The 111727-nt window shown below is 72.0% G+C and carries 111 protein-coding genes and 3 tRNA genes (1 of these 114 cut by a window edge); 45 read left to right on the top strand and 69 right to left on the bottom strand.

Annotated features, from left to right (window positions below):
• The 3 genes from RQG84_RS00570 to RQG84_RS00560 all read right to left on the bottom strand — a co-directional run.
• Nucleotides 1-511, bottom strand: the 5' portion of a protein-coding gene (locus tag RQG84_RS00570; protein WP_055968930.1) for an adenylate/guanylate cyclase domain-containing protein. Its footprint begins 497 nt before the window's first position; the window shows 511 of its 1008 coding nt (coding positions 1-511); the start codon lies at nucleotides 509-511; the stop codon falls past the left edge of the window.
• Entirely contained in the window at nucleotides 498-1004 is a 507-nt protein-coding gene (locus RQG84_RS00565; protein ID WP_055968933.1) for a PH domain-containing protein, read from the bottom strand. The genes RQG84_RS00570 and RQG84_RS00565 overlap by 14 nt, the downstream gene beginning before the upstream one ends.
• A gap of 122 nt (nucleotides 1005-1126) precedes the next feature.
• Nucleotides 1127-1951, bottom strand: a complete 825-nt coding sequence (locus RQG84_RS00560; protein WP_311208378.1) for a biotin--[acetyl-CoA-carboxylase] ligase — start codon at nucleotides 1949-1951, stop codon at nucleotides 1127-1129.
• 51 nt (nucleotides 1952-2002) lie between these two features.
• Here RQG84_RS00560 and RQG84_RS00555 point away from each other — a divergent pair, with 51 nt between their 5' ends.
• The 5 genes from RQG84_RS00555 (at nucleotide 2003) to RQG84_RS00535 (ending at nucleotide 5565) form a co-directional block, all read left to right on the top strand.
• Nucleotides 2003-3601, top strand: a complete 1599-nt coding sequence (locus RQG84_RS00555; protein ID WP_055968939.1) for an acyl-CoA carboxylase subunit beta — start codon at nucleotides 2003-2005, stop codon at nucleotides 3599-3601.
• Nucleotides 3601-3882, top strand: a complete 282-nt coding sequence (locus RQG84_RS00550; protein ID WP_311208377.1) for an acyl-CoA carboxylase epsilon subunit — start codon at nucleotides 3601-3603, stop codon at nucleotides 3880-3882. The genes RQG84_RS00555 and RQG84_RS00550 overlap by 1 nt, the downstream gene beginning before the upstream one ends.
• Nucleotides 3879-4535, top strand: a complete 657-nt coding sequence (locus RQG84_RS00545; protein WP_311208376.1) for a hypothetical protein — start codon at nucleotides 3879-3881, stop codon at nucleotides 4533-4535. Before RQG84_RS00550 ends, RQG84_RS00545 begins: the two co-directional genes overlap by 4 nt.
• A 144-nt stretch (nucleotides 4536-4679) precedes the next feature.
• On the top strand, nucleotides 4680-5282 hold the full coding sequence (locus RQG84_RS00540; RefSeq protein WP_311208375.1) for a nucleoside triphosphate pyrophosphatase: 603 nt from the start codon (nucleotides 4680-4682) through the stop codon (nucleotides 5280-5282).
• A 70-nt stretch (nucleotides 5283-5352) separates the two neighbouring features.
• Nucleotides 5353-5565, top strand: a complete 213-nt coding sequence (locus tag RQG84_RS00535; RefSeq protein WP_311208374.1) for a hypothetical protein — start codon at nucleotides 5353-5355, stop codon at nucleotides 5563-5565.
• Here RQG84_RS00535 and RQG84_RS00530 read toward each other — a convergent pair.
• Nucleotides 5555-6280, bottom strand: a complete 726-nt coding sequence (locus RQG84_RS00530) for an NAD(P)-dependent alcohol dehydrogenase (RefSeq protein WP_311208373.1) — start codon at nucleotides 6278-6280, stop codon at nucleotides 5555-5557. The two genes, RQG84_RS00535 and RQG84_RS00530, sit on opposite strands and share 11 nt — an antisense overlap.
• Nucleotides 6281-6295: 15 nt before the next feature.
• On the opposite strand from RQG84_RS00530, the gene RQG84_RS00525 reads away from it, so the two are divergent.
• Complete coding sequence (locus RQG84_RS00525) at nucleotides 6296-6781, top strand: TetR/AcrR family transcriptional regulator C-terminal domain-containing protein (RefSeq protein WP_311208372.1); 486 nt, start codon at nucleotides 6296-6298, stop codon at nucleotides 6779-6781.
• A 28-nt stretch (nucleotides 6782-6809) separates the two neighbouring features.
• Here RQG84_RS00525 and RQG84_RS00520 read toward each other — a convergent pair whose 3' ends face one another.
• Entirely contained in the window at nucleotides 6810-7991 is a 1182-nt protein-coding gene (locus tag RQG84_RS00520; RefSeq protein WP_311208371.1) for an acyl-CoA dehydrogenase family protein, read from the bottom strand.
• 152 nt (nucleotides 7992-8143) lie between these two features.
• On the opposite strand from RQG84_RS00520, the gene RQG84_RS00515 reads away from it, so the two are divergent.
• Nucleotides 8144-9910 carry an acetyl/propionyl/methylcrotonyl-CoA carboxylase subunit alpha gene (locus tag RQG84_RS00515; protein WP_396135208.1) on the top strand — a complete coding sequence of 589 codons (1767 nt, stop codon included), beginning with the start codon at nucleotides 8144-8146 and terminating at the stop codon, nucleotides 9908-9910.
• Nucleotides 9911-9916: 6 nt separating this feature from the next.
• Here the strand turns inward: RQG84_RS00515 and RQG84_RS00510 are convergent, their stop codons facing one another.
• From RQG84_RS00510 to RQG84_RS00485, 6 genes are all read right to left on the bottom strand, one after another.
• Nucleotides 9917-10300 (bottom strand): phage holin family protein, encoded by a 384-nt coding sequence (locus RQG84_RS00510; RefSeq protein WP_311208369.1) that lies wholly within the window; start codon nucleotides 10298-10300, stop codon nucleotides 9917-9919.
• A gap of 47 nt (nucleotides 10301-10347) precedes the next feature.
• Nucleotides 10348-12672: a SpoIID/LytB domain-containing protein gene (locus RQG84_RS00505; protein ID WP_311208368.1), complete on the bottom strand. Its 2325-nt coding sequence runs from the start codon at nucleotides 12670-12672 to the stop codon at nucleotides 10348-10350.
• 121 nt (nucleotides 12673-12793) lie between these two features.
• Entirely contained in the window at nucleotides 12794-14149 is a 1356-nt protein-coding gene (locus RQG84_RS00500; protein WP_055968960.1) for an NAD(P)H-quinone dehydrogenase, read from the bottom strand.
• Nucleotides 14150-14200: 51 nt separating this feature from the next.
• Nucleotides 14201-17686, bottom strand: a complete 3486-nt coding sequence (gene mfd, locus RQG84_RS00495; protein ID WP_311208367.1) for a transcription-repair coupling factor — start codon at nucleotides 17684-17686, stop codon at nucleotides 14201-14203.
• Complete coding sequence (gene pth / locus RQG84_RS00490; RefSeq protein ID WP_055968966.1) at nucleotides 17687-18253, bottom strand: aminoacyl-tRNA hydrolase; 567 nt, start codon at nucleotides 18251-18253, stop codon at nucleotides 17687-17689. It abuts the gene before it with no gap.
• A complete protein-coding gene (locus tag RQG84_RS00485) occupies nucleotides 18250-18927 on the bottom strand; it encodes a 50S ribosomal protein L25/general stress protein Ctc (protein ID WP_056552436.1) in 678 nt (225 codons plus the stop codon). Before RQG84_RS00485 ends, pth begins: the two co-directional genes overlap by 4 nt.
• Before the next feature lie 257 nt (nucleotides 18928-19184).
• Between RQG84_RS00485 and RQG84_RS00480 the strand changes: the two genes are divergently transcribed.
• From RQG84_RS00480 to RQG84_RS00465, 4 genes are all read left to right on the top strand, one after another.
• Nucleotides 19185-20984, top strand: a complete 1800-nt coding sequence (locus tag RQG84_RS00480) for a HAMP domain-containing sensor histidine kinase (protein ID WP_311208366.1) — start codon at nucleotides 19185-19187, stop codon at nucleotides 20982-20984.
• Nucleotides 20984-22063 carry a diguanylate cyclase domain-containing protein gene (locus RQG84_RS00475; RefSeq protein ID WP_055968976.1) on the top strand — a complete coding sequence of 360 codons (1080 nt, stop codon included), beginning with the start codon at nucleotides 20984-20986 and terminating at the stop codon, nucleotides 22061-22063. The genes RQG84_RS00480 and RQG84_RS00475 overlap by 1 nt, the downstream gene beginning before the upstream one ends.
• 95 nt (nucleotides 22064-22158) lie before the next feature.
• Nucleotides 22159-23619, top strand: coding sequence for a glycosyltransferase (locus RQG84_RS00470; protein WP_235497452.1), 1461 nt, complete (start codon nucleotides 22159-22161; stop codon nucleotides 23617-23619).
• A gap of 52 nt (nucleotides 23620-23671) precedes the next feature.
• On the top strand, nucleotides 23672-24400 hold the full coding sequence (locus tag RQG84_RS00465; protein WP_311208365.1) for a hypothetical protein: 729 nt from the start codon (nucleotides 23672-23674) through the stop codon (nucleotides 24398-24400).
• A 61-nt stretch (nucleotides 24401-24461) separates the two neighbouring features.
• On the opposite strand, the gene RQG84_RS00460 is transcribed toward RQG84_RS00465, so the two are convergent.
• Both RQG84_RS00460 and RQG84_RS00455 read right to left on the bottom strand, forming a co-directional pair.
• A complete protein-coding gene (locus tag RQG84_RS00460) occupies nucleotides 24462-25529 on the bottom strand; it encodes a response regulator transcription factor (protein ID WP_311208364.1) in 1068 nt (355 codons plus the stop codon).
• Nucleotides 25530-25595: 66 nt separating this feature from the next.
• The gene (locus RQG84_RS00455; protein WP_311208363.1) at nucleotides 25596-26588 is read right to left on the bottom strand and encodes a glycoside hydrolase family 6 protein; all 993 of its coding nucleotides are present in this window, start codon (nucleotides 26586-26588) and stop codon (nucleotides 25596-25598) included.
• A gap of 130 nt (nucleotides 26589-26718) precedes the next feature.
• On the opposite strand from RQG84_RS00455, the gene RQG84_RS00450 reads away from it, so the two are divergent.
• Nucleotides 26719-28098: a hypothetical protein gene (locus RQG84_RS00450; protein WP_311208362.1), complete on the top strand. Its 1380-nt coding sequence runs from the start codon at nucleotides 26719-26721 to the stop codon at nucleotides 28096-28098.
• Between the two features lie 9 nt (nucleotides 28099-28107).
• On the opposite strand, the gene RQG84_RS00445 is transcribed toward RQG84_RS00450, so the two are convergent.
• A complete protein-coding gene (locus tag RQG84_RS00445; RefSeq protein ID WP_082481700.1) occupies nucleotides 28108-29073 on the bottom strand; it encodes a ribose-phosphate diphosphokinase in 966 nt (321 codons plus the stop codon).
• A 1-nt stretch (nucleotide 29074) separates the two neighbouring features.
• Nucleotides 29075-30520 (bottom strand): bifunctional UDP-N-acetylglucosamine diphosphorylase/glucosamine-1-phosphate N-acetyltransferase GlmU, encoded by a 1446-nt coding sequence (glmU, locus tag RQG84_RS00440; protein WP_311208361.1) that lies wholly within the window; start codon nucleotides 30518-30520, stop codon nucleotides 29075-29077.
• Between the two features lie 79 nt (nucleotides 30521-30599).
• On the opposite strand from glmU, the gene RQG84_RS00435 reads away from it, so the two are divergent.
• Both RQG84_RS00435 and RQG84_RS00430 read left to right on the top strand, forming a co-directional pair.
• On the top strand, nucleotides 30600-30764 hold the full coding sequence (locus RQG84_RS00435) for a hypothetical protein (protein WP_235492862.1): 165 nt from the start codon (nucleotides 30600-30602) through the stop codon (nucleotides 30762-30764).
• A 39-nt stretch (nucleotides 30765-30803) separates the two neighbouring features.
• Nucleotides 30804-32477 (top strand): CapA family protein, encoded by a 1674-nt coding sequence (locus RQG84_RS00430; RefSeq protein ID WP_311208360.1) that lies wholly within the window; start codon nucleotides 30804-30806, stop codon nucleotides 32475-32477.
• Nucleotides 32478-32739: 262 nt separating this feature from the next.
• On the opposite strand, the gene RQG84_RS00425 is transcribed toward RQG84_RS00430, so the two are convergent.
• The 3 genes from RQG84_RS00425 to RQG84_RS00415 form a co-directional block, all read right to left on the bottom strand.
• Nucleotides 32740-32818 (bottom strand) — tRNA-Gln (locus RQG84_RS00425).
• A gap of 34 nt (nucleotides 32819-32852) precedes the next feature.
• Nucleotides 32853-33626 carry a methyltransferase domain-containing protein gene (locus RQG84_RS00420; protein WP_311208359.1) on the bottom strand — a complete coding sequence of 258 codons (774 nt, stop codon included), beginning with the start codon at nucleotides 33624-33626 and terminating at the stop codon, nucleotides 32853-32855.
• Nucleotides 33623-34975: an amidase family protein gene (locus RQG84_RS00415; RefSeq protein WP_311208358.1), complete on the bottom strand. Its 1353-nt coding sequence runs from the start codon at nucleotides 34973-34975 to the stop codon at nucleotides 33623-33625. The genes RQG84_RS00420 and RQG84_RS00415 overlap by 4 nt, the downstream gene beginning before the upstream one ends.
• Before the next feature lie 74 nt (nucleotides 34976-35049).
• Here RQG84_RS00415 and RQG84_RS00410 point away from each other — a divergent pair, with 74 nt between their 5' ends.
• On the top strand, nucleotides 35050-35544 hold the full coding sequence (locus RQG84_RS00410) for a MarR family winged helix-turn-helix transcriptional regulator (protein ID WP_055969001.1): 495 nt from the start codon (nucleotides 35050-35052) through the stop codon (nucleotides 35542-35544).
• A 58-nt stretch (nucleotides 35545-35602) separates the two neighbouring features.
• On the opposite strand, the gene RQG84_RS00405 is transcribed toward RQG84_RS00410, so the two are convergent.
• The 7 genes from RQG84_RS00405 to rsmI form a co-directional block, all read right to left on the bottom strand.
• Entirely contained in the window at nucleotides 35603-37453 is a 1851-nt protein-coding gene (locus tag RQG84_RS00405; RefSeq protein ID WP_056574449.1) for an ABC-F family ATP-binding cassette domain-containing protein, read from the bottom strand.
• Nucleotides 37450-38373: a 4-(cytidine 5'-diphospho)-2-C-methyl-D-erythritol kinase gene (locus RQG84_RS00400; RefSeq protein ID WP_311208357.1), complete on the bottom strand. Its 924-nt coding sequence runs from the start codon at nucleotides 38371-38373 to the stop codon at nucleotides 37450-37452. Before RQG84_RS00400 ends, RQG84_RS00405 begins: the two co-directional genes overlap by 4 nt.
• Before the next feature lie 61 nt (nucleotides 38374-38434).
• Nucleotides 38435-39250, bottom strand: coding sequence for a 16S rRNA (adenine(1518)-N(6)/adenine(1519)-N(6))-dimethyltransferase RsmA (gene rsmA, locus RQG84_RS00395; protein ID WP_311208356.1), 816 nt, complete (start codon nucleotides 39248-39250; stop codon nucleotides 38435-38437).
• A gap of 59 nt (nucleotides 39251-39309) precedes the next feature.
• Nucleotides 39310-40494: a transglycosylase family protein gene (locus RQG84_RS00390; protein WP_311208355.1), complete on the bottom strand. Its 1185-nt coding sequence runs from the start codon at nucleotides 40492-40494 to the stop codon at nucleotides 39310-39312.
• Nucleotides 40495-40569: 75 nt separating this feature from the next.
• A complete protein-coding gene (locus tag RQG84_RS00385; protein ID WP_055969013.1) occupies nucleotides 40570-41445 on the bottom strand; it encodes a TatD family hydrolase in 876 nt (291 codons plus the stop codon).
• Nucleotides 41442-43010: a methionine--tRNA ligase gene (metG, locus tag RQG84_RS00380; protein WP_311208354.1), complete on the bottom strand. Its 1569-nt coding sequence runs from the start codon at nucleotides 43008-43010 to the stop codon at nucleotides 41442-41444. The genes RQG84_RS00385 and metG overlap by 4 nt, the downstream gene beginning before the upstream one ends.
• 97 nt (nucleotides 43011-43107) lie before the next feature.
• Nucleotides 43108-43938 (bottom strand): 16S rRNA (cytidine(1402)-2'-O)-methyltransferase, encoded by an 831-nt coding sequence (gene rsmI / locus RQG84_RS00375; protein WP_311208353.1) that lies wholly within the window; start codon nucleotides 43936-43938, stop codon nucleotides 43108-43110.
• Between the two features lie 211 nt (nucleotides 43939-44149).
• Between rsmI and RQG84_RS00370 the strand changes: the two genes are divergently transcribed.
• Together RQG84_RS00370 and RQG84_RS00365 are read left to right on the top strand one after the other, a co-directional pair.
• Nucleotides 44150-45118, top strand: a complete 969-nt coding sequence (locus tag RQG84_RS00370) for a hypothetical protein (RefSeq protein WP_311208352.1) — start codon at nucleotides 44150-44152, stop codon at nucleotides 45116-45118.
• 106 nt (nucleotides 45119-45224) lie between these two features.
• Nucleotides 45225-46754, top strand: a complete 1530-nt coding sequence (locus tag RQG84_RS00365; RefSeq protein ID WP_311208351.1) for a phospholipid carrier-dependent glycosyltransferase — start codon at nucleotides 45225-45227, stop codon at nucleotides 46752-46754.
• On the opposite strand, the gene RQG84_RS00360 is transcribed toward RQG84_RS00365, so the two are convergent.
• The 12 genes from RQG84_RS00360 to RQG84_RS00305 form a co-directional block, all read right to left on the bottom strand.
• Complete coding sequence (locus RQG84_RS00360; RefSeq protein ID WP_235497463.1) at nucleotides 46751-47353, bottom strand: TetR/AcrR family transcriptional regulator; 603 nt, start codon at nucleotides 47351-47353, stop codon at nucleotides 46751-46753. The two genes, RQG84_RS00365 and RQG84_RS00360, sit on opposite strands and share 4 nt — an antisense overlap.
• 50 nt (nucleotides 47354-47403) lie before the next feature.
• Nucleotides 47404-48660, bottom strand: coding sequence for an FAD-dependent oxidoreductase (locus RQG84_RS00355; protein WP_311208350.1), 1257 nt, complete (start codon nucleotides 48658-48660; stop codon nucleotides 47404-47406).
• A 4-nt stretch (nucleotides 48661-48664) separates the two neighbouring features.
• Nucleotides 48665-48832: a rubredoxin gene (locus RQG84_RS00350; protein WP_055969034.1), complete on the bottom strand. Its 168-nt coding sequence runs from the start codon at nucleotides 48830-48832 to the stop codon at nucleotides 48665-48667.
• Nucleotides 48829-49110: a rubredoxin gene (locus RQG84_RS00345; RefSeq protein ID WP_311208349.1), complete on the bottom strand. Its 282-nt coding sequence runs from the start codon at nucleotides 49108-49110 to the stop codon at nucleotides 48829-48831. Before RQG84_RS00345 ends, RQG84_RS00350 begins: the two co-directional genes overlap by 4 nt.
• Before the next feature lies 1 nt (nucleotide 49111).
• Nucleotides 49112-50332: an alkane 1-monooxygenase gene (locus RQG84_RS00340; RefSeq protein ID WP_311208348.1), complete on the bottom strand. Its 1221-nt coding sequence runs from the start codon at nucleotides 50330-50332 to the stop codon at nucleotides 49112-49114.
• A 291-nt stretch (nucleotides 50333-50623) separates the two neighbouring features.
• A complete protein-coding gene (locus RQG84_RS00335) occupies nucleotides 50624-51502 on the bottom strand; it encodes a type II secretion system F family protein (RefSeq protein WP_311208347.1) in 879 nt (292 codons plus the stop codon).
• Nucleotide 51503: 1 nt separating this feature from the next.
• Nucleotides 51504-52439, bottom strand: coding sequence for a type II secretion system F family protein (locus tag RQG84_RS00330; RefSeq protein ID WP_311208346.1), 936 nt, complete (start codon nucleotides 52437-52439; stop codon nucleotides 51504-51506).
• A 4-nt stretch (nucleotides 52440-52443) separates the two neighbouring features.
• On the bottom strand, nucleotides 52444-53829 hold the full coding sequence (locus RQG84_RS00325; RefSeq protein WP_055970252.1) for a CpaF family protein: 1386 nt from the start codon (nucleotides 53827-53829) through the stop codon (nucleotides 52444-52446).
• A gap of 2 nt (nucleotides 53830-53831) precedes the next feature.
• Nucleotides 53832-55028: a P-loop NTPase gene (locus RQG84_RS00320; protein ID WP_311208345.1), complete on the bottom strand. Its 1197-nt coding sequence runs from the start codon at nucleotides 55026-55028 to the stop codon at nucleotides 53832-53834.
• A complete protein-coding gene (locus tag RQG84_RS00315; RefSeq protein WP_311208344.1) occupies nucleotides 55025-55738 on the bottom strand; it encodes an RcpC/CpaB family pilus assembly protein in 714 nt (237 codons plus the stop codon). The genes RQG84_RS00320 and RQG84_RS00315 overlap by 4 nt, the downstream gene beginning before the upstream one ends.
• A gap of 231 nt (nucleotides 55739-55969) precedes the next feature.
• On the bottom strand, nucleotides 55970-56173 hold the full coding sequence (locus tag RQG84_RS00310; protein WP_311208343.1) for a Flp family type IVb pilin: 204 nt from the start codon (nucleotides 56171-56173) through the stop codon (nucleotides 55970-55972).
• A gap of 391 nt (nucleotides 56174-56564) precedes the next feature.
• Nucleotides 56565-57089, bottom strand: coding sequence for a hypothetical protein (locus RQG84_RS00305; RefSeq protein ID WP_311208342.1), 525 nt, complete (start codon nucleotides 57087-57089; stop codon nucleotides 56565-56567).
• A 96-nt stretch (nucleotides 57090-57185) separates the two neighbouring features.
• Between RQG84_RS00305 and RQG84_RS00300 the strand changes: the two genes are divergently transcribed.
• Both RQG84_RS00300 and RQG84_RS00295 read left to right on the top strand, forming a co-directional pair.
• A complete protein-coding gene (locus RQG84_RS00300; RefSeq protein ID WP_311208341.1) occupies nucleotides 57186-57779 on the top strand; it encodes a sigma-70 family RNA polymerase sigma factor in 594 nt (197 codons plus the stop codon).
• Entirely contained in the window at nucleotides 57776-58789 is a 1014-nt protein-coding gene (locus RQG84_RS00295) for a DUF4349 domain-containing protein (protein WP_311208340.1), read from the top strand. The genes RQG84_RS00300 and RQG84_RS00295 overlap by 4 nt, the downstream gene beginning before the upstream one ends.
• A gap of 6 nt (nucleotides 58790-58795) precedes the next feature.
• On the opposite strand, the gene RQG84_RS00290 is transcribed toward RQG84_RS00295, so the two are convergent.
• Entirely contained in the window at nucleotides 58796-59365 is a 570-nt protein-coding gene (locus RQG84_RS00290) for a dihydrofolate reductase family protein (RefSeq protein ID WP_311208339.1), read from the bottom strand.
• Between the two features lie 65 nt (nucleotides 59366-59430).
• Here RQG84_RS00290 and RQG84_RS00285 point away from each other — a divergent pair, with 65 nt between their 5' ends.
• Both RQG84_RS00285 and RQG84_RS00280 read left to right on the top strand, forming a co-directional pair.
• The gene (locus RQG84_RS00285; protein WP_311208338.1) at nucleotides 59431-60030 is read left to right on the top strand and encodes a TetR family transcriptional regulator; all 600 of its coding nucleotides are present in this window, start codon (nucleotides 59431-59433) and stop codon (nucleotides 60028-60030) included.
• A gap of 57 nt (nucleotides 60031-60087) precedes the next feature.
• Complete coding sequence (locus RQG84_RS00280; protein ID WP_311208337.1) at nucleotides 60088-60429, top strand: hypothetical protein; 342 nt, start codon at nucleotides 60088-60090, stop codon at nucleotides 60427-60429.
• Nucleotides 60430-60431: 2 nt separating this feature from the next.
• Here the strand turns inward: RQG84_RS00280 and RQG84_RS00275 are convergent, their stop codons facing one another.
• On the bottom strand, nucleotides 60432-61937 hold the full coding sequence (locus RQG84_RS00275; protein WP_311208336.1) for an FAD-dependent oxidoreductase: 1506 nt from the start codon (nucleotides 61935-61937) through the stop codon (nucleotides 60432-60434).
• A 90-nt stretch (nucleotides 61938-62027) separates the two neighbouring features.
• Here RQG84_RS00275 and RQG84_RS00270 point away from each other — a divergent pair, with 90 nt between their 5' ends.
• The 3 genes from RQG84_RS00270 to RQG84_RS00260 all read left to right on the top strand — a co-directional run bounded on the left by RQG84_RS00270 (nucleotide 62028) and on the right by RQG84_RS00260 (nucleotide 64898).
• The gene (locus tag RQG84_RS00270; RefSeq protein WP_311208335.1) at nucleotides 62028-62630 is read left to right on the top strand and encodes an isochorismatase family cysteine hydrolase; all 603 of its coding nucleotides are present in this window, start codon (nucleotides 62028-62030) and stop codon (nucleotides 62628-62630) included.
• Between the two features lie 73 nt (nucleotides 62631-62703).
• Complete coding sequence (gene ligD, locus RQG84_RS00265) at nucleotides 62704-63645, top strand: non-homologous end-joining DNA ligase (RefSeq protein WP_311208334.1); 942 nt, start codon at nucleotides 62704-62706, stop codon at nucleotides 63643-63645.
• A gap of 152 nt (nucleotides 63646-63797) precedes the next feature.
• Nucleotides 63798-64898 carry a glutamate--cysteine ligase gene (locus tag RQG84_RS00260; protein WP_311208333.1) on the top strand — a complete coding sequence of 367 codons (1101 nt, stop codon included), beginning with the start codon at nucleotides 63798-63800 and terminating at the stop codon, nucleotides 64896-64898.
• Between the two features lie 186 nt (nucleotides 64899-65084).
• On the opposite strand, the gene RQG84_RS00255 is transcribed toward RQG84_RS00260, so the two are convergent.
• The 7 genes from RQG84_RS00255 to RQG84_RS00225 form a co-directional block, all read right to left on the bottom strand.
• A tRNA-Ala gene (locus tag RQG84_RS00255) sits at nucleotides 65085-65157 on the bottom strand.
• Between the two features lie 62 nt (nucleotides 65158-65219).
• Nucleotides 65220-66146: a hypothetical protein gene (locus RQG84_RS00250; protein WP_311208332.1), complete on the bottom strand. Its 927-nt coding sequence runs from the start codon at nucleotides 66144-66146 to the stop codon at nucleotides 65220-65222.
• Between the two features lie 79 nt (nucleotides 66147-66225).
• On the bottom strand, nucleotides 66226-66837 hold the full coding sequence (locus tag RQG84_RS00245; protein ID WP_311208331.1) for a GNAT family protein: 612 nt from the start codon (nucleotides 66835-66837) through the stop codon (nucleotides 66226-66228).
• Nucleotides 66838-66847: 10 nt separating this feature from the next.
• Nucleotides 66848-67378: a MogA/MoaB family molybdenum cofactor biosynthesis protein gene (locus tag RQG84_RS00240; protein WP_311208330.1), complete on the bottom strand. Its 531-nt coding sequence runs from the start codon at nucleotides 67376-67378 to the stop codon at nucleotides 66848-66850.
• Nucleotides 67375-67803, bottom strand: coding sequence for a cyclic pyranopterin monophosphate synthase MoaC (gene moaC, locus RQG84_RS00235; RefSeq protein ID WP_396135206.1), 429 nt, complete (start codon nucleotides 67801-67803; stop codon nucleotides 67375-67377). The genes RQG84_RS00240 and moaC overlap by 4 nt, the downstream gene beginning before the upstream one ends.
• 82 nt (nucleotides 67804-67885) lie before the next feature.
• Complete coding sequence (gene glp, locus RQG84_RS00230; RefSeq protein ID WP_311208328.1) at nucleotides 67886-69208, bottom strand: gephyrin-like molybdotransferase Glp; 1323 nt, start codon at nucleotides 69206-69208, stop codon at nucleotides 67886-67888.
• A 5-nt stretch (nucleotides 69209-69213) separates the two neighbouring features.
• Complete coding sequence (locus RQG84_RS00225; protein ID WP_311208608.1) at nucleotides 69214-70554, bottom strand: UTP--glucose-1-phosphate uridylyltransferase; 1341 nt, start codon at nucleotides 70552-70554, stop codon at nucleotides 69214-69216.
• Nucleotides 70555-70601: 47 nt separating this feature from the next.
• Between RQG84_RS00225 and RQG84_RS00220 the strand changes: the two genes are divergently transcribed.
• On the top strand, nucleotides 70602-71192 hold the full coding sequence (locus tag RQG84_RS00220) for a 5-formyltetrahydrofolate cyclo-ligase (protein ID WP_311208327.1): 591 nt from the start codon (nucleotides 70602-70604) through the stop codon (nucleotides 71190-71192).
• Between the two features lie 52 nt (nucleotides 71193-71244).
• Here RQG84_RS00220 and RQG84_RS00215 read toward each other — a convergent pair whose 3' ends face one another.
• Genes RQG84_RS00215 through RQG84_RS00205 form a run of 3 tightly spaced genes read right to left on the bottom strand, consistent with a single transcriptional unit; the run spans nucleotide 71245 to nucleotide 74068 of the window.
• A complete protein-coding gene (locus RQG84_RS00215; protein ID WP_311208326.1) occupies nucleotides 71245-71658 on the bottom strand; it encodes a VOC family protein in 414 nt (137 codons plus the stop codon).
• 3 nt (nucleotides 71659-71661) lie between these two features.
• A complete protein-coding gene (locus tag RQG84_RS00210; protein WP_311208325.1) occupies nucleotides 71662-72705 on the bottom strand; it encodes a hemolysin family protein in 1044 nt (347 codons plus the stop codon).
• On the bottom strand, nucleotides 72698-74068 hold the full coding sequence (locus tag RQG84_RS00205; RefSeq protein WP_311208324.1) for a hemolysin family protein: 1371 nt from the start codon (nucleotides 74066-74068) through the stop codon (nucleotides 72698-72700). Before RQG84_RS00205 ends, RQG84_RS00210 begins: the two co-directional genes overlap by 8 nt.
• Nucleotides 74069-74186: 118 nt before the next feature.
• Between RQG84_RS00205 and RQG84_RS00200 the strand changes: the two genes are divergently transcribed.
• The 3 genes from RQG84_RS00200 (at nucleotide 74187) to mscL (ending at nucleotide 75677) form a co-directional block, all read left to right on the top strand.
• Entirely contained in the window at nucleotides 74187-74498 is a 312-nt protein-coding gene (locus RQG84_RS00200; protein WP_311208323.1) for an FmdB family zinc ribbon protein, read from the top strand.
• Nucleotides 74499-74599: 101 nt separating this feature from the next.
• A complete protein-coding gene (locus tag RQG84_RS00195; RefSeq protein WP_311208322.1) occupies nucleotides 74600-75208 on the top strand; it encodes an SAF domain-containing protein in 609 nt (202 codons plus the stop codon).
• Nucleotides 75209-75293: 85 nt separating this feature from the next.
• The gene (gene mscL / locus RQG84_RS00190; RefSeq protein WP_311208321.1) at nucleotides 75294-75677 is read left to right on the top strand and encodes a large conductance mechanosensitive channel protein MscL; all 384 of its coding nucleotides are present in this window, start codon (nucleotides 75294-75296) and stop codon (nucleotides 75675-75677) included.
• Nucleotides 75678-75685: 8 nt separating this feature from the next.
• Here mscL and RQG84_RS00185 read toward each other — a convergent pair whose 3' ends face one another.
• From RQG84_RS00185 to RQG84_RS00165, 5 genes are all read right to left on the bottom strand, one after another.
• Entirely contained in the window at nucleotides 75686-75892 is a 207-nt protein-coding gene (locus RQG84_RS00185) for a hypothetical protein (protein WP_056552521.1), read from the bottom strand.
• The gene (locus tag RQG84_RS00180; RefSeq protein ID WP_311208320.1) at nucleotides 75882-76778 is read right to left on the bottom strand and encodes an NAD(P)-dependent oxidoreductase; all 897 of its coding nucleotides are present in this window, start codon (nucleotides 76776-76778) and stop codon (nucleotides 75882-75884) included. Before RQG84_RS00180 ends, RQG84_RS00185 begins: the two co-directional genes overlap by 11 nt.
• Nucleotides 76779-76884: 106 nt before the next feature.
• The gene (locus tag RQG84_RS00175; RefSeq protein WP_311208319.1) at nucleotides 76885-77682 is read right to left on the bottom strand and encodes an HAD-IIA family hydrolase; all 798 of its coding nucleotides are present in this window, start codon (nucleotides 77680-77682) and stop codon (nucleotides 76885-76887) included.
• On the bottom strand, nucleotides 77679-78683 hold the full coding sequence (locus RQG84_RS00170) for an alpha/beta hydrolase-fold protein (protein ID WP_311208318.1): 1005 nt from the start codon (nucleotides 78681-78683) through the stop codon (nucleotides 77679-77681). Before RQG84_RS00170 ends, RQG84_RS00175 begins: the two co-directional genes overlap by 4 nt.
• Nucleotides 78684-78775: 92 nt before the next feature.
• On the bottom strand, nucleotides 78776-79054 hold the full coding sequence (locus tag RQG84_RS00165; RefSeq protein ID WP_311208317.1) for a hypothetical protein: 279 nt from the start codon (nucleotides 79052-79054) through the stop codon (nucleotides 78776-78778).
• A gap of 7 nt (nucleotides 79055-79061) precedes the next feature.
• Here RQG84_RS00165 and RQG84_RS00160 point away from each other — a divergent pair, with 7 nt between their 5' ends.
• A complete protein-coding gene (locus tag RQG84_RS00160; protein ID WP_311208316.1) occupies nucleotides 79062-79274 on the top strand; it encodes a hypothetical protein in 213 nt (70 codons plus the stop codon).
• 60 nt (nucleotides 79275-79334) lie between these two features.
• Here the strand turns inward: RQG84_RS00160 and RQG84_RS00155 are convergent.
• Both RQG84_RS00155 and RQG84_RS00150 read right to left on the bottom strand, forming a co-directional pair.
• Nucleotides 79335-79407 (bottom strand) — tRNA-Arg (locus RQG84_RS00155).
• 87 nt (nucleotides 79408-79494) lie between these two features.
• Entirely contained in the window at nucleotides 79495-79956 is a 462-nt protein-coding gene (locus tag RQG84_RS00150) for a PaaI family thioesterase (protein ID WP_055969144.1), read from the bottom strand.
• A gap of 58 nt (nucleotides 79957-80014) precedes the next feature.
• On the opposite strand from RQG84_RS00150, the gene RQG84_RS00145 reads away from it, so the two are divergent.
• Nucleotides 80015-80563: a TetR/AcrR family transcriptional regulator gene (locus RQG84_RS00145; protein WP_311208315.1), complete on the top strand. Its 549-nt coding sequence runs from the start codon at nucleotides 80015-80017 to the stop codon at nucleotides 80561-80563.
• A 118-nt stretch (nucleotides 80564-80681) separates the two neighbouring features.
• Here the strand turns inward: RQG84_RS00145 and RQG84_RS00140 are convergent, their stop codons facing one another.
• Together RQG84_RS00140 and RQG84_RS00135 are read right to left on the bottom strand one after the other, a co-directional pair.
• Nucleotides 80682-81011: a TfoX/Sxy family protein gene (locus RQG84_RS00140; RefSeq protein ID WP_311208314.1), complete on the bottom strand. Its 330-nt coding sequence runs from the start codon at nucleotides 81009-81011 to the stop codon at nucleotides 80682-80684.
• 9 nt (nucleotides 81012-81020) lie between these two features.
• Complete coding sequence (locus tag RQG84_RS00135) at nucleotides 81021-81983, bottom strand: PHB depolymerase family esterase (protein WP_311208313.1); 963 nt, start codon at nucleotides 81981-81983, stop codon at nucleotides 81021-81023.
• Between the two features lie 112 nt (nucleotides 81984-82095).
• Between RQG84_RS00135 and RQG84_RS00130 the strand changes: the two genes are divergently transcribed.
• A complete protein-coding gene (locus RQG84_RS00130; RefSeq protein ID WP_311208312.1) occupies nucleotides 82096-83088 on the top strand; it encodes a DNA topoisomerase IB in 993 nt (330 codons plus the stop codon).
• A gap of 3 nt (nucleotides 83089-83091) precedes the next feature.
• Here RQG84_RS00130 and RQG84_RS00125 read toward each other — a convergent pair whose 3' ends face one another.
• Genes RQG84_RS00125 through RQG84_RS00110 form a run of 4 tightly spaced genes read right to left on the bottom strand, consistent with a single transcriptional unit; the run spans nucleotide 83092 to nucleotide 87112 of the window.
• The gene (locus tag RQG84_RS00125; RefSeq protein ID WP_311208311.1) at nucleotides 83092-84459 is read right to left on the bottom strand and encodes an NAD(P)/FAD-dependent oxidoreductase; all 1368 of its coding nucleotides are present in this window, start codon (nucleotides 84457-84459) and stop codon (nucleotides 83092-83094) included.
• Nucleotides 84460-84500: 41 nt separating this feature from the next.
• On the bottom strand, nucleotides 84501-85448 hold the full coding sequence (locus RQG84_RS00120; RefSeq protein ID WP_311208310.1) for a pyridoxal-phosphate dependent enzyme: 948 nt from the start codon (nucleotides 85446-85448) through the stop codon (nucleotides 84501-84503).
• Nucleotides 85445-86653: a S8 family serine peptidase gene (locus RQG84_RS00115; RefSeq protein ID WP_311208309.1), complete on the bottom strand. Its 1209-nt coding sequence runs from the start codon at nucleotides 86651-86653 to the stop codon at nucleotides 85445-85447. The genes RQG84_RS00120 and RQG84_RS00115 overlap by 4 nt, the downstream gene beginning before the upstream one ends.
• A 9-nt stretch (nucleotides 86654-86662) precedes the next feature.
• Nucleotides 86663-87112 (bottom strand): PGPGW domain-containing protein, encoded by a 450-nt coding sequence (locus tag RQG84_RS00110; RefSeq protein ID WP_311208308.1) that lies wholly within the window; start codon nucleotides 87110-87112, stop codon nucleotides 86663-86665.
• Nucleotides 87113-87255: 143 nt separating this feature from the next.
• Here RQG84_RS00110 and RQG84_RS00105 point away from each other — a divergent pair, with 143 nt between their 5' ends.
• From RQG84_RS00105 to RQG84_RS00095, 3 genes are read left to right on the top strand one after another with little or no spacing between them, the layout of a single operon-like run.
• Nucleotides 87256-88563, top strand: coding sequence for a cyclopropane-fatty-acyl-phospholipid synthase family protein (locus RQG84_RS00105; RefSeq protein WP_311208307.1), 1308 nt, complete (start codon nucleotides 87256-87258; stop codon nucleotides 88561-88563).
• Nucleotides 88560-89366 (top strand): DUF1295 domain-containing protein, encoded by an 807-nt coding sequence (locus tag RQG84_RS00100; RefSeq protein ID WP_311208306.1) that lies wholly within the window; start codon nucleotides 88560-88562, stop codon nucleotides 89364-89366. The genes RQG84_RS00105 and RQG84_RS00100 overlap by 4 nt, the downstream gene beginning before the upstream one ends.
• Nucleotides 89367-89368: 2 nt before the next feature.
• Nucleotides 89369-90280, top strand: coding sequence for an NAD(P)H-binding protein (locus tag RQG84_RS00095; protein ID WP_311208305.1), 912 nt, complete (start codon nucleotides 89369-89371; stop codon nucleotides 90278-90280).
• 25 nt (nucleotides 90281-90305) lie between these two features.
• On the opposite strand, the gene RQG84_RS00090 is transcribed toward RQG84_RS00095, so the two are convergent.
• Entirely contained in the window at nucleotides 90306-90995 is a 690-nt protein-coding gene (locus tag RQG84_RS00090; RefSeq protein WP_257729517.1) for a metal-dependent transcriptional regulator, read from the bottom strand.
• A gap of 46 nt (nucleotides 90996-91041) precedes the next feature.
• Between RQG84_RS00090 and RQG84_RS00085 the strand changes: the two genes are divergently transcribed.
• On the top strand, nucleotides 91042-92397 hold the full coding sequence (locus RQG84_RS00085; RefSeq protein ID WP_311208607.1) for a deoxyribodipyrimidine photo-lyase: 1356 nt from the start codon (nucleotides 91042-91044) through the stop codon (nucleotides 92395-92397).
• Nucleotides 92398-92485: 88 nt separating this feature from the next.
• Nucleotides 92486-93202, top strand: a complete 717-nt coding sequence (locus tag RQG84_RS00080; RefSeq protein WP_311208304.1) for a hypothetical protein — start codon at nucleotides 92486-92488, stop codon at nucleotides 93200-93202.
• Nucleotides 93203-93387: 185 nt separating this feature from the next.
• Here RQG84_RS00080 and RQG84_RS00075 read toward each other — a convergent pair whose 3' ends face one another.
• Nucleotides 93388-94656: an MFS transporter gene (locus RQG84_RS00075; protein WP_311208303.1), complete on the bottom strand. Its 1269-nt coding sequence runs from the start codon at nucleotides 94654-94656 to the stop codon at nucleotides 93388-93390.
• 50 nt (nucleotides 94657-94706) lie between these two features.
• On the opposite strand from RQG84_RS00075, the gene RQG84_RS00070 reads away from it, so the two are divergent.
• The gene (locus RQG84_RS00070) at nucleotides 94707-94985 is read left to right on the top strand and encodes a hypothetical protein (RefSeq protein ID WP_156368059.1); all 279 of its coding nucleotides are present in this window, start codon (nucleotides 94707-94709) and stop codon (nucleotides 94983-94985) included.
• 13 nt (nucleotides 94986-94998) lie between these two features.
• Here RQG84_RS00070 and pdxH read toward each other — a convergent pair whose 3' ends face one another.
• Entirely contained in the window at nucleotides 94999-95655 is a 657-nt protein-coding gene (pdxH, locus tag RQG84_RS00065) for a pyridoxamine 5'-phosphate oxidase (protein ID WP_311208302.1), read from the bottom strand.
• A gap of 80 nt (nucleotides 95656-95735) precedes the next feature.
• On the opposite strand from pdxH, the gene RQG84_RS00060 reads away from it, so the two are divergent.
• On the top strand, nucleotides 95736-96851 hold the full coding sequence (locus tag RQG84_RS00060; RefSeq protein WP_311208301.1) for a citrate synthase 2: 1116 nt from the start codon (nucleotides 95736-95738) through the stop codon (nucleotides 96849-96851).
• Nucleotides 96852-96894: 43 nt separating this feature from the next.
• Nucleotides 96895-97713, top strand: coding sequence for an aldo/keto reductase (locus RQG84_RS00055; protein WP_311208300.1), 819 nt, complete (start codon nucleotides 96895-96897; stop codon nucleotides 97711-97713).
• 134 nt (nucleotides 97714-97847) lie between these two features.
• On the opposite strand, the gene RQG84_RS00050 is transcribed toward RQG84_RS00055, so the two are convergent.
• Nucleotides 97848-98078, bottom strand: a complete 231-nt coding sequence (locus RQG84_RS00050) for a hypothetical protein (RefSeq protein WP_311208299.1) — start codon at nucleotides 98076-98078, stop codon at nucleotides 97848-97850.
• 182 nt (nucleotides 98079-98260) lie between these two features.
• Between RQG84_RS00050 and RQG84_RS00045 the strand changes: the two genes are divergently transcribed.
• Both RQG84_RS00045 and RQG84_RS00040 read left to right on the top strand, forming a co-directional pair.
• Complete coding sequence (locus RQG84_RS00045) at nucleotides 98261-99052, top strand: purine-nucleoside phosphorylase (RefSeq protein WP_311208298.1); 792 nt, start codon at nucleotides 98261-98263, stop codon at nucleotides 99050-99052.
• Nucleotides 99053-99108: 56 nt separating this feature from the next.
• Nucleotides 99109-100728, top strand: coding sequence for a phospho-sugar mutase (locus tag RQG84_RS00040; protein ID WP_311208297.1), 1620 nt, complete (start codon nucleotides 99109-99111; stop codon nucleotides 100726-100728).
• Nucleotides 100729-100820: 92 nt separating this feature from the next.
• On the opposite strand, the gene RQG84_RS00035 is transcribed toward RQG84_RS00040, so the two are convergent.
• Entirely contained in the window at nucleotides 100821-103586 is a 2766-nt protein-coding gene (locus tag RQG84_RS00035; protein WP_311208296.1) for an ExeM/NucH family extracellular endonuclease, read from the bottom strand.
• Nucleotides 103586-105856: a 5'-nucleotidase C-terminal domain-containing protein gene (locus RQG84_RS00030; protein WP_311208295.1), complete on the bottom strand. Its 2271-nt coding sequence runs from the start codon at nucleotides 105854-105856 to the stop codon at nucleotides 103586-103588. Before RQG84_RS00030 ends, RQG84_RS00035 begins: the two co-directional genes overlap by 1 nt.
• Before the next feature lie 181 nt (nucleotides 105857-106037).
• On the opposite strand from RQG84_RS00030, the gene RQG84_RS00025 reads away from it, so the two are divergent.
• A complete protein-coding gene (locus tag RQG84_RS00025) occupies nucleotides 106038-106607 on the top strand; it encodes an ATP-binding protein (RefSeq protein WP_311208294.1) in 570 nt (189 codons plus the stop codon).
• Nucleotides 106608-106850: 243 nt separating this feature from the next.
• Here the strand turns inward: RQG84_RS00025 and RQG84_RS00020 are convergent, their stop codons facing one another.
• Nucleotides 106851-107930, bottom strand: a complete 1080-nt coding sequence (locus RQG84_RS00020; protein WP_055969240.1) for an adenosine deaminase — start codon at nucleotides 107928-107930, stop codon at nucleotides 106851-106853.
• Between the two features lie 183 nt (nucleotides 107931-108113).
• On the opposite strand from RQG84_RS00020, the gene deoC reads away from it, so the two are divergent.
• Genes deoC through RQG84_RS00005 form a run of 3 tightly spaced genes read left to right on the top strand, consistent with a single transcriptional unit; the run spans nucleotide 108114 to nucleotide 111488 of the window.
• Nucleotides 108114-109097, top strand: coding sequence for a deoxyribose-phosphate aldolase (gene deoC, locus RQG84_RS00015; protein WP_311208293.1), 984 nt, complete (start codon nucleotides 108114-108116; stop codon nucleotides 109095-109097).
• A gap of 49 nt (nucleotides 109098-109146) precedes the next feature.
• Nucleotides 109147-110601 (top strand): aldehyde dehydrogenase family protein, encoded by a 1455-nt coding sequence (locus RQG84_RS00010; RefSeq protein ID WP_056552594.1) that lies wholly within the window; start codon nucleotides 109147-109149, stop codon nucleotides 110599-110601.
• Nucleotides 110601-111488 (top strand): aldehyde dehydrogenase family protein, encoded by an 888-nt coding sequence (locus RQG84_RS00005; RefSeq protein ID WP_055969260.1) that lies wholly within the window; start codon nucleotides 110601-110603, stop codon nucleotides 111486-111488. The genes RQG84_RS00010 and RQG84_RS00005 overlap by 1 nt, the downstream gene beginning before the upstream one ends.
• The last annotated feature ends 239 nt before the right edge of the window (nucleotides 111489-111727 follow it).

Raw genomic sequence — 111727 nt, 5'->3', positions numbered from 1 at the left:
AGCCGATGCTCATGGTGGTCGACAGCAGCTCGGCGTCGACGGCCCCGAGCGCCTCGAGGCGGCCGGCCGCGGCGGCCAGGTGACGCCGCCAGGCGTACAGCAGGAGTCGTTCGAAGCCCGGACCCACGTGCTCGGCGATCGCGACGGCGCTCTCCAGGCGGCTCGCGGCCCGGCCCGACTCGACGTCGGACTCCACCTGGTCGACGATCGTCTGGACCTCCCAGTCGGCCAGCCGCGCCAGCGTCTGGCCGAGCGCCCGGGTCATCCGGAAGATGGTGCGCTCCTCGAGGACGCCCTCCTCGAGCGCCAGCGCAGCGAGTCGCGCGGCGGCCACGTCGTGCTCGCCGTAGGCCGGATCGTCGCCGCTGTCGGCGAAGCCCAGCGAGCGCCAGAGCCGCTCGGCGCGGTCGAGGTCGAGCCCGGCCTTCCCGGCGACCTGCTCACCCGTGAGCTCCATGCCCTCCTGCAGGATCAGGCGGGCGAGCTCGTCACGCAGCTCAGACCGATTCATCGCTCTGGCGGTGCGAGTCGAACACGAGGTTGCTGACGGTGCGGTGGAAGCCCTCGATGCGCGGGATGTCACGCAGCTCCAGGCCGGCCTCGTCGCTCGCGTTGTGGATGATGAGGGTCCCGCAGCCGAGGATGCGGTCGTTGAGGTTCTTCTCGAACGAGACGTCGTTGATGCGGCTGAGCGGGATGACCCGCCCCTCGCGCGTCAGGATGCCCTTCTGCTCGACGATGCGCTTGTTGGTCAGCGTGTAGGTCCAGAGGAACCAGCGCACGAACGGCAGCACGCTGCCCCACAGGACGAGCACGACGGCGATGCCGATGATCACCCAGCGCACGTACCCGTCCCCGCTGTTGCCGACCTGGGCGGCGAGGAAGCCTCCGGCGAAGGCGACAGCCAACAGGATGACCAGCGGCACGAACAGCACCTTGACGTGCGTCCGGGTCGTCGCGACGGTCTGCTCACCGTCCATCATCAGCTTGCGTGAGAGGGCCATGGGCTGATCCTCCCACGTGGCGCACGGGCCGCGGGCGACGTCTGCGCAAAGGCCTCCGTCGTCGACCCTCCCGACGACGTGGGCGACCTGGGGACCCGTTGGTCACACGGGCGGCGGAAGGCTCAACCGATGGCACGGACGTGGGTCACGTCGCCCGCGCTGATCGCCCGCCCGTCCACGACGAGCCGGCCGAGCGGGTCGATGTCGTGGGCGACGCCGGTCAGCGTGGACCCGTCGGGCAGCTCGACCCGCACGCGCGACCCGAGGGTCACGCTCTGCTCGAGGTAGTCGCGCCGCAGGAGCGCCGGGTCACCGGCGCTCGCCACCCACGGCCGGTAGAGCCGCTCGAGGTGGCCCAGCAGCAGCTGTAGGACGACCCCCCGGTCGACGGTGGTGGCCCCCTCGATCGCGAGGGAGGTCGCCGTGGGCACCGGCAGCTCGTCCGGCGTCGACGACACGTTGAGGCCGATCCCCACCACGGCGGCAGGACCGGCGGGCCCGTCGGCACGCTCGAGCAGGATCCCGCTGATCTTGCGGCCCTCGACGAGCACGTCGTTGGGCCACTTCAGCCCGGAGGTCACACCGCAGTCCCGCGCCGTCAGGTCGACCGCGAGGCCCGTCAGCAGCGGCAGCCAGGTCCACTGCGGGAGGGCGACGCCGTCGGGGCGCAGGAGCACCGAGACCATGAGGCCCGCCCCCGGCGGTGTCTCCCACCGCCGGTCGAGCCGCCCCCGGCCGGCGGTCTGGTGCTCGGTCGCGACCACGAGGCCCTCGGGAGCGCCGGCACCCACCGCAGCGACGACGTCGGCGTTGGTGCTCGTGGTGGACGCGGAGACCTCGAGGCCCGTCCACACGCTCCCCTCGAGCAGCAGCACGCGACGCAGCTCGTCGACGTCGAGGGGATCGCGCCCCCCGGGCCCCGGCGTGTCGCGACGGTCGCTGCTCATGCGTCAAGCCTCACACACCACGGCGCGTCGAGGATCGTTACTCTGACCCACGTGAGCGAAGCAGAGGCAGAGATCGAAGAGCGTCCGGAGCTGCACACGACCGCCGGGAAGCTGGACGACTTCCGGCGCCGGCACCACGAGGCGACCGTCGAGGTCGCCGAGCGGGCGGCCGAGAAGCAGCACGCGAAGGGCCGTCAGAGCGCCCGCGAGCGCATCGACCAGCTGTTCGACGAGGGCTCCTTCGTCGAGCTCGACGCGCTGGCCCGGCACCGCTCCACCAAGTTCGGGCTCGAGAACAACCGGCCGCTCGGCGACGGCGTCATCACCGGCTACGGCACGATCGACGGCCGCCAGGTGTGCGTCTTCAGCCAGGACTTCAGCGTCTTCGGCGGCAGCCTCGGCGAGGTGTACGGCGAGAAGATCACCAAGGTCATGGACCTCGCCATCAAGTCGGGCTGCCCCATCATCGGCATCAACGAGGGCGCCGGCGCCCGCATCCAGGAGGGTGTGGTCTCGCTCGGCCTGTACGGCGAGATCTTCCGCCGCAACGTGCACGCGTCGGGCGTCATCCCCCAGATCTCGCTCATCATGGGCTCGTGCGCCGGCGGCCACGTGTACTCCCCCGCGGTCACCGACTTCACGGTCATGGTCGACGAGAAGTCGAACATGTTCATCACCGGGCCCGACATCATCAAGACGGTCACCGGCGAGGACGTCACCATGGAGGAGCTGGGCGGTGCCCGCACGCACAACACGCGCAGCGGCAACGCCCACTACCTGGCCTCCGACGAGGAGGACGCCCTCGAGTACGTGAAGGCGCTCATCTCCTTCCTGCCGCAGAACAACATGGAGGAGGCGCCGGTCTACGACGAGGGCGTCGACCTGGAGCGCAACGAGACCGACCTGGCGCTCGACACGCTGATCCCGGACTCGGCCAACCAGCCCTACGACATCCGCACCGTGATGGAGTCCGTGCTCGACGACGGCGACTTCCTCGAGGTCCAGCCGCTGTTCGCGCCGAACCTCGTGATCGGCTTCGGCCGGGTCGAGGGTCGCAGCGTCGGCGTGGTGGGCAACCAGCCCATGCAGCTGGCCGGCTGCCTCGACATCGACGCCTCCGAGAAGGCCGCCCGCTTCGTGCGCACCTGCGACGCGTTCAACATCCCCGTGCTCACCTTCGTCGACGTGCCGGGCTTCCTGCCGGGCACCGAGCAGGAGTGGAACGGCATCATCCGCCGCGGCGCCAAGCTCATCTACGCCTACGCCGAGGCCACGGTCCCGCTCGTCACGATCATCACGCGCAAGGCCTACGGCGGCGCGTACGACGTCATGGGCTCCAAGCACCTGGGCGCCGACGTGAACCTGTCGTGGCCCACCGGCCAGATCGCCGTCGTGGGCGCCTCCGGTGCCGTCAACATCCTGTACCGCCGCGAGGTGGCTGCGGCCGACGATCCCGAGGCCAAGCGCGCCGAGCTGATGACCGAGTACGAGGACACGCTCTGCAACCCGTACGTGGCGGCCGAGCGCGGCTACATCGACGGCGTGATCGAGCCGTCGCAGACCCGCGCCGAGGTCACCAAGGCGCTGCGCCTGCTGCGCACCAAGCGCGAGACGCTCCCGCCCAAGAAGCACGGGAACATCCCGCTCTGATGAGCGACGAGACGACGCCTGCGGCCGACGCCGCCGAGCAGACGCCCGCAGCACCGGTCACGCCGGTGCTGCGGGTGGTCCGCGGCGACCTGTCGCCCGAGGAGCTGGCGGCGCTCGTGGCCGTGGTGGCCGCACGCAACGCCGCTGCCGCGAACGCCGCAGCGGGCGCGAAGCCGGCACCGCGCAGCGAGTGGGGACACCCGGTGCGCGCGCACCGCACGCCGCACCGCGTGGGCCCCGACGCCTGGCGTCGCTCCGCCTGGGGCCTGAGTCCCGCATGACCCTGCGCCACGAGCCCGACGTGTCGGTGGCGGACTGGATCGTGCGGGCCGACGCGGACTGGGGCGTCATCGCCGGCCAGGGACCGCCGGGCTTCGAGGCGTACGCGCAGGTCCCGTTCGACAGGGACGACTCGCCGGAACGAACCGACGACGTCGTCCACGCCGACGTCGTCCACCTGGCGACCGCCCACACCTCGACGCCCGACGACGCGGTCTTCGCCCTCTGGGAGGGATGGGGCGACATCGAGGGTGGCGACGCCGTCTCGATGCTCTACCAGAACCCGGCGCTCACCGGCTTCGGCCGTGTGTTCCGCCGCCCCAAGCCGCCGCGGATCCCGCCGGCGTTCGACGACGCCGTGATGAAGGCGCCGCGGGCCGACCTGGACGGGTTCCGGGCCTACCTGCTCTTCCGCGGCCCGCTGTCGGACGTCGGTCGCTGGGGCGCCCGCCCCGAGGCGCCGGACTGGCCTCGTCGGCTGGCTCCCGCCTCGTTCGTCTGGCCGAAGGACCGGGCGTGGTGCATCGCCCAGGACGTGGACGACGACAGCCTGACGATCGGTGGCTCGCAGGCGCTGGTCGACGCCGTCCTCACCCACCCGGACCTCCGCGCCGAGCCCGCCACGTGCGGGTCCCCACCCCCGTTGCCCGACTGACGCCGCGACGCCCTCGTCATCGGTGGATCCTCAACCGCAGGGACGGCGCTGAGGTTGACGATCCACCGATGGCCGCCCCGACCCACCCCTGATGTTGCGGATCCACCGATGGGGGGTGGAGAGCGGTCCTGCCACGATGGGCCCATGGTGCGCATGGTCCTGGCCTCACAGTCCCCCGCCCGGCTCGCGACGCTGCGAGCGGCCGGCATCGAGCCGGAGGTGGTCGTCTCCGGGGTCGACGAGTCGCAGGTGCAGTCACGCGACGCCGCGAACCTGGCCGCGGCCTTGGCGCAGCTGAAGTGCCGCGCGGTCGCGGCGACGGTCGACGACCCGGACGCGCTCGTCGTCGGCTGCGACTCGGTGCTCGCCTTCGAGGGCGAGATCCTGGGCAAGCCCGGCGACGCCGCGACCGCGCGCGCCCGGTGGCGTCGGATGCGTGGTCGCTCGGGCGTGCTGCACACCGGACACTGCGTCCGCCGTGCCGGCCGGGAGGTCGTCGACGCGGCCTCCACCGTCGTGCACTTCGCCGACGTCAGCGACACCGAGATCGACGCGTACGTCGCCACCAGGGAGCCGCTGCACGTGGCCGGAGCCTTCACGATCGACGGCCTGGGCGGCGCGTTCGTCCGCGGGATCGAGGGCGATCCCCACACCGTGGTGGGCATCAGCCTGCCGCTCCTGCGCGACCTCGTGGCCGATCTCGACGTCGTCTGGACCGACCTCTGGAACGTCCCTGGCACCGCCTGAGCGGCACCTCCACGAGGCGTGTGACGAGAACTCGGTACCGGAACGTGGACGAAGATGAGAGAATGGGGGCATGGCCCCTCGTCGCAAGTTCCACGCATCCAGCCCCTTCCAGCCCCAGGCGGTGGAGCCGGACGCGATCTACGAGGTGGCTTCCCGCGTCAGCCACGACACCTACGGTCTCGGCCGGATCGTGAGCCTGCAGGGCACCCGGTCGGCCCAGGTCGACTTCGGTGACCAGGTGCGCCACGTGCCGCTGCCGTGCCGCGCGCTCGTCAGTCTCTGACGGCCACGACGACCTTGCCGGTCACCTGACCGGAGGCCAGCAGGCGCATCGCGTCGGCCGCCTCCATCAGGGGCACCACGGCCTGCACGTGCGGCGTGACGGCGCCGTCCGCAGCCAGGTCCACGAGCCGCGCGAGCACGTCCCCGGACTCCCGCGAGGCGAGCATGACGTACCGCTGTCGGCGCACGAGCATCCGGAGCGCGTCGCGCATCGGACGCAGGTATCCCCCGGTCACCCGGCCGCCCGTGGCGTCACCGACGAACACGATGGTGCCGCGTGACGTCAGCAGCCGTCTCTGCTCGCGCAGGTGCCGTCCGCCGGCGACGTCGACCACGACGTCGAAGCGCTCGCCGAGGTCCGCCGGGTCCTGCGTGTGCCGGTCCAGCACCCGCTCCGCGCCCCAGGCGCGCACGGCGTCGGCCTTCGCGGCGCTGCAGACCCCCGTCACCCGCGCGCCGCGGTGCGCCGCCAGCTGCACGACGTAGTGGCCGACCCCGCCTGACGCACCGATCACGAGCACGCTCTGCCCGGCGCCGACCCGCGCCGCCTCGACGGCCTGGAGCGCGGTGAGGCCCGAGATCGGGAGCGCGGCGAGCGACGGGCCGTCCAGCTCCTGTGGGGCCCGCACGAGCCTCGAGCGTCGCGCGGTCGCGACCTCGCTCAGCGTGCCGGACGCGATCCCGACCACCCGCTCGCCCACCGTGAGGTCCTCCACGTCCGGACCGACCGCGTGTTCGCCGAGATCGACCTCCCCGTGCCGGGCCGACCGTGGCAGCCGGAGATCCGACGTCGCGCGCTGTCGGCGCGATCGGTCCTGCTGGCCCACCCCTGGTCGATCTCCTTGCTGGAGACCCGCTCGGTCGCGCAGAACCCGGCCACCCTGCGTCACCACGACGCCGTCATCGGCACCCTGCGACGGGGCGGGTTCGGGCTCGCGCTCACCGCCCGCGCCTTCGCCATGGTCGACAGCTACGTCTACGGCTTCGTCCTGCAGGAGGTGACCCTGCCGGCCACGTCCCCGCAGCACCTCCCCGCCGAGGTCGCCGCGCTGGTCGACACCCTGGACGCCGGGGCGCACCCGCACCTGGCCGAGCTCACGCTCGAGTACTTCCTCACGCCCGACTACGACTTCTCCGACGAGTTCGAGCGGGGTCTGGACCTCCTGCTCGGCGCCCTCGAGCGCGAGCTGGCGCAGCAGCGAGCCGACAGCCCCTAGAGGGACCGGGCCACCACCGGGCCGCGACTCACTCGACCGGCAGACCCAGACCACGGGCGATCAGCATGCGCTGCACCTCGCTGGTCCCCTCGCCGATCTCCAGGATCTTGGCGTCGCGGTAGAACCGGGCCACGGGGTACTCCTCCATGAAGCCGTACCCGCCGAAGACCTGCGTCGCGATGCGGGTCCCGGTCACGGCCGACTCCGTCGCGTGCAGCTTGGCCACCGACGCGGCCTGCTTGACCACGGCGTACGGGGCTCCGGCATCCTTCAGGGCCGCGGCCCGGTAGGTCAGGGCCCGCGCCCCCTCGAGCAGCACGGCGAGGTCGGCGATCTGGAAGGCAACACCCTGCTTCGCACCGATCGGCACCCCGAACGTCTGGCGCTCCCCCGCGTACTGCACGCACAGGTCGAGGCAGGCCTGCAGGCAGCCGACCGAGAGCGCCGAGATCGCGATGCGTCCGTCGTCGAGCGTGGCGAGGAACTGGGCGTAGCCACGGCCGCGCTCGCCGAGCAGGTGGTCGGCGGGGACGCGCGCCCCCGTGAAGGCCAGCGGGTGGGTGTCGGAGATGTGCCACCCGAGCTTGTCGTAGGCGGGCTCGGCCACGAACCCGGGCGTTCCCGCGGGCACCATGATCGCCGAGATCTCAGGACGCCCGTCGGCGCGCTCCCCGGTACGTGCGGTGACGGTGACGACCGACGTCAGGTCGTTGCCGGAGTTGGTGATGAACTGCTTGGCGCCGTCGACCACCCAGGTGTCGCCGTCGAGCACGGCGCGGGTGCGGGTGGCGCCCGCGTCGGAGCCAGCTCCGGGCTCGGTGAGGCCGAAGCCCGCCAGGGCGCGACCGGCGACCAGGTCGGGCAGCCAGCGCTCCTTCTGCTCCGCGGTGCCGAACGCGACGATCGGGGTGATCCCGAGACCGACCCCGGCCTGGAGCGTGATGCCCATCGACTGGTCGATGCGACCGAGCTCCTCGATCGCGACGCACAGGCTGGTGAAGTCCGCGCCCGCGCCGCCGTACTCCTCCGGCGCCGTGAGGCCGAAGAGACCGAGGTCGCCCATCTCGCGCACGACGTCGACCGGGAAGTGGTGCTCGCGGTCCCACCGCGCGACGTGGGGCGCGATCCTCGACTCGGCGAACTCCCGCACCGTGCGGCGGAAGTCCTCGTGCTCGCGGGAGAGACCGGACAGCTGTGCGACGTCGACCATGCCCTCAGGTTAACACTCGTTAACCCGACGGTCGGACGTCCGCGTGACGTACCTCATCCACCCTCGGGCCGTCCCGCCCCCTACACTCGGCAGGCAGTGCCCGCCCCCGCCCAGCCTGTCCATCCCGAGGAGAGCCGTCCGTGAGCAAGCCCCTGCAGAAGGTCCTGATCGCCAACCGTGGAGAGATCGCGGTCCGCGTGGTCCGAGCCTGCAAGGACGCCGGCATCGGCAGCGTCGCCGTCTACGCCGAGCCCGACCGCGACGCGCTGTTCGTCCGGCTCGCCGACGAGGCCTACTCCCTGGAGGGCTCGACCCCGGGCGACTCCTACCTCTCGATCGAGAAGATCGTGGCCGTCGCCCAGCGCTCGGGCGCCGACAGCGTGCACCCGGGCTACGGCTTCCTCGCCGAGAACGCCGAGTTCGCCCAGGCCGTCATCGACGCCGGACTCGTCTGGATCGGCCCCCCGCCCGCGGCCATCGAGGCCCTCGGCGACAAGGCCAAGGCCAAGCAGATCGCCCAGACGGCGAACGCCCCGCTCGCTCCCGGCACCAAGGACCCCGTCAAGGACGCCGACGAGGTCGTGGCCTTCGCGCAGGAGAACGGTCTGCCGGTCGCCATCAAGGCCGTCTTCGGTGGTGGCGGTCGTGGCCTCAAGGTCGCCAAGACCCTCGAGGAGATCCCCGACGCCTACGAGTCCGCCGTCCGCGAGGCCGTCAGCGCCTTCGGTCGCGGCGAGTGCCTCGTGGAGAAGTTCCTCGACAAGCCCCGCCACGTCGAGACGCAGTGCCTGGCCGACAGCCACGGCAACGTCGTCGTGGTCTCCACGCGCGACTGCTCGCTGCAGCGCCGCCACCAGAAGCTGGTGGAGGAGGCCCCCGCGCCGTTCCTGTCCGACGACCAGCTGGCGCGCCTCTACGAGTCGTCGAAGGCCATCCTCAAGGAGGCCGGCTACGTGGGCGCCGGCACGTGCGAGTTCCTCGTCGCCGCCGACGGCACCATCAGCTTCCTCGAGGTCAACACGCGCCTGCAGGTCGAGCACTGCGTCTCCGAGGAGGTCACGGGCATCGACCTCGTGCGCGAGATGTTCCGCATCGCCGCCGGCGAGGAGCTCGGCTACGGCGACCCGGAGATCATCGGCCACTCGATCGAGTTCCGCATCAACGCCGAGGACGGTGGTCGCGGCTTCCTCCCGGCTCCGGGCACGCTCACGAAGTGGGCTCCCCCGAGCGGCCCGGGCGTCCGCCTCGACGGCGGCTACGAGGAGGGCGAGACCGTGCCGGGCGCGTTCGACTCGCTCATCGCCAAGCTCATCGTCACCGGGCGTACCCGCGAGCAGGCCATCGAGCGCTCCCGCCGCGCCCTCGACGAGTTCGTCGTCGACGGCATGCCGACGGTCATCCCCTTCCACCGCGACGTGCTGGACGACCCGGCCTACAACGCGTTCAACGGGTCGTTCGACGTCTACACGACGTGGATCGAGACCGACTACGACAACCAGCTCGAGCCGTACGCGGGCGCCTCCGAGACCGACGAGCCCGCCGAGCGTGAGCGGGTCGTCGTCGAGGTGGCCGGCAAGCGCGTGGAGGTCGTCCTCCCCGGCGGACTCGGAGCCGTGGCTGGCGCCGCGAGCGGTGGCGCCAAGAAGCAGAAGCGCAAGGGCGGCAAGGCCGCGGGCGCCGCCGCGTCCGGTGACTCCCTCACCTCGCCCATGCAGGGCACCGTGGTCAAGGTCGCCGTCGAGGAGGGCCAGGAGGTCGCCGCCGGCGACACCGTGCTCGTCATCGAGGCCATGAAGATGGAGCAGCCCATCACCGCGCACAAGGCGGGCACCGTCACCGGGCTCTCGGCCGAGATCGGAGCCACGATCGGTGCCGGCGAGGTCGTCGCGACGATCGCCGACGCCCCCGCTGCGGAGTAGCGGCCCTCAGGCCTCGACGGGCGGCACGTCCGCCGGGGCCTGGGTGTCGACCTCGCCGTAGGCCACCCCTGCGGCCCAGACGACCAGGATCACGATCGCCCAGGTCCACGGACCCTCCAGGTCGAACCCACGGCGGGGCACCACGGCGTCCGTCAGCACGAGGGCCGCCGCCGTGACAGCCAGACCTCCCAGGACCGCCGACGGTCTGGCCAGACGCGCGTCGAGCGTCGCCGAGACACGCCTGAGCGCGACGGCCAGGACGGTGAAGAGCGCGACTGCGGCGACGAACCCGCCCAGGCGGATGTCGAAGCCGGGCAGGAGCAGTGCCGCCGCGGCGAACGAGGCGGCGTTCGCCAGTGCTGCGAGAGCGAACGACCGGAGCAAGGACATGCGTCCCAGTATGCGCGGGCCCGCTGCTCCGGAGCCTGCCGGCCCGGTCAGCGGAAGCGCAGGTACGCCGACTTCAAGCCCAGGCCGAAGCGCAGCTCGGGTCCCGTCACGGTGATCGTCTTCTTCGAGCCCACGACCTGCGCCGCGTCCACTCGTCCGCCCCACGCTCCGACGCCAGAGCGTTTGGTGATCTTGATCGACTTCAACGTGCCGATCGAGGGGAACGCCTTCTGCACCGCGCTCGCGGTGACGGACGCGGTCCAGCTCGAGTTCGGGTTCCCGCTCCACGAGTCGTACGGGTCGGTCTTGACCTTGAGGTACGGCTGGCCACCGGAGGCACTGACGCCACCCGAGGACGACGAGTACTGGGTCAGGGCCGGTGCACCGTCGAAGGTCAGGATGTCGCCAGCAGTCTCACGCACGGCCACGTCGGTCGACGCGGTCTCACCGGCGACCCCCTTGTAGACCTGGCAGGACGTCGTGTCGCAAATGTCGTAGACGCGGGTCGGAGCGAGTGCCCGCGCGGCGTACGTGCGTGCAGCGACGGCCTGGGCCTTGAGGGCCTCCTTCTTCCAGCTCGAGGGCATCTCCGATGCCACGACGCCGCGCAGGTAGTTCTCGAGCGTCAGGACGTTGAGGGTCGTCCGCTTCGTCGAGCCCGACGAGGGCGGAGCCGACCGCACGATGCTGCGGTACCCAACGCTCTTGCCGTTCGGCATCACGAGACGGATCACGCCGCCGGAGACCTCGAACTGGCCCCAGCCCGTCCAGGACGCGCGGAACGACTTCCATGTGCCCTTCTCGCGGTACTGCAGGACGGTGCGCTTCTGGTCCGACGCGACCCGCACCATCCGCCAGCGGTCGATGGTGGTGCCACGGGTCGTCTTCGTCGGAAGCGACGTACTGGGCTTGCCGATCTGGCGGGCTCGCATGGAGCTGGCCGGGAGGACGGTGAGCGTGGGGTCCGTCGCCGCACTCAGCAGCACACGCACGGAGCCGCCCTTCTCGGTGCGCTTCGTCCCGGGGTAGTAGGTCGAGAGGATCGTGGCGTAGCCGACACCCTCACGCGCGGCGCCCTGGGCTCCGTACTGGCTCATGCCGATCCCGTGGCCGAAGCCGCGGCCCTCGAGGGCGATCTTGCCGCTCGAGAGGCGTGAGACGTCGCCGGTCGACGGCGTCGCCGAGGGCTTCGGGGTCGGGGAGGGCGTCGCGGTCGGGGAGGGCGTCGCGGTCGGGCCATCGAGTCGCTTCGCCACCATGCTCCGCAGACCACCCGACTGCGTCAGCCACGCGTACCCGTAGCGCCCGGGGCACGCCGTGCTCTTGACGTCGCGGTGACCCATGATCCGGTTCACCTTCTTGCCCCCGAGGGAGTACGTACCGGTCGCCTTGAGGCCGGCGAGCGAGTGGCGCCACGCGATGAGGTCCGCGACCGCGGTCTTCATGGCTGTGGGGACCTGCGCGACGTCGTAGTTGCCCATCATCGAGACGCCGACCGTGCGCTCGTTGGCGGCGTTGACCCCGGCGTGGGCACCGCGCACCATCTTCGTGATGCCGCCCTTGCGGCCCTCGAAGATCTGGCCGTACTTGTCGACGAGGAAGTTGTAGCCGATGTCGCACCAGCCCTGGCTGCCCGTGTGGTACGCCTGCGTGGCACGGACGATGCCCGCGGACTGGGCCTTGGTGTAGCTGTTCGAGCCGGCGGTGTGGTGCAGCGTCGTGCCGAGCATGGAGGCTCCGTACACCGGCGCGTTACAGGACGAACCGCTCTTGGCGCCCCACGAGGCGCGGCTGATGATCTTGGGCTGGCCGACAGCGGCCGCCGTCGGCATGATCGCGCTGCCGTTCTCGCCATCGGTGACCGTGGACACCCGCACACCACTCGGCGAGCGCCCGGACGGGGTGCTGACGCGGACGTCGACGCCGTCGGACTCCCCGACCCAGAGCGGGTCGGTGCCGGGACGCACGCCGGTGGACGCGGGATCGGTCGGTGAGGTCTCCAGGGTGGTCCAGTCGCTCCAGCCGTCGGCAAGCGAGCGCCAGCGCACCTCGACCGTCGGGTCCTCGTCGGTCGATCCGGCGTCCCACGTCACTCCCAGGAGCGAGAAGGTCTCGGTCGACCGGGTCAGCTCCGCGGCCGGCTCGGGCTCCTCGGCCTCGGGGGTGCTCGGCGCCGTCTTCTGGTCGGGGCGGGCCTCGTCCTCGGTCGGGTCGACCGAGGGCACCTCGGTCTCGGTCACCTCGGCGGGCTTCGCCTCGGCGGTGACGACAGCCGACGGTGCGGCATCGGACGTGGAGACGAGGGAGGCCACCGCGACGGCGGAGACGACGGCGAACGGGACAGTTCGCCGGACCAAGGTCCAGGGGCGCATGGGGAAAACCGATCCTGTGACAGATGTGACGGATGTGACGAGCGAGCCAGGCCAACGGAACCACACATCGGCGGCGACTTCCACCGGTGTGCGTGAACTACACGCCTGTCATTTCCGCAGGTCAGCGGGGGTGCAGACTGCGAGCCGCCTCCGCCACCGAACCCGACAGCGACGGGTACACCGTGAAGGCGTCGGCCACCTGGTCGACCGTCAGGGAGGCGGACACGGCGAGCGAGACGGCGTGGATCAGCTCGCTCGCTCGCGGGCCCACCACCACTCCCCCCACCACGACGCCCATGCCGCGGCGCGAGAAGAGCTTGACGAAGCCGTGGCGGACGCCCTGCATCTTGGCGCGCGCGTTCGTGGCCAGCGGCAGCATCACGACGTCGACGTGCAGGCCGGCCTCGTCGATCTTGCGCTGCGACAGGCCGACGGTCGCGATCTCCGGCGACGTGAAGATGTTGCTCGAGACCTTCTGCAGGTCGAGCGGGTGCACGGCGTCACCGAGCAGGTGCGCCATGGCGATGCGGCCCTGCTGGGCCGCGACGGAGGCGAGCATGAGCACCCCGGTGCAGTCGCCGGCCGCGTAGATGCCGGGAACGCTCGTGCGCGAGACGCGGTCCACGCGGACGAAGCCGTTCTCGTCGAGCACGACGCCGGCCTCCTCCAGCCCGAGGTCCGCGGTGTTCGGGATGGAGCCGAGGGCGAGCAGGCAGTGCGACCCGACCACCTCGCGACCGTCGGTGAGCGTGACCACGACCTGGTCGCCGTCGCGCCGCACGGAGGCCATGCGGGACTGGCCCATGACGGTCATGCCGCGCTCGGTGAAGACGTCCTCGATGAGCTCGGCGGCGTCCTCGTCCTCACCGGGCAGCACCCGGTCGCGGCTCGAGACGAGCGTGACGCGGGCGTCGAGCCCGTTGTAGGCACTCGCGAACTCCGCGCCGGTGACGCCGGACCCCACGACGATCATGTGGTCGGGGATCTCGCGCAGCGCGTAGACCTGCTCCCAGGTGAGGATCCGCTCGCCGTCGGGGAGGGCGTCGGGGCTGACCCGTGGGTGCGCTCCGGTGGCGACCAGCACGGCGTCGGCCTGGATGGTGCGACCGTCGACCTCGACGGAACCGGCGGAGACCAGCCGGGCGGATCCCTTGACGAACTCGATGCCCTCGCGCTCGAGGCGTCCGGCGATGTCGGCGGACTGGGCCAGTGCCAGCTTCATGACCCGGTCGTTCACCGCGGCGAGGTCGGCGCGGACGTCACGCGGGACCTCGACACCCAGCTCGGCCGAGGACTCGACCTCGGTCAGCAGGTCCGACGTCGCGATGAGCGTCTTGCTGGGCACGCAGTCCGTGAGGACGGTCGAGCCGCCGAGGCCGTCGCGTTCGACCACGGTGACCTGAGCCCCCAGACGCGCCGCCACGAGCGCGGCCTCGTAGCCGCCTGGTCCCCCGCCGATGATCACCACATGAGTCACGGCGCCATTCTCGCACCGTGCGACGCCCTGCCCCGCCGGGGGCGGACCTGCTCAGGCGACGAGGGTCTGCACCACGGTGTCGACCCACTCGAGGAGCTCGCGCCCCCGCAGCGGACGACCGCCCACGGCGGCCGTGCGCGGCGCCGGGACGAGGGCCACGTCGGTGGCCGGCTTGTAGATGCTCTTCGGGTACACCCGACGCAGACGCATCTGCGCCGACTCCGGGAGCGAGAGCCCACCGAAGCGGATCTGCGACCCGGCGGAGGTGACCTCGGTGAGGCCGGCGGCACGCACCGCGACCCGCAGCCGCGCGACGTCGAGCAGCACCTCGGCGACCTCCGGCGGCTCGCCGTAGCGGTCCACCAGCTCGGCACGCAGCTCGGCCACGTCGTCGAGGGAACGGACGTCGGCCAGACGCTTGTACATCTCCAGACGCAGCCGCTCGCTCGGCACGTAGTCGTGCGGCAGGTGGGCCTCGACCGGGAGCTCGAGCTTGACCTCGCGGGCACCCTGCGGCCCGGCCTCGCCCTCGCCGCGGAACTCCGCGACCGCCTCGCCGACGAGCCGGACGTAGAGGTCGAACCCGACGTCGGCGATGTGCCCTGACTGCTCCCCGCCGAGCAGGTTGCCGGCGCCGCGGATCTCGAGGTCCTTCATGGCCACCTGCATGCCGCCGCCGAGCTCGGAGTGCTGGGCGATGGTGGCCAGCCGGTCGTGCGCGGTCTCGGTGAGCGGCTTGTCGGGCGGGTACAGGAAGTAGGCGTAGGCGCGCTCGCGCCCTCGGCCCACGCGGCCGCGGAGCTGGTGCAGCTGCGACAGGCCGAGGGTGTCGGACCGCTCGATGATCATGGTGTTGGCGTTGGAGACGTCGAGGCCGGACTCCACGATGGTCGTGCAGACGAGCACGTCGTAGCGCTTCTCCCAGAAGTCGACCATCACCTTCTCGAGCTGGTGCTCACCCATCTGGCCGTGCGCGGCCGCGATGCGTGCCTCCGGCACGAGCTCGCCGAGCCGTCGGACGACCTTGTCGATCGACTGCACCCGGTTGTGGATGAAGAACGCCTGGCCCTCGCGCAGCAGCTCGCGCCGGATCGCCGCGGCGACCTGCTTGTCGTCGTAGGCGCCGACGAAGGACAGCACCGGGTGGCGCTCCTCCGGAGGCGTGGCGATGGTGGACATCTCGCGGATCCCCGTGACGGCCATCTCGAGGGTGCGCGGGATCGGGGTGGCCGACATGGCCAGCACGTCGACGGCCGCCCGCAGGTGCTTGAGGGCCTCCTTGTGCTCGACGCCGAACCGCTGCTCCTCGTCGACGATGACGAGTCCGAGGTCCTTGATGCGGACACCGGGCTGGAGCAGGCGGTGGGTGCCGACCACGAGGTCGACGCTGCCGTCGGCCAGGCCCTCGAGCGTGGCCTGCGACTCCTTCTCGGTCTGGAACCGCGACAGGGGCTTGATCGTGACCGGGAACTGGCCGAAGCGCTCGGCGAAGGTGGCGTAGTGCTGCTGCACGAGCAGGGTGGTCGGGACCAGCAGGATCACCTGCTTGCCGTCCTGGATGGCCTTGAACGCCGCGCGCACCGCGATCTCGGTCTTGCCGTAGCCGACGTCGCCGCAGACGAGCCGGTCCATGGGGACCTGTCGCTCCATGTCGCGCTTGACCTCGTCGATCGTGATGAGCTGGTCGGGCGTCTCGACGAACGCGAAGGCGTCCTCGAGCTCGGCCTGCCACGGCGTGTCGGGGCCGAAGGCGTGACCCTTCGTGGACTGCCGTGCCGCGTAGAGCTTGATCAGCTCGCCGGCGATCTGTCGGACGGCCTTGCGCGCCTTGTTCTTGCGCGCCGTCCAGTCCGCGCCGCCCAGCTTGTCCAGGCTGGGGCTCTCGCCGCCGACGTAGCGGCTGACCAGGTCCAGCTGGTCCATGGGCACGAACAACCGGTCACCGGGCTGTCCGCGCTTGCTGGGGGCGTACTCGATCACGAGGTACTCGCGGGCCGCGCCCTGGATCGTGCGGTTGACCAGCTCGACGTACCGACCCACACCGTGCTGCTCGTGCACGACGTGGTCGCCCGCCTTGAGCTCGAGCGGGTCGACCTGCTTGCGGCGGCGCACGGGCATGCTCGAGCGGTCGGGGCGCTCGGCGGCCCGCTGGGCCACGAGGTCGTCGTGGGTGAGCAGCACGGCCTTCTCGGCGACGAGGCCGTGGTCCACGTCGGCGACGAGTACCGCCACGACGCCGCTCCCCGCCTCCGGCGCCGGAGTGTCCCCGTCCACGAGTGCAGCGGGCACGTCGTGCTCGGCCAGCCACTCGACCGTGCGCTGGGCCTGCCCGGCGGCCGGTGCTGCCACGACGACGAACCGGCCGTCGGCCAACCAGCCGCGGACGTCGGCGACGGCCTGCTCGGTGTCGCCGCGGTACAGCGGCGCCGCCTCGGCGGGCACGACCACGGTGTCCTCGTCGTCCAGACCGAACGGAGACAGGTTCCACCACGCGAGGCCACGCGCCAGGGCGACGGCGCGGACCTCCTCCAGCTCCTTGAACGCGGCCGCGCCGAGGTCGATGGGAGCGGCGGCGCCGGTGGCCGCGGCCGCCCAGGACGCCTGCAGGAACTCCTCGTTCGTCGCGTTCAGGTCGGCCGCACGCGCCCGCACCTTCTCGGGGTCGTTGACGACCACCACCGCGTCGGCGGGGAGCACGTCGACGAGGAGCTCCAGCTCGTCGACGAGGACGGGAGAGAGCGACTCCATGCCCTCGACGGCGTGCCCCTCCGCCACCTTGCCGAACAGCTCGGCGAGCGCTGGGTGCTCCGTCGCCAGGGCGGCCGCACGGCCGCGCACCTCGTCGGTCAGCAGCAGCTCACGGCACGGCGGCGCCCAGAGGCGCTCCACCGCGTCGGTGGTGCGCTGGTCGGCGACGGAGAACCAGCGGATCTCCTCGACCTCGTCGCCCCAGAAGTCGATGCGGAGCGGGTGGTTCTCGGTGGGCGGGAAGACGTCGACGATGCCGCCGCGCACCGCGAACTCGCCGCGACGCTCCACGAGGTCGACCCGCACGTAGGCGGCGGCAGCCAGGTCGCGCACCACGTCGTCGAGCGGGGCCTGCTGACCGACCACGAGCTCGACCGGGGTGAGGTCGGCCAGGCCGGCGACCTGCGGCTGGAGGATCGACCGCACCGGCGCCACCACCACCCGCACGGGCGGCGCGCCGGCGCCGGGGTGGGCCAGCCGCCGCAGGACGGCGAGCCGTCGGCCCACGGTGTCGGAGCGCGGCGACAGCCGTTCGTGCGGGAGCGTCTCCCACGCCGGGTACACCACCACGGCGTCGTCACCGAGCAGCACCGAGAGGTCGGCGGCGAGCTCGTCGGCCTCGCGGGCCGTGGGGGTGACGGCGAGGACGGTGGAGGCGTCGGCCGCGGCACGGGCCACGAAGGGGCGCAGCGCGGCCGGTCCCTGCAGGGTGACGGTGCGCGGGCGCTGCGACACGACGTCGGCGAGCGACCCGGCCAGGTGGGGCGAGAGCAGTGCGTGGAGGTCCATCTACCGGTTGAACGCGCTCTGGGTCTCGGATAGTCCTCGCGTGAGGAGGCTCTCGACGGCGTCGGCCGCCTCCTCCAGCAGCACCGGGAGCTCCTTGCGCTCGGTGGACGAGTACGGCTTCAGCACGAAGTCGTGCACGCTCTGGCGACCGGGCGGACGACCGATGCCCACGCGGACCCGGTGGAAGTCGCCGGTGCCGATCGACTGACGGATCGACTTCAGTCCGTTGTGGCCGTTGTCGCCGCCACCGAGCTTCAGACGGAGAGCACCGAAGTCGATGTCGAGCTCGTCGTGGACCACCACGAGGTGCTCGGGCTCGACGTCGAAGTACGACGTCAGGGTCTTGACCGGTCCGCCGCTCTCGTTCATGTACGAGCGGGCCCGACCGAGCACGGCGCGCTCGCCGGCGAGCCGGCCCTCGACCACCTCGGCGCGGCCGGACGTGTGGGCCTTGAACCGACCGCCCATGCGGTCGGCGAGCACGTCGGCCACGAGGTAGCCCACGTTGTGCCGGGTGGCGGCGTACGTGGGGCCCGGGTTCCCGAGCCCCACGACCAGCCAGGTCACGACTCGGAGTCGGCGTCCTCGGCAGGCGCCTCGGCGTCGTCACCCTCGGCGGCCTCGGCGGCCTCCTCGTCGGACTCGTCACGCTCGATGCCGGCCTCGGCCTCGGCCTCCTCCAGCTCGGCCTCGACCTCCTCGGCGGTGGGCGCAGCGGTCACGTTGACGATGAGCAGCTCGTCGTCGACGACGAGGGTCGAGCCCTCGGGCAGCGTGAGGTCGGAGGCGAGCACCTGGGCGCCGACCTCGAGGCCCTCGACGGACACCTCGACCGACTCCGGGATGGCCGTGGCCTCGGCCTCGAGGGAGACGCTCGCGTTCTCGAGCACCACGAGGGTGCCGGGCGCGGCCTCGCCCTCGACGTGCACGGGGACGTCGACGGTGACCTTCTCGCCCTTCTTGACGATGAGCAGGTCGGCGTGCTCGATGAAGCCCTTGAGCGGGTCGCGCTGGACCTGCTTGGGGATCGCGAGGTGGGTGGTCGAGCCCAGCGCGATGGAGAGCAGTGCGTTGCTGTTCTTCAGCGCGAGCATGAGCGCGTGGCCCGGCAGGGTGACGTGCACCGGGTCGCTGCCGTGCCCGTACAGCACGGCGGGCACCTGGTCGGCGCGACGGATGCGACGGGCAGCGCCCTTGCCGAACTCGGTGCGGGTCTCTGCGGGGATCTTGATCTCGGCCACGGGAAGCTCCTGGGGGTGGTGGTGCGGGAAGACGTGTGGGGCGGCCGCGTCGACGGCCGGGACGTCGCGACAGGCGCTCGAACACGACACTCCGTGGAGCGCCCTGTCGATCACGGTCGGACGGGCCGACCCTCGCCGAGGCAACTGCCGCAGCCTACCGCAGCCGGTCCTCGCCGGTGAAATCGGCCACCGCCCGCACCAGGTCGACCTCGGCCGAAGCGCCCTCGCGCCCGGCCTGGAATTGCTAGGGTTTCCCCATGCTGATGCCGACCTTCCCGGGACGTTCGGGACGGGTCACGTCGGGCGACGACGCCCCACCCCACGAGGCACCGCTCCACGAGGCACAGCCCCAGGTCGCGCCCAGCGAGGTCTTCGCTGCGCAGTTCCTCTTCCTCACGGCCCTCGCCTTCCCGGTCGTCGCCGCGATCGCCACGTCGCTGCCCGCGCACCCCGCGGTCTTCACCGTCGGTGCCGTCCTGGCCGGGTTCACGGCGATCCTGTCGGCCCTGCTCGGCTCGCTCGGCATCGAGCGTCGCGGCGCCACCGTGGTCGCGGCGACCCTGATCTGCCTGCTCGACGTCGTGGTGTGCAGCCTGCTGTTCTTCGCCGCACCGGGGTCGGGCTTCTTCGTCCTCGCCGTGCTCCCGGTGGCCTGGGTCGCCGTCCAGCTGCCGACGCCTCCGCGTGTCATCGTGCTCTCGGCGAGCCTCGTCGGACTGCTCACGGCCCAGGCCGTCAAGGACCTGAACGGCGACCAGCCCTGGCGGGCCGGCGTGGCGACGGTGCTCAACCTCGGCCTGCTCCTGTGCATGTCGTCGTGGGCGGGAAGCCGTTGGACCCGGCGGAACGTCGCGCAGCGTCGCCTCCTGGAGGCCCAGACCCGGCTCGTCGGGTCGGCGCTGGACTCGGCGCGCACCCAGGAGCGGGTGCTCGCGGAGGTGCTCGACGTGGTCGACTTCGTGGTGGTGACGTTCAACGCCGACGGCACCACGTCGGCCAACCGTGCCGCCGAGGACCTGGCCCGTCGCATCGGCGCGGTCGACGCCGCGTCGGTCGTGCGCGACGGGCCGTTCTACCTCGCGGACGGCACCACCCCCCTGGACTCCCGGTCCCACCCGCTCACGCTCTCGCGGGCGGGCGAGGAGGTCGAGCGCGCCCTGGTGCGCCTCGGCCATCCCGGGCCTTCGCAGGTACCGCTCCACGTGAGCGTGCGTCGGGTGGCCAGCCACCGGTCGGAGCGGTACGTCGTGGTCGCCCGTGACGTGAGCCGCGAGCTGGCCGACGAGCAGGCGCGCGACGACGCCGTGGCGGCCGTGTCGCACGAGATCAAGACGCCTCTCACGTCGGCCCTCGGCTACCTGGAGCTCGCGCTCGCCGAGCCCGACCTCGGCGACGAGGCGCGCGAGCTGATGGAGGTCGCGCTCGAGAACACCGAGCGCATGCTGGCGCTCTCGCGAGACTTCCTGACCGCCCGCAGCCGCACCCCGGGCGTCCCCCTCAGGATCGTGCGCGAGTCCTGCACCCCCAGCGCGGTGGTCCGGCAGGCGGTCGAGGGCGTCCGTCCCGTGGCCACCGAACGTCTGGTCACGGTCCGCGTCGACGCCGCCACCGAGATCGACATCGCTGCCGATCCGCTGCGTCTGCGCCAGGTCGTGGACAACCTGCTCACCAACGCCGTGAAGTACAACCGGTACGACGGCACCATCGAGGTGTCGGTCCGCGAGGCGACGCGGCCTCGACCGGTCGAGGCCGACGGCGGCGCCGGGTCGCCCCACGGGTCCCCCACGGTCCCGGGGGTGGAGATCGTCGTCGCCGACACCGGCCACGGCATGACCGAGGACGAGCTGCAGGCGCTCTTCACGCGCTTCTACCGCACGCGGGGCGCACGTGACTCCGGCGTGCAGGGCACCGGCCTCGGGCTGAGCATCGCGCAGCAGATCGTCGAGGCGCACGGCGGGATCATCGACATCCGCAGCCGCCCCGACCAGGGCACCACGGTCTCGGTGTGGCTGCCCGCCTCCGCCGACGTCTCGGCGGCGGAGCAGGACGTGGCCTGATGACCTCGTCCGAGCTGTTCCTCGCCGGGACCCTCACCGCCTTCCTCGCCGTCGCGGTGCCCTTCGCCCTGACCACGGCGCTGCGGCACAACGACCCGGCCAACCGGCTGTGGTGCGGGAGCCTCATGGCGGCCCTCGGTGCCGGTCTCGCCCCACTGATCGACCAGGTGTTCGTGCCGACGGTCGACGTCGAGGCCGCGGGGGCGGCGTGCGCCGTGATGACCTTCGGGCTGATGTGGTCGGGAGTGCGCTGGTTCCGCGGGGCCACGCCCCTGCCGGCGGCACCCCTCCTGGTCGCCACGGCCGTGCTGGTCGCCTGGTTCGCCCTCTCCGCCGCCGGGTCGGCCGTCATCCCGTCGGGCTACCTCGCCGCCTCGGGCTTCGCGGTCGCCACCATCGTGGAGCTGCACCGCGGGCCCATGCGCCTCAACGTCAACGTCAGCCTCCTCCAGGTCGTCCTCGGTCTCTTCGCCGCCGCCGCGACGATCAACTCCCTCCTGCGCCGCGGCGACGACGGCTCCACCGTGCTCCCGGCGACGTTCCTGGTGGTCGCGACCACGGTCGGCCTGCAGCTGCTGGTGTCGATGCGCGCCGAGCGGGACGGCGCGTGGTGGTCCGAGGACCACGGCACGGGACGCGTGTTCGGCGTGCACTCCCGGGAGCAGTTCCTCGAGGCCGCTGCCGACCGGCTCGGCCGTCTGGAGCTGCGTGGCGGACATGCCGCACTCCTGGTGGCCGAGGTCACCGATCTCGTGGAGCTCAACGAGGCCTTCGGTCGACGCGGTGGCGACCTCGCTCTCTCCACCCTCGCCGACACCCTGCGCCGTCACGTGCCCGCCTGGTCGGTGCTGGGCTACCTGGGCGTCGGCCGGTTCGCCGTCCTCGCCCCGGCGGACGCGCCCGAGCGCGCTGCGGAGATCGCCGCTGCCGTCGAGCACGCTCTCTACACCCGGTCCACGGAGCCCGGCCAGCCGCAGGAGGTCCCGGTCCCGGTGCTGCTCGGCACGGCCGACACCTACACGTCGCGCGCCGACCTGACCGCGCTGATGACGGAGGCGGAGACCGCACGCCACGCTTGAGGCAATCTTGAGCAGACCTTGATGACGTACCGAGGCGAAACCTGAGCGAGGGGCACCAGGCTGGTCGGACCGACCGATCCCTGCAGGAGCCCTCAGTGTCGTACGACCCCAGCGGACCCATGGACCGCCACCCCACCGCCTTCGACGCGTCGCCCGAGGCGCTGCACCGCGCGCTCGGCACCGCCGTCGAGGAGGTGGCCGGGAGCATCAAGCCTCGCGCCACCGTGGCCTGCGTCGTCCCCTCCTACAACGAGGCCGAGACGATCGCGTCGGTCCTGGACGCCCTGCTCGTGCAGACCCGGCTGCCGGACGTGATCCACGTCGTCGTGAACAACACGACCGACGAGACCGTGGAGATCGCCGGCCACTACGCCGGGCAGCACGTGCTGGACCGTCCGGAGGGCACCCAGCTGGTCGAGATCTTCGTGCACGACATCGGCGAGAACCCCGACAAGAAGGTCGGCGCTCTCAACTACGGCTTCTTCCTGGCGGAGGGCTGCGACTACATCATCGGCGTCGACGGTGACACCACGCCCGAGCCGACCGCGATCAAGGACCTCGTCGACGAGATCATGAGCGACGACCGCATCGGCGGCATCTCCGCGATCTACAGCATCGACGACAGCGCCCTGCCGACCGCCATGGCCAAGTTCCTCACCGCCGGGCAGCGCGCCCAGTTCGCCGCCTTCAACATGCAGAACCTGTTGCGCGGCCGGAACATGGCCGTCCTCGGCGGGCAGTTCTCCATCTTCTCCACGCAGGCGCTGCGCGACGTCATGACGCTCACCCACCAGCGCGCGCCCTGGGTCAAGGACAGCGAGGTCGAGGACTCGCTGCTGTCGCTGCAGATCAAGAGCGCCGGCTACCTGACGAAGATCAGCGCCACCGCCCGCGCCCACGTGGGTGGCATGAACACGCTGCGCGCCCTCGACGCCCAGCAGGTGAAGTGGAACTTCGGCGCGATCGAGCTGATGTGGCCGGGCCAGCGCGGCGACACGAAGGGACAGCCCTTCCACCCCAACCTGCGGCTGCGCTGGTTCGAGCACCTCTCGATGGTGCTCAACATCATCACGCGCGCCATGTTCTTCTCCCTGCTCCTCGCCAGCCTGTCGATCGACGCCTTCGTCTTCAGCCCGTGGTGGCTGATCCCACCGGTCGTCGCGATCCTGCTCAACTACCGGGTCGCCCGCTCCATGCACTACGGCCACCGGCGGGACATCCTGTTCGCCGTGCTGCTGCTGCCCGCCGAGATCTACATGTGGATCCGGATCGGGCACTTCGTACGCGCGTGGACGAAGTTCGCGAGCCGCAAGCAGACCGACAACTGGGCGGCGCAGGCGAAGGCCGAGCGCGGCTCGGGCAACAGCTACCTGTACCCCTTCGCCATCGCGCTGCTCGTGTTCGCGGCCGCCGCCGCCGCGTGGATGCAGCTGCCCATCGGGTTGAGGTCCGACGTGCTCGCCGTCGGCTGGCCGATCCTCGGTGTCATCACCGTGTCCCAGACCTTCTGGATGGGCATCAAGATCCTGCGCAACTACCGTGGCTACACGGTGTGAGCGCCCGACCGACCACCACCTCGCACCCCTGCTTCCCCGAAGGAACTCTCTCGTGACCAGCGCTCAGCCCCACCCGTCCCGTCGCGCCCGCCGGCCCCTCGCCGCCGTCGTGACCGCCGTCGTCCTCGCCCTCGTGCTCTCCTCGTGCGGCGTCCTGAAGGAGGACGCGCCACAGGCCAGCGATCCTGCGCCGACGGCCTCGGCCACCACGGCCTTCGACTCGCAGTTCACCCGTGACGGCACGTTCCAGTCGCACGTCAAGGTCGGGTCGATGGACTTCGTCTACACGATCTGGCCGACCAAGTCGACGCCGCGCACCAACGAGTGGTACCCCGGCGGCGACAAGTACTTCTCCTTCACGCTCCAGTCCTACGACCTGTCCCGCAAGCTCCGCGACAAGTTCAGCAAGAAGCGCAAGGTCTACCTCGACCGCATCGAGGTGACGTCGGCGACCACCACGCCCTCCGGTGCCGTCGAGAACCCCTACGAGCTCGACAAGGAGGCGAAGAAGATCACCTTCGACCCGCAGCCGGTCTCCACGAAGTACGGCATGCTCATCACCTCGCCCAAGGGCGCCTTCGAGCTGCGCAACCAGAAGATCGGCCCGCTGGCCGCCGACACCCAGGGCGTCACGCTCACCTTCAGCGCGACGGTCTGGATCCAGAAGTCACGCGGCAGCGACGAGTACGAGCCGGAGCTGGTGACCCAGGAGGTCCCCATCGCGATCTTCGCCTCGAAGAAGCCGACCGAGGCCCAGAAGATCCCGATCAACGCGAACTGACGGCGGCATCCCGGGCGGCGCGGGCACCGGCTCCTTCGGGGGCTCGCGCCCTGCCTCCGGCTCAGCCGTCCTCGGCCATGCGGTACCCGACACCCCGCACGGTCTCGATCCAGCGCGGCGTGGTGCTGGAGTCGCCGAGCTTGCGACGGATGTTGGCCATGTGCACCTCGACGGCGCGCTTGTCGGCCTCGTTCACGAAGTAGGTCGTGACGTAGTTCTGGCCGCGCAGCGTGAGGACGAGGTCGGCCTTGCTCCGCACACGGCGTCCGGTCGTCAGCAGCGAGGCGACGAGGTCGAACTCGGTCCGGGTCAGGTCGACGTTGCGTCCGTCGACCACGACCGTCCGCGTGTCCACGTTGACGGCGAGTCCGTTGGAGCGGAGCCACGCGTCCGCACCGGTGGCGGGGGCCGCAACGGCACCCGCGCTCACGGAGGGGGCGTGGGCGACGCCCACGTGACCCGCGGAGGACCAGCCACTCGCGGAGGGCGCCGCCGCTGGCACCGAGTGCACCGGGTGCGCGGACGAGTGAGCAGGGTGGGTCTCAGCTGCTGCGCGCTGGGCGGCGTGCTGGGCTGCCACGTGCTGGGCGGCGGCATGCTGAGCAGCGGGCGACGGCGCGACCTCGCGCTGGGGCAGGTGCTGCTGCTCCGCGTCGGACCGCGTGGGCTCGGCCGCGGGCTGGGCCCACTGCTGGGGCTGCGCCGGACTGGTCCGGTCGGTCGCGGCGGCTGCAGCAGTGGTGGTCACGTGCTGACGCGGGCGACGCATCACGGACTCGATCCGGGCGCGGAGCTCGCGGGGCCGGAACGGCTTCACGAGATAGTCGTCGGCTCCGGAGTCGAGACCCTGCACGACGTCGATCTCGTCGTCCAGACCGGTGAGCATGATGATGTAGGTGGAGCTGAACTCGCGGATCAGCTTGGCGGCCGCGAAGCCGTCCATGCCGGGCATGTTGACGTCGAGGGTGGTGAGCTCGGGATCGTGGGCGCGAACCGCCTCGACGCCCTCGGCGCCGTCCTTGGTCAGGATGACCTCGAAACCGCTCCGGACGAGGATCGTGCGCAGGAGGTGCCGGACGTCGGCGTCATCCTCGATGACGACCGCAAGGCGTGCAGAACTCTCTCCCATGGGTCGAGCGTAGCAACGACGGCGTCCATCGCCCCTGAAACCGCAGGAATGCGCTGCGGGTCACGATCACCAGCCAGCAGCGCGAGCGAGCTCGAGGGCCCGCTCGGTCCACCACGTGCCGGCCGCCGGACCACCTCCGCAGGAGCCGTCGCTCTCACCCGGCGGCTTGATCCAGAGATGGGCGTCCAGGCGCTCGTCGCCGACCGAGGGCGCGCGGCCGAGGGCCCGGCCCGGAGGGTTGCACCACTGTCCGTCGGACCCGTTCCCGTTGCGCCCGGTGTCGATCACGTAGTGCCCACCACCGAGGGCGTCGGCCACCGCGTCGGCGTACGCGCGTTCCGTGGCGTCGTCGGCGTAGAACGAGACGTTCGTGGAGAAGCCGCGGGCGTCCTCCACCCCGGCCTGCTGGAGACGACCGGCCATCTCCTCCGGTGCGACCCATCCCGAGTGGCCGGCGTCGAGGTAGGTCGTGACGTCCGCGTCGACGAAGCTGGTGACGGCGTCCTCGAGCAGCGCGATCCGTTCGTCGGGGTCCGCGCACTCCCCCGCGTCGGCCAGCGCGTCCGGCTCGACCACCACGGCGGAGGTCCCGATGCCGTCGGCACCGTCGGCCGCCGCCTGCACCCAGTCGCGGTACTGGTCGGGTGGGAGACCACCGGCCGACTCCTGGCCGCTGCAGTCACGGTCGGCGATGCCGTAGAGGACGAAGAGCGCGACCGAGTCCTCGTCGCGCGCCTGCACGGCGATGCGCCGCACGTGCTCCTCGACCGCGTCGACCGGAGTCGCCTCGGGGGTCAGCCAGACAGCGGTCGGGGTGGCAGCGAGCCGGCCCAGGATCCTGGCGTCGTCCCCGGCGGCGGAGGCAGCGGCGCGCGCCGCCTGCGACTGCGGGTCGACGTGCACGGCGGCCGCGTCGAACGGGTTCGACCCCTGGGCCCCACCCGGCCAGAAGGGAGGCCGGACGGGCACGCCCACCAGGTTCAGGGCGACGACGAGGGCGACGACGGCGGCGACGGCCGTACCGACGATCTCCAGGCGTCGCGTACGCCGGCTCTGCACTCGCGCTCCTCCCTCAGGCTTCGCTCAAGATTACCTTCAGATCGTGCAAGGCCGGGGTCGATCCGACGTTCCCGGACCTAGACTCCCGGACGGGAGACAGGCGCTGGGACGCGCCACCGGAGAGGGAGTCATGAACACCGACGCACGTCGTCGTGGCGCGCGCGCCGCCATCGTCCTGGCGGTCGCCGGCCTGCTGCTGGGGCTCGTGTCGCCCGTGGCCGCCGCCGAGCCGACCGGATGGGTCGCAGGCGACATCAAGGAGCGCGTCGGCAAGAGCACCCGCTACCTGTCCGGCATCAAGGTGCGCGTGTTCACCTCCGGGTGGGGCTACCTCCGCGAGGTCCGCACCAAGGGGACCGCGTACTCCCTCGACCTGCCCGCCGGCGACTACATCCTGCAGTTCACCGACACCAGGCCGCGCTACGACGTGAAGGCGCACGTGGACGTCGACGTCCGTGTCTCGGTCGAGGCCGGCGAGGGAACGCAGCGCGACGTGACGCTGCGCCGCGGCGGGGCCTTCACCGGTACCGTCCGCGCCGGCGGGAAGGTGGCAGGTGGAGCCCGGGTCCTCGCGGTCGAGAACGTGCCCGCCGGGTCCAACGGCCGCACCTACGAGGTGAAGGCCAACAGCCGCGGCCAGTACGCCATCGGCGGCCTGCCGAACGCGCGCTTCTCGCTCTTCACCTTCGACCGCGCCAAGCGCTGGACCGGACCGGCACGCGCTGCGGGCGCAGCCAACCTCGGTGTCGTCCGGTCGGTCAACGTCGCGCTCAAGCACCGGGCCGGATCGATGGTCGGTCGCGTCTACCGCGGCGACAACACCTTGATCTCCACGAGCCCGTGGGTGACCCTCGTCCACCGCACGACCGGCCAGTTCTGGGTCGTCAAGGTCACCCAAGGCCGGTTCAGCGTCCAGGGCCTCCACCCGGGTTCCTATCGCGTCCAGGTGCCCGGGACCGACGGGTACCTCGGCCGCACCGTGAACCTGTCGGGATCGGTGAGGTCAGGGCGCACCCTGAACACGTCGGTCAAGCTCGCCCAGCAGGGTGGCAGCCTCCGCGGGCGTGTGCTCGACGCGAGGACCGGCATGCCGGCCAAGGGCGTGAAGGTCTCGGCCTTCGACGGCAAGGGCGTGCAGCACGGCAAGGTCGAGACCGACGCGACCGGCTGGTTCACGGTGGGCGGCACCCTCCCCACCGCTACGTGCGACGTCAGCATCGTGATCGAGGACGAGGTCGACAAGAAGTGGCAGCCGGTGCGGCTCAACGGGCTGAGTGCCGTGCAGGGCATGGCGGTCGCGGCCAACCAGCCCCTGCTGCCCGACAGCACGTGCCGCCAGGTGCTCGCGGTCGAGGACGGTCAGCCCTTCATGCTGGTGCGCTCGCCCGCGTTCCCGTGGCCGTCCGCCACGCCCACGCCGAGCGCGACGTCCACCCCCAGCGCGACGCCGACGGCCACCCCGACCCCGAGCGCGACCCCGACGGCGACCGCCGCAGCGGGCGTCAGCTGACCCGACGGCTCAGCTGAACAGGCTGGTGACCGAGCCGTCCTCGAAGACGGCGGCGGTGGCCTGGGCCAGCAGCGGGGCGATCGACAGCACGGTGAGCTTGTCGAAGCGCTGGTCGTCGTTCAGCGGCAGCGTGTTGGTGACGACCACCTCGGTGGCCACCGAGTTCTTGAGCCGGTCGACCGCAGGGCCGGAGAACACCGGGTGCGTGGCCGCGATGACCACGTCGGCGGCGCCGTCGGCCTTCAGCGCCTCGGCGGCCTGCACGATCGTGCCGCCGGTGTCGATGAGGTCGTCGACCAGGATGCAGCACCGTCCCTCGACCTCGCCGACGACACGGTTGGCCTTCGACTCGTTCGGCTTGCGCGGGTCACGGGTCTTGTGGATGAACGCGAGCGGGGCGCCGCCCAGGGCGTTGGCCCACGACTCAGCGACCTTGATGCGACCGGCGTCGGGCGAGACGACCGCGAGCGGCTGCTTGCCGTACTTCTTCTTCACGTAGCGCGTGAGGATCGGCATGGCCAGCAGGTGGTCGACGGGACCGTCGAAGTAGCCCTGGATCTGCGCCGTGTGCAGGTCGACCGTCATGAGGCGGTCGGCGCCGGCGGCCGTGAACAGGTCGGCCATGAGACGGGCCGAGATCGGCTCGCGGCCGAGGTGCTTCTTGTCCTGACGGGCGTAGCCGTAGAACGGCAGGATCACGGTGATGCGCTTCGCGGAGGCCCGCTTCAGCGCGTCGATCATGATGAGCTGCTCCATGATCGCCTCGTTGATCGGGGCCGCGTGGCTCTGGATCACGAACGCGTCGCTGCCGCGGACCGACTCGTCGAAGCGGACGTAGATCTCACCGTTCGCGAAGTCGTACGCCGTGGTCGGCACGAGCGGGACCTCGAGCAGGTTCGCGACCTCCTCGGCGAGCACGGGGTGCGCCCGGCCCGAGAAGAGCATGATCTTCTTCGTCGGCGTCTTCTTGAGCAGGTCACTCACCAGCGGGCTCCTCGGCGGCGGCGGCAGCAGCAGCGGACGGGGTGCCCGGCCGCTTGCGCTGCACCCACCCGTCCATGGTCCTCTGTGTCCCAGCACTCACCGCAAGCGCCCCCGACGGGACGTCCTCCCGCACGATCGCCCCGGCGCCGGTGAAGGCGCCGTCGCCGATCGTCACGGGGGCGACGAACACGTTGTCCGAACCGGTGCGGGCGTGCTTGCCCACGACCGTGCGGTGCTTGTTCACCCCGTCGTAGTTGGCGACGATCGTGCCGGCACCGATGTTGGTCCCCTCGCCGACGTCGGCGTCGCCGACGTAGCTGAGATGAGGCACCTTGGCGCCCTCGCCGAGGGTCGAGTTCTTGACCTCCACGAAGGTGCCGATCTTGCCGTGGTCGCCCAGCACCGCGCCGGGACGCAGGTACGCGAACGGACCCACGCTCGCGCCGGCGCCCACGACGGCGTCGGAGCCGTGGGTGCGGACGACGGTGGCATCGTCGCCGACCTCGACGTTGCGCAACGTGGTGTCGGGCCCGACCGTGGCACCGGCACCGATGGTCGTCGCGCCGAGCAGCTGGGTGCCGGGCAGCAGCGTGACGTCGGTGCCGAGGCTGACGTCGGAGTCGATCCACGTGGTGTCGGGGTCGACGATCGTGACGCCCTGACGCATCCAGTGGTCGGTCGTGCGCCGGTTGAGCTCCTTGCCGAGGCGGGCCAGCTGGGCCCGGTCGTTGACGCCCTCGGTCTGCCACACGTCCTCGAGGACGTGGGCCCCGACCGGGCGGCCCTCGCGGACGGCCGTGCCGACGATGTCGGTGAGGTACAGCTCGCCCTGCGCGTTGTCGGTGTCGAGCTTGCGCGTGGCGTGGTCCAGGAAGGCGGCCTCGACGGCGAGGATGCCGCTGTTGACCTCGCGCACGGCCCGCTCGTCGTCCGTCGCGTCCTTGTGCTCGCGGATCGCGACCACGGCGCCCTGCTCGTCGCGCAGGATGCGGCCGTAGCCGCTGGGGTCGTCCAGCTCGGCGGTGAGGATCGTGACGGCGCGACCTGCATGGGTGTGGTCGAGCAGCAGCTCCGACAGCGTCTGGGCAGTGAGGAGGGGGACGTCGCCGTAGGTGATGAGCACGGTCCCCTCGGGGACCTCGTCGAGGGCGTCGAGCGCGACGCGGACGGCGTGCCCCGTGCCGTTCTGCTGCTCCTGCACGGCCTGCACGACGCCGGCGTCCAGCTCGGTGACGGCGGCGGAGACCTGCTCACGGTCGTGGCCCACGACCGCGACGACCTGCGAGGCGCCGACCTCGCGGACAGCCGTGAGCGCGTGGGCGACCATGCTGCGTCCGCCCAGGGGGTGCAGCACCTTGGCGGAGCGGGACCTCATGCGCGTCCCGGCGCCGGCGGCGAGGACGATCGCGGTCACGTTCGGCGTGGTGGAGTCAGGCACGCCCGCCAGTGTACGGAGCATCCGGACCCGATCGCTCGACTCGGTCTGCGGACCGCGTCGGTCCGGGGGACCATGAGGGATGACCGATCCCGTCGAGGAGACCACCGACGCCCGGACGCAGGACGCCCTCCGTTCGCTCGAGAAGGCCCTGCAGGACCCGGAGGTCGCCGAGACCTTCCGCGGGGTGCAGCGCCACCTCGGCTCGTTCACCTTCGACCCCGTCGGCACGCTCGACGAGGACTGACCGACCGGCCTGCTTGGCACGGTCACGGAGCATCGACGCATGGACCAGCGCCGCCGGCGGACGGGACCCGTGCTCGCGGGGTTCGTCGCGCTGCTCGGAGGTTGCTCGGTCCACGCCTGGTCCTTCGACACCGAGGTCGAGGACCCGTCGCGCGCCATCACGCTCGCCCTCGCCGGCGACGTCCACTTCGAGGGCGACCTCTCGGACGTGCCGGGTGACGGGGACGCGACGCTCGGCGAGATGTCGCAGCTGCTCGCCGCGGCCGACCTCGCGGTCGTCAACCTCGAGACGGCGCTCACCACCCGGGGCGAGCCTGCCGCCAAGGAGCTCGAGTCGCCCGAGGCGCGCTACTGGTTCCGGGCACCGGCATCGGCGCTCGACGTCCTCGAGCGCTCGGGCGTCGACGTGGCGTCCATGGCCAACAACCACGGCGCCGACTACGGCGTGCGCGGAGTGCGCGACAGCGTGGCGGCGGCCGAGGACGGCCCCGTCGCGGTGGTGGGGATCGGTCTCGACGACGAGGCCGCCTACGCGCCCCACCGCCGGACCATCCGCGGGACGTCGGTGGCCGTCCACGCCGCCGACGCCTCCCCGCTGGAGAGCGAGGCGGCCGTCTGGACGGCGGAGCCGGGCAGCGGGCCCGGACTCGCGACCGCCAGGGGCGCCGGTACCACGCGCCTCCTCTCCTCCGTCCGCACCTCCGTCGAGCGCGACGACGTGGTGGTGGTCTATCTGCACTGGGGCGCCGAGGGCCTCGCCGAGCCGACCGCGGCGCAGCAGGAGCTGGCCGAAGCGCTCGCCGACGCCGGTGCCGACGTGGTCGTGGGCGCCCACACGCACATCCCCATGGGAGCGGGCACGCTCGACTCGACCTACGTCGCCTACGGGCTCGGGAACTTCCACTGGTACCACCGCGACACGGCCGAGTCCGGCGTCCTGCAGGTCACGCTGACCGACGGCCAGGTCACCGACGACCAGTGGCGCCCCGGCCTGATCCCGCCCGAGGGCGGCGGACCGACCCCCTTGTCCGGCCAGACCGCCGACGCCGCGGTGATGTCGTGGCGCGCCCTGCGGGACACCACCGGGCTCACCGCACCACCCGGCGAGGCGGGAGCACCGACGCCGCCCGACCTGCCGGCCTTCGAGGCCTCCGTGGACGGGATCGACGCGGCCACCCGGCAGCGGATGACCAGCCACGATCCCGACACCTGCCCGGTGCCGCTCACGGACCTGCGGCTGGTCACGCTCCCGTACGTCGGGTTCGACGGCCTGGCGCACCAGGGCGAGATCGTGGTGCACGCCGACGTCGCCGCCGACGTCGTTCGGGTCTTCGGCACCCTCTACCGCGAGCGGTTCCCGCTGCAGTCGATGCGCATCATCGACGAGTTCGACGGTGACGACGACCGGTCGATGGCCGCCAACAACAGCTCGGGCTACAACTGCCGCACGGTCGCGGGCACCGACACGTGGTCGGCCCACGCCTACGGGCGCGCGGTCGACATCAACCCGGTGCAGAACCCCTACGTGGTCGACGGGACCGCACGACCGCCCGCCGCCCAGGCGTTCGTCGGCGTCGACCGCTCCCCCGGGACCGAGGCAGCGCCCGGCGTCATCGTCGACGGCGACGTCGTCGACCGGGCGTTCACGGGGATCGGCTGGGAGCGGGGTGCCGACTTCCCGGAGCCGGACTACCAGCACTACGCAGCACCCTGACGGGACGAGGGGCACGAACCTGCCCCGTTGCGCGGCCGGGCCCAAGACTGCGGCCCCACACGAGTCACCTCACGTGCAGGACCGCAGGTCCTACGATCCGCTTCGCAGCTCCCGAGATTCCCACACATGGCCGGGGTCCCCCGTCGGCGCGTGCCGACCTGCTCTCGACACTACGCGCTTGGTCCCGAGGGGACCATGGTCACGTCGAGCCCCCCAGGCGCATGGATTGTTGGCCAGTGGGACCGCGCCCGAGCGGCCGGCGCTCCCCGGGCAGGAGTCGAACCTGCGTCGCTTGTCCTGATTCAAAGTCAGGCGGGCCCTGCCGGCAGACCAACCGGGGAACGTCGCGACGTGGGCCGCGACGGCGGGACCAGGCTACCCGAGCGGGCGGGTGGCGACGGCGAACGTGCGCCGGAACGGCAGCACCGTGCCGAAGGGACGACGCGGGTAGGCGGTGCGCAGCCCGGCCTTGTACTCCTCGACGAAGTCCTCGCGGAGCCCGTCCGGCAGCGCCGCGAGCACCGGGCGGGCGCCCGTGCCCTTGACCCACTCGAACACCGGGTCCTCGCCCGGGAGGACGTGCAGGTAGGTGGTCTCCCACGCGTCGCACTCCCAGCCGAGGTCGGCGAAGAGCTCGAGGTAGACCTCGGGCGCGGTTCCACGGACCCCCAGCACGCCCCGCGTGTGGTCGGCGTACCGAGGCCGGTCGGCGACCTCGCGCATGAGCGCGTGACTCGGGGCGTCGGCGTTGTTGGGCACCTGCACCGCGATGGAGCCGCCCGGGAGCACGGCGTCGGCCAGTCGCCTCAGCACCGCCTCCTGCTCGGGCACCCACTGGAACATCGCGTTCGAGGTGATGACGTCGACCGGCTCGGCGGGCGCCCACGTCTCGACGTCGGCCAGCTCGTACCGCGCGCCGGGGTCGTCGTCGGCCGCCTTCGCCCGCTCGATCATCTCCGGCGACGCGTCGACGCCCAGCACCTGCGCGTCCGGCCACCGGCCACGCAGCACCGACGTGAGGTTGCCGGCGCCGCAGCCGAGGTCGACCACCGTCGCGGCGTCGCCCCGGATCCGGGCGACGAGGTCGACGAACGGGCGCCCGCGGTCGTCGGCGAAGCGCAGGTACTGCGTCGGGTCCCAGCGGATCACTCGGCCCTCAGCAGCGACTCGACCTGCGAGGCCACCGACATCAGCAGCGGGTCCTGGTCGCGACGGGCCACCAGCTGCACCGCGAGCGGCAGGTCCTTCTTGCGTGATCGCCCCACGGGCAGCGACACGGCCGGCACGCCCGCATGGTTCCACTGGGCGGTGTAGGGGTAGAAGGCGTTCATGCCGAGCACGGTGCGCAGGCCACCCTTGCCGGCGAAGCGCCCCACCGGCAGCGCCGGGCCGCTCATCACGGGGGTGAGCAGCAGGTCGACGCCGAGCCGGTCGTGGACCGTCGCCCCGAACCGCAGGCCGGCGCGCTGCGCCCAGGCCACCGACGAGGGACCGAACGCTCGGCCGAGACGAGCGATCTGCTGCGTGCGCGGCTCCAGCAGGGTCGGGTCGTCGACACCGCGCGCGGCGTCGGCGATCCCGGCGAGGTAGCGGACGGTCAGCGCCTTGGCGTCGAGGCCGTACGGCACCTTGACCTGGACCACCTCGTGCCCCGCGTCGCTGAGCAGACCGGCGACGTGGTCGAGGGCCGCCTTCACGTCGCGGTGCAGGGGCTCGGCCCGGGTGGCCGCAGCGGTGCTGGTGCTCACCCCGATGCGCAGGGAGCGCGGTGTCGTGGACGCGGCGTGCGCCAGTGCACCGGCACCGCCGAGACCCACGGCGTCGAGGTAGACCGCCGTGTCGCGCACCGTCGGCGTGACGCACCCCTGGGTGGACAGGCCGTGCCAGCCACCGGCCCCCGGCAGGTAGCCGTGCGTGGTCTTGAAGCCCACGAGCCCGCAGCTGGCTGCCGGGATCCGGATCGAGCCGGCGCCGTCCGACGCCGTGGCCACGCCGATCGCCCCGGACGCGACCAGCGCGGCCGAACCGCCCGACGAGCCGCCGCTGGAGCGGTCGAGGTGGTGCGGGTTGCGGGTGATGCCGCGCGCTGCGGACTCGGTGAAGCCGTAGATCGCCAGCTCGGGGAGGGTGGTGGTGGCCACCGGCACCGCCCCGGCCGCCAGCAGGGCCTGCACGAGCTCGCCGTCCTGGGCCGCCACCCGCGACACCGCTCGACTGCCGAGGGCCGTGACCCGTCCAGCCAGGTCGAGGTCGTTCTTGATCGCCACCGGGACGCCGAGCAGCGGCCCGCGCTCCCCCCGCGCGATGCGGGCGTCGGCCTCGGTCGAGGCGTCGAACGCCTCGTCGGCGAGCAGCTCGACCACGGCGTTCACCCGGGCGTCCTCCCGCTCGATCGCGTCGAGGGTGGCGATCGTCAGCTCCCGCGAGGAGACCGACCCCTCACGCAGCAGCGGCACGAGGGTGGCCGGGCCCTTGCCCACCAGGTCGACGACGTCCATGGTCGAAACGGTAGAGGTAGTCCGCGGCCAGAACAATCTCGACATCAAGATTCTTGACGCAGTAGGATGGCGGCATGGGTGTCGAGGAGCGTGACGAGGTCGACGACATCGTCGCGGCCTGGCAGCGCGAGCGTCCCGACCTCGACACCACGCCCATGCAGGTGCTGAGCCGGGTGACTCGCCTCGCGCGCCACCTGGACCGCGCCCGCCGCGCCGCCTTCGCGGCCCACTCGCTCGAGCCGTGGGAGTTCGACGTGCTCTCGGCGCTGCGCCGCTCCGGCCCGCCGTACCAGCTCTCCCCGGGGCGCCTGGTCACCGAGACCCTCGTGACCAGCGGGACGATGACCAACCGCGTCGATCGGCTCACCGAGCGCGGACTCGTCTCGCGCGAGGCGGACCCGGCCGACCGCCGAGGCGTCCAGGTGACGCTCACGGCCGCCGGACGCAGCGCCGTCGACGCCGCGCTCGACGAGCTGCTGGAGCAGGAGCGGTCCCTGCTGTCGAGCCTCCCGCCCCGCGACGCCGAGGCGCTCGCTGCGTCCCTGCGCACGCTCGCCCGCCACGTCTGAGCGTCCCCGCCCGGGCGACGCCGCTCTCACGGGGCCGAGGGCCGCAGGGCGCGGTCCGTCAGTCCGCGAGCTCCAGCCACCGCTCCTCGAGCCGGTCGCGGTCGGCCACCACCTCGGCGTGCTCGCTCGACAGGGCGAGCAGCCGGTCGGGCTCGGCCGCGGCCTCCACCATCCGACGCTCCAGGTCGGCCTCGCGCGCGGTGAGCCGCTCGATCTGTCGCTCCAGCCGGGCGACCTCCTTGCGGTCCTGACGGTCCTGCGCCGAGCCCGCCGAACGGCTCGGTCCGGATCCGGTCGTGGACGAGTCGACGGCGCCCGAGGTCCCGCCGGCCGTGGCCGTGGCGACGGCGTCGGGACCGCCGGACGCCTCGGCTGCCTCGCGTCGGCGCAGCCGCAGGTACTCGTCGACCCCACCCGGCAGGTGACGCAGACGACCGTCGAGCACGGCGTACTGGTGGTCCGTGACGCGCTCCAGGAGGTAGCGGTCGTGGCTGACCACGAGCAGGGTCCCGGGCCACGTGTCGAGGAGGTCCTCGATCGCGGCCAGCATGTCGGTGTCCATGTCGTTCGTCGGCTCGTCGAGGATCAGCACGTTGGGCTCGTCGAGCAGCACCAGCAGCAGCTGGAGCCGTCGCCGCTGGCCACCGGAGAGGTCCTTGACCCGGTTCGACAGCTGGACGCTGGAGAAGCCGAGCCGCTCCAGCATCTGCGACGGCGTGACCTCGGCGCCCTCGGCCTGGTAGCTGGCGCGGCGCCCGGCCACGACGTCGCGGACCCGGTCGTCGGCGATCTCGTCGAGCTCGGCCAGCGACTGCGACAGCGTGGCCACCTGCACGGTCTTGCCCCGCTTGACGTGGCCGCTCGAGGGCTGCACCGTCCCGGCGACCAGACCGAGCAGGGTGCTCTTGCCCGCGCCGTTGGCACCCAGGATGCCCACCCGCTCGCCGGGGGCGATCCGCCACTCGACCCGCTGCAGGACCTCGTGGCTGCCGTAGGCCACGGACACGTCCAGCAGGTCGACGACGTCCTTGCCCAGACGCGCGGTGGCCACGCGCTTGAGCGCCACCTCGTCTCGCACCGGCGGCTCGCGCTCGATCAGCTCGTTGGCCGCGTCGATGCGGAACTTCGGCTTCGACGTCCGCGCAGGCGCGCCGCGCCTCAGCCACGCCAGCTCCTTGCGCAGCAGGTTCTGGCGACGCGACTCCGAGGCCGCGGCCTGCCGGTCGCGCTCGACCCGTTGCAGCACGTACGCGGCGTAGCCGCCCTCGAACGGCTCGACGACCGCGTCGTGCACCTCCCACGTGTCGGTGCACACCTCGTCGAGGAACCACCGGTCGTGGGTGACCACCACGAACGCCCCCTGCCCCGAGGCGAAGCGGGCGTTGAGGTGCGCCGCGAGCCAGGTGACGCCCTCCACGTCGAGGTGGTTGGTGGGCTCGTCGAGGAACAGGACGTCGTGGTCGCCCACCAGCACCGCCGCGAGCGAGACCCGTCGACGCTGACCACCGCTCAGGTCCCCCACCCGCGCGTCCCACGGGACGTCGGACAGCAGACCGTTCACGACGTCGCGCACCTTCGCGTCGCCGGCCCACTCGTGCTCGGCCGTGTCGCCCACCACCGCGTCGGACACGACCACGGCGGGGTCGAGCACGTCGGCCTGGTCCACGAAGCCGACCTGCAGGTCGCGGCGCCAGGTGATGCGTCCCTCGTCGGGCTCGAGCCGTCGCGCGAGGACCCGCATGAGGGTGGACTTGCCGTCGCCGTTGCGGCCGACGACGCCCACGCGCTGGCCCTCGGCCAGGCCCAGGGTGACGTCGTCGAGCACGTCCTTGGTCGGGAACGAGAGCTGCAAGCCCTCACCACCGATGAGGGGGCGGGTGGTGCCCCCGCCGCGAGTGTTGCCGCTCATCCGATGAAGCGGACGCCCGGGACCGGGCCGGTGGACTGCACGACGTCGGCGCAGCCACCCGCACCGGCGAGGGCGATCGCGATGTCGAGGCTGTGCTGCTCGTCGGAGGCGAGGAACAGGCAGGTGGGGCCGGACCCGGAGATGATCGCCCCGAGGGCCTCGGCCTGGCGCCCGACGTCGAGCGTGGCCGCGAGCTCCGGCCGCAGCGACAGCGACGCCTCGGTCAGGTCGTTGGACAGGGCCGCACCGAGCGCCTGGGCATCGCCTGAGCGGAGGGCGGCGAGGAGGGCGTCGGGCACCTCGGGCTCCGGCACGTCGCGTCCCTCGTTGAGCCGGTCGAACTCGGCGTAGACGGCCGCCGTCGACAGGCCTTCGGCCGCCACGGCGAAGACCCAGTGGTACGACCCGCGGGCGAGGACCGGGCTGACCGTCTCGCCACGGCCACCGCCGATCGCATTGCCACCGTGCAGCAGGAACGGGACGTCGCTGCCGAGCGACGCGGCCACCGGCTCGAGGTCGTGCCGGGAGTAGCCCAGCCCCCACGCGTCGTTGCAGGCCACCAGCGCCGCCGCCGCGTCGGCCGAGCCGCCCGCCATGCCGCCGGCCACGGGGATGACCTTGCGGATGGCCAGCTCGATGCCGGCCTCGATGCCGGCGTGCTCGCGCAGCGCAGCAGCCGCACGGACCGCGATGTTGTCCCATCCCTCGGGCACCAGCGCGGCCTCGGCCTCGGCGTCCTCGACGTCGATCCTCGTGGTCACGGTGATCTCGTCGGAGTCGACCACGGTGGCGCGCAGCTCGTCGTGCAGGTCGACGGCCTGGTACACCGTCGCGAGCGGGTGGAAGCCGTCCTCGCGCACGGGCCCGACGCCGAGACACAGGTTGATCTTGGCGGGCACGCGCACGCTGACGGAAGTCACCGCCCCAACCTACAGACGGGCCGAGCGCGGCGCCGTGGCAACGGGCCCACCGGTCGAGGGCTCAGCCGAGGACCGTCGCGATGCGGGCGAAGTCGGCGACGTCGAGCTGCTCCCCGCGCGCCTGCGGGTCGACGCCTGCGGCCCGCAGCGCCTCCTCCGCCGCCGCACCCGAGCCGACCAGTCCCGAGAGGGCCGCGCGGAGCGTCTTGCGGCGCTGGGCGAACGCGGCGTCGACGACCCGGAAGGTCGCGCGGCGGAGGGTCTCGTCGCCGGGCGTGGGCCTGCGACGCAGGGACACGAGGGCCGAGTCGACGTTCGGGACGGGCCAGAACACCTGGCGTCCGATGGTGCCGGCCAGGGCGACGTCGCAGTACCAGGACGCCTTGACGCTCGGCACCCCGTACGTGCGGGACCCGGGGCCGGCGGCGAGCCGGTGCGCCACCTCGGCCTGCACCATCACCAGCACGGACTCGATCGAGTCGAAGCGCTCGAGCAGGTGCAGCAGCACCGGCACCGACACGTTGTACGGCAGGTTGGCCACCAGCGCCGTGGGCGCCGGGCCCGGCAGGTGCTCCACGCGCATGGCGTCGGCCTGCACGAGATGGAGCCGGTCGGCGTGGTCGGGCGCGTGCTCGGCCACGGTGATCGGCAGTCGCCCTGCGAGGACCGGGTCGATCTCGACGGCCACCACCTGGCTGGCCACGCCCAGCAGCTCGAGCGTCAACGAACCCAGTCCGGGGCCGACCTCGACGACGACGTCGTCGGGACCGACCCCGGAGGTGCGGACGATGCGCCGGACGGTGTTGGCGTCGACCACGAAGTTCTGGCCACGTTGCTTCGTGGGGCGCAGGCCGATCGCGTCAGCGATCCGACGCACCTCGGTCGCGCCCAGCAACGAGGGCGGGCGCGACGACGACGGCGGGAGCGCCGGGCCGCTCAGCCGACACCGACCTTCGCGGCGCAGGACCACTGGCCCCAGCCGGACCGCTGCTGCAGGATCTTGGCGTACTTGATCTGCACCTCGCGGCTGTGCTCGTGCGGCAGGCCGGGCCCGCCGACGCTGCGCCAGGTGGCCGCCGAGAACTGCAGTCCGCCGTAGTAGCCGTTGCCGGTGTTGATGCTCCAGTTGCCGCCGGACTCGCACTTCGCGATGCGGTCCCACACGCTGCCGTCCTCGACGGACGGGGCCTCGGCGGTGCCACGCACCACGACGCGCGGCGCGCCCTTCTCGAGCGTCTTCGAGGTCAGCACCAGGCGGTGGCGGACCTTGCCGTCGGCCTTCGTGAGCAGCACCTGCTGCTGGACCTCGCTGGGGCTCCCCTCCTCCAGGACCTTCTCGGTGCCCTTCTCGAGGGAGTCGTCGTCGCGGTACTCGACCTTCAGGTCGCGCTCGAGCTTCTCGGTGGTGTCGACCATCTCGATGCGCACGACCTCGACGTCGTCGCCGGGCTTCACCAGGGCGGCGCGACCGATCGCGTCGCCGGCCGTGACCTCGTCGTTCTCGTCGAGCCGGACGCCGGCCTCCTCGAGCACGCCCTCGGCCGTCGGGGCCGCGCTGGTGACCGAGCGGTCGTCACCGTCCACCGAGACCGTGAGCTTCTTGGGGTTGGACACGACGACCTGCGAACCCGTGTCGTCGAGCCGGGTGTCACGGTCGGCGCTGACGTCGGCACCGGGAGCGGGGTCCACGTCGAGCTCGTCGAGGACGTCGCCGACGGTGGCGGCGTGCACGGTCTCGCGCTTCACCGTGCCGTCGACGGCCAGCACGACGTCCTTGGCGTAGCGGACCTTGATCGTGTCGCCGTCGGAGACCGAGGCGGTCGGCTCGACGTTGACCGCGGCGTCGGTGGTCCGGACGTCCTGGCTCTTCAGCAGCGACCCGACGGAGGCGCCGAACGTGCGGACGGTGTCCTTGCGGCCGTCGACGTCCAGCGTGACGGTCTTGCCGAGCGTGCCGTAGGCGGCGACACCGGCGCCGATGACGAGCAGCACGGCCAGGTTGAGCGCGATGACGACACGCTTCTTCGTCTGGCGGTGGCGACTGCGGGAGGGGGTCGCCGCGGGGGTGGCCGAGGAGCCGGTCTGGGGGATCTGGGGGGACTTCGAGAAGGGGTGACGCACTGCTTTCCTCTGGTCGGGGACAGGGACGGCTGGAGATGGGCAGCCTCACCACCCTGCGACAGGAGGCCCGTGCCGTCAAACAGCGGAGCCGTGCTGCTGCCAGGATCCGCCGAACGCGCGGTCGGTGTTCTCGTCGATGGCCCGGCAGAGGTCGTCGACGGATCGGCCCAGGAACTCAGCCATGAAACGCACCGTCAACGGGACGAGGAACGAGGCGTTCGGGCGCCCGCGGTGCGGCATCGGTGTGAGGAACGGCGCATCGGTCTCGACGAGGATCCGATCCGTCGGCGTGATCGCGAGCGCCTCGCGCAGCGGCTCGGCGTTCTTGAACGTGACGGTGCCCGAGAACGACAGGTACGCGCCGCGGTCGAGGCACCGACGGGCGACGTCGGCGTCACCGGAGAAGCAGTGCATGACCGTGCGCTCGGGCACGCCCTCGTCGTCCAGGAGCGCGAGCACGTCGTCGTGGGCGTCGCGGTCGTGGATGACGAGCGTGCGGTCGTGGCGCTTCGCCATGGCCACGTGGGCACGGAACGAGCGGTGCTGCGCGTCGCGACCGTCTGGCCCGGTGCGGAAGTAGTCGAGCCCGGTCTCCCCCACCGCCCGCACCTGAGGGTCCTGCGCGAGCGCGTCGATCTCGGCCAGGGCCGCGTCGAGCGTGCCGTCGGCGTCGAGCAGTGGCGCCTCGTTGGGGTGCAGGGCCACGGCGGCGACGACGGCCGGGTGGGCCCGGGCCGTCTCGACCGCCCACCGGGACCCCTCGAGGTCGCAGCCGACCTGCACGATGCGGTTCACGTTGACCGCGGCAGCACGGTCGAGGGCGTCGTCGACGTCGATGACGAGGCCACCCTTGATCCGGTGGTCGAGGTGGCAGTGGTTGTCGACCACCGGCGACGGCAACGGCTCGGGCGCGTCCGGCCAGGGCCAGCGGGCCGAGCCCGCGTCGGTCACTCGGCGTCCTCGATGCGCGGGAACAGGCTCGGGACCTTCGTGATCACCGAGCCCTCGGGCAGCCGGCCCCAGGCCGCTGACGCGGCGATGCGCTGGTCGGCCAGCGCACCCAGCGCCGGCTCGGCACCCAAGGACTCCCACAGCGACGCCGACGCCTTCGGCATGACGGGGTTGAGCAGCACCGCCAGCACGCGCAGCCCCTCGGCGGCCGTGACGAGGATCGTGGCCAGGCGCTCGCGCTGCGTCTCGTCCTTCGCCACCTGCCACGGCGCCTGCTCGGTGAGGTAGCCGTTGAGCGCCTCGACGATCCGCCACACCTGGGCGAGCGCGTCCTGCGGGGCGATCCGGTCGATCGCGCGGTCGGCCTCCAGCACGGACTCCTCGACCAGCGCGACGAGGGCGTCCTCGGCCGGGCCGTGCGGGCCGGCGGCGGGCAGCGTGCCGTCGAAGTACTTGCCGATCATGGCGGCCACTCGCGAGGCCAGGTTGCCGAAGCCGTTGGCCAGCTCGGCGTGGTACCGGGCCCGCATGTCCTCCCAGGAGATCGAGCCGTCGGCTCCGAACGTGAGCGCCCGCGCGAAGTAGTAGCGGTAGGCGTCGGACCCGAACACGTCGACCAGCTCGTCGGGACGGATGCCGTTGGCCTTGCTCTTGCTCATCTTCTGCCCGCCGACCAGCAGCCAGCCGTGGGCGAACACGCGGTGCGGCACCGGGCGGCCTGCGGCCATGAGCATGGCCGGCCAGATGACGGCGTGGAACCGGGCGATGTCCTTGCCGACGAGGTGCACGTCGGCCGGCCAGAGCTCGCCGAAGCGCTCGTCGTCGACGCCGTAGCCCGCCGCCGTCACGTAGTTGAGGAGCGCCTCGATCCACACGTACATGACGTGCGAGTGGTCCCACGGGACCTTGATGCCCCAGTCGAACGTGGACCGACTGATGGAGAGGTCCTTGAGCCCGCGGCGCACGAACGAGACGACCTCGTTGCGCGCCGACTCGGGCTGGATGAAGTCGGGGTTGCTCTCGTAGAGCTCGAGCAGGCGGTCGGCGTACTTGCTGAGCGGGAAGAAGTAGTTCTCCTCGGTCATGTGCTCCACCCGGGAGCCGTCGAGCGCGGAGACCTTGTGGCCCTCGTCGTCGCCCTCGCCGTCGGCGACGTCGTCCTCGGCCACGAACTCCTCCGACCCCACGGAGTACCAGCCGGTGAACTCGCCCTTGTAGACCTCGCCGCGGTCGTAGAGGTCCTGCCAGAACGCCTGCGACCCCGCCTCGTGGCGCGCCTCGCTGGTGCGGATGAAGTCGTCGTTGGCGATGTCGAGCGTCTCGAGCAGCGGCTTCCACTCCGTCTCGACCAGCCGGTCGGTCCACTCCTGCGGCGTGACGCCGTTCTGCTCGGCCTTGCGGAGCACCTTGAGGCCGTGCTCGTCGGTGCCCGTCAGGTACCAGACGTCCTCGCCGCGCTGCCGGTGCCAGCGGGTGAGGATGTCGCCGATGACCGTCGTGTAGCCGTGGCCGATGTGCGGCGCGTCGTTGACGTAGTAGATCGGCGTGGTGACGTAGTAGGACACGCCACGATCCTAGTGACCGCGGCCCGGAGGTCCGGCGCTGCGTCGAGCAGGCGGGGGTCGGGGTGCGTCGGCCGGGGCGGGGTCGGCAGGCGGCTGGTCAGCGCGCGTGGGCGGCGTCGTAGACCACGCGCTTGCGCACGCCGGTGTCGGCGACCACCTGGGCGACGGCGTCCTTGCGGCTGAGCCCGGTGGACTCGGCGGCGGCGACCAGGGACCGGAGGGCGTCGTCGTCGAGGTCGGCGGCGACGGCCACGTGGCCGGACACCACGAGCGTGACCTCGCCGCGGACGCCGTGCTCCTGCTCGTCGACCCAGGCCACCAGCTCGGCGAGCGTGCCGCGCGCGACCTCCTCGTAGGTCTTGGTCAGCTCGCGGCACACGGCGGCGGGACGGTCGTCGCCGAGGGCCGCGGCCAGGGCGGCGAGCGTGGCACGGGTGCGGTGCGGCGACTCGAAGAACACCATGGTGCGGGGCTCGGTGGAGAGTGCGGCGAAGGCGCGGTCGCGCTCGCCGGCCTTCCGTGGCGGGAACCCCTCGAAGCAGAACCGGTCGACCGGCAGCCCGCTGACGGCCAGGGCCGTGAGCACCGCCGAGGGGCCGGGGATGGCGTGCACGTCGACGTCGGCCTCGAGTGCCGCGACCACCAGTCGGTAGCCCGGGTCGGAGACGCTCGGCATGCCGGCGTCGGTCACGAGCAGCACGTCGAGCCCGTCCTGGAGGTGCTCCACCAGCTCGGGGGTGCGCTCGCGCTCGTTGCCCTCGAAGTAGGAGACGATCCGCCCACCGACCGTCGCACCGAGGTCGGCCGCGAGCCTGCGCAGACGTCGCGTGTCCTCCGCCGCCACGACGTCGGCCGACCCGAGCGCAGCGACGAGCCTCGGCGACGCGTCGTCCGCCCGCCCGATGGGAGTCGCCGCGAGGATCAGCATCCCCCCATCCTCCCACCCCCGAGCGGTGACTTCTCCACCGAATGCGGCATGCCTGCCGCGGCGGGTGCGGATTCCACCGTCTCAGCGCTGAGACGGTGGAATCCGCACCGCTCGAGCGTGTCCACAGGGGCAATGAGGCCGACGCCTGGCGTTCTCCACAGGCTCGCAGAGCCCCCTCGCCTCCTCGCCTCCAGCCGAGTCGGATGGAGGAATGCGCCACCCCAGCCCTCTTCCGGACACCCTCGTCGGACGTGCTTTCCACCGCGACGAAGCCATGGCCGTCGGCGTCACCGCTCGCATGCTCGAGCACAGGCGCTTCGTCGAGGAGTTCCCGCGGGTCTACCGGCACCGCGACACGGTTCTCGACGCCAACGCCCTCATCGCTGCGGCTCGTCTGGCTCTTCCCGACGACGCCTGTCTCAGCCACCTGACCCGGCTGGTGCCGCTCGGACTGGAGTTCGACGACCTCGTGCCACTCCGCTTCACGCTGGCCCGCGACCACCACCTCCGGTTCCAGCGGATCTTCGTCCACCGCACCTCCCGCATGCCACCCCACCGGGCGGGATCGGTCGACGTCGAGGGCGCCTTCCTGATGGCCGCGGCCGAGCTCACCCCGCTGGAGATCGTCCAGGTGGCCGACTGGCTCCTCCATCGGGGTCACCTGCGGCTCGACCTGCTCCGTGACCTCCTGCGAGATCAGCACTGGCGCGCCGCGAGCGGTCGGGTCGAGCAGTGGCTGCCGATGGTCGACGGACGGGCAGCGAGTCTCCCGGAGAGTCACCTGCGGTGCCTCTTGGTCGCCGCCGGGTTGCCCGTCCCCGAGGTGAACGCCGACGTCCACGACCACTCCGGTCGATTCCTCGCCCGCGGCGACCTGGTCTACCGGTCGATCCGTCTGGTCGTCGAGTTCGAAGGTCGGCAGCACGCCCTGAGCACGCAGCAGTTCCAGCGAGACATTCACCGCTACGGCGGCCTGCGCGACGGTTCGTGGCACTACGTGCAGGTGACGACGAGGATGCTGACCCAGCCGCGGACCACCGTCCTCGAGGTCCACCGCGCGATGGTGCGGGCCGGCTACGAGGGTCCCCCGCCCGTGTTCGGCGACCTGTGGGAGGCACTGACCGCCGAGCCGCTGGTCCGCCTGAAGGGGTTCGACGGCATCGAGCCCGTCGAGCGGTGAGGGTTCCACCGTCTCAGCACTGAGAGCGTGGAATTCTCACCGCCGGTGCCCGAACACGCCATTCGGTGGAGAAGTCACCGCTCGTGGGGGCTGGCAGGATGGGCGGGTGCGAGGGTGGGAGCGGGAGCGCGTCGTGGGGTGGGTGGGCCCGCTGTCCGTGGCGGTGCTCGCGCTGGTGCTGCGGCTGTGGCACCTCGGACGGCCGAACCTGCTGGTCTTCGACGAGACCTACTACGCCAAGGACGCGTACTCGCTGCTGCAGCACGGCTACGTGCAGGACTTCGTCGAGGACGCCAACGACAAGATCGTGGCGGGCGACCTCGCGGACCTGATGACCGGCCAGCCCGCCTACATCGCCCATCCCGACGGTGGGAAGTGGCTCATCGCGCTCGGTGAGCAGCTGTTCGGCATGGACTCCTTCGGGTGGCGCGTCTCGGCCGCCGTCGTCGGTGCCCTCACCGTCCTGGTGCTGGCCCGGCTCGTACGCCGGCTCACCGGGTCGACGTGGGTGGGCTGCCTGGCCGGGCTGCTCCTGTGCCTCGACGGCATGCACCTCGTGATGTCGCGCACCGCCCTGCTCGACGTGTTCCTCGCCTTCTGGGTGGTCGCCGCCGTGGCCTGCCTCGTCGCCGACCGCGACGCCGTCCGCGCACGGCTCGACCGCCACCGGCCCTGGCGACCCTGGCAGCTCGCCGCCGGACTCTGCTTCGGCATGGCGACGGCCACGAAGTGGAGCGGTCTCTACGCACTCGCCGCGTTCGGCCTCGTCGTCGTGGCGTGGGAGGTGCTGGCCCGACGCAGCCACGCACGGGAGACCGGGTCGTCGGGACCACGCTTCGGCTGGATCCGCACGACCCTGGTCACCGGGCTGCCGGCCTTCGTGACGATCGTCGGCGTGACCCTCGTGGTCTACCTCGTGTCGTGGACCGGGTTCCTGCTGCACCACGAGCTGTACGCCGAGCGCTACGGCCTGGGCGATCCGTCGTGGGGCGCCTACGTCGCCTCGCCCACCCCCGGCGCGCTCGGTGCGGTCACCGACGCCTTCCGGTCGCTCTGGCACTTCCACGCGATGCTGTTCGACTTCCACACCGGCGACTACCTCGCGGGCAAGACGCACCCCTACGCCTCGAACCCGCTCGGCTGGCTCGTGCTCGAGCGGCCGGTGGCCTTCGACGCGCAGAACGACCTGCCCGCCGCCACCTGCGGCGCTCCGGCCGACTCGTCGTGCATGCGGGTGGTGACCGCCCTCGGGAACCCCGCCGTGTGGTGGACCGGGTCCCTCGCGGTGATCGCCTCGGTCGTCGCGTGGTTCCGGACCCGCGACGGTCGCTGGGCGGTGCCGGTGGTCGGCGTCGCCGCAGGATGGCTGCCCTGGTTCCTCAGCACCGACCGACCGATCTTCAGCTTCTACGCCGTGGTCGTGCTCCCGTTCATGATCGTCGCCGTCTGCCTGCTGGTCGACGAGGCGCGGCGAGCGGCCACCACAGCGCGTCAGCGCTACGCCGTGGGGCTGGTGGTGGGCCTGCTCGTGGTGGCCACCGTGGCCCTCTTCTGGTTCTTCCAGCCGATCTGGACCGACGCGCTGATCTCCTACGACGCCTGGTACCGCCGGATGTGGTTCAGCCGCTGGATCTAGGCCCCGGAGCCAGGAGCAGCCACCGCGGAGCCCGACGCCTCGCGCCCGGCGATGGCCAGACCCAGCATCCAGGCCACCTCGTCGGCCGCCTCGCGGGCCGGCTTCGACGGTCGCGTGATCGACGAGAGCACGAGCCGCACCACCACCTCGACGGCCACGTCGAGCTCGGCGTCGGCGAACGGCAGCGGCGAGAACTGGTCGACCAGCTCGGCCTTGACCACGGCCGACGCCGCCTCCACGATCTCGCCGGACTCGGTGGTGAGGATCGCCAGCAGGTCGCCGTCCTGCTCCGAGGGGACCGACGTGACGATCGTGCGGACGAGGACGCTGCGCTCCCCCAGCTCGAGGGCACCCCGGCAGGCCGCCCGGACGCCGGACACGATGTCGTCGGCCTCCCGCAGGCGGTCGCGCACGACGGCGAGGAAGCGGTCGAGCTCACGCAGCGCCAGCGCCTGCGCCAGGGCGTGCTTCGTGCCGAGCTCGTTGTGCACGGTCTGACGACTCACCCCGGCCAGCCGGGCGATCCGCGACATCGTGATCGCGCTCCACCCCTCGGACTCGACGACCTGCTGGGCCGCGTCGAGGAGGCGTTCGCGCATGGAGGGCACGACGGCACCGTACGTCGCTGCGCCAAGGTCGGCGGCGACGGTCACGCCGGTACCTCGGTGAGTGCCTCCGCGAGATCGTCGGACTCCACGAGCAGCCCGGCCTCGGGCCGCGCACCTTCGGCGATCCAGCGGCGCGCGAGCCGCACGTCGGCCGGGCGGCCGAGCGCCACGGCACCGCGCAGCACGCCGCCGTCGAGGTAGAACGCGGTGAAGTCGCGGGCCTCGAGCGAGCCGCGCAGGGCGACGTCGTGGCCGGCAGCCGGCCAGCCCGTCACCTGCAGCGTGTGCCCGTACTGGTCGGACCAGCACCACGGGACCTCGTCGAAGGCCAGGTCCTGGCCGGCCACGACCTTGCCGACCGCGGCGCCGTGGTTCTGCGCTCCCTGCCAGTGCTCCACACGGTGCATCCCACCGAGCACCCCGCTCGGGAGCAGGGCGACGTCGCCGGCGGCGTACACGTCGGGGGCGTTGGTGCGGCCGTGGTCGTCGACGACGATCGCACCGCCCTCGACCTCGATGCCGGCCTCGACGGCGAGCCGGCTGTTCGGCGCCATGCCGACGGCGACCACCACGACGGGCGCGGACCACGCACGACCGTCGGCGGCGGACACGACGGTGTGGCCGGCGGCGTCCCCGGTGCCGGCGTCGATGGAGGTGACCTCCACCCCGCAGTGCAGATGGGTTCCCTGCTCGGCGTGGAGCGCGGCGTAGAAGTCGCCGAGCGCCGGCGGCAGCAGGTGCGGCAGCGGCGACGCGGCGGCCTCGAGAAGTGTCACCTCCGCACCTCGCTCCCGTGCGCTGGCGGCGATCTCGGACCCGATCAACCCGGCGCCGACGACCACGACGGGCCGGCCGGGCCCGAGGGCGGAGACGATGCCGTCGACGTCGGCGAGGGACCGCAACGTCCGCACGCCGGCGGCGCCCGCCTCGGTGGTGACGGCGTCGAGCGTGCGCGCCGAGCCGCCGGTGGCGAGCAGGAGGCTCCCGTAGCCGATCACCTCGCCCGAGGCCAGCGTGACCTCGTGGTCCTCCACGGAGACGGACGCGACCGCCTCGTCCGTGCGGAGGTCTATGCGCTGCTGCTCGTACCACTCCGCCTTGCGGATGCGGATGTCGTCAGGACCCTTCTCGCCCCGCACGACCTCCTTCGAGACCGGGGGCCGACGGTAGGGCAGCTCCGGCTCGTCGCCGATCAGGACGATCTCGCCCTCGAAGCCGGCCAGGCGCGCTGCGCCGGCCGCGCTGACGCCCGCGATGCCGGCGCCGACGATCACGAAGCGGTCCGTGGTCACGGTCATCGACTCAGCCGACCTGCGTCATCGTGAAGTCGGCCTTGGCCGCGCCGCAGTCCGGACAGGTCCAGTCGTCGGGGATATCCTCCCACTTCGTGCCCGGTGGGAAGCCCTCCTCCTCCCAGCCCTGGGCCTCGTCGTAGATGAATCCGCACTGCTGGCACTCCCACACCTTCACTGCTGCGCTCCTCGCTGTCCTTGTTCGATCCGGGCCTGCTCCGCCTGCTCGCGGGCCCGTGCGGCCCGCGTCTCGGCACTGATGATGTCGCCGTCCTGGTCGTTGCCGGTGAACTCGGCCTCGGGCACGAAGTCGACCTGCTCGCGCACGCCGCAGTCGGGGCACGTCCAGTCGGCGTCGACGTCGGCGAACGCCGTGCCGGGCGGCCACCCCTCGCGAGGGTCCCCGACGGCCTCGTCGTACACGTACTCGCAGTTCGGGCAGATGAAGCGGGCCATGTCAGGCGGCTCCCTCGAGATCGGTGGCGGTCGCGGTCGCGGAACCGTAGCGCGCCCGGTACCGGTCCGCCATGCGCGGATGCAGGTTGGCCTGGTTCACGTCGCCGTCGTAGTGCGACAGCACGCGCTCGTCCATGACCCGACGCCACACGGCCGGGATCCACGTCGCGACGATCATGCCGGCGTACCCGGTGGGCAGCACGGGAGCCTCCTTGAAGTCGCGCAGGGCCTGGTAGCGACGCGTCGGGTTGGCGTGGTGGTCGCTGTGCCGCTGCAGGTGGTAGAGCAGCACGTTGGTGCCGATGTTGTTGCTGTTCCAGCTGTGCGACGGGTTGACCCGCTCGTAGCGGCCGGACTCCAGCTTCCGACGCTTCATGCCGTAGTGCTCGAGGAAGTTGACCGACTCCAGCAGCCAGATGCCCAGGACGGCCTGGAGCACGAGGTAGGGCAGGATCTCGGGGCCGAAGGCGACGGTCAGCGCGCCCCACAGCACCACGCTGAACGCCCAGGCGTTGATGACGTCGTTCCTCAGGCTGAACGGGCTCTTGCCGAGCCGGGCGAACCGCTTCTTCTCCAGCGACCAGGCGCTCTTCAGGCTGCCCAGGACGGTGCGCGGCATGAACTCCCAGACCGTCTCGCCCAGCCGGCTGCTGGCGGGGTCCTCGGGGGTGGCGACCCGGACGTGGTGGCCCCGGTTGTGCTCGATGTAGAAGTGGCCGTAGAAGGTCTGCGCGAGGGCGATGCGGGCGAACCAGCGCTCGTGCTCCTCCTTCTTGTGGCCGAGCTCGTGGGCGGTGTTGATGCCGATACCGGCGACCATGCCGAGGCCCGTGGCCAGCCCGATCCTCTCGAGGACGCTCAGCGGGTCGGGGATGCCGGGCAGCGTGCCGCCGCCGAGCAGGTAGGCGCCCCAGATGAAGCCGACGAGCTGGAGCGGGATGAACGCGTAGGTGACCCAGCGGTAGTAGCGGTCCTCCTCCAGCGCCTCGATGAGCTCGTCCGGCGGGTTGTTCGGGTCGAGCCCGGCCATCAGGTCGAAGAGCGGGATGAGGACGAACACGAAGAACGGGCCGAAGAACCACACGCCGCTCCACCCGGTGGCGGCGTACATGCCCCACATGGTGAGCGGGATGAGCGGGATGATCGCGCCCATGATCCACAGATGGCGCTTCCTGTCGTTCCACTCGACGGTGCGGCCGTCGACGGTGGCCGAGATCGTCATGATGTACCTCCTGCTGCCGGTCGCGACGCTGCGGGGTGCGGCGCGGATCACTTGACAGAACGGTACTAACTGTCAAGCCACTTGACAACCCCCCTGCTCCTGTCAAGTGGCCGGCGTCACGTGCGACCGGTGGACGCGCCCGGACGGCAGGCGCGGAAATCAGAGCGAGCCGCCCCCGACGGGAGTCGGGGACGGCCCGCTGAGGCCCCGGACCGGGGCAACAGGGAAACCGCGGTCCGGGGAGCTTGTGGGGCCGGCGGGAGCCGGCGTCTTCAGTTGTGGTCCGAGTGGTCAGTTGACGGCGTAGGCGTAGACGATGGCCGGGCCCAGCACGATCGCGAACAGCACCGGCAGGATGCAGGTCATGAGCGGGATCAGGATCTTGACCGGGACCTGCTGGGCCTTGGCCTCCGCCCGACGGCGCCGGCTTATCCGCATCTCCTTGGCCTGGCTGCGCACGACGCTCGCGATCGAGACGCCGAACTCCTCGGCCTGCACCACGGCCTTGCAGAAGGCGCGCAGCTCGTCGACCGACGTGCGGTCGGCGAGCGACAGGTAGGCCTCCTTGCGCGACATGCCCAGGCTCATGTCCTGCATCAGCCGCACGAGCTCGTCGTTGAGCGGACCCCTGCCGCGCTCGCCGGCCTTGGCCAGCGCCGCCTCGAAGCCGACGCCGGCCTCGAGCGAGATGACGATCTGGTCGAGCAGGTCGGGCAGGGCCTTCTGGATGTCCTCCTGGCGCTTGACCGCGTAGTTGTACACGAGCAGGTCCGGGACGAAGTAGCACAGGACCACGGACCCGGCCGCCGCCAGCGGCATCAGCGGGTGGTCGAACCGGCTCAGGAGCATCGACCCGAAGAGCAGGCCGAAGAGCGCGCCGGCGGGCTTCATGAGCACCACCCGCTCGCGCGTCCACCCCTCGGGGTGGCCGGCCAGCACCATGTTGCGCTCGAGCCGCTTGAGCAGGGTGCTCGGCGTGAAGCGCTCCCACAGGTCGGCGCGCGTCTCGTCGACCTTCTGCACGCCGCTGTCGGCCACGCTGTCGGGGACGCGGGTCAGGGTCTTGACCCGCTTGCGGACGGCTCCACCCCCGGGCGCGGCCACCACGCCGGCGCCCACGAGGGCCAGGCCGAGAGCCATGAGCAGGAGCAGTGCTGCGAGCAGGACCATGTCAGAACTCGATCCGCACGATGGACCGCATCCAGAAGCCACCCAGCACGTACATGACGCCGCAGCCGAGCATGATGAGCTTTCCGATGCCCGAGTCGATGAAGACCCCCATGCGGTCGGCCGCGACCATCGAGTAGTAGATCCCGATGCCGATGGGCAGGGCCATCAGCACGTAGGCCGAGATCCGGCCCTCGGCCGACAGCGCCATCACCTGCTCGCGGATGTGGTGCCGCTCGCGGATGGTCTCGGCCACCTGGTCGAGGATCTCGTTCAGGTTGCCGCCGGTCTCGCGCTGGGCCTCGATGGCCTGGGCGATCCAGCGGAAGTCGTCGGACTCCATCCGGTCGGCGACCTGCTCCATCGCGTCCACCAGGTCACGGCCGATGCGGTACTCGTTGACGACCCGCGTCAGCTCCTCGGCCATCGGCGAGTCCGCGTCGCGCGACGCCGCGTCCATGGCCGTGGGCAGGCTCTGGCCGGCCCGCAGCGAGGACGCCATCATCTGCAGCAGCGACCCGAGCTGCCCGGCGAACCGCTTGCGTCGCCGACCCACCTTGGTGCGCACCACCACCTTGGCCACGACGGGCACCAGCAGCGAGGCCACGAAGGAGAGCAGCACCGGCTGCTGCAGGGCCACCAGCCCGAAGAAGGTCCCTCCACCGAGGGCGAGGACGAGCACCACGAGCGCGGCGACCGACGACCTCATGCCGGCCAGCTCGAGCTCGTCGGAGGTGAACGGCCGCCAGCCTCGACGGCTCAGCACACCCTCCACCGTCGAGACGGCACCGTCGTTCATCCGCCTGAGCAGCGGCTTGCGCTCGAGCACGGCGTACTCGGCCACACGGCCACGCGTGCCTCGCGTCTCCGGCATCCCGACCACGGCCAGGTAGCCGCAGAAGACCGCGGCGAGCACGAGGACCGCTCCGATGATCAGCATCGGGTCACCCCACCCTCGCCTGACGCACCAGGTTCTCCAGGTCGAACGCGATGCCGTGGTCCTCGAAGCGCTCGCTGAACCGTGGACGGATCCCGGTCGGGATCGCGTGGCCGCGGAACTTCCCGTGCTCGTCGACCCCGGCGGCGAAGTCGAACGTGAACACGTCCTGCAGCACGACGGTGTCACCCTCCATGCCGAGCACCTCGGTCACGTTCACGACGCGGCGCGTCCCGTCGCGCAGTCGCTGGATCTGCACGATGAGGTCGACCGCGCTGGCGGCCTGCTCGCGGATCGCCCGCAGCGGCAGGTCCATGCCCGCCATGAGCACCAGCGTCTCGAGCCGCGACATGGCGTCGCGGGGCGAGTTGGCGTGCAGCGTGGAGAGGGAGCCGTCGTGGCCCGTGTTCATGGCCTGGAGCATGTCGAGCGCCTCGCCGCCACGACACTCGCCGACGACGATGCGGTCCGGACGCATGCGCAGCGAGTTGCGCACCAGGTCACGGATCGTCACCTCGCCGCTGCCCTCGATGTTGGCCGGCCGCGCCTCCATGCGCACCACGTGCGGCTGCTGGAGGTTGAGCTCGACGGCGTCCTCGATCGTGACGATCCGCTCCCCCGCCGGGATGAACCGGCTGAGGACGTTCAGCAGCGTCGTCTTGCCGGTGCCGGTGCCGCCGCTGACCAGGATGTTGAGCTTGGCCTGCACGCAGGCGTGCAGGAGCTGGGCCATCTGCTCGGTCATGCTGCCGAAGCCGATGAGGTCGCTGACCGTGAACGGGTCCTTGCTGAACTTGCGGATGGTCAGCGACGAGCCGTCGACGGCCAGCGGCGGGATGACGGCGTTCACGCGGGACCCGTCCGAGAGCCGCGCGTCCACGAGCGGCGACGACTCGTCGATGCGCCGACCGACCTTGCTGACGATGCGCTCGATCACGCGACGCAGGTGCTCCTCGGAGGCGAAGCGGGTGGCGACCTGGGTCAGCCGGCCGCGACGCTCCACGTACACCTGGTCGAAGCGGTTGACCATGATCTCGGTGATGGACTCGTCCTCGAGCATGCGCTCCAGAGGGCCGAGTCCGATCGCGTCGTCCTCGACGTCGCGGACCAGTCGACGTCGCTCGTCGGAGCTCAGCAGCAGCTGCTGGTCACCCTCGATGACGGCGGTGAGCTCCTCGCGCACGAAGGTGTGCAGCTGCTCCTCGGTCAGGCTCGGGTCGTTGATGCGCGCCCCGATCCGGTCGAGCAGCGCCTCGGAGGCGCGGGCCTTCATGGTCGCGTAGGCGTCACCGAGAGCACCGGTGGCCTCGACCTCCTCCAGCTCCTCCTCGACCACGGACGAGGAGAAGGTGCTGGTCTCGCGCGCACTCGCGAGGCGGTCGCTCAGCCGCATGGTCACGCCACCTCCAGCCGCTTGTGGCCCTGCTTGCCCTCGGTGGCGCGCGCACGGTCGTAGATCTTCTTCGACAGCGACTTGACCGCCTTGGCGAACGGGTTCGACTTGCTGGTGACGACGAGCGGCACGCCCTTGTTCGACGCGACCGGCACCTCCTTGGCGCGCGGCAGCACCAGGTCCACCGGCACACCGAGCAGCGCCTCCACGTCCTTGACCTTCAGGCCCGACTGCTTGTCGGCGAAGTTGAGCACGACGTGGCGCGACGGCGGCATCAGCGACAGCTCGCCCAACAGCTCGATCTCCTTGCGGACACTGCGCAGGCAGGCGATGTCCATCGTCGAGACGAGGATCGCGTCGTCGCTCGCCTCGAGGGCTCCGAGGGTCGCCTCCTCGAGTCCGGCGGCCGTGTCCAGGACCACGTAGCGGAACTGCTCCTGCAGCTGTCGCACGAGCGCGCTCACCTGCTCCGCCGTGACGTGGTCGTTCGCGGCCGGGCTCTCGGCGCCGCAGAGGACGAAGAAGCCGGCGTCGTGCACCGTCAGGTACGTCTTGAGCAGCAGGTTGTCGTGCGCGCCGGGACCGAAGGCGTCCTCGAGCGTGTGCGACGGGCGCAGGTCCAGCACTGTCGAGACGTCGCCGAACTGCAGGTCCAGGTCGACCAGCACGACCTCCATCGGCGACTGCTGCGCGAGCGACACCGCAAGGTTCGTCGAGATGCTGGTCTTCCCCACGCCGCCCTTCGGCGACAGCACCGTCATGGTGCGGGACCGGAAGTCGACGGGCATGGTCTTGGGGGCCAGCTTGAGCGGGTCGCCCGACGCGGTAGGCGCGCGGGCGTCCAGCCGTGCCCGCAGTCCGGCCAGCAGGCTCGGGTCGTCGATGCTCGGAGCCACGTCGCGGATGCCTGACCGCATCGCCTCGAGCATGATCTCCTTCTCGGTCGCCGCGACCAGCACCAGGTCGACGTCGGGCCGGACGGCCGCGACCTCGCGCGCCAGGGCCATCGACGCGGCGAGCGGCACCGCGGACGTGAGGATCATGGCGTCGGGGATGACGGTGGGGTCGAGGCCGCGCAGGAAGCTGGTGGAGTCCCCCTGCAACGCGTCGGCACCGAGCGTCACGCACTGGTGGCCGATGGTGGCCTCCACCCGGGCGGCGAGCTCGTCGTCGCCGCCGACGATCAGGACGAGGCTCATCGGTCCAGCACCTCGTCGGACGTGATGACGCCACCGCCACCGTTGTCGGTGTCCTCGTTCTGCTTGGTGATCCAGACCTTGCCGAACTCCATGGCGTTGACGATCTTCGTGACGTCGGCGGTCTTGACCGCGACCGTCACGGTGGCGCCGGCCGTGCTCTGGCCGTCGCCGACCCCGGCGTCGACCTTGAGCACCGGCACGCCGTCGACGGCCATGGCGCTGCTCCCGCTGTAGCTGGCGACCACGCCGACCGTGTCGCCGGGCGCCAGGGCCCCGCCGACGATCCGCTGGCCCTCGAGCAGGATCGACAGCTCCTGCATGCCCTTGGGCACGGCGGCGTCACCCTTGACGTCGTCGGCCTGGGCGAACTTGGCGGCGGTCAGCTGGTCGCCGGGCACGAGCACGCCGCGCGTGACCAGACCCTCGAGCTCGGACAGGTCGGTGACGGCACCGGGCACGACGGCTGCCTTGGGCAGCTCGACGGCCTCGACGGCAGCGCTCAGCTCGGAGGCGGGCGTCTTGGACGCCACCTCCTGGGTGACCCGCAGCACCGTGGTGCGCTCGGTCCCCTCGAAGGCCCGGTCGTCGGCACCCTTCGCGTAGGCGAAGAGGGCGGCGAACCCGAGCACGGCCAGCAGCACGGCTGCACCGATGGCCAGAAGTTGCTTGTTCACGAAGATCTCCCTGTTCTCGTGAAGCGCACGGTCCATGACCCCGGACCGTGAGGGGTGGTGGGGACGCCAGACAGGACGCCCCGAGATGCCTGTGCACCCCGTCGCGGGACGGTCCCTCACCCTGTTGCTTGCTGTGCCGCCCTCCGGGCTCCCTCTCCGGTGGGTGGCGTGAGTCGATGCCGAGGCCTCAATTCCTCAGGACCGCTCGTGATGATCGAGCAGGCGGTGTCGCAAGCCCGAGCTCGCGACACCGCCGCAGGTTCTCGATCAGCCGTTGGGGTTGTTGTCGATGGCCGACTCGATACCGCCGAAGGCGTCACGGACGTCGCCACCGAGGAACCCGACCACGAGGATCAGGACGGCGGCGATGAGTGCCACGAGCAGGCCGTACTCGACGGCGGTGGCGCCCTTCTCGTCGCGGCGGTCCTTGAGGCCGGCGACGAAGGCGAGGACGGTGCTGAATGCGTACATGGTGTTCTCCCTCAGAATGGTGAGCCGCCGGTGACCGGCCGCTCCGCCACCCCTGTTGGTGGCGCTCCCTGAGAAGAAGGTAGGGCCTAAAGTCCCGAGCCGTCCTGGAAGTTACGGGCCATCTTTTCCTGGTCCCAACGAACTATGGTCTGACCGGACTCTTCGTGGATGCACTGTTCCCGACGAGGCGCCTCAGCCGGCGGCTGGGCGACTGAGCGGCGCACGATGTGCACTGCGCTTCCAGGCCTGATCGTTGGACAGAGGGCGACTCGAGATGCACTGTTTCGGCGGCATGATGGTCAGCGGACCGACCGTCCGTCGGGTCGTGGCCACCACGTCGGCGTCGAAGGACTAGTCCTTCCGGTCCCGGCAACCGGGTCCCGACCGACCGTCACACCGACGCGTCCGGGACCTTCGTCAGTGCAACGAGGACCAGCTGGGTCTTCGACAGACACGTCTGGAGGACCACGTCGGCCTCCGGTCGAAGGTCCTTGACGTATACGTTGCGGCGCTGGTGACGGTCGACGACCGAGACCTCGTAGAGCCCGGCGTCGACGCCCGGCCCGCCGAGCTCGACGGTGTCGCCCGGACCCAGTGCGGGGATCCACGCCGCACCTCCGCAGTAGTCGTGCTCGGAGACGAGGAGCGGACGCCCTTCTTCCTGCACGTCGATCGCCACCGGTCCCCGGCAGGCGTCGAGCGGTCCCGCGAAGGACGAGAGCGTGGCCGCCGCGAACATCGTGCGGCTCACGTCGGGCTTCGGTGGCTCCGGCACCGGCTCCGGTACGGCTTCCAGCAGAGGGAGTCGCGCCGCAGCGAACTGCTCGCCCCCGCCTGGGGCGGGCGGCGACCCGGTGCAGCCGGACAGCAGCACGGCGCCCACGAGCGCGACGGCGGCGGCCCGGGCGGGATGCATGGACCGATCCTAGTTCGGGCACGCGCGGTGCCGCCGGTGAGACGATGTGACGTCCACCGACACGTACCTGGTGTGACCACCCGTCAGGAGGCCCCTGTGAGCAGGCCCCCCGTGAACAGCGCCTCCGCACCCGACGTCGGCGCCGACCCCGACACGGACGTCGGCCTGCTCCAGCGAGCGAGCACCGGTGACCGCGACGCGTTCGGCACGCTCTACGACCGGCACGTCCGGGCCGTCTACTGGCAGGCCTTCCGCGTCGTGCGCGACGCCGACGCGGCCGAGGACGTCACGCAGGAGACCTTCGTGGTCGCGTGGCGTCGCTCGCGCACGATCCGACTAGTCGACGAGTCCGTGCTGCCCTGGTTGCTCGTGACCGCTCGCCAGGTGGCCCTGAACGCGGCCCGCAAGGCGGCGCGACGCCGCACCGTGGAGCTCGACGAGGACCTCCCCGCCCGGCACGACGTCGAGTCGACGGTGGAGGCCGAGCTGGCTCGGGTCGAGATCGACGCCGCGGTCGCGGCCCTCGGCGAGCTGGCCCAGCGGCTCTACGCCCTGTGCATCGACGGTGACCACAGCTACGAGCAGGCGGCCCGTGAGCTCGGCGTGACCCACGCCGTGGTCCGCAACCGTCTGCACCGACTGCGCGGCCGGCTCCGCGCCGACCTGCGCGCGATGAGGGAGACGTCATGACCGGACGTGGGGACGAGGAGCTGGACGGCCTCGGCGACGAGCGGATCGGCCGGATGCGCCAGGGTGTGATGCACCAGGTGGACGCCGACGTGACGCGTCGCGGCCGTCGCGCCCGGCGCGTGGTGGGGGGCGCGGCCGCCGCGTGCGTGGTCGTCGTCATCGGCGGCCTCGGGACGTCGCTGCTGGTCGCCCCCGACGGTGGTGACGCGACGAGTGCCGACAGCAGCGCCGACGTGGCCGCTGCACCTCAGCAGCCCGAGGACGCCGCGGGAGGCCTCCGCGCCGAGGTGGAGACCGACGAAGCCACTGCACAGGAGCTGCCCGACGTCGAGCAGTCCGAGCGCCAGGTCGTCACGACCGGCTCCGCCACCGTTCGTGTCTCGGCGCCGGCGGAGGTGGCGGACGCCCTGGCTGCCTGGGTCGATCGAGCCGGAGGACGCATCGACCAGCGGGCCGAGTACACGAGCGACGAGTCCGACACGCGCGGGCGGGTGACGTCGGCGTCCCTCGTCGTGCGGGTCCCGGCCGACGCCGTCGACCGCACGGTGGCGCAGCTGCGCACCTACGGCACCGTCACGGGGCTCGACGTCGCGCGTGAGGACGTGACCGACCGGGTGGCCGATCTCGACGCCCGCATCCGCAGCCTCACCACGTCGGTCGATCGTCTGCTCGAGATCCTCACCGACGCCGACGACGCAGAGGCACTGCTGGCCGTCGAGCGGGCGCTGTCGGAGCGCCAGGCGGACCTGGAGTCGCTCCAGGCCCAGCGGCGCGCGGTGCGCGACCAGGTGGACCTCTCGACGCTGTCGGTCGAGCTCGTCACCCGCGACGGCGCCGAGTCGGTCGACCCCGGCGGCTTCGTCGGCGGCCTGCAGTCGGGCTGGAACGCGTTGGTCGCCGTCGTCAACGCGAGCGTCGAGGCGCTCGGGGCCGTGCTCCCCTGGCTCGGCGTCGCGCTGCTGGGGTGGCTGCTCTGGCGCCTGGTCGGCTGGCTGCGCCGCAGGCGTTGACCGCTGTCAGGCCCGTTCGAACCAGGTGACGAGAGCCCCGTTGTCAAACGCGACCGAGTCCGTGGGGCGGAACGCCGTCGGCCGGAAGGGGCCGTCGACCACGGGCCGCCCGGACCCGGCCACGACCGGGTACCGCTTGAGCACGATCTCGTCGATCTCCGGCAGCAGGCTCCCGGCGAGCCGCCCGCCCCCGCACAGCCAGATGTCCTGCCCGTCCTGCGACTTCAGCTCCCGGACCCGCTCGACGACGTCGCCGCGGACGACCTCGAGGGCGGGATCGGGCGCGTCGAGCGTGGAGGAGACCACGACCTCGCGCAGGTGCGGGTAGGGCCGGGTGATGCCCACGTCCATGGCCGGCCGATAGGTCCCGAGTCCCATCAGCAGCGTGTCGAAGTGCTGGTTCGGCGCGTCGGCGAGCCCCAGCGACTCGCGGAACGCGTGCGGCAGGGTCTCGGGGTACTGCTCGCAGATCCAGGTGAGCATCTTCTCCGAGAGGGCGAAGAAGTCGACCTCGTGCTCCGGTCCGGCGATGTAGCCGTCGAGCGACGTGCCGACGTAGTAGACGAGCTTCCGCATGGGGTCCCCCTGAGTACTCTGTTCGTAGTGGTTCGACTGTAGCACTACGGATGGAGTGGTCTCACGTGGCACGATCCAACCCGGCTCGACGGGCTGCGCTCCTCGACGCCGCGATCGAGACACTCGCTGCCGAGGGAGCACGTGGCCTGACGTTCCGAGCGGTCGACGCCGGCGCCGACGCCCCGGCCGGGACGGCGTCGAACTACTTCCGCAACCGCGACGACCTGCTCACCCAGGCCGGGGAGCGCGTCTACGAGCGGCTCCTCGACGGCGCGAGCCAGGTGGTGGTGCCCGCCGATGCTCCCCGCGACCGCGACCTGCTGGTCCGGCTCATGGTCGACACCGTGCGCCGGATCGTGGACTACCGCACCGGCTTCCTAGCCCTGCTCGAGCTTCGGCTCGAGGCCACCCGGCGCGAAGGCGTCCGAGACGTGCTGACCGATCGCGTACGGGCCGACCTGCTGAGCAACATCAGCACCCACGAGCAGTGGCACATGCCGGGCGACGCCGTCACCGTGCGTCTGCTCTACCAAGCCCTCAACTGGCTGGTGGTCGATGCGCTCACCCTCCCCGGCCTCGTCGACGACGCCGAGCTCGACGCCTACGTGGCCGAGACCGTCGAACGACTCGTGCCGTCCGACCGGCCCGGTCCCCTACCCGCCTGACGCGTGGCCGGGACCGCTGCGGGTACCTCTCGTACGAACCGCGACGAGGAGGCGACCGTGAGCGACGACAGTGTGAGCGACGACGGGCGAGAGCAGGACGACTGGAGCGGCAGCATGAAGCGGCCTTGGTACAACCCGCCTGCGCGGCGTGGGGGCAGCGGGACCGGTGAGGGCTGGTGGCGGTGGACGATCGCGGCGATCACGCTCGTGGTGGTCGCCGTGGTGGTCGTCCTCGTGCTGGTGGACCGGGACGTGCTCCCCCGACCCTGGGCCTACGCCGTGCTGCCCGTCGCGATCTTCGCCGCGGGTCTCTCGAGGGTGGTGACGATCCTCAAGGCCAGGACGGCGGACCGGCGGGACCTCCAGGAGCGGGACAGCCCGCCCGACGACACCCGCTGAGCTCAGGTCGTCGACTCGTCGGCGTCCGGACGGACCGGGGCGAGACCTCGCGTGGCGGGTCCCTCGATGAGTCGACCGTCGGCCTCGAAGCGTGACCCGTGGAGCGGGCAGTCCCACGACCCCTCGACGTCGTTCCAGCGGACGATGCCGCCGAGGTGCGGGCACACGGCGGAGACCGACCGGGTGCAGCCGTCCACGACGGACGTGGCGACGGGCGGTCGACCTCGCGCGACCAGACCCTGCGTCTCCCCGGGTGTGACCGGAGCGCGCCCGAGGGCGCCCAGCCAGCCGGACGTCATGTGGGCACCGACCTCGGAGTTCCATCCGAGGACCGCTGCTGCCGCGCGGACACCCAGGAGCCGGCGCGGAGGCACCACCGGAACCTCGTCCCCCTCTGCGACCGCTCGGGCGAGACGACGTGCCGCGCCCACCCCCGCCACCAGGCCCCATCCGCCGAACCCGGTGATCACGTGGACCCGCGACGACCCGCGCGTCCGTCCGACGATCGGCACCTCGTCGGGTGTCTGGTAGTCCTGCGCCGACCACGCCGCGACCTCCGGTCCGACGTCCAGGTGCTCCCCGGCCCAGCCCCGCAGTGCCTCCACGTGCCGTCCGGCCGGCATGGAGCGACCTACCGCGTGCCCGTGCCCACCGACCAGGACGAGCGGGCGTCCGTCGGCGTCCGTCGCACCGCGTACCGTCCACGACGGCGAGCCGACGGAGACCGCCATCGGCTCGAGCTCGTGGTCGCTCTCGAACGCGACGATGTAGGAGCGGTGCGGCTTCGTCGTGGCGAACGCCGCGCTCCGGTCGAGCACGGGCAGACCGGTCGCGACGACCACCTGCTCGGCGACGAGCTCGGTGCCGTCGTCCAGGGTCACGACGGGCCGCTCCCCGCCTCCGACCGACCTGGCACGTCGGCCGACCTGCACGTCGACCCCGGCGTCGACGGCTTCCTGGGCCAGCGCGGCGGTGTAGGCCAGGGGGTCGACCTGCAGCTGGTCCTCGAGCACCACGGCGCCGTACCCCGGAAGACCGCCCGGGACGGCGCGTTGCCAGCGCGTGGCCAGCCCGGCGCGTCGCGCAGCCGCGTCCTCGGCACGCGTGGCCTTGATCTCGCGCTCGTGCGCGGCCCAGCTCACGGCAGGCCTCCGCTGGAACGGCACGTCCCAGCGCTCCAGCACCTGCCCGATCCACGCGAGAGCCTCCTGGCAGGTCTGCACGTACGCGGCGGCCGCGCTGGTGCCGTGGTGACGCTCGATCGTCGACAACCGCGTGCCCTGGAGCAGGCTCAGCTTGCCGGTGGAGCGTCCCGACGTCCCGCCGCCGATGACGGGACGAGCCTCGACGACCACGACCCGCCGTCCGCGGTGGGCCAGCTCGGTGGCCACGGACAGGCCCACGGCCCCTCCTCCCAGCACCACGTCGTCGTACACCGACCCCGGGGCGGGTCGGGACTGCGGGACGTGGCCGGGGCGCTCGATCTCCCAGAGGCTTCGGGCGGTCATGCGTGCTCCTTCGTCGACGGACACCGTCGAACGACGAGTACCCGGACCGCGCTCGGGCATGCGTCACGCTGCTCGGGGTACGAGGGTGACGTGGACGAGACGACGGCAGCCTCATTGGACGCCTCCGCGAACGACGCCCCTGGGCGGCGCAGCGCGCTGGTACTCATCGACCTGCAGGAGGACTTCCTCGACGCCCCGGGCATGTGCGAGCGAAGGCCCGCGCTCTTGCGGGCGGTGCGGCACTGGGTGGACCTGGCCGAGGCTGCAGGCGCCCTGGTCATCGAGGTGCGGACCGAGCTGCCCGAGGACCCCGAGGCGTGGGCCCTCAACATGCGCGAGGACGGGCAGCCGGTCGCGCTGGCGGGGACACCGGGCGCGTCCCGGGTGTCCGAGCTCGCGGACCTGGAGATGACCACCGTCCTCAAGCGACGGGACGACGCCTTCCTCGGCACCGGGCTGGCCGCGCTGCTGCGAGGACACGGCATCGACCACCTCGTGGTCGCCGGCGTCTCGACCCAGGCCTGCGTGGCCATGACGGCTGCCAGCGCGTACGCCCACGACCTGTCCGTCGTCCTGGCGGGCGAGGCGGTCGCCTCCGACGACGCCCATGCGCACACCGAGGCGATCCGCTGGCTGGCGGACGAGTACCGGCAGCCCGTCGCGGATCCCTCCGACGGCTGGCCACACCGGTGAGCGCGGGCCGGCGCCGGCGTCGGCGCACCCGCCTCGCCTGGCACCCCGCTCCTGCCGATGACAGTCTGGGGTCGTGGCGGACGCGGTCGAGATCGAGGTCGACGACCGGCTCGTGCGCGTCTCCAACCCTGACCGCGTCTACTTCCCCGAACGAGGATGGACCAAGCTCGACCTCGTCGAGTACTACATCGCCGTCGGCGACGGCATCGTCAACGCGCTGTCCGAGCGACCGTGCATGCTGCACCGCTTCCCCAAGGGCCTCGCGGGCGACAAGGTGCACCAGAAGCGCGTGCCGAGGGGTGCTCCGCCGTGGCTGGAGACGGTGCGTCTGACCTTCCCGCGCTACGACCGGACCGCGGACGAGCTGTGCGTCACCGAGCTCGCGGCGGTGGTGTGGGCCGTGCAGATGTCCACCGTGGAGTTCCACCCCTGGAACAGCCGCCGCGCCGACCCCGAGAAGCCCGACGAGTGGCGGATCGACCTGGACCCCGGCCCCGCGTGCGACTTCGCCACGGTGCAGCGTGTCGCGGCCGTGGCGCGCGAGGTCCTCGACGAGCTGGGCGCCGTCGGCTTCCCCAAGACGTCGGGAGGGTCCGGTCTGCACGTGTACGTCCGCATCCCGCCCGAGCACGGCTTCACCGACGTCCGGCGCGCGGCCCTGGCCTTCGCACGGGAGGTGGAGCGGCGCACGGACGAGGCCACCACGACCTGGTGGCGCAAGGACCGCGACCCGTCGCAGGTGTTCATCGACTACAACCAGAACGCCCGCGACCACACCATCGCCGCGGCGTACTCGGTGCGCGGCGTACCTGACGGGCGGGTCTCGACCCCGATCACCTGGGACGAGGTGCCGGACGTCGATCCGCGCGACTTCACCCTCGAGACCGTGCCGCCCCGCTTCGCCCGGCTCGGCGACCTGCACGCCGGGATCGACGATGCCGTCTTCGACCTCACCCCGCTGCTGGAGTGGGCGGACCGCGAGGGTGTCGAGGTCGACGGCGACCCCGACGCCTGACCCGCACGGACGGCACGCACACACGGGACGATCGTGCGTCCGGCGCTTCACCCCCGCCGGCGCGGGTACCCCGCCTGGGCACGGGTCCGGCATCGTGGACGGGCCAGCACCCACGCCGACCGGTCCCGACGACCTGACGAGGAGCAGCACGGATGACGATCCGCAGCATCGGCGTGGAGGAGGAGATGTACCTCGTCGACCCGCTCACCGCCCGGCCGGTACCCCGGTCCGACGGCGTGCAGGAGGTCGACGACGACCGGGGCGACGACGCCCCGCAGGACGTGACGCAGGAGCTGTTCCTGGAGCAGGTCGAGACGACGACCGAGCCCGCCCAGAACCTCGCGACCCTGCGCGCCCACGTCGTCGAGGCCAGGCTGCGCGCTGCGGCGGACGCGCAGGCCGTGGGTGCCGTGCTGCTTCCCTCCCCCACCCCCGTGGTGGGCCGCCCGCAGCAGGTGACGCCCCACGAGCGCTACCGGTGGATGGCCGACCGGCACCGTGACCTGTTCCCGGCGGTCGCGGTCTGCGGGATGCACGTGCACGTCGACGTCGAGGACGACGAGGAGGCGGTCCGGGTGATCGACCGCCTCGGGCCGTGGCTGCCCGTCGTGACCGCGTTGTCGGCCGGTTCCCCCTTCAGCGAAGGCACCGACACCAGCTTCGCGTCGTGGCGCGCCCGACAGTGGGACCGCTGGCCCACCGCCGGGCCCACGGAACCGTTCGGCGACCTGGCGGCCTACCGCCGTGAGGTGGAAGCCGCGGTGGCGTCGGGCGTGGCGGTCGACGACGGCATGGTCTACCTCGACGCCCGGGTCGGGCGGGCGACCCCGACCGTGGAGGTCCGGGTGATGGACGTGCAGCTCGACGTGGACGACGCCGTGGCCCTCGCTGGTCTGGTCCGTGCCCTCGTGACGACCGTCGCGGACCACCCGGACCCGCCAGGCTGGTCCGTCGCCCGCCTGCGGACCGCGCGCTGGCTCGCGCACCGCGACGGGGTGACCGGTCGGCTCCTCCACCCTGTCGACGGGACAACCGTCCCCGCTGCCGAGGCGGTGGAGGCCCTGCTGGATGCCGTCGACGACGCGCTCGGGGCGGCGGGCGACCGCACCCTGGTCCGGTCACACATCGACGCGCTCCTGGCGGACGGCGGGGCGGCAGGCCGCGCACGACGGGTCGCGGCCGGGGATCCTCAGCGGTGGGCCGACCACGTCGTCGCACGGACGCAGCAGTCACTGGCGGACGCGGGCGCGTGAACGCAGCAGGGTCCCCGTCACGAGGACTGGGAGCCTTGTCTCATCCGAGTGGAGCATAGGAGACTCCCTCCCTCGCTGGCGCTCGGTCGTCCCCGAATCCCTAGCCTCGATTCGTAGGACAGAAGGCCCCCGACTCACGCGCAGAAGGCCCCCATCACGAGTGATGGGGGCCTTCTGTCCTACGAGTGGAGCATAGGAGATTCGAACTCCTGACCTCTTCGATGCGAACGAAGCGCGCTACCAACTGCGCCAATGCCCCAGGACGATCCAGGTTAGCACCAGGGCCGGGCGCTTCCGCACCGACCCGGCGAGCACCGGGACCTACTGGCCGGACGCCCGCCGCGGCTGCTCGGCGACCGTCTTGCCGGCCGTCCGGCCACCCGGCAGCTCGACGTCCTCGCCCTCGACGTGGCCCGACGTCCAGGTGCCCGGAGCGTCGAAGTCGATCGTGCGGACCGTGCGTCCGACCCGCGGCTTGGTCACGTAGGTGGGCAGCGTGACCGGGAGCGGGTCCCACAGCGGCGTGCCCGACGTGGACACCGACGGCACCGCGATCTGCAGCTTCTCCTCCAGCGCGTCGGCCGGGAGCTCCGTGCGCTGCATGACGTGCTTGCGGTCGGGCTCGACGTCCTCGAACTGGCCGGAGACCACGATCGTGTGCTCGTCGTCGACGGTGCGCTCGGGGGTGGCGCGACGCGACGAGCGCGTGGCGACGTCGGACGCCGCCGACTGGGCTGCACGCTTGAGGGAGGGCAGCCGCGAGGCGAGGGAGGCGCGCTCACGGCGGGGGCTGCTGATGCCACGCTCGGCGCGCACCTGCACGCGGCAGGCCACGAGCCAGGCGACGACCAGCAGGGCGGGCAGACCCACCCAGACCGGGGAGACGACCGAGAAGGCGGCCAGGCCGCCGACGAGGACCAGCGACGTGAGGAGGGTCAGCAGCGTGCGACGGCGGCGACGGGCGGCCACGATCGCGGCCCGACGCGTCGGCGCCGAGGATGCAGGCTGCGGGGCGGCGGGCCGGTCCGACTCGGCCGGGACGACGGGTTCGTCGACGATCTCGTCCACGGAATCGACCTCCTCGGGCTGTGCGGCCTCGCGCCGCCTGGAGACGACCCGACTCAGGGGGCTCAGTGACTCGAGGGACTCCGAGGAGCTGGCCTCGTCGTACCGACGCAGGACGAGCGGCACGAAGTACGCCGCCCACACAGCGACGACGAACGCGACGATCAGTCCATTGGCACCCACGCCGCAACGGTAGGGCGGACGCCGAACGAATCGGCGCAGGTCACACCGTGTGTCGCGCGAAGATTGTGACGGGTGTGACTCAGGTGACCGGCTCGCGGGCGTCGTCCGTGCCCGTCACGCGGGCCAGGAGGCGCCCCGGGCGGTCGTCGGCCAGCGCCTGGAAGATCCGGTGGTCACGCCACGCGCCGTCGATGTGCAGGTACTCCCGGGCGAGCCCCACCTCGTCGAGCCCGAGCTTCTCCACGACCCGCAGGCTCGCGGTGTTCTCGGGTCGCACCGAGATCTCGACGCGATGCAGACCCACGGTGTCGAGCAGGTGGTCGGCCACGAGCGCCACCGCCACCGGCGTGATGCCGTGGCCCGCGTGCCGCCGCGAGATCCAGTAGCCGATGCTGCCCCAGCGCGCCGACGCCCACGCGATGCCGTTGACGGTCACCTGGCCGACCATCTCGCCCTTCCAGGTCACGGCGAACGGCATGGCCTTGCCCTGACGGGCCCGACGGCGCTGAGCGCCGATCATGGCCCGGTAGGACATCGGCGCCGAGCCTCCGCCGGGCGGGAGGGTGGCCTCCCACGGCGCCAGCCACGCCACGTCGGCGCGCCTCAGCCGTGCCCACGCGCCCGCGTCGGACCGCTTGAGCGGCCGGACGCCCACGTCGCCGTGCGACAGCTCGACCGGCCACCCCTTCACGTCCGGACCCTCACGTGTGGGCCTGCGGGTGGTCGGGACCGCCGTGGTCGACGCCCGCGAGCTGGTCGACCGCGTGCCCGACCACGGGGGCCAGGACCTCGATCGCGTCCTTCACGCCTCCACGGGACCCGGGCAGGTTCACGACGAGCGTGTTGCCGGCCACGCCGGCGAGTCCGCGCGACAGCACGGCCGTGGGGACGCCCTTGGCGACGCCGGCCGCCCTCAGGGCTTCCGCGAGACCCGGGAGCTCGCGGTCGAGCAGGGGTCGGGTGACGTCGGGGGTCCGGTCGGTGGGGCTGATGCCGGTGCCCCCGGTGGTGAGGACCACTGCGGCGCCGGCCGCCAGCGCGACCGAGATCGCGTCGGCCACGGGCTCGCCGTCGGGTACCACGGCGGCGTCGTCGGTGTCGAAGCCCCAGGAGCGCAGCGCCTCCACGAGCATCGGACCCGTCTGGTCCTCGTAGACCCCGGCGGACGCGCGGTTGGAGGCGACGACGACCGCGGCACGGCGCCCCTCGACAGGCTCGGGGACCGAGGTCACGACGTGCTCCAGTCGCCGCTGCGACCGCCGGACTTGGCCACGACCTCGACGTCGGTGATGCGCGCGTGCTTGTCGACGGCCTTCACCATGTCGACGACCGTCAGGGCCGCGACCGTGACGGCGGTCAGCGCCTCCATCTCCACGCCCGTGCGGTCGGTCGTGCGCACGCTGGCGCTGATCTCGACGGCGTCGTCGGCCACGACGAGGGACACGTCGACGCCGCTGATGGCTAACGGGTGGCAGAGCGGCACGAGGTCGGGGGTCCGCTTGGCCGCCATGATGCCCGCGACCCGCGCGACGCCGAGCGCGTCACCCTTCGGCACGCCCTCCCCGCGCAGCAGCGCGACGACCTCGGAAGAGACCTCGACGCGACCCTCCGCGGTCGCGGTGCGCCGCGTGACGTCCTTGTCGCCGACGTCGACCATGCGCGCAGCGCCCGTCTCGTCCACGTGCGTGAGCTGCGCGCGTCCATCGTCCGCCCGCGGCCCGGGTCCTGCCTCGGACACGCTAGAACGGCCTGTCGAGCACGAGGGTGCGCACGGTGTCGCCCAGGTTGAGCGCCGTCTCGTCCTCCCCCACCACGATGAGCGCGTTGGCGTGCGCCAGCGACCCGAGCAGGTGCGACCCGTGGCCGCCGAGCGGCGTCACCTTCGCCCCGCGGTGCGTGACCTCGAAGACGCCGCGCACGTACTGGCGACGCCCCGGGGACGACACCACGTCCTGCGTGAGCACCGCGTGCACCATGGGCCGCCGGTACGGCGTGAGGCCCATGAGTCGGCGGATCGCGGGCAGCACGAACACCTCGAAGGACACGTAGGCCGAGACCGGGTTGCCGGGCAGCGTGATGATCGGCGTCTGCTCGTCGAAGATCGTGCCGAAGCCCTGCGGCTTGCCGGGCTGCATCGCGACCTTGGGGAACGAGACGGTGCCGAGCGCCGAGAGCGTCTCCTTGACGACGTCCTTCTCGCCCTCGCTGATGCCACCGCTCGTGACCACGAGGTCGGCGCGCACCAGCTGGTCCGACAGCGTGCGACGGAACGTGCGGGGGTCGTCGCCCACGGCGCCGACGCGGTAGGCGATCGCGCCGGCCGCGCGCACCGCCGCGGCCAGCATGTAGCTGTTGCCGTCGAAGATCGAGTCGTAGTCGAGGTGGGAGCCCGGCTCGCGCAGCTCGTTGCCCGTGGACAGCACCACCACGCGGGGCCGGGGACGTGCGGCCACACGACCGAGACCCAGCGACGCCAGGAGTCCGGCCTCGCGCGGACCGACCACAGTGCCGGCCGGCAGCACCAGGTCGCCCTCGCGGACGTCGTCACCGGCACGACGCACGTTGGCGCCGACGCGGGGGGCCGACGTGAACCGCACGCGGGCGTTCCCGCGGTCGGTGTCCTCGAACGGGACCACGGTGTCGGCGCCACGCGGCACCGGGGCGCCGGTCATGATCTTGACCGCGGTGCCCGGGGAGATGGCGAACGGACGAGCGGTCCCGGCGTGGATGTCACCCACCACGGGGAGCTCGACCGGCTGGGCCGTGCCGGCCTCGGCGAGGTCCTCGGCACGCAGGGCGTAGCCGTCCATCGCGGAGTTGTCGAAGCGCGGCAAGGAGATCGGGGCGCGCACGTCGGCGTGCAGCGGCAGGCCGAGCGACTCGACCACCGGCTGGTCGTACGGCTCGAGCGGTCCGATGCCGCGCAGGATCTGCTCGAGGTGGTCCTCGACCGTCAGGAACCCGTCGGGCACACTCTGCGGACGCACCCGAGGGCGGGGTCCACGGACGGGAGCGGCGTCGCCGGTCTGCTGACCGGTCTCGTTCCCCACGTCGGACGACATGCGCGTCAGCCTAACCGGGTGCCCGCCGGAACGCTGCGGGCCGTGCCGTCGTCGTCGAGCCGGGCGTCACCGACCACGACCACGTCGCGCTCGAACCGCCAGTCGCCGCGCACCGTCAACGACGACGCTCCCGACAGCGACGGGACGTGCGGCACCCGGGCGTCGAAGTCGGCGATCGTCGTGAAGAACCGGCGGTCGAGGTCCACGAGCGGGCGCGGGTCGACCGTGGCCCGGAGGCGGGCGTCGTCGCCGAGGCCGTACACGTCCGAGCGCAGCAGCATGAGGTCGTTGGTGGTCTTGACGGGCAGGAAGCGCGACCGGTCGACCTCGATGGCCGTGGCCCCGTCGAAGACCTCCACGGCCGCGCCCATCGCGGACTCGATCTGCACGACCTTCGGCGAGGTGGGATCGGTCGGGTCGACGGTCTTCTCGTTGCGGATCAGCGGCAGCCCCAGCACGCCGTTGCTCGAGCGGAGCGTCTCGAGCAGGCGCGGCAGGTCGAACCAGAGGTTGTTGGTGTGGAAGAACGGGTGCACCGTCAGGTCGGCGGCCCGCTCGACGTCCTCGTCGGCCGTCTGTGCCGTCTCGCGCAGCACCAGCCGGCCGTCGGACCGGCGGACCACGAGGTGGCCGCCCTTGACGTCGGCAGGGGTGCGCCGGCACACCTCGGCCGCGTACGGAGCGCCTGTGGACGCGAACCACGCCATCATCGCCGGGTCGGGCGCGGCGCCGAGGTTGTCGGCGTTGGAGACCGTGGCGTAGCGGTACCCGGCTTCGACCAGACGCTCCAGGACACCGGAGACCAGCAGCGCCGTGTACAGGTCGCCGTGCCCGGGCGGGCACCACTCGAGCGAGGGGTCCGCGTCCCAGGTGACCGGGGTGAGGTCGTCGGCGCGCAGCTTGGGCTCGCGGTTCTGCAGGAAGTCCAGCGGCAGCCCGTCGACCTCGAGCCTCTCGTGCGCGGCGAGCGCCGCGAGGGAGTCGTCGCGGGTCCGGAAGCTGTGCATGAACAGCAGCGGGAGGGACACGTCGTGGTCGCGCCGCACCTGCTGGACCTGGCGGGCGATGACGTCGAGGAAGGTGAGGTCGGCCCGCACGGGCAGGAGGGTCTTGGCGCGGTCCATGCCCATCGACGTGCCGAGCCCGCCGTTGAGCTTGATCACCGCCGTGACGGCGGCGGCGTCGTGCTGGGCCTGCTCGTCGAACTCGACGTCGGCGGCGCGGTCCACGTCGACGAGCGGGTCGACGTCGGCTTCACGCACGAGCCCCGTCGCCCCTCCCTCGAGCTGGCGGTAGAAGTCGCTGAAGACCTCGATCGCCGGTGCGGCCACGTCGGCCCGTTTCATCTTCGTGCGCGCCAGCTCCAGTCCGTCCACCCGCCTAGGCTAGTCACATGGGCCGGTCGATCGCAGAGGCGAAGCACGCCGCGCGCCGCCCGTTGCTGGAGTCGCGCCGTCGTCGGACCCCCGACCAGCGGGCCGTCGTCGCGGAGGCGCTCGCCGCGCACCTGCTGGCGCTGCCGTCGATCGCCCGCGCCGGCCGCGTGGCGGCCTACCGCTCCATGGCCGACGAGCCCGGGACCGCGGTCCTCCTCGACGGGCTCGTCGCGCGTGGGATCACCGTCCTGCTGCCCGTCACCCACGACGACGGGACGCTCGCCTGGGTCGAGCACGACCCGACGGCGGCCACCCGCAGGTCACGGCTCGGGATCGACGAGCCGGTGGGCCCTGCCGTCGGCGAAGGGGCGCTCGACGGGGTCGACGTGGTCGTCCTTCCGGCCCTCGCCGCCGATCACCACGGACGTCGTCTGGGGCGCGGCGCCGGGTACTACGACCGCGCGCTCGCGTCGTTGTCCGGGACGCGGCGCCCCCTCCTGGTCGCGCTCGTGCACGCCGACGAGCTGGTGCCGGAGGTGCCGCACGAGGACCACGACGTGCCGGTCGACGTGGTCGTCACCGAGAACGGGGTCTTCCGGGCCCCGTGACGCGCGAGCCCGAGCCCGAGCACCGAGCAGCGCGTACCGAGCAGGACTCGGTTCAGAGCACGGCCTGCCCGATCGGTCCCGGGTTGTGCGCGACCTCCCAGCGGAAGCCGGCGGGATCGGCGAAGTAGCCCGAGTACCCGCCCCACTCGCGGTGCTCCCCCGCCGCCACGTGCACGGCACCGGCCTCGCGGGCGGCCGCCAGCACGGCGTCGACCTCCTCGGGCGTGCCGACGTTGTGCGCCAGCGTGATCGGTGCGACGCCCTCGCCGCGACGTATCGGGCCGACCTCGGCCTCGAAGCCGGCCTCGGACCACAGCGACAGCACGACCTTGTCGGCCACGCGGATCATGATCACCTCGCCGTCCGCCTCCAGCTCGACGGGCCAGCCGAGGCCGTCGACGTAGAAGCGGCGCACCGCGTCGAGGTCCGGCACGGCCAGGGTCACGAAGCTGAGACGGGGATCCACGGGTCAGACCTCGAGGCGCTCTGCGTCGCGGATCTCGCCGACGAGCTCCTCCAGCACGTCCTCGAGCATGATCACGCCCAGCACGGCGCCCGACTCGTCGGCCACCCGTGCCATGTGCGAGCCCTTGGCCTGCATCACCCGCAGCGCCTCGTAGAGGCCCGAGCCCACCCCGACCGTGGACAGCGGTCGGAGCCACTTGTCGGCGATCGGCTCGTTCCGGGCGGTCTCGTCGGTCTCCAGCACGTCCTTGATGTGCAGGTATCCGGTGAGGTCGCCGCGGGCGTCGGTGACCGGGAAGCGCGAGAAGCCGGTGCTCGCGCACGCCTGCTCGACGTCGACCGGCGTGGCGGACGGCGCGATGGTCATGAGGCTCTCGCGCGGCAGCAGCACCTGGTCGACCCGACCGTCGTGGAACTCCAGCGCGCCCTGCACGAGGCCGTACTCGTCGTCGTCGAGCAGCCCCTCGCGACGGGACTCCTCGACCAGCCCTGCCACCTCGTCGTGGGTGTAGGTGGACGCCACCTCGTCGACCGGCTGCACGCCGAGCAGGCGGACCGAGAGGTTCGCGATGCCGTTGAGCGAGACGACCAGCGGCTTGAGGATCGCGATGACCACCAGCATGAAAGGACCGAGCACGAGCGAGGCGCGGTCGGGCTTCACGAGCGCGAGGTTCTTGGGCACCATCTCGCCGAAGACGACGTGCAGGAAGACGATGATCGACAGCGCGATGACGAACGAGATGGGGTGCACCAGGCCGTCGGGGACGTTCGCGGCCTCGAACGCCGGCTCCATCAGGTGGGCGAGCGCCGGCTCGCTGATGGCGCCGAGCCCGAGCGAGCAGATGGTGATGCCCAGCTGGGCGGCCGCCATGGCGAGCGTGACGTTCTCCATGGCCTTCAGGGCGAGCTTGGCGCTGCGCGAGCCGGCCTGGGCCAGCGGCTCCAGCTGGGTGCGCCGCACCGAGATGAGGGCGAACTCCGCCGCGACGAACAGGGCGTTGAGCGCCAGCAGCACGACGGTCAGTCCGATGCCGAACCAGTCACCCATGGTCGATCTCCTCGCCGTCGGCGGGCCGCTCGATCGTCAACGTGACACGGTCGATGCGTCGCCCGTCCATCCGGTCGATGGTGAGCGAGACGGGCAGCGGCTCCGGGTCGTCCTCGTCGTCGTCGGGCGTGGGGTCGACCTCGAGCCGGACCACGTCGCCGCGGACGCCCAGGCGGCCGAGCTCGGCGTGCATGAGGCCGGCGATGGTCTCGTAGTCCTCGCTCTCGGGCAGCGCCACCCCGGTCTGCTCGAGCACCTCGTCGGGCCGCAGCAGGCCCGACAGGGACCACGTGCCGTCCTGGCGGTGGCGGCTGGGCGACGACAGGCGGTCGTGCTCGTCGAGCACCTCGCCGACGATCTCCTCGACGAGGTCCTCCAGCGTGACGATGCCGTCGGTGCCGCCGAACTCGTCGACGACGACGGCCATCTGCATGCCCTGGTCGCGCAGGAGCACCAGCAGCGGGTCGAGCTCGAGGCTGTCGGGGACGGTCGTCACCGGGCCGGCCAGGTCGGACAGACGCACGCTCCTGCGGCGATCGGGGTCGACGCCCACCGCCTGCTTCACGTGGACGATGCCGATCACGTCGTCGGGCGAGCGCCCCGTGACGGGGAAGCGGGAGTGACCCGTCTGCCGGGCGGCCTCGATCACGTCGAGGGCCGTGTCGCGCGCCTCCAGGAAGTGCACCCGGACGCGCGGGGTGCGCACGTCGGCGGCGGTGCGGTCGCCGAAGGCGATGCTGCGGGCCACAAGGTCGGCGGTCTCGTCGTCGATGGCACCCTCGCGCGCCGACCGGAGCACGAGCGAGCGCAGCTCGAGCGGCGAGCGGGCCGACCTCAGCTCCTCCTGCGGCTCGACGCCGAGCGCACGGAGCGTGCGATTGGCGGTGCCGTTGAGGAACCGGATGGGCCAGGCCATGACCGTGGTGAACAGCCGCTGCGGCAGCTGGGTCACGGCCGCGGTGCGCTGCGGGAGCGCGAGCGCGAGGTTCTTCGGGATCAGCTCGCCCACGAGCATCGTCACGACGGTGCTGACGAACAGGGCGATCGCGTACGAGACCGCGCTCTGGGCCCCGCCGGTGACCCCGACGTCCTCCAGCGGTCCCCGCACGAGCCGGCCGATCGCAGGTTCGGCCAGGAAGCCGATCGCCAGGTTGGTGATCGTGATGCCCAGCTGTGCGCTGCTCAGCTGGGTCGAGAGCGTGCGCAGCGCCTTGAGGGTGCCGACCGCTCCGGCGTCGCCCTGCTCCGCGTCGCGCTCGACCGTGGCCCGGTCGACGGTCACGAAGGAGAACTCCGCAGCCACGAAGACGCCGCAGGCGAGCATCAGCAGGAAGGAGAGGCCCAGCAGCAGAAGCTCGGTCATGCGGTCATTCCGGCTGAGTCGGGGTCGGTCACGATGCACTGAACTGTACCCTTTGCCCGTCAGGAGTTCCTGCCGGCTCAGCACCTGAGCGCCGGCATGACGTCAGGAGAGAAGACCCGTGCCGACCTACCAGTACCAGTGCACCGACTGCGGTGAAGCGCTCGAGGTGCACCAGTCGTTCACCGACGACGCGCTGACCGAGTGCCCTGTCTGCCAGGGCCGGCTCCGCAAGGTGTTCAACGCGGTGGGCGTGGTGTTCAAGGGCTCCGGGTTCTACCGCAACGACAGCCGTGGGACGACGACCTCGTCGGAGACCTCGAGCTCGTCGAGCGCATCGGCGAGCAAGGACTCCGGCGGCGTCAAGGAGAAGACCTCGACCAGCAGTGCGACGTCGGGCAGCTCGACGTCCTCCGGAGGCTCTGCCTCCTGACCCCGGCTCCCCGTGCTGCGTCGTGGTCCGCACCACGTGAGCCGCGCCGGGGCTGTGGACGACTAGTGGAGCGCAGGCCGCTCGCTTCCTAGCCTGCACGGATGGACCGACTCCGCTCCGCCGTTCTCGACCACCGCCGACTCCTGGCCGCGGTGTGCACCGGCCTCGCCGTGCTCCTCACGGTGGTCGCGGTCCGCCAGCCCGGCGACACGGTCACGGTCGCCGTGGCGGCGGCCGACCTGCCCAGCGGGCACGCCCTCACCGACGCCGACGTCACCATGGCCCGGCTCCCCCGCACCGCGGCTCCCACCCGTGTCGTCACCGACGTCGAGACGCTCCTGGGTCGACGCGTCGGCGGCCCCATGCGCGCCGGCGAGGTGTTCACCGACGCCCGCGTGCTCTCGGCCGGCACGGGCGACCAGCTGCCCGACGGCCACGTGGTGACCACGCTCCGCCTCGCCGACGCGGCGGCCACCCAGGGGCTGCGGGTCGGCGACCGGGTCGACGTCGTGGCCGTCGCCGCGCGCGACGACGGACCGAGGGCCACGGTCGTCGCGGAGTCGGCGCAGGTCGCTGCCGTGCCCGCGCCGGACGGCGCCGAGGAGGCCACACTCGCCGTCCAGACGCCACGCGAGACTGCCCTGACCCTCGCCCGTGTCGGTCTCGAGGCGCAGCTCAGCGTCGTGGCGGTGTCCCCCGGCGCCGCCTGAGGCACCCACGGCGACGGTGCTCGGAGCCGCGCACCCGGTGCCCTACGCTCGGGGACGACCCTTCCAACCGTCCTAGGGGGACACCATGATCCAGGGATTCAAGGACTTTCTGCTGCGCGGCAACATCGTCGACCTCGCCGTCGCGGTGGTCATCGGCACGGCGTTCACCGCACTCGTCAGCGCCTTCACGAACTCGTTCATCAACCCGCTGATCGGGCTGGTCAGCGGCGGTGGCACGGCGGGCGGCAGCTTCGAGGTGAACGGCCAGGTGTTCACCTACGGGGCGTTCATCACCGCCATCATCACCTTCGTGCTCACCGCGGCGGTCGTCTACTTCGTGGTCGTCGTGCCCATGAAGGCCGTCAACGAGCGCATGGCCCGCGGCAAGGAGCCGGAGCCCGAGGGCGTCAGCGAGGACATCCAGCTCCTCCGCGAGATCCGCGACTCGCTGCAGCGTCCGATCGGCTGACCTCTGGTCTAGCCGCCGTGATGGGGCGGGACGTCCCGCATCAGCTCGTCGTCACGACGAGACGGTGCGGGCGTCCCGCCCTTCGTGCGCGGGGGTGGCGACACGTCGTCGTCGCGCTCGTCGCGCGTGGTGTCGGGCAGCAGGTCCCCGAGCAGCAGCGCGGCACGGCGCCGGCGCTCCTGCTCCGCGCGCCGCGCCTCGTCGTCAGCCGACACCGTCGAGCCAGTCCGGGGTGAGCTTGGGGAACAGGGGGTGCCAGCCGGCGCGGTCGCCGAAGCGCTGCGAGCTGATGCGCTGCGACCGCGAGAACGTCTCGAGCCGCACGCCGGCGACCCTCTGGGTGATGCGGTGGTGGAAGCGCCCGCCGCGGCGCCCGCCCGCGAGCGCGAGCTGCTCGGCGAGGTCGGCGCGACGGCAGGGCTCGGCGCCCACGTTGTACGTGCCCACCGGCGCGGTGAGGGCCGACTCCGCTGCGGTGCCGACGTCGTCGACGTGCACGAGGTGCACCCACGACTGAGGGTCGCCCCAGCCGGTGGGCCGGCCGGACCGAGCACGGCGCACCATCCAGCGCGAGCTGGGATCGGGGCCGACGATCTGGCCGAAGCGCAGCACCACCACGTCGGCGCCGTGCCGGCGGACCGCCTCGGCGTGCTGCTCGGCCTCGGCCACCGTGTCGGTCTCGCGCGTGATCTCGACGGGGGCCTGCTCGTCGATCCAGTCGTCGCCACCGTCGGCGTAGATGGACGACCGGCTCTGCTGGACGAGCCGCGGGACGCCGGCCGTGAGGGCCGCCTGGGCCACCCGCTGCGAGCCGATCGCCCGGATCCGGTCGTTGGCCCGCCACGCGCCGGGGCGCAGCATCGACAGGCCCACCGGCATCCGCCCGGCGAAGTTGATGACGACGTCGCAGCCCCGCATGCCCTCGACGAGCGCGTCGGCGTCGAACACGGTGCCGCGGTGCGGGCGGCCGCCGTGGGCCTCTACGACGGAGGCGGCCCGGTCGGATCGGGCGAGACCGACGACGTCGTGTCCTGCGTCGACGAGACTCGTCATCGTCGAGCGGCCCATGACTCCGCTGGCTCCGGTGAGAAAGACCTTCACGTTCTGGCTCCGTGACGTCGGGTGGTGTACCGCCGTGTGTGGACTGGTGTCGACCGCCGGTCGGGCGATCGATCGGACCAGGATAGCGGAACCGGGCTCAGGGCCCTCAGACGTCGCTGTCGGCCAGCTCGGAGACGAGGGGGACGACGTCGGCGATCGAGTCGACGACGCGGGTGGGCCGGAACGGGAACCGGTCGACCTGGCCCGGGGAGGTGGAGCCGGTGAGCACCAGGATCGAGCGGAGCCCGGCCTCGAGCCCCGAGAGCACGTCGGTGTCCATGCGGTCGCCGATCATGACCGTGGTCTCGGAGTGCGCCTCGATGCGGTTCAGAGCCGTGCGCATCATGAGCGGGTTGGGCTTGCCCACGAAGTAGGGCTCGACGCCGGTGGCCTTCGTGATGAGCGCCGCGACCGATCCGGTGGCCGGCAGGCTGCCCGACGGAGAGGGACCGGTGGGGTCGGGGTTCGTGGCGATGAACCGGGCCCCGCTCTCGATGAGCTGGATGGCCTTGGTGATCGCCTCGAAGGAGTAGGTGCGGGTCTCGCCCAGCACCACGTACTCGGGGTCGCGGGTGGTCATCACGTAGCCCACGTCGTGCAGGGCCGTGGTCAGGCCGGCCTCGCCGATCACGTAGGCGGTCCCCTCGGGACGCTGCTCGCTCAGGAACTTGGCGGTGGCCAGGGCCGACGTCCAGATCGCCGACTCCGGGATGTCGAGCCCGGCGGCGTGCAGGCGGGCCCGCAGGTCGCGCGGGGTGAAGATCGAGTTGTTGGTGAGCACCAGGAACGGGCGCTCCTGCGTGCGCAGGGCGGCGATGAAGTCGGCCGCACCGGGAATGGCGCGCTCCTCGTGCACGAGGACGCCGTCCATGTCGGTGAGCCACGAGACGACGGGCTTGGTCATGGCTTCTCCTGGTCGATGGAGTGCGTGCGCACGAAGTCCCAGATCAGCTGGGTGGCGTCCACGTCACCCTTGGCCGGTCGGGTGCGGGGCGAGTCGACGGTGGCGCCCGGGGCGTCACCACCGGGCCAGCGGTGCTTGCCGGCGCCCAGGAAGTACGCCTCGACGTCGGCGCCGCCCGCGCACGGCGTGTAGGCGAGGTGGACGACGCCACCGGGCAGCTTCGTGCGCGCACCCGGCAGGCACCCGTTCTGCTGGGCCCAGCGTGCGGTCGTCAGCACGGCCGACGGGAGGCGCCCGATCTTCGTCTTGGCGGCGCCCTTGAGCGGGACGACCTTGTCCTTCATGCCGTGGAACACGATGAGGGGCCGCGCGGGCGCCTCGGCGCACTCGGGGGTGCGGTAGGGGCCGGCCACCGACGCGTACGCGGCGAAGCGGTCGTCGTCGCGGCACGCGAGCGCCATGGTGAGGGCGCCACCGTTGGAGAAGCCGACGGCGTAGGTGCGCGACTCGTCGGTGCAGGTGGTGCTGCGGACGTCGTCGAGGAGCGCGTCGACGAAGGCCAGGTCGGCCCCGTCGCGACCGTCGACCTCACGAAACCGCCACGCGGGGACCTTGCCGAGCGCCTGGGGTGCCACGACCACGGCGTCCTCGGTGTCGGCCAGCTGGTCCATGCGGGTCATGCGCAGCATCGACTCGGGGTCACGACCGAGACCGTGGAACAGGACGACCACCGGCAGCGGGCGACTGCCGTCGTAGCTGGCGGGCACGTGCACGAGGTAGCGCCGCTCGACGCCACCGAACGTCATGGTGCGCTGGCTCGTGCCGATGATGCCGGGCGCAGGCGTGCTGCACGGACCGTCGGCGACGGGCGGGGCCGCCGGCTCGTCCGAGCGCGCCATGGTGGTGCCGGCGAGCACGAGGGTCGCCGTGAGCACCGATGCGAGGAGGACGAGGAGCGGTCCCGAGGCATGCGTGCGAGCACGACGGACCAGGGACACCACGGGCACATCCTACGCGGCGCGTACCCCGGCCTCGGCATCATCGACGCGTCGGCCGTCACACGTGCTCCGGGGTGCGCACCCCCTGCGGGCGGTCAGCCGTCGGCGGGAGCGACCACGGAGGCGAGTCCCGCGGGCTGCGGGTGCTCGCTGGTGCACCGGGCGCCGGGGTCGATCTGGTGCACGACGGCGTCGACCAGCCACTGGTCACCCGCGCCCCGGCACTCGACGACGACGTACACGCTGTGCCCGTTGTGGGTGCCCAGCGCGACCACGCCGCTCATCGCCGCGGTGTGGAAGTCGGCGAGGATCCGCTGCTGCTCGCGCACGCCGCTGACCTCGTACACGACCACGGTCCAGGAGCGTTCGTCCATCCGTGACATGAGGCCTCCGAGGTGCGCCGGCGTGCTGCGTGGTGCGGTGAGCGTACGACCGATCTTTCGTCGGCGCGCGTCGGTGGTGCGCGACCTCGCCCGAACCCGCGTCATCCTGCTCGTCGCCGACCTCCACGTCCGCGTCGTCGACGCCGCCACCGGCGAGCTCCTCCGCGACCTGGAGATCAACCCAGAACGGGACTACCAACCCCAGAAATGACGACACCCGGACCTGTCTGTGCAGGACCGGGTGCCTCCGATCTCTTGAGAGATCACAACGTGCCCCCGGCAGGATTCGAACCTGCGACCTGCGGTTTAGGAAACCGTTGCTCTATCCCCTGAGCTACGGGGGCGGGGCGCCGAGCCCCGCGGGGTGACGACGCACCCCCATCTTGGCAGGCGCGGCAGGAGCGGGGCGCAGCCGACCCGACCTCGGCGGGTCAGCGGTAGATCATGCAGGTCGTGGTGCCGTGGGCGACGAGCCGGCCGGAGGCGTCGACGATGGAGCCCTCGGCGGTGGCCACCTGGCGTCCGACGTGGATGGTGCGGCCGGTCCCGACCAGGCGTGCACCGTCGACCGGGACGGTCCGGATGTAGTTGACCTTGAGCTCGAGCGTCCCGTACCCGACGCCCGCCTCGAGCGTCGAGTGGATCGAGCAGCCCATCACCGAGTCGAGCAGGGTCGCGCAGATGCCCCCGTGCAGGGATCCCAGGGGGTTAGCGAAGGTGGGCTTGGTCGGCACCGAGAACACGACCGTGCCCTCCTCCAACGACTCGACCTCGAGGCCGAGGAGGTCGCCGATGAAGGGCGGCCTGTCCTCGGCCGCGAAGGCGGTCCGGAGGAACTCCAGCCCGGTGAGCTGCTTCAGGTGCTCCAGCTGCTCGGCTGACAGCGACGTCATGACGGACCCTCTCGATCGACGAGGACCCACTATAGACCGATCGGTCTATAGTGGGTCGATGGCCACCGGAGCGAAGGACCGCATCGTCACCGCCACCATCGCGCTGGTGCGCGAGCGTGGGGTCCACGGCACCGGTGTGGCCGAGGTCCTCGAGCGCAGCGGCGCGGCGCGCGGATCGATCTACCAGCACTTCCCGGCCGGCAAGCCGGCCCTCGTCGCCGAGGCCGTCCGGGTCGCAGGACAGCACCTGGAGAGGCTGATGACCGACGGTGCCGCGGCCGCGCCTGAGCAGCCCGCCGTCGCGATGCTCGAGGCGCTGCTGGACTGGTGGGAGCGGGAGATCCGTCGCCACGGTGGAGCACTGGGATGCCCGGTCGCGGCCGCAGCGGTCGACGACGACCCGGTGGTGAACGCGGCAGCCCAGGCGGTGTTTGAGCGCCTGCACGCCCTGCTGTCCGAGACCACGGGCGACCCGAGCGGCGCCAGCGTGGCGCTCAGTGCGGTCGAGGGCGCCATCCTGCGCTCACGCGTGGCTCGGGGCCCGGAGGCTCTCGACGACGTCAGGCGCCACCTGACGGGGCTGCTCGGGGCCTCCCCCCGCACCTAGGCCAGTGGCCTTCCAGGGGTCGGCACGGGGGGAGGTCGTTCCAACGTAACGGCTCAGCCGCGTCGCGCAACGACAGCAGCGCGCAGTCTCCGGGACCGAACGCGTCCCCGCTCTCACGTCACTGCGGAGGCAGGGTGCGCGTGTGCTCCATCCCTCGCTCGACCCAGTCGGCCAGTCCGTCGTCCACGCACCCGTCGGCCCCCACCCGGACCCAGCCCCTGACCTCACGGCCGGACATGACCATCGGCACCACGTGTGGCAGCGCCAGCAGCGCCTCGGTGTCCTCGGCCGGCACCCGCACCATCAGCCCGCCCTGGCCACTCACCGCGAAGGCCATGGAGCCGTTCACGCAGAAGGCGACGCCGCCGAACATGCGGCGCTCGGAGATGCCGTACTCGCTGCCCACCAGCTCACGGGCCCGCTCGACGAGCTCCTCGTCCATCGCCATGACGGACCCTCAGTCGCCCAGCCCGAAGAACTCGACCATGAGGTCGGTCGCGTCGATCGAGGACGTGGTCTTCCCCAGCACGGGCACCTCGAAGTCAGCCCCCGGCCAGGTGTGCCCACCGTCGTCGATCACGTACGTCTCGAGGCGCGCAGAGCCGTCGCAGTCGCGCCACCGCTCCAGCTCCACGTCGGAGGCCACCTCGGTCGTGCGCGGCTTCGTGGCGCAGCCGTCGTGCTTCGCCCAGTCGGCCATCACGGCGTCGACCGAGCGGACGGGGAACAACGGGGTCTCCCCGCCGTCGAACGGGACCACCTCGTCGCCCGTGCCGTGGAAGTAGACGACCGACGCGGGCGGGGCGTCCCCGCAGGCGGCGTCGTCGTAGAACGTGGCGGCCACGCCGCCGTAGGCCTTGAACGGGAACTCCCCCGAGCAGGCCATCGCGAAGACGACCGCCGACCCGTTCGACATGCCGGCCGCGTACTGCCGGTCGCCGTCGATGCACCACTCGTCGCCGAGCGACGTCGTGAGCTCGAGCCAGAACGCGGCGTCGGAGCCGGCCGTGGAGGCCGGTGTCAGGACGTCCCACGTGCTGGGCGTCCCGGTGGCCTGCGGCGAGACGAGGATGAAGTCCCGGTCGTCGGCGGCCGCCGGGAACGACGCGTACGTCGCGACCTCCGCGGCGGAGCTGCCGAGACCGTGGAAGAGGTACACGACGGGCAGGGGGCGTGAACCGTCGTAGCCGGTCGGCACGTGCACGATGTACTGCCGCAGCGTGCTGTCGACCGTGATCCTGCGGGTCACGTCGCGCGTCGCCCCGGTGACGTCGTCGGGCACGGACCCGCAGCCGGGAGACGTCCCCGCGGACCCGGCTGTCGACGGCGTGCCGGTCGGTCGCGTCTCGGTGCCTGCCGAACCGCGCGTGCAGGCGCCCAGGGTGAGGGACAGGACGACGACCGCGACGAGAGCTCGCACGCCCCTAGTCTGCCGGGTCCCGCCTCACACCGAGGTCGACACCTCGTGATCGACCCCGCGGCGGCGCTCGGCTCGAGTCGCGGCGGCCACGGAGGCGACCTACCGTCGCTGCATGGTCCGGTTGCGTCGCGTCTCCGCCTCGATGGACGGCTGGTCGCGGGTGCGGCACGGCCGAGGCTTCCGCTACCTCGACCAGGACGGCGCCCCGCTGCAGGAGATCGACGTCGAGCGCTGCAAGCAGCTCGTGATCCCGCCGGCCTGGGAGCGGGTCTGGATCTGCCCGGTGCAGAACGGCCACCTGCAGGCGGTCGGCACCGACGACGCCGGCCGACGTCAGTACCTGTACCACCCGGCCTGGCGCGAACGGCGCGACGCCGAGAAGTTCGTGCACATGGAGGGCTTCGCCGCGGCACTCCTCGACGTCCGCGACCGCGCTCGCGACGAGGTCACCGACGAGCCGACGCTGCGCAGCGTCTCGGCGCTGGCCTTCGGCCTGCTGGACCTCGGGATCTTCCGGGTGGGCTCGGACCGCTACGCCGACGAGAACGGCAGCTACGGGCTGACCACCATCGAGAAGCAGCACGTCCGACGTGACGGCGACACGCTCGTGTTCTCCTACGTGGCCAAGAGCGGCCAGGACCTGGAGGTCGCGCTGCGCGACGAGAGGCTCATCTCGGCGCTCGAGCCGCTGCGTCGCCGCCGCACCGGCGGCCACGTCCTGCTGGCGTACCGCGGCGACGACGGCTGGTCGACCCTCGGGGCGTCAGCCGTCAACGACTACGTGAAGGAGATGCTGGGCGAGGAGTTCTCGGCGAAGGACTTCCGCACGTGGCGCGGCACCGTGATCGCGGCGGCCGCCCTCTCCTCGTCGGACGCGTCGACCAAGACCGCGCGCAAGAAGTCGGTGGCCGCTGCCATGCGCGAGGTCTCCGAGCACCTCGGCAACACCCCGGCCGTCGCACGCTCGTCGTACGTGGACCCACGGGTCGTCGACCTCTTCGACGACGGGGTCGTGGTGGCCGGCGGTCACCGTCCCGTCGCTCCGGGCGAGCCGGTGAGCCGCACGCTGGAGAAGCAGGTCCTCGAGCTGCTCGGCAAGGGCTGAGGGCTACTCCGCCACGTCCTGCAGCACGCTCTCGACCGCTCGCCAGAACGTCGGGTAGGCGAACACGGAGTTCCGCAGCGTCGCCACCGGGACCTCGGCGCGGACCGCCACCGCGAGACCCGAGACGGTCTCGCCCCCGGCGGGTCCGACCACCGTGGCACCGACGACGACGTCGCGGGCGGTGTCGACGACGATCTTGACGACGCCCTCGGCGCCCGGGCCGTGGGTGAACCCGCGCGAGCTCTGCGCGAGGTCGGTGGTGGAGACGGCCACGTCGAGACCACGGTCGCGCGCCTGCTTCTCGGTGAGCCCGACGCCGCCGACTTCCGGGTCCGTGAAGGTCACCCGCGGGAACGACGTGTCGTAGTCGGGCAGGTCCTCCCCGAGAATCGCGCGGGCCGCGCGGTCCGCCTGGTACATCGAGACGTGGGTGAAGGCGCCGCGCCCGGCCACGTCGCCGACGACCCAGACGCCGTCGGTCGCGAGCATCGCGTCGTCGACCTCGATCGACCGGGCGTGGGGGTCGAGCCCGACGGTCTCCAGCCCGAGGTCGCCGATGGACGGCTTCCGTCCGGCCGCCACCAGCACCTGCTCGGCGTGGACGGTGCCCGAGGCCAGGTCGAGGGTGAACTGCGTGCCGTCGTGGGAGACGGAGGTGATGCTGTCGCCCTCGCGCACGTCGATGCCGTCGCGCTCGAACGCACCCCGCAGCACGTCGGAGGCCTCCGGCTCCTCGGGGCCCAGGATCCGGGGTCCGACCTCGACCACCGTGACCTCGCTGCCGAAGCGGGCGAACGCCTGCGCCAGCTCGAGCCCGATCGGCCCACCGCCGATCACCACGAGGGAGCTCGGCAGGACGGTGGCCTCGAGGGCCTCGTGGTTCGTCCAGAAGGGCGTGTCGGCGAGGCCGTCGATCGGCGGCACCGCGGCCCGGGTCCCCGGGTTGAGCACGACGCCGCGCCGCGCCTCGATGCGCTGCGTGGCCCCACCGGCGACGTCGACCTCGACCACGCCGGGACCGGCCAGCCGACCGTGACCGCGGACCAGGCGCGCACCCGACTTCTCGAGCCGCTCGGCGGCCACGGTGTCGTCCCAGTCGTCGGTGGCCTGCTCACGGATGCGCTTCGCGACCACGGAGAAGTCGGGCTCGACCGTCGCGGCGCCGGCCAGCTCGACCGCGCGCCGGGTCTCCGCGATCGCGCCGGCGGCGCGGATGAACATCTTCGACGGGATGCAGCCCCAGTAGGGGCACTCACCACCCACCAGGCCGGACTCCACCGCCACGACCTCGAGCCCCTCCCCCGCCAGTCGGGCCGCCAGCGCCTCGCCACCGGGTCCGAGACCGATCACCACCACGTCGCACGTCGTCATGACGCCATCCTGCGTCATGGCACCCACGGGGGCGAGTCCCGTCAGCGAGGACCGTGGGTCTGGAGGTAGAGCACCGGGCCGTCGAGGGCGCTCCCGCGGATCGCGGCGAGCGCCTTGGCCGTGTAGACCGGCTCGAGCTCCAGCCCCTGGTCGGCGGCCCAGGCGCGGGCCTCCTCGGCCTCGGGCGTCAGGGCACCGTAGGTCTCGCCCAGCCACGACGCGTCGGCGACGAGGTCGCGCGGACCGATGCGCTCCTCCACGAGAGCGCCGCGGGTGCGCAGGAGCGCGGCCGTCTGGTCGGCCAGCCGCGCGATGGTGACGGCGTCTAGGCGGAAGGCGTCGTTGACGACGATGCCCAGCACCCGCGAGCGCAGACCCGCCATGCGCAGCCCGAGCGTGAGGCCGGCGGCCGTTCCACCGGACCCGACCGCCGTCACGACGGTGGCCGGCTCGGGCAGCAGACCGGCGCGGACCTGGTCCGCGATCTCGAGGGCGGTCTCGACGTACCCGAGGCTGCCGACCGCGGTCGATCCGCCGGCCGGGACGTAGTGCGGCAGACGCAGTCCGTCGGCGTAGCGCGCGAGCAGGAGGGGCGCGGTGCGCCTCAGGCTCCGCACCGATCGGAACCGGTGGATGTCGGCACCGGAGGCGTCGAGGCGACGTGTCTGCTCGCGCACGTGGTCGTCCACCGGCTGGTCGACGAGGCCGAGCACCACGCGCAGCCCGTGCTCACGTCCGTAGAGCGCGGCGGCGAGACCCCAGTGGGTCCCGATGCCGCCCACGGTGAACATCACGCCGCGGCGCCGGCGATGGAGCTCGGGGATGATCCACTCGAGCTTGCGGACCTTGTTGCCACCCCACCCGCCGTCGCCGAAGCCAGCCTCGTCCTTGACCCAGAAGCCGTCGAGCTCCCGCACCGGTGTGGGGCCGGTCCCGAGCCGGACCCACGGCAGGTCGGCGTCCGGGAAGCGGCGTGCGAGGAAGGTCATCCCACCAGGGCCCTCACGTCGAGCAGGCCGGCGCCGTACGTCCGATCCTTGCCGCGGGCGCCGAGGTCGCGGGCCGTGCTCTCGAGACGCGCGGCCACCGTGCCGGCGCTCCAGCCACGCCGGCTCATGGCCATCGCCGCTGCGGCGGCCACGTGCGGCGCCGCCATCGACGTGCCGCTGAGCGAGCAGTAGGAGGTCCCGGAGCAGCCCACCCTGTTCCGCGTCGGCACGGTGGACCAGATGCCGCCCCCCGGAGCGGCGACGTCGACCCAGGATCCGCAGCTGCTGAAGCGCGAGGCGGCGAGCGAGGAGTCGAGCGACCCGACCCCGACGACTCCTGCGTAGGCGGCGGGGTACTGCGTGCGTCCGAACAGGCCGCACCCGGTGTTCCCGGCCGCCGCGACCACCAGCACGCCCCTGCGCTGGGCGTAGGCCACGGCCCGCCGCACGGCGGGGTCGTCGCCGGGGATGCTCAGGGAGAGGTTGATGACGTGAGGCCGACGGTCGGCCGCACGCACGATGCCGCGCGCGACCGCGTCGCTCGTGCCGCGGCCCGCGGAGTCGAGCACCCTGATCGGCAGGACGGCCGCGCGGGGCGCGAGTCCGGCCACCCCACGACGGTTGCCCGCGACGGCGGCCACGATGCCGGCCACGTGCGTGCCGTGGCCGTTGGGGTCGGCCGCGCTGGTGCCCGGAGCGAGCACGTCGTAGCCCGCCCCGACGTTGCCCCTGAGGTCGCTGTGCGTGGCGTCGACCCCGGTGTCGAGGACGGCGACGACCGCACGCCTCGTGGTCCTGGTGGCGGCGCCGTTCGCCCGCGTCCAGACGGTCTCGGCCTGGAGCCGGGTCAGGCCCCACTGCCGGGGGCGGAGGGTGTCGTTCGACGCGGTCGTGCGCACGGGCAGCGCGACCGACACCGCGTCGACGTCGCGGTCACGCAGCGCACGGGCAACGAGCAGCCTGGCTCGACTGCGACTGGACACGACGGTGGTGCTGATCTCAGGTCGACCCTGGGGTCCGACGGTCGTGGTGACCACGCGCAGCGGCTGACCATCCACCGCGCGGGCGACGATCTGTTCCGCCGTCCGGTCCACCGGCGCCTCGTCCGACGCGGCGACCGGAGTGATCCCGGACGCCAGCAGCCCGGCGACCGTCGTGGCGAGGACGATCACGGCGACAGGGGGACGACGACGTCGGGGCGTCACGGGCGAAGACTACCGCGTTCGCCAGCGCCGCACGCTGTAGACGAGCAGACCCCACGCCACCACGGCGGAGGCCATCAGCCCCAGGCCCGTGGCCCATCCGGCAGCGGGGAGCCGGGGTCCGAAGCCGACACCGAGCACGCTGAACTCCGGGATCGTCGGCGACATCCACCACACGACGCCGAGCGCGAACAGCCACACCCCGCCGAGGGCGCTGAGGATGATGCGCGGCCAGGTGGCGACGCCGAAGCGCGCCGCCTCGACTGCTCGCTCCTGCACGGGCCCGAGCGCCCGCCGCGCCCAGGCGTGCTGGCGCGAGAGCACCGTGATGCCCGCGAGGATGATCAGGAGGCCGGGGCCGGGGAGCGGCCACAGGATGATCCCCACCACGACCAGGACCCAGCCGAGCGTCTCGGTGACGACACGCTCGAGCACGCCGCGCTCACGACGCTGCTGCTTCATGGCCACAGGATGCCCTAGTCCACCCACATCGTGGCACGGACCTCGTGCGGTCATGGACACACCGATCCACGGTGGCCGCGGCCTCGAATGGTTCTCGCGGACCCCGGATGGCGGGTCCACGCCGACCAGACCAGGATTGACCCATGAACAAGGCCGCCGCCCTGCTGTCCCTCGCCGAGGACGCCCTCGACATGTCCCTGCCCGTCCGGCTCCGGCTCTGGGACGGCAGCGAGGCCGGACCGGCCGACGCTCCCGTGCTGGTGCTGCGCGACAAGCGCGCCGTGCGGCACGTGTTGCACTCCCCCGGGGAGCTCGGCGTCGCCCGCGCCTATGTGCAGGGCGACCTCGACCTCGAGGGCGACCTGGCCGAGGGCCTGCGCACCATGTGGGAGGCCGTGCGCGTGGCCCGCGAGGCCGACGGCAAGGCCGGGCGGCCGAAGATCAGCCTGCGCCTCAAGCTGCGCGGCGCCTACCTCGCGGTGCGTCTCGGCGCCATCGGCCGACGCCCCGCCGCACCGGCCGCCGAGTCGAACCTGACCGGCGAGCTGCACAGCCGCGAGCGCGACCGGGCGGCCATCAGCCACCACTACGACCTGTCGAACGACTTCTACGAGCTCATCCTCGACCCGCAGATGGCCTACTCCAGCGGGTTCCACGCCGATCCGTCGATGTCCCTCGAGGAGGCGCAGACGGCCAAGCTCGACCTCGTCTGCCGCAAGCTCGGACTGCGACCGGGCATGCGGATGCTCGACATCGGCTCCGGCTGGGGCTCGCTCAGCCTGCACGCCGCCGCGCACTACGGCGTGCACGTCACGGGCGTGACGCTGTCGTCGGAGCAGCGCGACTACGTCATGAAGCGCGCCGCCGAGCGTGGGCTGCAGGGTCGCGTCGACGTGAGCCTGCGCCACTTCCGCGACCTCGCCGGAGCGGGCGTGGCCGACGGCACCATCGACGCCATCGCCTCCATCGAGATGGGCGAGCACGTGGGCGACGAGGAGTACGTGGTGTTCACCGAGTCGATCCAGCGCTACCTGCGCCCCGGCGGACGTGTGCTCATCCAGCAGATGTCGCGCAGCAACGACGCGCCCGGCGACCGTCCCGGCGGCGGACCGTTCATCGAGACCTACATCGCCCCCGACATGCACATGAAGCCGATCGCGAAGACCATCGGCCTCATCGCCGGTGCCGGCCTGGAGATCCGCGACGTGCAGGCCATGCGCGAGCACTACCCGCAGACCGTCGCCGGGTGGGCCGCCAACCTGGAGGAGAACTGGGCCACGGCCGTGGCCCTCGTCGGTGAGGAGACCGCCCGCGTGTGGCGTCTCTACCTGGCCGGCGGGTCGCTCGCCTTCGAGGAGAACCGCATGGGCGTCGACCAGATCCTGGCCGTGAAGCCCTCCCCCGCCGGCCGCAGCGACATGCCGGCCAGCCCCCTGGAGTGGTTGGCTTGATCGCCAACGACACCTCGCACGCGCTGGTCACGCTCGGCTTCGGGCTGCTCACGGTCGTCGTCCTCATGGCCGTCTGCATGGCCATCTCGGTGCGCATCCAGAAGCTCACCGTGGTCGACACCGCGTGGCCGCTGGGCTTCGTGGCGGTGGCCGTCGTCTCGGTGTTCGTCACCGGCTACGGCGACGGGATGCCGGGAACCCAGCTGCTGCTGCTCGTGCTCACCGCCGTGTGGGGCGTGCGGCTCGCGGTGTACCTGCACCACCGCAACAGCGGCAAGGACGAGGACCCCCGCTACGCCGAGCTGGCCGAGAAGGACGGGCGCTCGTTCGGACAGGTCGCGCTCACCCGCGTGTTCCTCCCCCAGGGCATCGCGATGTTCCTCGTGGCCACGCCGGTGATGGTGGGCATGAACAACGTCGGCACGATCGGCTGGCTCGGCTGGCTGGGCGCGGCCGTGTGGGCCGTCGGTCTGTTCTTCGAGGCCGTGGGCGACTGGCAGCTGGCCCGGTTCAAGAAGAACCCCGAGAACAAGGGCCAGGTCATGGACCAGGGTCTCTGGCGCTACACCCGGCACCCGAACTACTTCGGCGACGCCTGTGTGTGGACCGGCATCTGGATCGTGGCGGCGTCGTCGTGGGCCGGCGTGGCCACGGTGATCAGCCCGATCGCCATGACGATCTTCCTCACGAAGGTCACCGGCGCCTCGCTCAACGAGAAGGGCATGAAGCGCACCAAGCCCGGCTACGACGACTACGTCCGTCGCACGAGCGGCTTCATCCCCCTGCCCCCGAAGAAGGCGTGACCATGGCACCGGTGCTGGTCACCGGGGTCACCGGTTTCGTCGGGGCGCACCTGGCCGAGCGGCTCGTCGCTCGCGGCGACGAGGTGCGTGTGCTCGTCCGCGACCCCGCACGACTGCCCGACGCCAAATGGGTCGACGCGGTCGAGGTGGTGCAGGGCGACGCGAACGACGCCGACTCCCTGGCTCGCGCGATGGACGGCGTCCACGTGGCCCACTACCTGCTGCACGCGATGTCCGACGGCGACGACTACGCCGCCGCCGACCGGGTGCTCGCCACCACCTTCGCCACAGCGGCTGCCGAGGCCGGTGTGCAGCGCATCGTCTACCTGGGTGGCCTGCTGCCGCCCGCGGACAGCGAGCTGACCGAGCACCTGGCCTCGCGCGACGAGGTCGCCCAGATCCTCCTCGGCGGCAGCGTCCCCGCGGTGGTGCTGCGCGCCGGCATGGTGATCGGCCGCGGCTCGGCGTCGTTCGACCTCATGGAGGTCGCCACCCGCCTCCTGCCCGTGGTCGTCGGGCCGACGTGGCTGAAGCACAAGATGCAGCCCGTGGGGCTCGAGGACCTGCTGCACTACCTGGTCGGCGTCACCGACCTCGAGGGCGAGGTGCGGCGCAGCTTCGACGTCGGCGGGCCCGACGTCGTCACGTACCGCGAGCTGATCCAGGCCCACGCGCGAGCCGCGGGCCGACGCGTCCCGTCGACGCTGCTGTTCCCCGTGCTGCTGCCGCACACGTTCAGCCTGCTCGTCGGCACGGTCGCGCCGGGTCCCAGCTCGCTCAACGCCGCCCTCGTGCACAGCCTGTCGCTCGACATGGTGTGCACGGAGCACGACATCGACGACCTCGTGGGGCTCCCGCCCGGCGGTCGGACCTCGGTGGAGGCAGCGCTCCGCCAGGCCACGCAGCGTCCCTAGCGCTGCGGCAGCTCTGGGGCGGCGACTACTCCGAGACGAAGATGTGCGCTGCGGCGTCGGAGTCGATCTCGGCCGTCTCGCCCTGGCGGGCGACGACCACGCCGTCGTGACCGCGCGAGACGAGCACGTCGTTGCCGGGCAGCGCGCCGACGCGGCGCAGGACCGACATGACCTCGGTGTCCTTCTGCAGCTCCTCGGCGATGCGCCGGACGATGCGGCGGACGGGCTCGTCGGAACGGCCGGCTGCCTTGGTGAGCGGCTCGACCCCGTGCAGGAACCGGGAGTCGTCGACGACCTCGCCGAGCTCCTCGAGCCCGGGGATGGGGTTGCCGTAGGGCGACTCGGTGGGGTGCTCGAGCAGCTCGACGAGCCGACGCTCGACCTGCTCGGACATGACGTGCTCCCAGCGGCAGGCCTCTTCGTGCACGAACTCGATCTCGAGCCCGATGACGTCGGTGAGCAGACGCTCGGCGAGACGGTGCTTGCGCATCACCCGCGTGGCGAGGGCACGCCCCTTGTCGGACAGCTCGAGGTGGCGGTCGCCCTCGACCGTGAGCAGGCCGTCGCGCTCCATGCGCGCCACGGTCTGGCTGACCGTGGGCCCGCTCTGGTGGAGGCGCTCGGCGATGCGTGCGCGCAGGGGGACGATGCCCTCCTCCTCCAGCTCGAAGACGGTGCGCAGGTACATCTCGGTGGTGTCGATCAGCTCGCTCACGCGGCCATTGTTCCATGAGGTGCAGACACCGCGTGCACGCGTGAGGATGGTGCCCGTGCCGACCTCCGTGATGTGCTTCCGATCCGACTTCCGGCTGAACGACAACCCGGCCCTGCGCGAGGCCATCGAGGCCGGTCCCGACGGCGTCGTGCCGATGTTCGTGCTCGACGACCACTACTGGGGGCCGAACGGTCGGACCCGTCTGGCGTACCTCATGGGTCTGCTGCGCGACCTCGACGAACGCGTCGGTGGGCTCGTGGTGGTGCACGGCAAGCCCGAGGAGGTCGTGCCGCGGGTGGCGCGCGCCGTGGAGGCCTCGAGCGTGCACGTGGCCGCCGACTACGGACCGTACGAGTCGGGCCGGGACGAGCGCATCGAGAAGGCCCTGGCCGACGACGACGTGGCGTTCGTGCGCACCGGCTCGTCGTACGCCGTCGCGCCCGGACGGGTGACCAAGGACGACGGCACCCCGTACCGGGTCTTCACCCCCTTCTACCGGGCGTGGCAGGCCCACGGATGGCGTGCTCCGGCCCCGGGCGTCCGCTCGGTGCCGTGGATCCAGGCCGACGTGCGCACCACCCAGCTTCCCGACGTGGACCCGCCCGAGGGCGTCACCCTCCCCCCGCTCGGCGAGGAGGCGGCCCGGCGCCGCTGGCGCGACTGGATCGACCAGGTCGACGAGTACGACGACCTGCGCGACGTGCCCGGCCGCGACGCGACGTCGCGCATGTCGGTGCACCTGAAGTGGGGCACCATCCACCCGCGCACCATGCTCGCCGACCTGGCCGAGCGGGGCGGCAAGGGCGCCGAGGCCTACGCGCGCGAGCTGGCGTTCCGCGAGTTCTACGCCGACGTCGTGCACCACCGGCCCGACACGCTCGAGGGCTACTACGACAAGCGTTTCGAGACGATGGAGTACGACCACCCCGGCGGAGACCTGCAGCTGTGGAAGGACGGCCGCACCGGCTTCCCGATCGTGGACGCCGGCATGCGGCAGCTGCAGGCGGAGGGCTGGATGCACAACCGCGTGCGGATGATCGTGGCCAGCTTCCTGGTGAAGGACCTGCACCTGGAGTGGACCGTGGGCGCCGACCACTTCCTCGACCTGCTCGTGGACGCCGACCCCTGCTCCAACCAGCACGGCTGGCAGTGGGTGGCCGGGTGCGGCACCGACGCCGCCCCGTACTTCCGCATCTTCAACCCGACGTCGCAGGGCAAGAAGTTCGACCCTGACGGCACGTACGTGCGTCGGTGGGTGCCGGAGCTGCGCGACGTCCCGGACCGGTTCGTCCACGAGCCATGGCGCCTGGACGAGCCGCCGGCCGACTACCCCGGCCCGATGGTCGACCACGCCGAGGAGCGCAAGGAGTCGTTGCGCCGCTACGAGGCCATGCGTTCCTGATCCGGGCCGCCGGCGACCGGACTCCTTGCGCGAGAGCTTCGGGACCGGGGTCGTCGCCCGGACCGCGCGGCGTGGTTACGGTGGTCCCGTGACCACGATCCCCCGCAGGTTCAACGGCCCGGAGCACTCAGGCAACGGCGGCTGGGTGAGCGGCCTGCTCGCCGCGCAGCAGCAGGAGCGGCACGGCAGCACGGTGGTCACGGCCACCCTGCGACAGCCGCCCCCGCTGGAGGTCCCGCTCACCTGGGAGGACCACCCCGAGGAGGTGCGACTCGTGACGGCCGGTGGCGCTCTCATCGGCGAGGCGACGTCGGGGTCGTTCGAGCACGAGCCGCTCACCGCCCCGAGCGTCGACGCGGCCGAGCAGGGCGTGGCGTCGTACCCGGGGTTCGCGTCGCACCCCTTCGACCTGTGCTTCACCTGCGGCACGGCCCGCGAGCCCGGAGACGGCCTGCGGCTCTTCACCGGTCCGGTGGGCGACGGGCGCACGGCGGGCACCTGGACCCCCCACCCCGCCGTGGCCGGGAGCGACGGCCTGCTCGACGTCCCCACCACGTGGGCGGCGCTGGACTGCCCCGGTGGCTGGGCCGCCGACTTCACCGCGCAGCCGATGGTGCTGGGCCGCATGACGGCCGAGGTGCTGCGTCGTCCCGCCGCGGGCGAGGCGCTGCTCGCGTCGGGCCTCCTGCGCGAGCGCGACGGCCGCAAGTTCCGCACCGCCACCGCCCTGCACACCGTCGACGGCGAGCTGCTGGGTCGGGCCGAGCAGGTGTGGATCGAGATCGACCTCGCCCGCTTCTCCTGACCCCTCCTCGTCACCTCCGTGCCCTCGTCAGAGGTAGGTAGCGCACCGGACACCGCCGTCAGAGGTAGGTGTCGCACCCCATCGACGGCGCATGAGGTGCGAGACCTACCGCCGACGCGCCCGTTCGGTGCGAGACCTACCTCTGACGAGTCGAGCGACGCGTCGAGCCGGACGTACGAGGCGCGCTACGGCGTGGGTTCGCGCGCGTCGTAGGCCCGGAACCCACGCGACCGCAGGCCGAACCACACCGTGGCGGCCATGCACAGCGCCCCGCCGATCGTCATCGCCCAGGCCTCCCCCGCCAGACCGGCGAGCGAGCCCATCACGAAGTCGCCGAGTCGCGGACCACCGGCGACGACGACGATGAACACGCCCTGCATGCGGCCACGCAGCTCGTCGGGGGCCGCGGTCTGCAGGATCGTCGACCGGTAGGCGGCGCTGACCATGTCGGCCGCACCGGAGCACGCGAGCATCAGCACGCACAACCACAGCAGGCTCGCGCCGGAGAAGACCGACACCCCCGCCGCCGACACTGCGGCACCGTAGACGCACACGGCTGCCACGACGGCGACCCCGTGCCGGTGCACGCGGCTCACCCAGCCGGACACGAGGAACGCGATCACCGCACCGATGCCGGGAGCGGCCTGCAGGAGTCCGAGGGTCTCCGGGCCGGTCGCGAACACGGTGACGGCGAGGGCCGGAAACAGGGCGCGTGGCTGTGCGAGCACCATCGCGAACAGGTCGATCACGAAGGTCATGCGCACGTTGGGTGCGGTGCGCAGGAAGCGCAGGCCCTCGACGACCGACCGGAGGCCCGGGACGGGCTGGCGGGTGAGCGGCGGCAGCGCCGGCAGCCGGAACAGGGAGTAGAGGGCGGCCACGAAGAGCACGACGTCGACGAGGTAGGCGGCGTCGACGCCCTTCCAGGCGATGAGCAGCCCGCCGAGCAGCGGCCCGGCGGTGAAGGAGAGGTTGGTCCCGGCCATCCCGAGGGCGTTCGCGGCCGGGAGCAGGTCGGCCGACAGCAGGCGTGGCAGCATGGCCGACCGCGCGGGCTGGTTGACGGCGAAGAGCGCCGACTGCACGGCGACCAGACCGTAGAGGAAGCCGACGGAGTCGACACCGGCGAGGCTGTGGGCGACGAGGGCCATCGAGCACAGCCAGAGCCCGAGGGCGGACACGAGGGCGACCCGACGCCGGTCGAAGGCGTCGGCGAGCGCGCCGCCGTAGAGCCCGCCGAGCACGAGGGGCAGGAGTCCGGCCAGGCCGATGAGGCCGACGGAGAACGACGACGTGGTGAGCGAGTAGACCTCGTACGCGATCGCGACGATCGTCATCTGCTGGCCGAACGCGGAGACGGTCTGGCCGAGCCACAACCGTCGATACGCCGGTGACGCGCGCAGCGGACGCACGTCGGTCAGCACCGCACCGGCCACGCCTGACAGTCTCCCCACGCAACGATCTTGGCGCATGGGTGACCGACCCTCGCTGGCAGGATCACGTCATGGCCCGGCCACCGATGACGACGCAGCAGGTTCAGCAGTGGATCGTGAGCCTGCTCGTCGTCGCGGTGTCCTGCTTCCCCCTGGGAGCGCTGGCCGCCGCAGTCACGATGCTCGCCGGCGAGCGGCACGACGCCGCGATCGTGCTGGTCGTGATCATGGGCGCGCTCGGCACCGCCGCGGTCTCGGCCGGACGGCTGGTGCACCGGCTCTCGCCGGTCTCACCGTGGACCCTGCTGGGGGTGCTGCCGGCGGTGGTGACTGCAGCCCTCGTGCTCTGACGTCTCGTCGGTCTCAGGGTTGAAGGCGGGTGCGGTGCCAGCCGCCGCCCTCGTGGCGGAACAGCAGGCGGTCGTGGACGCGGTTGCGCCGGCCGTGCCAGAACTCCATCGTCGTCGGCACCAGGAGGTATCCGCCCCAGGCGGAGGGCCGGCGCACCTCTCCGTCCCCCGCACGCTCGGTCGCCTCGCGCACCTGCTCCTCGAGGGCTGCGCGGTCGGCGACCGGACGCGACTGGTGCGATGCGACCGCGCCGAGCTGGGCGCCCCGCGGTCGGCTCGCGAAGTAGGCGTCGCTCTCGTCCGCGGGGAGCCGCTCGACCCGTCCTTCGAGCCGCACCTGGCGCTGCACGGGGTGCCAGAGCAACGTGGCCGCGGCCCGGGGGTTGGCGGCGAGCTCCACGCCCTTGCGGGAGGAGTAGTGGGAGAAGAACGTGATGCCCCGGTCGTCGAGTCCCTTCATGAGCACCGTGCGGACCGACGGAAGACCGTCCGGCGTTGCGGTGGCGAGCGCCATCGCGTTGGGCTCGGGGACCTGCGCGTCGACGACGTCGTCGAGCCACCGCCTCAGCAGGTCCATCGGGTCGTCACCGGCCGTGTCCTCGTCGAGGCCGGCGTTCTCGTACTCGCTACGCATGGCCGCGAGTCGTGCCGCGTCGAGGGAGCCGGTCATGACCACCACGGTAGTGCGGCTCAGGACCACCGGCAGGACGCGCCGCACACAGGCCCTGCGGTCCAGGGCACAATGCAGCCATGGCTGAAGACGTGAAGGTTCACCACGGGCTCGAGGGCGTCATCGCGTTCGAGAGCGACATCGCCGAGCCCGACAAGGAAGGGTCCGCGCTGCGCTACCGCGGCGTCGACATCGACGACCTCGTCGGCCGGGTGCCGTTCGAGAAGATCTGGGGCCTCCTGGTCGACGGCCACTACGAGCCCGGCCTGCCGCCCGCCGAGCCGTTCCCCATCCCCGTGCACTCCGGCGACATCCGTGCCGACGTGCAGAGCGCCATCGCCCTCACCGCTCCGGCGTGGGGCCTGCGCCAGCTCTACGACATCGAGACCCCCGAGCAGGTCCGCGAGGACCTCTCCCGCACCGCCGTGATGATCCTGTCGTACGTGGCGCAGGCCGCCCGCGGCGTCGGCAAGCCGATGGTGCCCCAGGCCGTCATCGACGAGCAGGCCACCATCGTCGAGCGGATGCTGATGCGCTGGCGCGGCGAGGTGAACCCCGACCATGCCAAGGCCATCGACGCCTACCTGGTCTCGGCCGCCGAGCACGGCATGAACGCCTCCACCTTCACCGCCCGCGTCATCGCCTCCACCGGCGCCGACGTGGCCGCTGCCCTCTCCGGCGCCGTCGGCGCCATGTCGGGCCCACTGCACGGTGGTGCCCCGTCGCGAGTGCTGCACATGATCGAGCAGGTCGAGAAGTCCGGCGACGCCGAGGCCTACGTGAAGAACCTCCTCGACTCCGGCGAGCGCCTCATGGGCTTCGGCCACCGCGTCTACCGCGCCGAGGACCCCCGCGCCCGCACGCTGCGCCGCACCGCCAAGGAGCTCAACGCCCCCCGCGCCGAGGTGGCCGAGGCGCTCGAGCAGGCGGCACTCGCCGAGCTGCGTGCACGCCGACCCGACCGCGTCCTCGAGACCAACGTGGAGTTCTGGGCCGCCATCGTGCTCGACTTCGCCGAGGTCCCGCCGAACATGTTCACGGCGATGTTCACCTCGGCCCGCACCGCCGGTTGGAGCGCGCACATCCTCGAGCAGTACACCAAGGGCCGGCTCATCCGGCCCTCCTCGATCTACACCGGCCCGGACCCCCGTGGCGCCGACGAGGTCGAGGGCTGGAACCCCAGCTGGGGCGCCTGAGCGGTTGGCGTGCGTGTCACCGGCACGCACCTACCGTGGAGGCATGACTGTTCGCGACATCGCCCTGAACGACGGAACCACCATCCCCCAGCTGGGCTTCGGTGTGTTCCAGATCGACCCTGCCGAGACGCAGGCGGCCGTCGAGAAGGCCCTCGAGGTCGGCTACCGCCACATCGACACCGCCAAGATCTACGGCAACGAGGAGGGCGTCGGAGCGGCGCTCAAGGCCACGGGTCTGGCCGACGAGGTCTTCGTGACCACCAAGCTGTGGAACGACGACCAGGGGCACGAGTCCGCGCTGCGAGCCTTCGACGCCAGCATGGGCCGGCTCGGGCTCGACGTGCTCGACCTCTACCTCATCCACTGGCCCACACCGGCGAAGGACCGCTTCGTCGACACCTGGAAGGCGTTCGAGCAGCTGAAGGCCGACGGCCGCGTGCGGTCCATCGGCGTCTCGAACTTCCGCGTCCAGGACCTGCAGCGCCTGGCTGACGAGGGCCTGACCACTCCGTCGGTCAACCAGATCGAGCTGCACCCTGCGCTCACGCAGGACGTGCTGCGGACGTTCCACTCCGAGCACGGCATCGTGACCGAGGCCTGGAGCCCGCTGGCCCAGGGCGCCGTGCTCGGCGAGCCCGCCGTCGTCGAGATCGCCGAGGCGCACGACGCCACGCCCGGTCAGGTCGTCCTGGCCTGGCAGCTGGCGCTCGAGAACATCGTGTTCCCGAAGTCCGTCACGCCCGAGCGTATCGCCGAGAACTTCGGCGCCACCGAGGTGCAGCTGGGCGACGACGAGCTGCAGCGCATCAGCGCCATCAACCGCGACGAGCGCGTCGGGCCCGACCCCTCCGAGATGAACTGACCGCACCTGCACGCACGCGACGAGACCCTGGCCATCCCCCCGAACGGCCAGGGTCTCGTCGTGTGTGATGGACCATCCCCCCGAGATGCTCCACCGTCCGGCCCGTCCCCCGACAGGCCGGAAGTCTCAGTGCGTCATGCGGCCGCCACCGTGGTGAGGGGCTGGATGCCATCGGTGTCGAGCGGCTGGATGCCATCGGTGTCGAGCGGCTGGATGCCGTCGGTGTCGAGCGGCTGGATGCGCTGGGTGACGAGCGGCTGGATACCGGCTGCCTGTGCGGTGGCCGGCACGAGCACCAGCGACGCGGCGGCGGCGAGCACGGCGACGCTCGAGGCGATCACCCTGCGCGTGCGGATCGTCGTCACTCCGGAGTCCTTTCGTTCGTCCCCTTGGTCACAGGAGACTACACGGAACTAGTTCTTTAGGACTAGACCTGACTAGTCACTCTTTTGTCCGGTCCCGCGACGGGACCTTCGGCGCCCGGAACCGGGCACGGCGCCACCTCGCCCGGACCGGTGGCGTCCGTCACGTCTCGTAGGGTGGACCGGTGACCACTGCCGAACTCGCCCGCGCAGCCGCGGAAGCCCTCGCCGACCGCACCGACGGAGCGACCCACGACGTCGCCCTCGTGATGGGATCGGGCTGGCTGCCCGCCGCCGACGCCCTCGGGACCCCTGACCACGAGATCGCCCTGGCCGACCTGCCCGGCTTCAGTGCACCGGCGGTCGCCGGCCACGGCGGCACGGTGCGCTCGGTCGAGGTCGGAGAACGCCGCGCCCTCGTGTTCCTCGGGCGCACGCACTTCTACGAGGGCAAGGGCGTGGCGGCCGTCGTCCACGGCGTCCGGACCGCGGCAGCAGCCGGCGTCCGCACCGTCGTGCTCACCAACGGCTGCGGCGGGCTCGACCCCAGCTGGACGCCCGGCACCCCCGTGCTCATCAGCGACCACATCAACCTCACCGCCACCTCACCGATCGAGGGCGCGAACTTCGTCGACCTCACCGACCTCTACTCCTCGCGCCTGCGGGCCCTGTGCCGCGAGGTCGACCCCTCGCTCGACGAGGGCGTGTACGTGCAGTTCCCCGGCCCGCACTACGAGACCCCCGCCGAGATCGCCATGGTGCGTGCCATCGGCGGCACCCTCGTCGGCATGTCGACCACGCTCGAGGCGATCGCGGCACGCGAGGCCGGCATGGAGGTGCTCGGACTCTCGCTCGTGACCAACCTCGCCGCCGGCATCTCCGGCGAGCCCCTCAACCACGAGGAGGTCCTCGAGGCCGGCAAGGCGGCCGCGAGCCGCATGGGCGCCCTGCTCGCCGACGTCATCCCCCGGATCTAGTCGGCGCCGCACCCGACCTGCACCGCTCCCACCAGCACCGCCCGCCAGGAGGCACCATGCCCGTCGTCGACCTCGCCCTCGACTGGATCGACCAGGATCCTGACCCGGTCACCCGTGCCGAGCTGCAGGCTCTCGTCGACGCCGACGACCTTGACGCGCTGCACGACCGCTTCGACGAGCGGCTGCAGTTCGGCACTGCCGGGCTGCGCGGTGCACTCGGTGGAGGACCGAACCGGATGAACCGGGTCATCGTGGCCAAGGCGGCGGCGGGTCTCGCGGCCTACCTGCTGCGCGAGACGCCAGACGACCCCTCGGTCGTCGTCGGCTACGACGCCCGCCACAACTCCGACGTGTTCGCCCGCGACACCGCCGAGATCATGCACGCCGCCGGCGTCCGGGCCTACCTGCTGCCCACGCACCTGCCCACGCCGGTGCTGGCCCACGCGATCCTGCACCTCGGCTGCTCGGCGGGCGTCATGGTCACGGCCTCGCACAACCCGCCCCAGGACAACGGCTACAAAGTCTACCTCGGCGACTCCAGCCAGATCGTCCCTCCGGCCGACACCGACATCTCCGCCCTCATCGACGCGGTCGGCCGCGTCGACGAGCTGCCTCGTAGCGACGACTACACGACGGTGGGCCCCGAGGTGGCCGAGGCGTACGTGCAGGCCGTCGTCGACCTCGCGCACGACGGGCCGCGCGACGTGGTGGCCGTCTACACCCCCATGCACGGCGTCGGGCGGGACACGCTGGTCGAGGTCGTGCGCCGTGCCGGCTTCGCGCCGCTCCACGTGGTCCGCGAGCAGGGCGACCCCGACCCCGACTTCCCCACCGTCGCGTTCCCGAACCCCGAGGAGCCCGGCGCCATGGACCTGGCACTCAAGCTCGCGTCGGAGGTGCAGGCCGACGTGATCGTGGCCAACGATCCCGACGCCGACCGCTGCGCCGTCGGCGTCCGCGACGGCGAGGGGTTCCGCATGCTCACCGGCGACCAGACGGGCGTGCTGCTCGCCGAGCTGCTGCTGCGGCGCGGCGCGGTGGGCACGTACGGGTCGTCGATCGTGTCGTCGGACATGCTCGGCCGCCAGGCTGCCGCGCACGACCGCCGCTGGCAGCAGACGCTCACGGGCTTCAAGTGGCTGGGCAAGATCGACGACCTCGTGTTCGGCTACGAGGAGGCCCTGGGCTACAGCGTCGCGCCGCACGTGGCGCGCGACAAGGACGGCGTCTCGGCGATCCTCGCGGTGCTCGAGCTCGCCGCCGAGCTGAAGGCCGAGGGCCGGACGCTGCTCGACCTGCTCGACGACCTGTACCGCGAGCACGGTCTGCACGCCACGGGCCAGCTCTCGGTGCGCGTGGAGGACCTGTCGATCATCGCGACGGCCATGAGCACGCTGCGCAGCACCCCGCCCCGCCTGCTCGCGGGTCTCGAGGTGACGTCCGTCGACGACCTGGCCGACGGGTACGCCGGTCTGCCCCCCACCGACGGCATCCGCCTGGGCCTCGGTGATGCGGCGCGCATCATCTGCCGTCCGTCGGGGACCGAGCCGAAGCTCAAGTGCTACGTGGAGGTGGTCGTGCCGGTCACCGACTCGGTCGAGGTCGCCCGCGAGGAGGCGTCGGCCACGCTCGAGGCCGTCAAGACGGACCTCGCCGTCGCGCTCGGCCTCGCCTGACCCACCCGCCCGACCCCACCCATCGGTGGATCCTCAACCGCAGGCGCACTGCTGCGGTTTGACGATCCACCGATGTGGGGCTCCGGACCTGGTCAGCGGGTGCGGTAGAGCGTGACCCCGGGCTTCACGCGGCGGTCGCCGGAGTAGACGAGGGTCAGGGTCCGCTTGCCCTTGCCGACGCCGGAGAGCCGCACCGAGGCCGTGCCGTCCACCACCTTCGCGACACCCACCGGGCGCCAGCCGTCGAGCACGAGCAGCACGCCACCGTCGGCCTTCACGTCACCTCCGGCCACCGTGGCCGTGAGCGTGACCTTGGGCGGTGCGGTGTAGCCGGTCACCGCGATGCGCGTGGGGCCGACCTGCGGCTCCTTCTGCTTCGCCGCGAACCCGACGATCGCCGGGTCGTGGTCGCTGGCGCGGTACGGGCTCGTGTCGTACAGCCGCGTGACGTTGTTGTCGTAGCGGCTGTACTCACGCCCCAGCGACTCGTCGGCGTTGATGTCCCACACGTCGGCTCCGGTGATCTTGTCCACCGCGGCCGGCGAGGCGAACACGTGGTCGAGCGAGCCGAGCAGGCCACCGAACTGGTACGTGGTCTTGTCGGTGTACTTCGCGGGGACGTTCACGTAGCCGGCGTCCTCGAGGACCGCGATCGGGTCCTCCTTGCTGTAGCTGTTGAAGTCGCCGGTCAGGAACACCGTCTCGGTGCCGGCCGCGGCCTTCTGCTCGTCGGCGAAGGCAACCAGTGCGGTGGCCTGGCGGACGCGCGACGCGTTCGACGCACCCTGGCCGTCGCCGGTGTCGGCGTCCTCGCCGGAGCCCGAGCCCTTGGACTTGAAGTGGTTCACGACCACCAGGAAGTCGTCGCGCTCCTTGCCGCCGACGGGCCGGAACTCCTGCGACAGCGGGTCACGGGCGTTGTCGAATGCGGGGTCGTCGTCGATGACGGACTCCCCCACCGGCTCGACGACACCGACGCGGTGGATGAACGCCGTGCGGATCACGTCCTCGCGCTCGGGAACCCGCGTGGGGGACGCGACGGCCGCCCACTCCTCGCGGCCGGCCTTCTCGTTGAGCGCCGCCACGAGGGCACGCAGCGCGGTGTCGCGGTCCATGCCGAAGGCGGCGGAGTTCTCGATCTCCTCCAACGAGACGACGTCGGCACCGAGGGCGTCGATGGCGTTGACGATCTTGGCCTGCTGGCGCTGGAGGTTCGCGTCGTCGGCAGCGCCGCGGGGTCCGTCGTTGGTGCAGGAGTTGACGGTGACCCGGTTGCCGTTGCGGTCGGAGTAGTAGGTGCACGTGCCGGCACCGGACTTCTCGTACGCCTCCCCGGTGAGGGTGAAGTAGTTGAGCACGTTGAACGACGCGATCTTGACGTCGCCGCCCACGTCCTTTGGAGCGGCGACCCGCGTGCTGCCGATGGTGATCGGCTCGTCGCCGCCGGCGGTCAGCTGCTGGGTGGGCTGGAGCCGCCACAGGCTGAAGCGGTAGTCGAGCACCAGGTCGTCGCCGGTGAACGTGACCGGAGCACCGGCGCGCACCTCGTTGTCGGGACGCAGCCACGGCACCGGCGTGTTCTTGCCGCCGCTCGTGAAGTTGATGCCTGCGCCGTCGTCGACGGTGATGAGGCGCCGCGCGTTGTCGGCCACGACGGCGTCGTACTCCGCCGATCCCGGGCGGGCGACGTCGGTGGGCTGCGGCAGCCCGGTGTCGCCGGCGGCGAGACCGATCTCGCCGAACGTGTTGGTGCCGAAGTTGTTGGTGATCGTGTAGCGACCCTCGGGCGCCACGAGCATGCCCTCGAGGCTCTCGCGCTGCGCCTCGCCCAGCGGCAGGGTGAGCGACGTGGGCTTCACGGCCTGGGCCGGGTCGGCGAGCTGCTTCCAGCCACCGGCCCCGGGCGACACCTGGGTGAGCCCGAAGCTCTCGGCCACCGTGCCGGTGACCTCGACGTGGTCGCCGATCTCGACGTGGGCCGCCATGGCGGCCGACGCGACGAAGACCCCGTCCGAAGCCGTCCGGTCCGCAGGAGCGGTGCCGCCCGTGCCCTCGGTCTGGAGGTAGAGCCCGTCGAAGCCGCCCGACGGGTACGCGGCGGTGACCACGCCGCTGGTGGTGACGGTCCGACCGACCAGCGGGCTGGCGGAGCCGGTGCCCTGGATCTCGGCGATCGTGACGTCGACCGGAGGCTCGGGTGGCGTGCCGCTCCCGTCGCAGTCGGTGCCACAGGCCTGCGGCGTCGGCGCACCGCCGCGCAGGTCGGCCGCGTTGTCGTCGGTGTCCTGCGCGTCCGTGCGCTGCAACGACGAGGTGACCGAGTACCCCGAGGGGGCCGGACCGCTCCCCTCGTAGGTGGCGGACGCGCCGTAGCCGACGAGGTCGACCAGCTGGTCGGAGCCGAGCACGCTCGCTCGGTCGCCGCTCAGCGCCGACGTGGAGCGGACGAGCGCCAGGGTGCCGCCGTTGGCGTTGCCCGAGAACGCGATCGACGACGTGACGTCGGGCGTGGGCAGCGCCTGGCCGTTCGAGGCGTTGGCGTTGCCCGAGACCAGCAGCGTGCCGCCGGGCTCCACGTGATGGTCGCCGAGGGCGATGACGCCGGTGAACGCGCCGGTCGAGGAGTACGAGCGGTACTGCAGCGACCAGCCGGACACGTCGATCGGCTCGTCGGTGGGGTTCTCGATCTCGACGAACTTGTTGAGGTAGGTGGCCCCGCTGCTGCCGCCGTTCAGGTAGGCCTCGCCGATCACGAGACCGTCGCCGTCGGGTGCGGCCTGGACCGGCGAGGCGGCCAGCAGGCCGGCGACCAGGGCGGCGCCCGCCGTCAGGACGGCTCCCGCGCGCACGCCGCGCATCAGCGCGTCTTCTTCGCGACGACGGTGACCTTCAGGTCACGCTCGACCGGGGCGTAGGTGTCGTCGCCGCTGTAGGAAGCCGTGAGCACCTGTGCGCCCGCCGGCAGCCGGCGGGTGTCGAGCAGCAGGACGGCGACGCCGCTGCGGGTGAGCTTCGCCGACCCGAGCTTCGTGCCTGCGGCGTCGGTGACCGTGAGGCTTCCGGTCGGGCGTCCCTCGCCGCCCTTGACGCGGGCCACCAGCAGCGACGGCGAGCCCTGCTTGACGAAGGGCAGGGTGACGACGTCGAGCCTGGCGTCGGCGCCGGACTGCTCGATCGAGAACGGCGGCAGGACCGCCGTGGTCCCCGTCGGGGTCGCCTCGACCTCGACGCGCACGTCGCCCGTGACGCCGTCGGGCAGGGCGCGCTCGACGGTGACGGCGCCGTCGCTGACCGGGAACTCGCCCAGGTCGTACGGGGTGTCGCCGGAGTAGAGCGTGGCGGTGACGCTGCGGGTCTGCGGGCTGCCGAGCGACGTCAGGTCGAGCTTCGGCAGCGTGAACGAGACCGTGCCGCCCTCCTCGTAGGAGGACTGGAGTCCCTCCACCTGCACGGCGTGCCGGGCGAAGCTGGGGGCGACGGGGCTGTTCTCGCCCAGGTAGTCGATCCAGACCTCGTAGTCGAGCAGTCCGGTGTCGACCGCCGTGCCCTCGGCGAAGGTCCGGAAGTTGTCACCGCCGGAGGCCAGGAACGACGGCACCGCGACCTTGTACGTCGTGTCGGCACCGACCTGCTCGCCGTCGACGCGCAGCGACGTGATGCGCTCGCCCTCGGGCCGCGTCGGGTCGAAGGTGTAGGCGACGTTGCTCGAGGTGCCGAGCTGCAGGTAGGGGCGTGAGGGCACGTTGCCCGCGGCGTCGCGCTGCCACTGCTCCTCGAAGACCTGCGTCAGCTGGGCACCCGTGAGGCTGACCGAGCTGAGGTTGTTGGTGAAGGGCAGCACCGCGTTCGCCTCGGCGAACGTGACCACGCCGTCGGCGTTGGAGCCGCCGGTGCCCTTGAACAGCAGGTCGCTGCGCAGGCCGCCGGGGTTGACGACGGACAGGTCGGCGCCGGCCGGGGTGTCCTTCACGCCGGCGAGCTGGGCGTCGGCGACCAGGTTGCCGAGGGTGGACTCGCTGGAGCGGTCGTCCCGGTTGCCGCCGGCGTAGGCCGTGGTGACGTCTGCCGTCACCTCGGCGACCGGCTTGCTGCCGACCTCCTGGGCGTTGGCGAGCGCGGCGTCGACGATGGTCTTGACCTCGGCCACGCGCGGGAACCGGCTCACCAGGGTGGCGTCGTCGGTGGTGGTGCGTGCCGCGTTGGTGGCGGTGCTGGTGACGTCGCCGGTGTCGCCGTCGACGGTCAGGTCGATGCTGCCGATGAACTCGCCGTAGCTGCCGGTCTGCAGCACCGGGCGGGTCTTGCCGGCCTCGCCGGGCACCGGGGCCTGCCAGGCGTACTGCTTGTGGGTGTGGCCGGTGAAGATCGCGTCGACCTCGGCGTCGGTCTTCTGCACGATGTCGGCGAAGGCGCCGCCCGCGGCCACCTCCTGCTCCAGGGTCGCGCCGTCGGGGGTCCCGGCCCCGGCTCCCTCGTGGTACGCGGCGACCACGACGTCGGGCGGGGTCGCCGACGCCTCGAGCTCGGCGACGGTGTCGTTGACCGCCTCGACCGGGTCGGTGAACTCGATGTCGGCGATGCCCGACGGCGAGACGAGCGAGGGCGTCTCCTCAGTGACCGCTCCGACGACGGCGACGTCGAGCCCGCCGACCTCGAAGGTCTCGTACGCGGGGAGCGCCGGCTCGCCGGTGGCCTTGGAGACGACGTTGGCGCCCAGGTAGGAGAAGTCCGCCCGGTCGGCGACCCGGCCGGTGAGGTCGGCGAACCCGCGGTCGAACTCGTGGTTGCCGACGGTCGAGACCTTCAGGTCGAGAGCGTTCAGCACGTCGATGGTGGGCGCGTCCTGCTGCGTGGCGGACGCGAACAGCGAGGCACCGATGTTGTCGCCGGCCGACATGAAGAGCGTGTTCGCCTCGCCCGCCTCGGCTCGCAGCTGCTCGACGGTGCCGGCGAACTTCACCGTGTTGGCGTCGATACGACCGTGGTAGTCGTTGATGTCGAGCAGCCGGATGGTGACGTCGTCGGCGGCCTGGGCCGGGGCCGCGGCGATGACGCCTGCTCCGAGCGCGAGGGTGGTGCCGAGGGCGAGAGCGGGTGCGGCCGCAGCGCGGCGCAGACGTGTCTTCACGTGAGAGCGATCCTTCGGGTCGTCGAGTCGGCCCCCCGATGGCACGACTGCGCCCGGACCAGCTCTGGAACGTGCCTCGATTCCACCCGACGACCACCTGCGGCGTCAACGCCCCCCACGTGACGAATGGGTGAAGTCGCGGTGTGGGCGCCTGCGTCGGCGTCTCGTAGGCTCACCCCTCGTGGGCGTCGTGATCGTGGCCGGGCCGTCGGGTGTCGGGAAGTCCCACCTCGGGCAGGTGCTGGGGTGGTCGGTGCTGCGCCTCGACGACTTCTACCGCGAGGGCCACGACCCCGACCTGCCGCGGTCGAGCCTGGGCATCCCGGACTGGGACCACCCCGGCTCGTGGGACCCCGTCGCCGCCGTCGGTGCCATCGCCGAGCTGTGCGCGAGCGGCGAGGCGGACGTGCCCGTCTACGACCTCGCCTCGAGCGCCCGTACCGGCACGCAGCACCTGGTGGTGGGCGACCAGTTCATCGCCGAGGGCCTGTTCGCGCCTCAGGTCGTGTCCGCCTGTCGCGAGGCGGGCCTGCTCGACGCAGCCATCTGCCTACGCCGGCACCGGCTGGTCACCTTCGCGCTGCGCCTGGCACGGGACCTGCGCGAGGGCCGCAAGAGCCCGTGGGTGCTCGTGCGGCGCGGCTGGCGCCTGAAGAACGACGACGACCGCGTCGTCGCGCAGGCCGTGGCCGCCGGCTGCGAGCCGATGACTCCCCGCCAGGCCCGGCGGATGCTCCGCTCTCCCGCTTGACCCGCCGAGATCGTCCGCCCTCGCCGGGCCGGAGGTAGGTGACGCACCGAACCCCAGTCACAGGTAGGTGACGCACCGAACCCCAGTCAGAGGTAGGTGTCGCACCTCATCGCGACCGGATGAGGTTCGAGACCTACCTCCGACGGCGTCGTTCGGTGCGTCACCTACCTCCGACGGCGTCGTTCGGTGCGAGACCTACCTCTGACGGCCCGGGTCCGCCGGTGGGGGCGGGGGCAGGGCGGGTCAGAGCGCGGCGTAGCGCGGCTTGATGACGTCGTCGATGAGGGCGAGGCGCTCGTCGAAGGGGAGGAAGGCGCTCTTCATCGCGTTGACGGTGAACCAGCGCAGGTCGTCGGCGTCGTAGCCGAACGCGTCGACGAGCAGCTGCATCTCGCGGCTCATCGACGTGCCGCTCATGAGCCGGTTGTCGCAGTTGACCGTCACCCGGAAGCCGAGCTCCTTGAGCAGGCCGATCGGGTGGTCGGCGATGGAGCGCATGCCGGGCACCGCCGACGTCTGCAGGTTCGACGACGGGCACATCTCGAGCGGGATGCGCTTGTCGCGGATGTAGGCCGCCAGCCGACCCAGCCGCGGGCCGCCCTCGGCCGCGAGGTCGATGTCGTCGATGATCCGGACGCCGTGGCCGAGCCGGTCGGCGCCGCAGCGCTGGATGGCCTGCCAGATGGACGGCAGGCCGAACGCCTCGCCCGCGTGGATGGTGAAGTGCGCGTTCTCGCGGCGCAGGTACTCGAACGCCTCGAGGTGCAGGATCGGCGGGAAGCCGTCCTCGGCACCGGCGATGTCGAACCCGCAGACGCCGCGGTCGCGGTACTCGACGACCAGCTCGGCGATCTCGAGCCCGTGCTGGGCGTGCCGCATGGCGGTGAGCAGCTGGCCGACGACGATCGGCGTGCCCTCGGCCGCGGCCTCGGCCCGGCCCTCGTCGATGCCGGCCTGGACGGCCTCGACCGTCTCGGACAGGCTCATCCCTCCGCGCAGGTGCTGCTCGGGCGCCCAGCGCAGCTCGGCGTACACGACGCCGTCGGCCGCGAGGTCGAGGACGGACTCACGAGCCACGCGGGCCAGGTCCTGCGGCCGCTGCATGACGGCCACGGTGTGCTCGAACGTCTCGAGGTAACGCGGCAGGGAGCCCGAGCTGGCGGCGTCGGCGAACCACAGTCCCAGCTGGTCCGCGGGCGCGGGCAGCGCGTGGCCGACCTCCTCGGCGATGGCGGCGACGGTGGCGGGTCGGACGCCGCCGTCGAGGTGCTCGTGCAGCGCCACCTTGGGCGCGCGTCGGATCTGGTCGGCGGTGAGGGTCACGAACCCATCGTGGCACGGGACCGGCGGCTCCGGCGTGCACGCGCCGTGCCCTCTGCGGTGGAGGCATGACCACGCGCGGCTCGAGGTGGCAGACTTCACGGGGTTCGACGGCTACCCCGCCGAACCGTCGCACCGGGCGGTTCCACCCGTCACCCGCCCGACCCCCGATCCGGAGAACCGTCCATGAGCCCCACCCCCGACACCACCGTCGACGTGTCCACCGACGACCTGCGCTCGACCGTAGGCCTCGGCGGCACCGACACCGCGGCGCTGCGCACGTTCCTGGACGGCCTGCCCGCCGTCGACCCCGTCGGCGTCGAGGCGCGGGCCGCCCAGCTGGCCACGCGGTCCATCAAGAAGGACACCAAGCGGGCCCTGATCGACCTCGCCATCTCGATGGTCGACCTGACCACGCTCGAGGGCGCGGACACCCCGGGCAAGGTCCGGGCCCTGTGCCGCAAGGCCGTGAACCCCGACCGTGAGGTCGAGGGCACGCCGTCGACCGCGGCCGTGTGCGTGTACCCCGACATGGTCGCCGTCGCGGCCGAGGCGGTCGCCGGCACCGGCGTCAAGGTCGCGTCGGTGGCCACGGCGTTCCCGGCGGGGCGTTCGTCGCTCGAGGTCAAGCTCGCCGACACCCGCCTGGCCGTCGAGGCCGGCGCCGACGAGATCGACATGGTCATCGACCGTGGTGCGTTCCTCGCCGGCGACTACGGCCTGGTGTTCGACCAGATCGCCCGGGTGAAGGAGGCCGCCGGCTCGGCGCGGCTCAAGGTGATCCTCGAGACCGGCGAGCTCGCCACCTACGACAACGTGCGTCGTGCGTCGTGGCTGGCCCTGATGGCCGGTGGCGACTTCATCAAGACCTCGACGGGCAAGATCTCGCCCGCCGCCACCCTGCCCGTCACCCACGTGATGCTGCAGGCCGTGCGCGACCTGCACGACCTCACCGGCGCCCAGCGCGCCGTCAAGCCCGCGGGCGGCATCCGCACCACCAAGGACGCGATCGCCTACCTCGTCGCCGTCCACGAGGTCGCCGGCCCGCAGTGGCTCGACCCGCACTGGTTCCGCTTCGGCGCCTCCGGCGTCGTCAACGACCTGCTGATGCAGCGCCGCACCCAGACCAACGGCCACTACAGCGGCCCCCGCTACGTGAGCGTCGACTGACCATGCGTCCGTCCGCCGCCCAGCACCACCCGAAGAGATGAGCAGCCCCATGGATCTCGACCTGACCTACGCCCCGGCCCCGGAGTCGGCGGCGATCGCCGCGATCAAGCCGCGCTACCAGATGTTCGTCGCCGGCGAGTTCGTCGACGGCGGCGGCGACGACCTGACGTCGCTCAACCCCGCCACCCGCGAGCCGCTGACCACCGTCAGCACGGCAACGGCGGCCGACGTCGACCGCGCGGTGGCCGCAGCCCGCAAGGCCTACGACGGCCCCTGGTCGCGCATGGGCGGGGCCGAGCGCGGCAAGTACCTGTTCCGCATCGCCCGCGCCATCGCCGAGCGTGCGCGCGAGCTGGCCGTGGCCGAGTCGCTCGACAACGGCAAGCCGATCCGCGAGACCCGCGACTTCGACGTCCCGACCGCCGCCCAGCACTTCTTCCACCACGCCGGCTGGGCCGACAAGCTCGGTCACCTCGGGCTCGGTCCCGCCCCGCGCCCGCTTGGCGTGGCCGGCCAGGTCATCCCGTGGAACTTCCCGCTGCTCATGGCCGCGTGGAAGATCGCCCCTGCGCTGGCCGCCGGCAACACCGTCGTGCTCAAGCCGGCCGAGACGACGCCCGTCACGGCGCTGATCCTCGCCGAGATCCTCGCGGACGCCGAGCTGCCGCCCGGCGTCGTCAACATCGTCCCCGGTGCCGGCGACGTGGGCAGCGCCATCGTCAACCACCCCGGCGTCGACAAGGTCGCGTTCACGGGCTCCACGCCCGTCGGCAAGCGCATCCAGTCCGAGCTGGCCGGCACCGGCAAGAAGCTCACCCTCGAGCTCGGCGGCAAGGGCGCGAACATCGTGTTCGCCGACGCCGCCGTGGACCAGGCCGTCGACGGCATCGTGTCGGGCATCTTCTTCAACCAGGGCCAGGTGTGCTGCGCCGGCTCCCGCCTGCTCGTGCAGGAGTCCGTGGCCGACGAGGTCGTCGAGAAGCTCAAGAAGCGCATCGAGACGCTGCGCGTCGGTGACCCGCTCGACAAGAACACCGACGTGGGCGCCGTGAACTCCCAGATGCAGTACGACAAGATCACGAACCTCACCCAGGTCGGCGCCGACGAGGGCGCCACGGTGTGGACGAGCAGCTGCGCGCTCCCGGAGAAGGGCTGGTTCGTGGCCCCCACGGTGTTCACCGACGCCACCGCGTCGATGCGCGTGGCCCGTGAGGAGATCTTCGGCCCGGTGCTCACGACGCTGACCTTCCGCACGCCCGAGGAGGCGCTCGCGAAGGCCAACAACACGCCGTACGGCCTGTCGGCCGGCGTCTGGACCGAGAAGGGCTCGCGCGCCATGGGCATGGCCGCGGGCCTGAAGGCGGGCGTCGTCTGGGACAACACGTTCAACAAGTTCGACCCCACCGCCTCGTTCGGCGGCTACGGCGAGTCCGGCTTCGGACGCGAGGGCGGCACCGCCGGCATGGCGGCCTACCTCGACACCGACGACGAGGGAGCACTCTGATGGCACGACTGTCCGTCGCCAAGACCTACAAGCTGTACATCGGTGGCGCGTTCCCGCGCTCGGAGTCCGGCCGTACCTACCAGGTGCACGACCAGAAGGGGTCGCTCATGGCCAACGCCGCCCTCGCCTCCCGCAAGGACGCCCGCAACGCCGTCGTCGCCGCCCGGTCCGGGTTCTCGAAGTGGGCCGGCGCCACGCCCTACAACCGCGGCCAGGTGCTGTACCGCGTGGCCGAGATGCTCGAGGCCCGCCGGGCCGAGCTCGTCGACCTCATCGTGCAGAGCCGTGGCGCGACCGCCGCCCAGGCGCGCGCCGAGGTCGACGCGTCGATCGACCGCGTCGTGCACTTCGCCGGCTGGACCGACAAGCTGCCCGCCGTCTTCGGTGGCGCCAACGCCGTGTCGGGCCCGTACTTCAGCTACTCGGCACCCGAGCCCACCGGCGTCGTGGCCATCGCGGCGTCGCCGACGTCGGCCCTGCTGCCCCTCGTGGCCGCCGTGCTGCCCGTGCTCGCCGGCGGCAACAGCGTCGTCGTCGTGGCGTCCGAGGCCGACCCGACGGTCGCCGTCACCTTCGCCGAGGTCCTCGCCACGAGCGACGTTCCCGCGGGCGTCGTGAACGTGCTCACCGGCCGGGCCGCCGAGATGATGCCCTGGCTCGCGAGCCACGCCGACGTCAACGGTCTCGACCTCACCGGCATGGCGGCCGACGACCGTGTGGAGCTGGAGCGGTCGGCGTCGGGCACCGTGAAGCGGGTCTACTCCCCCCGCCGCGAGCCCGACTTCACCGCCGCCCCCGGCACCGCCCGCCTGCGCGCGTTCCTGGAGATCAAGACCGTCTGGCACCCCGTGGGCGCCGTGTCGCTGGCGGGTGGGTCGGCGTACTGAGGTTCGTCGCGTCCTCCGGCTTCGCCTCCTCGGCCCAGCCTGACCTGCGGCTGCACCGCCCAGCCTGATCTGCTGCTCCACCCCTCCGGCTGAGTCCTGACCGGGGCTGCGCGGCCTCGGTCGGGCTTCCGCCTGCCGCTGCGTCGCTGCCGGTGGGCCTTCACGTGCTGCTGCGTCGCTGCCAGTGGGCCTTCACGTGCTGCTGCGTCGCTGCCAGTGGGCCTTCACGTGCTGCTGCG

The organism is Aeromicrobium sp. WCS2018Hpa-31 (genome assembly GCF_031843905.1).
In the GTDB taxonomy this organism is placed as follows: Bacteria; Actinomycetota; Actinomycetes; order Propionibacteriales; family Nocardioidaceae; genus Aeromicrobium.
The sequence above is the reverse complement of the archived record's forward strand: the minus strand, read 5'-3'. Positions and strand labels throughout refer to the sequence as shown.

What these genes read in the sequence shown, in the direction of transcription:
- RQG84_RS00565 (WP_055968933.1), bottom strand. Translation starts at nt 1,004, where the DNA reads ATGGCCCTCTCACGCAAGCTGATGATGGACGGTGAGCAGACCGTCGCG.
- RQG84_RS00360 (WP_235497463.1), bottom strand. Translation starts at nt 47,353, where the DNA reads ATGCGCGAACGCCTCCTCGACGCGGCCCAGCAGGTCGTCGAGTCCGAG.
- RQG84_RS00105 (WP_311208307.1), top strand. Translation starts at nt 87,256, where the DNA reads ATGAACAAGGCCGCCGCCCTGCTGTCCCTCGCCGAGGACGCCCTCGAC.
- RQG84_RS00040 (WP_311208297.1), top strand. Translation starts at nt 99,109, where the DNA reads ATGCCCGTCGTCGACCTCGCCCTCGACTGGATCGACCAGGATCCTGAC.
- RQG84_RS00370 (WP_311208352.1), top strand. Translation starts at nt 44,150, where the DNA reads ATGCGCCACCCCAGCCCTCTTCCGGACACCCTCGTCGGACGTGCTTTC.
- RQG84_RS00060 (WP_311208301.1), top strand. Translation starts at nt 95,736, where the DNA reads ATGGCTGAAGACGTGAAGGTTCACCACGGGCTCGAGGGCGTCATCGCG.
- RQG84_RS00505 (WP_311208368.1), bottom strand. Translation starts at nt 12,672, where the DNA reads ATGCGCCCCTGGACCTTGGTCCGGCGAACTGTCCCGTTCGCCGTCGTC.
- RQG84_RS00335 (WP_311208347.1), bottom strand. Translation starts at nt 51,502, where the DNA reads ATGGTCCTGCTCGCAGCACTGCTCCTGCTCATGGCTCTCGGCCTGGCC.
- RQG84_RS00410 (WP_055969001.1), top strand. Translation starts at nt 35,050, where the DNA reads ATGGGTGTCGAGGAGCGTGACGAGGTCGACGACATCGTCGCGGCCTGG.
- RQG84_RS00070 (WP_156368059.1), top strand. Translation starts at nt 94,707, where the DNA reads ATGGCCCGGCCACCGATGACGACGCAGCAGGTTCAGCAGTGGATCGTG.
- RQG84_RS00430 (WP_311208360.1), top strand. Translation starts at nt 30,804, where the DNA reads ATGGACCAGCGCCGCCGGCGGACGGGACCCGTGCTCGCGGGGTTCGTC.
- RQG84_RS00520 (WP_311208371.1), bottom strand. Translation starts at nt 7,991, where the DNA reads ATGGTCGACGTCGCACAGCTGTCCGGTCTCTCCCGCGAGCACGAGGAC.
- RQG84_RS00415 (WP_311208358.1), bottom strand. Translation starts at nt 34,975, where the DNA reads ATGGACGTCGTCGACCTGGTGGGCAAGGGCCCGGCCACCCTCGTGCCG.
- pdxH (WP_311208302.1), bottom strand. Translation starts at nt 95,655, where the DNA reads ATGACCGGCTCCCTCGACGCGGCACGACTCGCGGCCATGCGTAGCGAG.
- RQG84_RS00195 (WP_311208322.1), top strand. Translation starts at nt 74,600, where the DNA reads ATGGACCGACTCCGCTCCGCCGTTCTCGACCACCGCCGACTCCTGGCC.
- RQG84_RS00435 (WP_235492862.1), top strand. Translation starts at nt 30,600, where the DNA reads ATGACCGATCCCGTCGAGGAGACCACCGACGCCCGGACGCAGGACGCC.
- RQG84_RS00330 (WP_311208346.1), bottom strand. Translation starts at nt 52,439, where the DNA reads ATGCTGATCATCGGAGCGGTCCTCGTGCTCGCCGCGGTCTTCTGCGGC.
- RQG84_RS00165 (WP_311208317.1), bottom strand. Translation starts at nt 79,054, where the DNA reads ATGGACGAACGCTCCTGGACCGTGGTCGTGTACGAGGTCAGCGGCGTG.
- RQG84_RS00560 (WP_311208378.1), bottom strand. Translation starts at nt 1,951, where the DNA reads ATGAGCAGCGACCGTCGCGACACGCCGGGGCCCGGGGGGCGCGATCCC.
- RQG84_RS00535 (WP_311208374.1), top strand. Translation starts at nt 5,353, where the DNA reads ATGGCCCCTCGTCGCAAGTTCCACGCATCCAGCCCCTTCCAGCCCCAG.
- RQG84_RS00210 (WP_311208325.1), bottom strand. Translation starts at nt 72,705, where the DNA reads ATGGGTGACTGGTTCGGCATCGGACTGACCGTCGTGCTGCTGGCGCTC.
- RQG84_RS00355 (WP_311208350.1), bottom strand. Translation starts at nt 48,660, where the DNA reads ATGACCGTGACCACGGACCGCTTCGTGATCGTCGGCGCCGGCATCGCG.
- RQG84_RS00260 (WP_311208333.1), top strand. Translation starts at nt 63,798, where the DNA reads ATGACGATCCGCAGCATCGGCGTGGAGGAGGAGATGTACCTCGTCGAC.
- RQG84_RS00325 (WP_055970252.1), bottom strand. Translation starts at nt 53,829, where the DNA reads ATGCGGCTGAGCGACCGCCTCGCGAGTGCGCGCGAGACCAGCACCTTC.
- mscL (WP_311208321.1), top strand. Translation starts at nt 75,294, where the DNA reads ATGATCCAGGGATTCAAGGACTTTCTGCTGCGCGGCAACATCGTCGAC.
- deoC (WP_311208293.1), top strand. Translation starts at nt 108,114, where the DNA reads ATGAGCCCCACCCCCGACACCACCGTCGACGTGTCCACCGACGACCTG.
- RQG84_RS00130 (WP_311208312.1), top strand. Translation starts at nt 82,096, where the DNA reads ATGGTCCGGTTGCGTCGCGTCTCCGCCTCGATGGACGGCTGGTCGCGG.
- RQG84_RS00305 (WP_311208342.1), bottom strand. Translation starts at nt 57,089, where the DNA reads ATGCATCCCGCCCGGGCCGCCGCCGTCGCGCTCGTGGGCGCCGTGCTG.
- RQG84_RS00290 (WP_311208339.1), bottom strand. Translation starts at nt 59,365, where the DNA reads ATGCGGAAGCTCGTCTACTACGTCGGCACGTCGCTCGACGGCTACATC.
- RQG84_RS00085 (WP_311208607.1), top strand. Translation starts at nt 91,042, where the DNA reads ATGGTGCCCGTGCCGACCTCCGTGATGTGCTTCCGATCCGACTTCCGG.
- glp (WP_311208328.1), bottom strand. Translation starts at nt 69,208, where the DNA reads ATGTCGTCCGACGTGGGGAACGAGACCGGTCAGCAGACCGGCGACGCC.
- RQG84_RS00175 (WP_311208319.1), bottom strand. Translation starts at nt 77,682, where the DNA reads ATGACCAAGCCCGTCGTCTCGTGGCTCACCGACATGGACGGCGTCCTC.
- RQG84_RS00540 (WP_311208375.1), top strand. Translation starts at nt 4,680, where the DNA reads ATGGTGCGCATGGTCCTGGCCTCACAGTCCCCCGCCCGGCTCGCGACG.
- RQG84_RS00405 (WP_056574449.1), bottom strand. Translation starts at nt 37,453, where the DNA reads ATGAGCGGCAACACTCGCGGCGGGGGCACCACCCGCCCCCTCATCGGT.
- moaC (WP_396135206.1), bottom strand. Translation starts at nt 67,803, where the DNA reads ATGGTCGACGTCGGCGACAAGGACGTCACGCGGCGCACCGCGACCGCG.
- RQG84_RS00295 (WP_311208340.1), top strand. Translation starts at nt 57,776, where the DNA reads ATGACCGGACGTGGGGACGAGGAGCTGGACGGCCTCGGCGACGAGCGG.
- RQG84_RS00550 (WP_311208377.1), top strand. Translation starts at nt 3,601, where the DNA reads ATGAGCGACGAGACGACGCCTGCGGCCGACGCCGCCGAGCAGACGCCC.
- RQG84_RS00460 (WP_311208364.1), bottom strand. Translation starts at nt 25,529, where the DNA reads ATGGGAGAGAGTTCTGCACGCCTTGCGGTCGTCATCGAGGATGACGCC.
- RQG84_RS00110 (WP_311208308.1), bottom strand. Translation starts at nt 87,112, where the DNA reads ATGAAGCAGCAGCGTCGTGAGCGCGGCGTGCTCGAGCGTGTCGTCACC.
- rsmI (WP_311208353.1), bottom strand. Translation starts at nt 43,938, where the DNA reads ATGCTGATCCTCGCGGCGACTCCCATCGGGCGGGCGGACGACGCGTCG.
- RQG84_RS00450 (WP_311208362.1), top strand. Translation starts at nt 26,719, where the DNA reads ATGAACACCGACGCACGTCGTCGTGGCGCGCGCGCCGCCATCGTCCTG.
- RQG84_RS00475 (WP_055968976.1), top strand. Translation starts at nt 20,984, where the DNA reads ATGACCTCGTCCGAGCTGTTCCTCGCCGGGACCCTCACCGCCTTCCTC.
- RQG84_RS00120 (WP_311208310.1), bottom strand. Translation starts at nt 85,448, where the DNA reads ATGACCTTCCTCGCACGCCGCTTCCCGGACGCCGACCTGCCGTGGGTC.
- RQG84_RS00205 (WP_311208324.1), bottom strand. Translation starts at nt 74,068, where the DNA reads ATGACCGAGCTTCTGCTGCTGGGCCTCTCCTTCCTGCTGATGCTCGCC.
- RQG84_RS00140 (WP_311208314.1), bottom strand. Translation starts at nt 81,011, where the DNA reads ATGGCGATGGACGAGGAGCTCGTCGAGCGGGCCCGTGAGCTGGTGGGC.
- RQG84_RS00220 (WP_311208327.1), top strand. Translation starts at nt 70,602, where the DNA reads ATGGGCCGGTCGATCGCAGAGGCGAAGCACGCCGCGCGCCGCCCGTTG.
- RQG84_RS00225 (WP_311208608.1), bottom strand. Translation starts at nt 70,554, where the DNA reads ATGAAACGGGCCGACGTGGCCGCACCGGCGATCGAGGTCTTCAGCGAC.
- RQG84_RS00310 (WP_311208343.1), bottom strand. Translation starts at nt 56,173, where the DNA reads ATGTACGCATTCAGCACCGTCCTCGCCTTCGTCGCCGGCCTCAAGGAC.
- RQG84_RS00035 (WP_311208296.1), bottom strand. Translation starts at nt 103,586, where the DNA reads ATGCGCGGCGTGCGCGCGGGAGCCGTCCTGACGGCGGGCGCCGCCCTG.
- RQG84_RS00315 (WP_311208344.1), bottom strand. Translation starts at nt 55,738, where the DNA reads ATGGACCGTGCGCTTCACGAGAACAGGGAGATCTTCGTGAACAAGCAA.
- RQG84_RS00320 (WP_311208345.1), bottom strand. Translation starts at nt 55,028, where the DNA reads ATGAGCCTCGTCCTGATCGTCGGCGGCGACGACGAGCTCGCCGCCCGG.
- RQG84_RS00545 (WP_311208376.1), top strand. Translation starts at nt 3,879, where the DNA reads ATGACCCTGCGCCACGAGCCCGACGTGTCGGTGGCGGACTGGATCGTG.
- RQG84_RS00010 (WP_056552594.1), top strand. Translation starts at nt 109,147, where the DNA reads ATGGATCTCGACCTGACCTACGCCCCGGCCCCGGAGTCGGCGGCGATC.
- mfd (WP_311208367.1), bottom strand. Translation starts at nt 17,686, where the DNA reads ATGGACCTCCACGCACTGCTCTCGCCCCACCTGGCCGGGTCGCTCGCC.
- RQG84_RS00125 (WP_311208311.1), bottom strand. Translation starts at nt 84,459, where the DNA reads ATGACGACGTGCGACGTGGTGGTGATCGGTCTCGGACCCGGTGGCGAG.
- RQG84_RS00480 (WP_311208366.1), top strand. Translation starts at nt 19,185, where the DNA reads ATGCTGATGCCGACCTTCCCGGGACGTTCGGGACGGGTCACGTCGGGC.
- RQG84_RS00145 (WP_311208315.1), top strand. Translation starts at nt 80,015, where the DNA reads ATGGCCACCGGAGCGAAGGACCGCATCGTCACCGCCACCATCGCGCTG.
- RQG84_RS00345 (WP_311208349.1), bottom strand. Translation starts at nt 49,110, where the DNA reads ATGGCCCGCTTCATCTGCCCGAACTGCGAGTACGTGTACGACGAGGCC.
- RQG84_RS00510 (WP_311208369.1), bottom strand. Translation starts at nt 10,300, where the DNA reads ATGTCCTTGCTCCGGTCGTTCGCTCTCGCAGCACTGGCGAACGCCGCC.
- RQG84_RS00160 (WP_311208316.1), top strand. Translation starts at nt 79,062, where the DNA reads ATGAGGCCTCCGAGGTGCGCCGGCGTGCTGCGTGGTGCGGTGAGCGTA.
- RQG84_RS00005 (WP_055969260.1), top strand. Translation starts at nt 110,601, where the DNA reads ATGGCACGACTGTCCGTCGCCAAGACCTACAAGCTGTACATCGGTGGC.
- RQG84_RS00340 (WP_311208348.1), bottom strand. Translation starts at nt 50,332, where the DNA reads ATGACGATCTCGGCCACCGTCGACGGCCGCACCGTCGAGTGGAACGAC.
- RQG84_RS00055 (WP_311208300.1), top strand. Translation starts at nt 96,895, where the DNA reads ATGACTGTTCGCGACATCGCCCTGAACGACGGAACCACCATCCCCCAG.
- RQG84_RS00095 (WP_311208305.1), top strand. Translation starts at nt 89,369, where the DNA reads ATGGCACCGGTGCTGGTCACCGGGGTCACCGGTTTCGTCGGGGCGCAC.
- RQG84_RS00275 (WP_311208336.1), bottom strand. Translation starts at nt 61,937, where the DNA reads ATGACCGCCCGAAGCCTCTGGGAGATCGAGCGCCCCGGCCACGTCCCG.
- RQG84_RS00150 (WP_055969144.1), bottom strand. Translation starts at nt 79,956, where the DNA reads ATGACGTCGCTGTCAGCCGAGCAGCTGGAGCACCTGAAGCAGCTCACC.